Source organism: Moorena producens 3L, assembly GCF_000211815.1.
Lineage (GTDB): Bacteria > Cyanobacteriota > Cyanobacteriia > Cyanobacteriales > Coleofasciculaceae > Moorena > Moorena producens.
Map to the genome: position 1 here is coordinate 1 of NZ_GL890931.1, position 115,343 is coordinate 115,343.

Genomic DNA, 115,343 nt, shown 5'->3' on the forward strand with positions numbered 1-115,343 from the left:
GGATAATTACCCTTAATCCGAAACTCTCCCCCACTCTCCCCCACTCTTCCCCAAACCTCCCCATCCTCCCCGCGCCCCCGCCCCCTTAATGATGGGTATTCAACCAGACTTGAGATAAGTCTGATGTCGGTAAGCATTCAGCCTAGTATGGTACAACGTAAATAAAGATACTATTGAAAAGTAGCGAAAGGCTTATATAATAAGAATTCTGCTCAGGGCTGATAGTTAAGGGCTGATCGCCCGTCCGCTGAGGGCTGACAGTAGAATCTATTGCGGAAATCCTTGACTACTACGTGGTTATAGGGAATACAGTTAGGTTAATCTTGAACAAAAGTGAGGTAACGACAATCAACATGGAAGCTATTGAACTGGAAGTCAGCCAACTAAAATTTTTACTGAAGCTACTGAGCAAACCGGATTATCGGGCAACGATTACGGAAGCCAAGCCCAATTCTAAAACCTCAGCGGGGGAACGAGATCGAATTTGTCAGGCGTTATGCGATCGCAATTTGATTGAGTCTAATACAGAAATCACGAAAATTCAGATCACTGATGCAGGCAAGGAACTCCTAAACCAAGATCAGGCTGACTCACAACTGAGCACGAAAGAGCGCAAAATTCTTAAAGCCTGTGAAACAGAACCGACTACTCCGGCCAAGACAAACGTCAAGCCTGCTAAGACCCGCAAGGAAATCATGGACAGTTTGATAGAGCAGGGCTATATCACAGTAGCAGAAACTAAATTCAAAGATGTCTGGATTACTGAAGCAGGTATTGAGTACCTCTTAAATAATTATAAACCCGTTGGTCGTGGCAATATCAATCTGTCTAAAACCATGCTAGCGGATTACATCGATTTCCTGCGGAAACAGCTACCAAACTCAACAACTACAATCTCAGCTCTAGTCAATCCCCCTACTAATGAAGAAATATTACAAATTATCAAGAATTTAGACCAAGAACTGGGTACAGAAAACTATTTGCCACTGTTTCATTTGCGCCAAAAGTTACAACCCCCTTTGTCTAGGGAAGAATTAGATAAAGCACTGTATAGCTTGCAAGCAGAAGATAAAATTGATCTGAGTGCTTTGGAAGAAGCCAATATGTATACAGAGGAACAAATTGAAGCTGGTATTCCTCAAAATACCGGGGGGAGGCTATTTTTCATTATGGTGCAGTAAAGTATGATCCTAAAGTAGGATACAAAGTATAATACACTAACCCCAGACTTCCCAATTGTTAATCCTCTATCCTTTTCCAAACTATAGATGGAATTTTAGAGATGGCAACGATCCAGGAAATAATTAAACAAGCTCCAAATCCGTTTGACCCCGTAACCTGTATTACGGGTAATTTTTGGGAAGATCCAGACAATGGGGCTGTTAATGTCACATCGATTCATCAAGATGAAATTAATCAGATAACCACCACCCTCAGTGCGGTGACTCAAGACCATCGACCCCGCACTATCTTACTGGCTGGTGATCCTGGTGCGGGGAAAAGTTATCTATTAAAACGGCTCAAACAGCAGTTCAATCAAAAAGCCTTTTTTGCTTATATTGGTCCTTGGGCAAATAGCGATCGCATCTGGCGCTATATCCTTAGGGAAACCGTTGACAGTCTGGTCCAAGTCCCAGAAGGGGAAAAAGAGTCTCAGTTGCTGCTGTGGCTAAAGAGTCTCCCGGCCTTTAAAAAAACTAGCTGGCTTTTGAATGAGCGACAACGGCTGATTGGTGACCTCAGAGCTACCTATCCAACCGGAATTCATAGAAATAAAGAGTTTTTTGGAGTGCTTTATGAGCTAACTAATCCAGAACGGGATTACCTGGCTTATCAATGGTTAAGGGGAGAAGATTTGGATGAAGATGACCTGCAAACCCTTCGGGTCAGAGGCTCTATAGATAATGAAGACGATGCTCAGAACATCTTAATCAACTTCGGGAGAATTTCTGAATCCACCAAGCCGATTGTGCTGTGTTTTGACCAATTGGATAATATCCCTCGTTTGCCCGATGGTTATCTGGATCTAGAAGCTCTGTTTAATGTCAACTCTACCCTTCATACTCGCTATCCCAATAACATGCTGATTATAATCAGCATGATTACTAATACTTTGAAGCGCAATCAAAAACAAATTAAACCCGCTAATATTGCTAGACTTAATCATAAAATTCTGCTCAAAAGGATTACCCTAGAGCAAGCCGAATCCCTCTGGGCAAACCGACTCTATCCGTTACATCAGCGAGCTGACCAAAAAACCAAAACCATTTCACCGATTTATCCTTTAACTCGGCAAGACCTAGAAAAAGCATTTCCTGGTGGCAAAACCACTCCCCGGGAGACATTGACCCTGGGAAACCAGATAATTGAAAGGTATAAAACTCAGGGATTTAATAGTTCAGAGCCATCAACCAAGACTAAATCAACTAGTCAAAATGATACCGCTGGCCAATCAATACCGAGAGCAGAAAAAGTCTTAGCTTCATTTAAATTGAAGTGGCAACAAGAATTAAAAAAAACTGAGCAGAAAATTACCCGAATCCAAGAAAAGGGTGAATCTGAATTGATTAAGATGTTACGAGAGGCGTTAGATGCTCTGGAGGTCAAAGATGTTAAATCAAACTTTTTGTCAGGTAGTTTTGCCAGTGATTCCCTAAGTTACCAACTGCCATCATCCCAGGAACGGATCGGAGTAGTATGGGGAGAAACTACTAATGGTAACAGCTTCTATCATCTGATGAATGCCTGTGAGAAAGCTATTCAAGGCAATCGCTGTCAAACCTTATACCTGATTCGCTATACACAAGTTAGGAAACGCGGTCTCAAGGGGGACAAACTCTACAACAAACTATTCAATGGTTCTGGCCATAGTCACATTAAATTAGAAGACCTCTCCTCTGTCCATTACTTAGCCACTTATCATAGCTTAGTTAATCAAGCTTGTTCCCAAGAGTTAGTGCTTGCTGATACCATACCAACACCGCCAGAGTTACAAGATATAATCCGAAAATCGGGAATTTTGCAGGATTGTCCTTTACTACAAGATTTGAAGATTTTTCCTAGTAAAGTTAACGATACTCAAGTTGTTACAAAGCCGGTTAAGGAATTTGTAATAACTCTGCTCAAACAGAATCAAATTATTGGTCATAACGTTTTAATTAAAACTATTCATAATAAATTTAAGTCTATCAAGGAAATAGCAATTCACCAAGGGATTAAGGAACTGTCTCAGGAAAATAAAATTAAACTTGTACCTGTGGATGGTTCCCCAGAAAAACAATTAGTATGTTTGGTACCGTAAGCTATCAGCGTGTCGCGTATCAGCGTGTCGCGTATCAGCATTCAGCATTCAGCATTCAGCATTCAGCATTCAGATATTAGCTTATGGGCTACTTGAGGTGCTACTTGAGGTGCCATTGGCCAAAGGCTGACAGCTGAGGGCTGACGACTGACCGCTGACCGCTGACCGCTAAAGATTATTCTACCATAGCCAAAATTCCATAGCAAAAATTCGGATAACAAGCGCCAATGTACCTGAATCAACCAGCCCAGATCCGAGAGTTAATCCTGAATTTATCAGCAGCAAAAATTCTCTGGTTAGATACGGAAATTGCTGATTGGAATACCCCTAATCCCAGACTATCTCTGATTCAGGTATTGGCTGATCCGACGGATATAAATGGTGACAAAGCTTACATCTTAGATGTATTAGACCAACCAGAAATAGTGAAAGACTTTGTCAACTATATTATGGTTAATCCTAACATTGAAAAAGTCTTTCACAACGCTAGTTTTGATTTACGCTATCTAGGGGGTAAAGAGCAAGCTAATAATGTTACTTGTACCTATCAAATAGCTAGAAAGCTGACGAATAAGAAACTGTCTAATCCATTACAGGTATCAAATCATAAACTAAAAACACTAGCGCTAGAACTTTGCAATTTCGCCAATGTCGATACAGAGGAGCAAAGCAGTGATTGGGGAAAACGTCCGCTAACCCAAAAACAGCTAAACTATGCCAAAATGGACACAGTGTATCTAGCCCATGTCCATCGGCGCTTACTAGAAATTAGTGATAAAAATAGCTGGAGTCGAGAGCAGATGGTTCCAAGATTGCGGACGCAAAAAGCCGAATCCCCTTGCTTCAGTGTTACCCAAGTTAGGGTAGCCATTGAATGTCCTCGCTTATTTTATTTGAGTCATCACTTTGGTGGAAAAACCCTATTTATACCACCATCCGACTCACCAGGGATTGGGAAAGTATTCCATCAGCTATGTGAAAAGTGTACTGACACACTCCAGCAAGATTCCCGATTTCAAGCTTTATTTTCCCCCACAGCAAGTCAGCTAGACCTAGGCCAGATAAGCTCTAAGATCCAAGCGCTACTGTATGAGCTAGTGGTTTTCCCTCAAATCGATGACTTAGAGATAGCCTCCCTACTTCAACTGTGGCAAGGATTAACATCACTATTTCCCCATTGGACTCAACTGCTAGTTACTAATCGACGCTATTGTCAGCCAGAAGAAGTAATAAGAAAAACCTTTATTGCTCAAGAAAAAGACCTGAGTTATAACTTCACCCTCCCTGATGGGAGCCAGCAACAAGTTAATGGAAAATTCGATAGCTTAATATTTGACTGTGAACGCGATCGCTATTGTGTCGTAGACTATAAAACCTATCAACCGGTAGATCCATCCGCTAACGTAGCTCAAGTTGCTCTCTATAGTTACATGCTCCAAACAGAAAAAGGAGTAGCAATCGATGCAGCGGTTTATTCCGTTTTGCCAGAATTCCAAGAACACTACTATTCCTGGGAAGAGCTAGAGGATACAGTGCATCAGCTCATTCCCCATAAATTACAACAGATGCGCCAATGGCTGAGTTGGAAACCTGCCCAGCTGGAAAAGGGGGGAGATGGGGAAACTATAAAAAACCATTGCACTCCAGCAATCGGTAAGGGCGACCTTGAGCCACCACCACCCACGCGACAGCTTCAGCTATGCAACATTTGTCCCCAACAGCAGACCTGTCAAACCTTTTTTGAGGATGGGAAAACTGACCAAGAGCAGGTCAAGCCAGCATCCCGCAAAATTCCTGAGACTAAGCAAAAGCCGGTCAAGCCACCATCCCGGAAAACTGTTGATGCTGATCAGATCGGGAAAAAATTGGTGAGTACTCTAGAAGACTTTAAAATTAGTGTCGATTATCTCAACGCAACAGTTGCTCCCGCATTTGTCCGGATCAAGCTCAAACCCCATCGTGGCGTAAAAGTTAGAGATATACAGAATCGGTCCCAGGATTTACAAGTACACTTGGGTCTGGATAATCCTCCCCTGATTACTCCTGAAGCTGGCTATGTCAGTGTGGATTTACCACGGAAGGATGAGGATAGAGAAGTAGCTCGATTTGATGACTATATCGAGGTTCACCAAAGTTCCAGCAATCCTCCCAGGATTGGGCTTGGAGTAAATTTAGATGGGAAATTGGTAGAAGCGGATTTATCTGATCCCAATACATGCCACTTTTTGGTAGGGGGCACAACGGGAAGTGGCAAGAGCGAATTTTTGCGATCGCTTCTGCTATCCCTACTCTATCACCACTCTCCTCAACAGCTAAAAATTGCTCTGGTTGATCCCAAGCGAGTCACTTTCCCAGAATTTGAGGAAATGCCATGGTTGCTGTCACCAATCGTTAAAGATAGCGATCGCGCTATCGAACTGATGGCAGAATTAGTTGACGAAATGGAGCAGCGTTACCGGAAATTTGAACAAGCCAAGTGTGCTCACCTGGATGCTTATAATCAGCAATTGACTCAGAAACAAACTAATAAACAAAACCTACCATTACCTCGGATAGTCTGTATATTTGATGAATATGCTGACTTCATGGCAGAAAAAGAAATCCGCAAAGACTTAGAATTAAGTATTAAGCGTTTAGGAGCCAAAGCTAGAGCGGCTGGGATTCATTTGATTATTGCTACTCAACGACCAGAAGCGAAAGTTGTTACTCCGATTATTCGGTCTAATTTACCAGGGCGAATTGCTTTACGCACAGCGTCTGAAGCGGATTCAAAGATTATTTTTGGTGGCAGCAACACTGAAGCAGCTTATTTGTTAGGTAAAGGAGATTTGTTATATCAAAAGGGTGGTAAGTTAGAGCGATTGCAAAGTTTGTTTGCTGATAGGATTATATTGGCTTGATTTTAGGGAATAGGGAACAGGGAACAGGGAACAGGGAACAGGGAGAGCGCACCTAAATGTTGGCGTTACTTAATAATGGAATGATTTGAATAGTTTTGTGGAATGGGCATCTTGCCCGTTCGAGATCTTTTCGCGCGGGCAAGATGCCCGCTCTACTCCTATTAATTCAAAGACTGACGCAACGCCGAAAATAAGGTATAAAAATATAAAAGTATAAAAGTGCAAAAAGGAAAAAGGGCTAAGTCCTCCCAACACCCCGAGCCACACGAAAACCGACAACGCCGTAGATGAAAGCGCGCGCGACATAGCGGAAGCGGCAGGCAGAACGGCAATTCCCAGGACCGAAGAACCACGAGCCGCCCCGCAGAATATAATAATCATAATGATTATTATATTCTGCCCAGATACTCCCATCTCTAGGGGCTCCTTCGTAATTATCATGGTAAGGATCCGCACACCACTCCCAAACATTGCCGTGCATATCGTATAAGCCAAAGCCGTTGGGGTAAGGAAAATGTCCTACTGGGGTGGTTTCTCCTCGATATTCCCCTTTTGCTTCCTCTGCATAAGTATCGGGAGCGTCATAATTAGTTAATTTACTGGTTATGGTCTCTCCATAATGGAATGGTGTAGTAGTTCCTGCTCTACAGGCGTATTCCCATTCCGCTTCACTGGGTAATCTGTATTCCGTTCCTGTATACTCAGAAAGGCGATCGCAAAATTCCACCGCATCGTACCAGTTTACTCCCTCTACTGGTCGATTCTTTCCTTTAAAGTAAGAGGGGTATGGCTTTAAGTCCCGCTTAATTTTAGGTAGGTTGGCCACAGCTCGCCATTGCGCCTGGGTTACCTGATATTTCCCCAGGAAGAAGGGTTGGACGCTTACTTGGTGCTGAGGTCTTTCCCTGTCATTACTCTCCTTCTCAGTTTCCGGGGAACCCATTGAGAAGCTTCCTTCTGGGATATACACCATATCTAGGTCTACTCCATTCCCCAGATCTTCAGTGAAATAACTTGCTTGCTTGGATTCTCGCTTGATTGTTGCTCCTCTAGGGTTAACTGTTACTACTTTAAAGGGAAACTGCTTTAAACCTTCTTCCTCTGCTGACTGCTTTAAATCTTTTGGCTCTACTGGTGGATTTACTTTTTGTTTGTTTGTGAGATAATAAACCAGAAGCACTAATATTGATATTGGTGGCATTTTTGTTAACCATCCCTTTAATAAATCAGCCCGATAAAACTGATTGGAACCTTTTGGATTGGCTGGTTTTAAACTTTCTTTACTCGAATTTGGCTTGACAATTATATCAGGTTGTAAATTTATGTTTTGTTGGTAAAATAATAAATTATAAACGTTCTTAGCATTTTTTTCTAACCATTGCTCTAGTTGCTCAGCCTTTGACTTAGTAATATTTCCATTAACTAATAAATTATCGACAAATTTGACAATCAGTTTTTCATCATCAGTTGGTTGATGTATATCATCCAAATATTCTATAATATCATAAAAACTGCCAGGAGTTTTATCTTTTCGATCGGGACAACAAGCTATGTAAGCCTGTTGCATTTGTTTTATAAAGTTCCTTTGTAAAGGACGTAATATATTGACTAAACTAGTGGTAATTTTAAATTTTTCCTCGATTGCCTTTAACTGAAGATTATTTGGATTTTGTTTACGTGCTCCATCAATTAAATTTTCTAACTGATTGGAATTTTCAAAATTATCTATTAATTCGTAAACGATTTCCTGTAAATTTCCACCGCTAGCAACCTCGTTCAGATTTATATTGAATGCATAACGCACCATCATTTTTAATTTAGTTTTATCAGGAAACGCACTACACAGTGCTTCGTTTATTTTTTTAAGGAGATAACCAGGGGTATGTCCAGCATTCATTGATGGTTAGTTCAAGACCTGTGAGAAATAGAACTTTCTGACTCTAATTTAGTATCTACAGTCTGATTATACCGAATTGAAACCCGCTATACTAACCCCAAACTAAGACAGCATAGACTCCATATATCAAATAAACACCAAGTACAATCGCAATAATAATCCGAGCCTTCATGGAAGTAGAATGGGCATCTTGCCCGTTACTGATTGTAGAATGGGCATCTTGCCCGTTACTGATACGAGACGACTGTAAGAACGTTCTCGCAAAGAACCATATAAAAATAGAATTCTTGGTGGGTGGTCAAAACTGGTCATTATAAAAGACAAAAGTTCAAAGTGTTCTCACGATACCTGATTAACTTCTATTTCTAAGGCTGAAATTGCTTCTATGATTTCATCAAAGGGTGGAGCAGTACCTAACATCATGCCCTGCATTGCCTGATAATCAGTAATGAGAGCTTTTAGTAATTCTCCTTTCGGTAAGAGTTTTAGAGAGCCGGGAATCGCTTCGTCTAATTTCATCCAGCTTCGATTAAACAGTTTTTTGGTGTACTGGCGTACATCTTCTCTTAACTGATGATTGGCAATGGCTGTCTTACCTGCTTCCTGACGGGAAATTATTGCTACATCATAATAATGACGTGACAGTCTCTGGCGATCACTGGGCAGGCGTTGTTCGTCTCGATAACCACAAGACCAACCATGTAATATCATGATTTTATCCCAAAAAGTTCTTTGAGGGTCGATGGTCGTTACATTTGCTACGGAAAAATTCCATTCTTCAAGTATCTCGGATAGATAGGGGGTAATAGTATGATTTTGATGGGGTACGAGCGCTGACCGTGCGCCTGCTTCTAGTTTGACACGGGGTTGAACGTAAGCAATGCTATCGGATGGAAATAAGCTCGGATACTGAAATAGCAGGGTTGAATTATCTGGATCGTCTTCATCGAGTACAATGCGACTCTCAGGCGAAATTACCCCAGCAACTTGTGATAAGTCATCTTTAAGCTTGCCACAGATATACGTTGAAGCAGCTTGTTTTAGTTCGGACGCTAGTTTTTTTCGCCGCTTGCTAGAGATTCCAAGAGCAGAGGGATCGTTATCCCCGGCAAAACCCAGATCGCTCCTGAATACCACCAGATCTACATCCTCGGAAAATCTACTAATGAGTTGATAAACCTTGGAAAGGGAAGTGCCGCCTTTAAACAATAGTCTGGGGTGTTCCTGGGGTAAGCCATTATAAAGGATATCCAGCACCAGGCACACCCAAAAATCCTTTTCTATATAGGTAGACAAGGTATTGAGGGAATCCGCTGTTGACTCAAAAACATCGTTACGGTCTTGTGCTGGTAAATTTAGAAATTCTTCAAATGCTGGATTCACTAGGAGACACCTTCACCCTTACTAACTTGACGTACAACGGGTGTCATCCACGTTGGTAACAGCTTAATACCTTCTGCGAGATCTTGTTTGATGTCTGAAGACAACCGATTGTGTAGGGTATTAACCACATGTTTATCAGCAGCGATATTTTCGCCCAGCCAATATAAGGCCCTAACCACAGGCGCACCAGGACGGTTAGCCCATGCCATTAACCGTTGAGAGACATGACGTAGTTTGATGGTACGCCCACCAACTTGTAAAGTTCGGCTCGAACCATTCGTTATGTAGCTGTTCTGGGCGGGAACGGCATTGGTCAGACCTAGCTGGTGGGCTGCAACAATGCCATCTGGCATGATTGATATACCATCCCGACGTGCCAGAGCTTCCACAACGGCATCAATGTTGGGTGGGGCAGGACGCTTCAAGATATTGCTGGTGCGTGGATAGTCATATAAACCGCGACCAACGCGGCGCAAAAATCCTTGTTTCACCAGACGAGATAGCGCTTTATCTACAGCATCACGACTGCCGAGATCTACAAAATCTTTGGGTGTGCAGACCCAACCACCGCGACCATGACCACGAACTCTGTTCAGGATTTTTTTTGCTATACCCTGCATCTTACGAAAGCTATGAATATAAAGTTCACGAAATATATTTTGTCAGAATTATAGCCAATATTTCTGACTTTTTCAAGGCAGCTAACCGTGTATTAATTGCCCAAAGTCAGGATGTTGAGGTAACGAAGGTGAGTAGAACTGTCAGAATAGGTTCTATGACCCTTCGATAAAACTGTCAGATTAATCGAAAACCAACCCTATTCCGACACAAATTCGGGGTAAATCTGACGTGAGGCTGAGGTATGCCCTATTCTGACAGTGTTCACGCGAGTTCAGTCTCACAATCTCTTAAGCTTAGCGAGACAAGTCTTGTGACTTTCATTAAATAGGCTCAGGGAGCACATAGCTGCCATGAGCCGCCAGATTTTTCTCATTCATCACACAAGACTGATAAATTTTTGGTAAGTCTATAGTTATCAATACCTTATAATGCTGATGCAAAACATAGTGCATAAGTTATTTTCTTATGCACTATGTTTTGCAACATCGCAACCAGGCGTAGTGACAAGATAGCTGTCATAAGTGCCAACTCAAGCCCAAAAAAGTTCTGATTTTACTTTTGGAACTGGAACTTATCGATTTTTTGGTTAAATTTGATGCTACCCGGAGATAAATTCTAGTCGAATTTATGAATAAAGTTCTGACACTGTTAGAAATAAGAACTTTTACTTTGGGGGATCCCGATGGAGATCTAGAAGATGAAAGCTATTCACAGTAAGGGGTTGATGTCATTTTGCACTTATGACAGCTTCCTTGTTATTACGCCAACCAGCAGAAACCCGTTTCTAAATTTGTTGTGGCAAAACTTTAAATTTCCGCGACTTTTAAACATCTGAAATCATAATTTGGAGGCATATGACAGCTATGTGCCCCCTGAGCCTAAGTAGCTTTTGATGATGGTATAACGACAACCTTGAAAAGAGATAGCCTGTTGAACTGTCGCTAAGTAAATGGTCTCAATTCGTAGTAATAAGCATTAAGCTTGGCGTTGCTGATAACTGATAGCTGTTCGCGTAGCGTGCGCGTAGCGCATTAGCTGATAGCTGATAACAAATAGCTGATAGCTTAAATACTAACCCCAAACTAACACAGCATACACTCCATAGATAAAATAAACACTAAGTACAATCGCAATAATAATCCGAGCCTTCATGGAAGTGTGGCGTCTCCATAATACAAAGCATCCCACTATAACAGCCAACACTTCTAGGGGAGCAAAAATATCACCATAATGACGAGAATCCCAATAAGACACAGGGCTTTCAAAGCGCCAATTTGACAATGGGAAAAAGTGACGATGGGCATCATCAGCATGGAAAGGAAAATCTCCTAACCCATGAAGAGCCATGCTAGCAAACATAGCAATCAGAAACGTTTGACCAAAATAGTAGGCTAATAAGCAACCTACTAGTATCAATGGAAAAGAATTGAAAATATCGAAAAATAATTGCCAGCTTGGGTTATAATAAGATTCAGACCAGATTACATTTTCAGGAATTCCTCTGATTAATTTTTCATATATGTAAAAAATTACCATTGGTAAATCCGGTAATATCGCACCGAACACAATTGGTAAATTATTTTCTGGCCTTCTTTTTTTTCCTAAAATTAGGAGATTGACGATGGCGTGAGCGGGAGTATTCACAAATTAGAGAATTAAGAATTAAGAATTTAGAATTTAGAATTTAGAGGGAGTCGGGAGTCGGGAATCGGGAGTCGGGAATCGGGAACAGAAATATGTCTTGCAAGGCAGATTTATGGGTATAATCTGCCCCCCTAGCCCCCCAATATTGGGGGGAATAAAACTCTCAAGCGATGCAGCGCGGTCTTGGGGAGCCAGTGCGGTCTTGGGGGTTTCCCCCATGAGCAACTGGCGTGGTTTCCCCCATGAGCGACTGCATCAAGACAAGTCCCCCAAAGTTGGGGGATTTAGGGGGCTTTACCAAAACCAGACGAGCCCGCATTCATACTTCAATTCAGCAACGCCATATGTCTTAACCTTTACTTCGACTTCTATAACTTTAACCCTTCAACCTTCAACTTGTAACTTATAGCTTTTATTGCATTTATTAGTTACACTTATAAACCTCAAAGTCCCCCTTTTTAAGGGGGATTTAGGGGGATCGCTTTGTCCCTCATAGCTATAAGAATTGCTATATACCTTTCAACTTATATTCAACGGATTAACATCAATAGTCAAGCTAATATCTGGAGGACATATATCCTGCAATTCCCGCCAATTCAGTAATCTGGCGGGCACAGTAGGAGCAAACTTCAGCAAAATCTGCCATCGATAGCGACGAGCAACCCGAATCACACTAGCTGGTGCTGGTCCTAGGATATCGTACTCGGCCTCAGGAGTATCTAACCTGTCCGCTAAATCCTCTGCTACCTTCTCCACCGCCGCAGAATCCAATCCACTTATGCGCAACAGAATCAAATCACCATAAGGGGGATAGTTCAGTGCTGCCCGTTGTTCCAATTCGTCCGAGATAAACGACTGATAATTATGAGTTTTGACAGCCTGAATCACAGGATGCTCTGGGGAATAAGTTTGAATAATCACCTGACCAGGGTCATCCCCACGACCGGCACGACCTGCGACCTGAGTTAAGGTTTGGAATGCCCGCTCGGATGCTCTATAGTCTGATAAATACAGTAATCCATCTGCTGCTACTACTCCCACCAGTGTCACCTGAGCCAGATCTAATCCTTTGGTCAGCATTTGGGTACCCACCAACAAGTCAGCTTCCTGATTAGCGAATTGAGTTAACAGAGTGCGATGAGCATTCTTGGTACGAGTGGTATCACTGTCAAATCGGATAATTCGTAACTCTGGAAACAGCTTGGCCAAATCTTGAACAACCCGCTGAGTACCACTACCGAAAAATTTCAGGTAGGGAGAACTACATTCTGGACAACTACGGGGATGGAGTTGTCCGAAATTACAATAGTGGCACCGCAATACTTGAGTAGCCCCTTCATGGGTATAGTGATAGGACAAGGAAACATCACAGTTAGGGCATTCCACCACATGACCACAACTACGACAAGACACAAAGGTACTGTGTCCCCTGCGGGGAATAAATAAAATCCCCTGTTTCTCTTGTTCCTTTAGTCGTCTCAAGCTGTCTTGGAGAGAACGGCTAAAAATCGACCGATTCCCAGCTTTTAACTCCTGCCTCATATCCACAATTTCCACTGGTGGCAGGGGTCTCGATTGAATCCGTTCCGGTAGGGATAAGTAATGAGTACTAAGTTCTGGATGCTGAGGAGGTGAACAGGTGAAGGGTTGAACTTCAGGAGCTGAAGAGGTCACGGGATTAATTTCACTACCGATCTGACCATCTCTCGCTCCCCCCATCACCTTAATACTGACCCAGCTTTCCACCGAAGGAGTAGCTGAACCTAAAATAAGGGGACAATTTTCTAATTCTGCTCGCCATTGGGCAACGGTGCGAGCGTGGTAGGTAGGAATGGGTTGGTCTTGCTTGAAGCTAGAGTCGTGTTCTTCATCTAATACGATTAATCCCAACTGGGGCAAGGGGGCAAAAACAGCAGAACGAGTGCCAATCACCACTTGTGGCTCACCTGGGATCATCTGTCGCCAGGTATCATAGCGCTCCCCTTTATTCAAGGCACTGTGGTAAACCCGAACTTTGTCACCAAAGCGAGCCCGGAAACGGTCAGTAATTTGAGGAGTTAAGCCAATTTCCGGCACCAACACCAAAGCGGATTTCCCTTGCGCTAGGATTGGTGCGATCGCTTGTAGATAGACCTCCGTTTTTCCAGACCCAGTCACCCCATGCAACAGCACTTGGGCAAAGCCATCAATATTATTAATCAGGTCTAATGCACGGGATTGGGCATTTGTCAAGTTCTTCGGCGCATCTGTAGCCATGGTTGGTGAAGTCGCATTGCGCAATACTTCCCTAGCCTCAATCACCACATATCCCTTATCTTCCCATGAATTTATAGTTGAAGAACTAACATTACAAATTTGTGATAGTTCACTCAACCACAAATCCCCCCCACGACGGCGTAGCACCTCCAATACTTCCCGTTGCCGTCGAGTCAGATTAGACCGATTGATATCAGCCACCAGAGTCACAGCTTTCTTGAGCTTAGGACGAGTTGGCTTAGGAGCTTCCAGATAACTTTCCACCCAACCTCGCTTGAGCAAGTGACGTAATCCTGCTTTAGCCCCCTTTACCTGACGTTGGAGGTATTGCCAGCTGTAATCCCCATTGGGTTTAGCCTGAAGAATCTCCAAAATCTGACTTGCGGCTGAATTATTAATAAAGACATGAGCCTCTTTAGGCAAGGCCGAGGAATTGAGGCGAATTCGACGCTGCGATCGCCCTAACAGTCCTGGAGGTAAGGCAGACCGAATCACTTGGATTAGAGGGGTGCAGTAGTACTGAGCAACCCGCTCTAACAGTTGGCAGTAGGAACTTGGAAAGAAACCGGGACTGATCACCTCCTCTACGTCCTTAATTTTCTCCAGTGGTAAGTTTGGGGGTGGAGAGTCTACAATCCGAATAGCGATCGCTCCTAGCTGTTGAGTCCCGAATGACACACTCAGAACATCTCCAGGATTGATTGATACATCCAATGAATTACGATAAGTATATATACCTTGAACTCCTGGACAATCTACTAAGACTTCAACCCACTTTTCTTGGCCACCACCAGAAAAGTAAAGTGCTCTAGGCTCAGCTAACAGTAGACCTAAAGGAGGATTAGACATAGGGCAGCTTTGGTTTGGGAAGGCTCCTATTCTATCACTATTGGTAGATAGGAAAATTCTAAAATATGTGAGATCCTGTTTCCAGAGTCAAAATAAATAATAAAAGCAATGGGAAGAGAATTATCTCCCCTGCTTTCACCCTAGACTGTAACTAAAATATATGTAATTAAACATTTCGTAATTACAGATACAACTAGCCAAACTGCTTCTGGTAAGCTTAAAATCATTAATTTATAATCACGTCAATCACACATTAACTACTTGAAGCAGGTTGGGTCACTGAGCTTTGAGGGTATGGAGCGTGTTTTAGCTGCTCTGTCTAGAGTATTAACTTCTTTGTGAAACCAGCAACACCAATTTTTTAGAACAGATTTCTCATTAAAGGCCAATTTTCAGCAACAAACAGCCTCAATCCCTCAGGGCAACGGTTTTAACAAACTTAAAATACACTTGCAACTCACACATCCCTATGAATATTACAGAATTAAACCAGACTCATACAATGCCTTCTACGGAAGAGAAAGATTTTTATGTTACTGACCACATTGAGCCAGAGGAAACAGATTTACAGCGTGTAGCCGTCGAATTCACCGAAGACGATGAACTAGTGGTCTCTACTTCCCATAATTTCCGGAAAAGCGGCTCTGATGACACGGTGGGTGCGTTCTTTAAGGAGATGGCTCGTTACCCATTGCTCAAGCCAGACGAAGAGGTAGATTTAGCCCGTCGGGTTAAGTTCCTAGTAGAAATAGACCATCTCCACAACAGCTTACAGGAAAAATTAGACCGTAAACCAACTAAGGCTGAGGTAGCTGCAGCGGTCGAGATGACAGAACGTCAGTTGGAGGGGAATTTATATCGTGGTCGTGTGGCAAAACGCAAGATGATTCGCTCGAACTTGCGCTTAGTGGTTTCAATTGCTAAACGATATATAAATCGGGGTGTACCATTTCTAGATTTGATTCAAGAAGGTGCGTTGGGCTTAAACCGAGCAGCGGAAAAGTTTGACCCAGATAAGGGTTACAAGTTTTCTACCTATGCTTATTGGTGGATTCGTCAGGCCATTACTCGTACTATTGCCAATGATGCCCGAACTATTCGTCTACCAATCCACATTGTCGAAAAGCTAAATAAACTTAAAAAAGCTCAGCGGGAACTTAAACAAAAACTGCAGCGCAATCCTAATGAACTAGAACTTGCTCAAGCGCTAGAAATTTCCCTCTCCCATTTGCGTCAGTTGCTAGAACTGCGTAGGCGCTCCCTTTCTTTGAATCACAGAGTTGGTAAAGGGGAAGACACAGAACTGATGGATTTGCTCGAAGACAATGATCTACGATTGCCCGAAGATAAGATGAATGAATCCATGATGCGCCAGGAGATTTGGGAGGTTCTCAGTGATGTTCTGACTGAGCGGGAAAAAGATGTGATTTCTCTACGCTATGGTTTAGCCAGCAGTGAACCCTACACCCTAGAAGAAGTAGGAGGCATGTTCAATCTCTCTCGGGAACGGGTGCGTCAGATTCAAAGCAAAGCCATGCGTAAGCTACGCCGTCCCCAAGTGGCTCGACGGCTTAGAGACTGGTTGACCTAGTGCAGCAGGTCTTAGGTCAGCTCTTGACTTATAGATAAAGGGTAAGCTATCAGCGTGTCGCGTATCAGCTATCAGCGAACAGCGATTAGCGCTACAGATGGTGCTACTTGAGGTGCTATCAGCGCTGTAGCCACGCTACCGGAACAGTTTATGCCCATAGCCAAAGCTACACCGAACAGCTTTTGAATAAAATAAACTGACGGCTGATGAATAAAATAAGCTGACGGCTGACGGCTGACGGCTGTTGGCGTAGCCTGGGCGTAGCGCATATGCTTACGATAAAGGTTATGTCGAAATCAGGTAATTCCAGTTAATTAGTTACCCATTACCAGAGAAGGGATATGATAATTAATCAAATTGTCTTTTTGATTGTCCCTTTGCCAGCACTATGGGTAACTTTACCTTAAGACCAGCCACAGAAGCTGATGTAGCGATTCTGTTTAATTTGATTAAGGCTCTAGCAGAGTATGAGAAACTCTCCGAAGCTGTCACTGGCAATGCTGATGACCTGAAAGAACACCTGTTCGGCGCTAAACCCTACGTAGAGGCGATTATCGTTGAACAGGGTGGTCAAGGAGTGGGATTTGCACTGTTTTTTAACAACTATTCCACATTTCTAACTAAGCCAGGAATTTATCTAGAAGATTTATTTGTATTACCGGAATTTCGCCGCCAAGGCATCGGTAAAGCTATACTCAGTTACCTGGCTCAGCTAGCAGTGGACCGTGGCTATGGGCGTTTAGAATGGAGTGTACTGGATTGGAATGAACCTGCCATCGCATTTTATGAACGTATGGGAGCAGCAGTATTGCCAGACTGGAGAATTTGTCGAGTGACTGGGATAGGTCTCAATCAGCTAGCTGAGTATACTGATCCGGCAACGACTGACTAATGTTGCTTAAATGCTATACTAGGAAGTATATGCAGCTGCGACTCTAAACCCCTAGTTGCAGGTAAACTGCAAAAAGGACATAGGGTAATTTACATATTGGTTGATATAAAAAAAATCACAAATGACTATTTGGGTAAACGAGCAGATTGATCCATCGGGTCTTCTCTACTCTTGTATTGCCACTTGCAACGAAGAGCAGGCTAAGGATTGCCACGAGTCGTTTCAGGAGAACTTGACTGATCAGCAAAAAGCAGCGGGTTGGGTTGCCCGATTACGCACAGTTAAGTCTTGGGATGAAGTGCCGGTGAATACCTTGAAACTTAATTAGAATGTAGAATGTAGAATTGAGAATTGAGAATGAAGAATTGAGAATTGAGAATTGAGAATGAAGAATTGAGAATTCTACATTCATTCTACATTCTACATTCATTCTACATTCTACATTCTGCATTCTACATTCATTCTACATTCTACATTCTACATTCTACATTCTGCATTCTACATTCGCGCATTCTACATTCTACATTCTGCATTCTACATTCGCGCATTCTACATTCTCGGCGTTGCTGAATTAAGGAATGAATGCGCGATCATCTAGTTTTATTAAAGCCCCCTAAATCCCCCAATTCTGGGGGACTTTGAGAGTTTTTCCCCCCAAGCGAGCAATCCCTCGCTTGGGGGGCTAGGGGGGCGAAACCATACTGAGAATCAGCAACGCCACATTCTCAGCCTAAGATCTATTTTGGCTTGGGCAGTCGTAGCAAATTGGAACGGATTGGACCGAGAATGCGGTTTAGCTCACGCAATTGATCAGCTGTCCCCATACAAATCAGCAGGTCTCCTGGTATGAGTTTAGTGTCACCGTCTGGTCCAGCAATCAGACGACCGGAATCCCGGCGAATTGCTAAAACCAAAGCACCAGTTTGCGATCGCAGTCGGGCTTCCCTGAGGGTTTTGCCCACGCAAGGACAGGTTTCGGGGTCTAGCAGAAACTCTTCCATATAAAAAGAGCTATCAGTTCCGGTTAGAATCCCATCCACAAAATCCATGACTTGGGGTCTAAGGGCTGCAGCTGCCAAGCGTCTACCACCAGTGATGTAGGGAGAGACTACAGCATCTGCACCAGCTCGCTGCAACTTTTGAACAGCTTCTTCGGAGCTAGCACGAGCGATGGCTCGAATTCGAGGATTGAGGGTTTTGGCAGACAAGATAATATAGAGATTTTCAGCATCTGAGGGCAGGGCAGCCACCAGACAAATTGCCCGTTCAATCCCCACATTTAGCAGAGTTTCATCCAAGGTGGCATCTCCGTGTACAGAAATACAACCCATATCCTGGACAGCCTGAACCTGTTCCAATCGGGAGTCAATTGTTACAAATGGGATGCCCTCAGCCTTAAATTCCAGAGCAATCTGACGCCCAGTCCGTCCAAACCCACACAAAATGTAGTGTTTCGTCAAACTATCTAGCAAGCGCTTCTGTTGCCTCATGCGAATTCCATCTTGAAAGTAGCCTTGAATTAGGGCTTCTGTAAACCGGTTAACAATGTAACCGATACTAATAATGCCCATAAAAATCAGACAAATGCTAAATAGTTTTGCCCGATCTCCCATCGGCCGTACTTCTTGATAGCCCACTGTCGAAAGGGTGATTACCGTCATGTAGGCTGACTCCAACCAGCCCCAGCCTTCAACCACCCGATACCAAAGAGTTCCAATCAGAAATACACCCCCGAGAGTGATCGCACCGGCAATCAGCTCTTGGCGAAGACGTCGATATTTTTGCTCAAGGGTTGAATACACCGTTGCTTGTCATGGGTTAACTTAACTTAATACCTAGATAAAATTCAGGTGAAACTGGCAACACCGACAGCTGACAGTGGTTTTTAATATTACATATATGAATATGATTAAGTGTATTGGTTTGCTATCGGTATAGTTGACAAATATAGTTGACAGATATAGTTAACAAATATAGTTAACAAATATAGTTAATAAATATAGTTGATAAATATAGTTCACAGATACGGCGGTTTGCAATTCAGTTAGGTACAAAGTTCTGGGTTTTTAGGGAACAGAGAACAGCGGATCTGGGAACAGGGACAACAATCCTGTGTACCTGATAGTTATGCAAACCGCCCTATATAGTTCACAGATATAGTTCACAGATATAGTTCACAGATATAGTTCACAGATATATAGTTCACAGATATAGTTCACAGATATAGTTCACAGATATAGTTCACAGATATAGTTCACAGATATAGTTCACAGATATAGTTCACAGATATAGTTCACAGATATATAGTTCACAGATATAGTTCACAGATATAGTTCACAGATATAGTTCACAGATATAGTTCACAGATATAGTTCACAAATATAATATATAGTTCAAAGATATAGTTCACAGATATAGTAAAGTGTTCAAGACATATGAAACCAGGCGGTCAATGCGACTGCCAAGGCATCTGCTAAATCATCTGGTTTGGGGATGGTGTCTAAGTTTAACTCCCGCATAACAGCCTGCTGAACCTCATATTTATCCGCATTACCATATCCGGTCATTGCCTGTTTAATCTGACCCGGTGTAAACTCTACCATTGGAACTTGATGTTGTGCTGTTACTAACACCACAACACCCCGTGCCTGAGCTACGGAGATCGTAGTACTCATACGGTAGAAAAAAAGTTTTTCAATCGCCACCAGATCCGGTTGGCAGTGTTCAAGCAGGGTGTGTAAATCCTCGTAAATCGTACACAGTCGTGAGCCGTAATCAGTCTTGGCAGGGGTTTGGATGATGCCAAAATCTAGCAACTGCAATGGTTCAAGGGTTGCCTGTATTAGTGACTGCCTAGAAGGCTTGGCCACTCCTAAGGAGCCTTTTGTGTTTGCTGACTTACTAATTTTGGTGGTTTGGCAACTAATTGCGCCAAAACCTAAAGTAGCTAGTCCTGGGTCAATTCCCAAAATTCGCTTTTCCATCTGGCTCACTGCAGTTAATCCCTTTCGAGTGTAATCACTAAATTAGGTTAATGGTGTTAGTGCTATCATCCCTATTACCTAGTGCTATGATCCCTAGTACCTGTAGCGTTCGGCATTAAGTCATGACCTCTAAGCAGCCACACCTTAACGGGAATCAAAGAAGTCTGGGGTAGCTGACTACTTGGGATTATTCTGTTTCACCCCGTATTTTTTGGGGTTACGCTACTACTCTCATACCCTAAATGGCAACTCAATCGACCTCACCACTTTCGGCATATCCACGGGTAAATTCTGATCATAACGTTTAGGTACCGGATATTGTATTAATCACACCTTAGCCTAATTATCTGAAACTGTGGTGATCAGTACCAGCTTCATGGTGAATTCACCATTGAGGTGCGACCCAAGGGCGCGAGCAATCCCTCGCGCCCTTGGAGGCGCGCACCTTGATCAGTAATATCAATGAAAACCGCTATACCTGAAGGGTGAGCGGCTATGTGAATCACGCGCTTTTCACACGAATGTTTGATTAGGCAAAGAAAGTACCAATCTGACAGGCACTTCCGGAGCCTTAGCCGTTCCTCACTACATGCATCGCCTCCTTGTCAAGTGCTGGAGTTCGACCAGCAATGTCTATCCAGCTTTTGTACTTACCATACTCAGTGTAGTTATGTCCTCAATCAGTCTTTTCAAAAGAGCTCTACGTACCCTACAAAATGAATCGAGAGGTCGAATTCCTCAGCGGGTCAACCGTTGGTTTAAGTGGTTAGCCCCTGGATTACTGGTGAAGCGTTGGATACTTTTAAGTGCTGGTGGTGTAGTGCTAACAAGTTTGGGATTAGCGATTTGGGTAAAGCTGACCCCAGTTTTTTACATCATTAAATTCACAGCCCAAGTTTTAGAGAAAATTACCACCATTATTCCTAACCATGTGTCTGGTCCAATTGCGCTGATCTTGGGTCTGGTTTTCATCTTCTGGGGGCAAACCCGGACGGTAGGATCAATTACGGAAGTTTTAAAACCCGACCACGATCGAAAACTGATTGATGTGCTGATGGATCATCGTCGGTTAAACCGGGGACCGAAAATTGTAGTCATTGGGGGTGGCACTGGTCTTTCTAGCTTACTTAGAGGACTAAAGGTTTATAGTGCTAATATCACTGCTATTGTTACGGTAGCTGATGATGGCGGTTCCAGTGGACGGCTGCGACGGGAAATTGGAGTGCTACCACCGGGGGATATTCGTCACTGTTTAACGGCACTGGCAGACCAAGAAAAGTTGTTAACCGAACTGTTTGAATACCGTTTTCGAGCTGGTAGTGGTTTAGTCGGTCACAGTTTTGGAAACCTTTTCCTGACCGCAATGAGTGATATTACTGGGGATCTAGAACAAGCTGTTGCTGCTAGTTCTCAGGTATTAGCAGTGCGAGGAAGAGTGTTGCCAGCTACCCTAACTGATGTCAGCCTTTGGGCTGAATTAGCTGATGGACGTCGGATTGAAGGAGAGTCTAATATTACTGATGCTCGGGGAGTGATCAAAAAAATTGGTTGTACTCCCGAACATCCACCTGCTTTACCAGCAGCACTCAAGGCAATTCAGGAAGCAGATTATATTATAATAGGACCCGGTAGCCTCTATACCAGCATTATTCCCAATCTGTTGGTGCCAGAAATTACCGATGCGATCGCAGCTCGCTTGATACCCCGCATCTACGTTTGTAATATCATGACCCAGCCAGGGGAAACTGATGGATATAGTGTCTCTGATCATATCAAAGCTATTGATGAAGCCTGTGGTAAAAGGCTATTTAACGCGATACTGGTGAATCGAAAATACCCCTCAGCTGGCTCACTGATTAAGTATGCTCAAGTTAAGTCTCATCCAGTATTTCTAGATCGAGAAGAAACTTCTAAATTAGGGCGTCGGATTGTAGTGACCAATGTAATGTATGAAGATGAGGAAACTAATTTAGTGCGGCACAATTCAGAAAGGCTGGCAAGGGTTTTATTACGATGGTATAGTCGAGCGCATGCTTAGATAAGGTGAGTGCGATGAAAATTTTTAAAGGAAAATAAAAGCTGAGATGTTAACTCAGAATAACCATTATTCGAGGTACTCTATTGCTAATAACTAATGACCAAAATTTTTCTAGCTGATGCTGAAGCAACGCGATCGCTAGGTGTGGAATTGGGGAAGTCTCTCCCAGCTAGTAGCATCATTTTGCTGGAGGGAGACTTAGGGGCTGGCAAAACAACCCTAGTTCAGGGTATTGGTGAGGGAATAGGCATTACTGATGCCATTGTCAGTCCCACCTTTACTCTGATCAACGAGTACACAGAGGGACGTCTCCCCCTGTATCACCTCGATTTGTACCGCTTATCTACCTCAGAAGTAGAGTCATTAAACCCAGAAAACTACTGGGAGGGAATTGAAGTTGCCCCAGGAATTGTGGCCATCGAGTGGGCTGAGCGCCTACACTATTTGCCACCCAGTTATCTACATCTGACACTAACCTATTCCCAGGACGGTGGACGTCAGGCTCAATTCACCTGTAACGGTCAGTTTGATTTAGGTTGGCTGTTGGATAGGTTATCTGGTTGTTCGCCCTTGGCGTCGAGTGTAGAGTAGGTTAAAGGTTAGTGGGATTGAGGTTGCCTGTTTGATAAGTTAGAAGGTTTAAGGTCTAAGGTTAGAAAGGTTGAACGCGATCGCGTGGCCGAAAGGCCAAGGTTAAGTACCTGGACATAAATTCCGTTAACTGTGTTGTTAACTTGATTAGAGTTACTCAACCCCTTTCTGTTTCCTGATCCGAAGTTCCCTATTTCTTGATATCAACAGTCAACTTTAATTTTTTCCCACTACCTATTCAATCCTATTATTAAATCCTATAGTTAAATCCGATAGTGTTTAACTGGTAAAAGTTAAAGCTTCACCTCGCACATCTGTGTTCAATTTTCCTCTGTCGTAGACTACTTGACCACCAACAATGGTCATCACTGGCCATCCGGTTAAGTTCCAACCTTCAAAAGGACTCCAGCCGCATTTTGTTAAAAGTTCTTCCCGTAACACTGGGTGGTAATTTTCCAAATCTACCAGTACCAAATCCGCATCATAGCCAGGAGCGATCGCACCTTTGTTGGGAATTCCATAAGCCTTAGCAACTGCTGTAGACATCCAGTCAGATACTTGAGCCACACTACACCGTCCCTCTATGGCTTGAGTCAGCATCAGTGGCAGAGATGTTTCTACTCCAGGCATTCCCGAAGGAGTGTGGGGGTACCCTTTGGCTTTTTCCTCCAAGGTATGAGGAGCATGGTCTGTAGCGATAAAATCGATCACGCCATCGAGTAGAGCTTGCCAAAGAACTTCGTTGTCGTGGCAGGAGCGCAAAGGCGGATTCATCTGTGCCAGGGTACCAATCTCTGCATAGGCATCGGTATTTAGTAATAAGTGCTGGGGAGTGACTTCCGCCGTCACCCAGCTAGGTTTGTCTTCCCTAAGCAATTCAGCTTCTTCCGCTGTGGATAGGTGCAAAATATGCAAGCGCCGCTGATATTTTTTAGACAACTTCAGGGCTAACTTGGTGGCATTAAGGGCAGCTTGATTGTCCTGAATCTTAGAGTGAACAGCAGGGTCAGTAATTCCAGCAAATTCCTTACGCCGCTGATTAATTCTAGCTTGGTCTTCAGCGTGTACTGCAATTAAGCGATTGTACTTCCGAGAACCTTCGCTAAAACCTTGAGCAAAAATTGGTTCTATCACTGCTTCATGATCTACCAATAGTGCACCATGAGCTGAACCCATGAATATCTTAATCCCACAAGTCGGCTGGGCATTGTGCAAATCTGGCTGATTTGCTGGTGTTGCACCGATAAAAAAGCCATAATTAACTAAACACTTATCTGCCGCTCGCTTGAGCTTGTCATCCAGTGGGGCTTGGGTCGTCGTCGGAGGACGAGTATTCGGCATCTCTAAAAAGGACGTCACTCCACCCTTGGCACAGGCACAACTGGCAGTAAATAAGTCTTCTTTATGTTCTAGACCTGGTTCCCGAAAATGGACTTGGGGATCAATTACCCCTGGCAACAAAGTTAAGCCTTGAGCGTCTATTTCTTTATATGCCGTAACGTCCGTTGGCACTGGGATTTCTGGGGCAACCTGAACAATCCTTCGACCGCAGGTGTGGATATCCCCCAGTAAAAATTCACCAGAGGGCAATAGAATACGAGCATGGCGGATAAACAAGCAAAAGTCAGACAACATAGGAGGATGTTAGAATTTGACAGTTTCCCTGCTCGGTGTCTAGGTAGATACAGTAGATACAAACCTGATATATAGCTAAATACAGACAACCGCAGCTAACCTACCACCATGGCACAAACAAACAGGGTTGTCCTGCCAAATTGACTTTATTCACAAAACTTTACATAATCTTGATTTAGGCTCCCCTACTAACTTTAAATTTTTAAGATCTAGCTAGAAAACCCCAGAGGTTTAAATTTGCTGTTAAATTTGCTGTTAAACTTGCTGATAATTTCCCAATCAGCTATTTGTTTAAATTTCCTCAAACTTGTGTATCGGTAGTAGTTGAATGGATATGAGTCGTGTACCAGATAAAAGACCAGAAAAAAAACCTACACAGCCTTCTAAAGACAATGCTTGGGTAGAAGGAATCAAAACGATTAGCTTGAGTGCTGTTCTTGCCTTTGGGATTCGCACGTTTGTGGCTGAAGCGCGATACATCCCATCGGGATCGATGCTACCGACACTACAGATTAACGACCGCTTGATTATTGATAAGATAAGTTATCGCTTTTTCCAAGACCCACAACGAGGAGAAATTGTGGTATTTGCTCCCACTGAAAGGCTGAAAGAGCAAAACTTTAAAGATGCTTTTATCAAGCGTGTAATTGGTTTACCCGGTGACAAGGTTTTGGTGAAAAATGGGCGAGTTTATATCAATGATAAAGAAATAGAGGAAAAGTATATCGAAGAAGCACCACAGTACGATTTTGGACCACAAACAGTACCACCAGACCAATACCTAGTACTGGGAGATAACCGTAACAATAGTTACGACTCTCACCACTGGGGCTTTGTCCCTCGTGACAAAATTATCGGTCGTGCTGTAGTGCGGTTTTGGCCGTTAAATCGAATGGGGAAATTGAAACCAAATCCGATTTATCCTGAAGGATTAAATCAGTCAACTGACTTATGAAGTCTAAGTACTTCATTATTTATATTTTACACTCGCTTCGCTCGCTGGACACCAAGTTTGCACGACACGACCAATTAATTCTTGCCCTAGCCAGGGGGTATTACTAGAAAGGGATTTGAGGTTTTTTTGGTGAACAATCCAAGGGGATTGAGGATTGAATAAGACTAACTCAGCGGATTGACCAGTAGCAGTGCTAGGGGGGTCTTGCTGTAGACAAATAGCAGGATTTGTGCTAAGACTTTTCCAAAGTTCTAAAGCTGACCAATCCCCTGTCTCGACTAGAGTATGCCAGAGCAGGGGTAGGGCTAGCTCTAAACCAATCACTCCTGGTGGTGCTTCAGCAAAGGCAACGGTTTTTTCTTCATAAGTGTAGGGAGCGTGGTCAATTGCGATCGCATCAATAATCCCCTCCCGAACACCTCGGATCAGTGCGGCTTGGTCAACTGGGTTTCCCAACGGCGGTTCCAAGCGCAAATTGGAGTTGTAACTGCATAAGTCTTCCGTATTGAGCAATAGATGCATCCAAGTGGTACTGGCTGTTACTGGCAACCCCGCTGCTTTGGCTGATTCAATCAATTGGACAGCACGACTGGTGGAGATACGCATGAGATGGACTGGCGTGCCAGTGGTTGCTACCACTTCTAATAAGGCAGCGATAGCGGATGATTCTGCGATCGCAGGATTCCCTGGCAAACCCAAAGCAATTGACTGGATACCTTCTCGCATCACTCCCCCATTTGCCAACTTAGGGTCACAAGCCCAAAGTGCCACTGGTTTACCCAAGGATTGTAGGTATTCCAACAACCGTCGAACTAGTGCTAAATTACATAAAGGACCTTCATCGGTAAAGCCCACTACTCCCCCTAAAGCTAGTTCAGCTAATTCAGTCATTTGCTGTCCTTCTAACCCGATGGTGAAGGCACCCCAGTGATAGAGTTGAGGTGAGCAAGGGGGGAGGCTTAGATAGGGAGAGTTTTGGAGTTCTTGCCGTTGTGCTAAAACAGCAGAATTGTCTAGGGGGGGTTTAGTGTCAGGCAAAATGGCTAAGCGAGTAAAGCCTCCATTTGCCGCTGCTGCCAGTAGTGAAGACCAGGTTTCCCGTTGCTCATGTCCTGGTGCACCAGAATGGCTGTAGAGGTCTACTAGTCCTGGTCCTAAAATGTGTCCCTGACAATCTTGCACCACTGTATCGCCAGAGATTTCCTTGATGTGAGTTTCTACTGCCGTGATTACACCATCAGTAATCAGCACATCAGCGACTTGGTCAATTCCAGAAACTGGGTCTAAAACCCGGACTTGTTGAAGTAGTTTACTATTCATTGGGGAAACGGAAAATGAAAAATAATTGGCTTTTAACTTAATCCCCCTTTCTAGCTAATCATATTTAAATTACTTGTTATGACGACTTATTTTTTACATTACTAAGTATATTTTTAAAATATAGCAGTCGCCAGCGATGCAGCGCGGTCTTGGGGAGGCAGCGCGGTCTTGGGGGTCCCCCCCATGAGCGACTGCCGTGGTTTCCCCCGGAGACGAAACCTGATTACGTTGAGCCTTTATGGTTGGTAGGTTATGCAAAAAAGGGTTAAAACTTATTGATTAAGGCGAGCCTGTCTTACGGTAACTTCAAACCATGAGCGACTGCATCAAGACAGGGCAGTTAGGACATGACAAAAGTCTCACACCCTTTGTAAGCGCAAGAGTTTGACTTCTGACTTCTGACTTCTGACTTTTGACTTCTGCTATACCACTTTGCCAGATTTTGTCAGACTTATAAAGATGTAATAAATAGGCCGAAAACAATTTATTTTTCAAGCTTTATGAGTCATTACAGACTTTCTGGGAGCATCCAAATTTGGAATAAACATACCACATTAAGCTGTATTAACGTGATGTTAATGCCTATAGAATAAGAGATATTTCCCAAAATAGTATGCTCCCGAATTTATTAATTTTTATTGGCAGCAAATACGTTAACCAATTTGACCACTTGTGCAGGTCTATGATAAAATGTCCAATGCTGCGGAGACTCTGTTATAGCGTCAGTGTTGGATATTTTCAGCCTTTTTGTGATGTCTTCACTATTGGAAAACGTGGCTAAGTAAGTTGTTATTTCCCTAGCGCTGTAAGTAACATAATCATCATCATTTTCTATTTGACCGTTTCTATCTCCTGGAGCATCATTTTTCAAAAGAAGAAATGAGATATGGTTAGGGGGAGCAATAAGTTCCACATATTGCGTCGGCAACAGATCACGGTCACAAAATGAATGTAGAGTTAAGTCACATATTTCCATCTCAGTTTCACTACTCGCCAGGGCATTCATCCCATTGATTGTTAGCACTAGCATACAGGTTAATAACGTTACAAAACAAGTTTTGATCATTTTTTTCATTTCTTTTTTGCTTCTCCTACTTTTGGCAGACTGTAGTCAATTAACTAATTTTTTAACACTACTACGTTTTCTACCTGAAAGTTGAGGTGTAAAACCTAATAGTTGAGGTCAAAAAAATCTTTATTGAAGGCTAAACTCGAGCACTGTTGGACTTTTCTCATTTTATCAGTATAAACGAGTTGTTCGAGTTTAAAACCACTCGCTGCAAATAAATCATTATATTCTTATTCCGTGCGCCAGTAACCTTCAACCGATTAACCTTCAACCTATTTTCACATTCGCTCCATAAACTGCCACTGCAACCCCAACTAACAATACCACGGCACCTACCAAGACCAATACCCCCGGCACTTCCTGAAAAATCAGATAGCCCAAAAAACAAGCACCAACCGGTTCAAACAAAATAGCCAGGGTCACCAGGGTAGGATTAATCCAGCGTACCAACCAGTTAAAACTGGTATGTCCCACCATTTGGGGGAAAAGTGCCAATAACAAGATGTAGAGGTAAACTCCTACCGGATAATTGAGATAACTGACACCCCAGAGTAAGGATAACAGTAACAACACCAAAGCCCCCATACTGTAGGCGACAGCACTATAGCTACCGATACTCAAACCCCGCTGCTGTGCTTCACGTCCCCAAAGTACATACAAACTTGCTATCACTGCTGCCATCAATGCTAGAGAATTCCCCAACAGAGGATTACTCCCACCACTAATAGCACCCCCATCCCCCAAACTAATCAGCACAGCACCTACAAAGGCTACACCAATCCCCAAAACCGTCAGCCTAGTTAGTTTTTCCTTGAACCACAGCCAAGAAACTAGAGCAACCCAAATCGGAGTTGTGGTAACTAAGGTAGTAGATGCCGCAATGGAAGTAAAAGACAAGGAAGTAATCCAAGTCACAAAGTGTAGCGCTAAACAAATACCAGCCCCACTGGCATAGAGTAATGCACCTGGACCTAGCTGAGCTTGCCTGAAATTGCGCCAAGCTGGTAACAGTAGCATAGACGCAATAGTAAGGCGAGACCCAGCCACGAACAGGCTAAACCCTACCCCACTCACCCCAGCCGATGCGATCGCTAATCGCACAAAAATAGCTGATGTCGAAATCGCCAACACACCAGCCAAGAAAACCAATCCCACCTGCCACCGCAGCGGCTGCTTTATAATTTTCATAGCCATACAGCTTCAATCCCCAACCATTACCATTATTCCGCCAGAGGTACCAGGTGAGAAGTGAAGAAGTCTACTTAATCCTTGATAATTTCTAATTTAGAATTTAAACTATGTTTGAACTACCGCCACTCAATACTAATACAATTTGGTCAATTTTAAACGAAGAAATTGATGACGATACCGTTAATAAACTACTCTGGTACTATCTAGGTTATCGTTATAACTCAACTACCGGGCAGTGGGATATAACTGAGGTTAATCCTGAATGGCAAGAAGACTATCCCGAGCCACCCAATTTCCTAGAAAGCCGCCCTGCTACGGTAAAACTAACCCGTTCAATACCCAAAGAAAATAAACAGCTATTGAAAGAAAAATTAGGTTTCAAAGGTTACAAAATCGGGGAATTTGGTCCTCGACAAACTCGCCGAGCTACCGCAGCAAACTGGTTACTGAATTATATGGAACAAAACGGTATTGCCTCAGTCTAGCGTTTTTCATACTTATGAGGTACACAGGATTTTTTCCCTATTCCCTGCTCCCTGCTCCCTGCTTCCTAAAACTTAGGAAGTTGTACCTCAACCAATTGAGAAATGCTATGTAAAATACTTCATCCTTCAACCGTACTCGATAAATCAGTAGGAACAACTACACACTCCAACTCCGCCTTGTGACTCTCCTGCTGGTTCTCCAAATTAATTGCGATCGCTTCAATTCTGATTTGAGTCGTGCCTTCGGGTATAACTAATTGAGTCATTGCCTCCAGCTCCCCAGCCGCATTGGGGAGTAAATCTATAATAGAACGGGTTTCCTGGAGCAGAGAGCGAGTTTGCACGTCTTTAACCCACAATTTAATACATAGACGAGATTGACTAGGAGGAAGTTTTATGGTAACCATTACCTTTTCTCCAGCAACCAACTCCCTAGTAGTCGGTATTGATAAAGTGGGTGCTGTTAAGGTCGCATCCAACTCTAGGGATGAAAGATTCTCCAGTTTCGCCTTAACGTCATGTTGCTTAGTTGCAGTAGCTTTTGTAGCTTGTGGGGCTATTTCTATATCGTCTACTACAATTTCCTGAGTGCTCCAATCGTGACTAGTAATACCAACTCTAGGGGGTGTCTTTGGCATTGCTAATTCTGAACTAACTAGCGACAAATCCTCAGATTCTGTCATTGACTCCAAGACCTTTTCTGGAAATTCCCTAACCTCTTCTTGGTTGCTAGCCGTTTGATTCCTCTGTTCATCTTCCACTGCTGAGTGATCTTGCCCAGCAGGATTACTCTCTGGGGATAATTCTAACCTCAGCAATTCCATCAATTCATCATCTTCCGCTAAAGCACTCAACCGTGACCAAAAACGCTCTTCCATGTTTAAGGCTCGGAAAGCATCTTCTAAAGCGATTGACTCAGGATCTTGTACAGAATCTGGAGTCTCCCACCGAGTAGTATTCAATAATTGGTTTAGCTTGGAATTCTTGAACTGGGTATCAAGGGATTCTGAATCCTCTAACTGAACATCTGTCTGAGATTGATCAATCTCACTAATCTCAATAGTTTGGATTGCCTCAGATTCCGTTAGGGAATTAATCAGCACTTCAGAAGCATCATTAGAATTAGATGAGACCTCAGAATTTATCTCTAAGTTACTATCTTCAGTAGTATTTTTAGTACTATCTTTGGACTGTTCTACTGTGTCTTGAACTAATGTGTCTTGAACTAATGTGTCTTGAACTACTGTGTCTTGAACTACTGTGTCTTGAACTACTGTGTCTTGAGGCTGTAACTCTGACCCAGTATCTTGCTCTCGATTATTTAGTTCTGGATTGGCTGTAGTCGAGGATTCTTGATCATCTAGGGAAACGGAATCAGATCCTTTAGACTGATCTTGGACATCTTCGTGCTTTGCCTCAGGGTCAGCCACCGACTGCATTGTAGGCAAATTGGGCAATTCGAGGGATTTAACAGTTATGTCACTCGGCTGATGCTGGTAAAGTTTTGGTGGTAAAGACCGTCCAGAGATAGGTTGCAAGAACAGAGATGGATGGTTTTGGGGTAGCTCAACCAGATCCAGCGTAGTCTCCTCTAAGGGGTATTCATCTAATAATAGAAGGTCTTGATCAGGTTGATCAGGTTTGGCAGATTGAGCGATGCGATTAGCAAGTACTACCATGGTTTCCATGGGCATCCCCTGATTCCCTGGCACAATTACTTCTAATAAATCCTCTACATTAGCTGTAACAGTAAATTGTTGAGTTGCTAAAGGAGTTGACTGTGAATTATAAAGGGTGATTTTTCCTAAAATTAGACCACTTTGGCAATCCGTCGGAATATCTAGACTATGGCTAAATCCTAAAAATAACTCCTCTTGAGATAGTGAGTACTCAATATCTAACAAACGTTTTCCTGTTTGAGGAAACCGCAATTGATAGCGTAGAGTAGCAGGGAATAAGTTTTCTAAAACACTATCTAAAACACTAACTGTTATACTATCACCATTATTATTAATTTTATCATTATCTACTACCAATGCTCCTTTGATAGTCAACGACTCTCCTCGCTTTGCCAGGAAAATTTCCTTATCTAGTCTTAGGGTTAAACCGTACTGATTAACATCTGTATCTGAAACCCAATCTGAATCAGAGGTTTTTCTTAGCTGTTGGTTATCTTCAGATTCCCTATCTTCCAACTCATCCAATACTGGCTGAAGCACCTGTTGTAGTAGTTGCTCCAAAGTTTCCAGAGATTCCTCCATGATGGAATTCTCAACAGTCGATTGGAGTGGTAAGTCTTCCGAGATAGTTGCTGTTAGTTGTTGGTTGGTCTCAGAATTAACCGGTGCCTCTGGGTAAACCTCTTCTACCTCTTCCAAAACTGTCTCTGGGCTAGGACTAGATTCCTCTGGGCTAACCCCAATTGGTGCTTGGGCTTGGTCAACAGGTAACTCTGGTGCAGCAATGGTTATGGGTTGTTGCTCTGGTGGTGTTATCTGACTCTCGTACTCCTGAGGGTTAGATAATTCTGATCTAGCATCTGAGCTAGCATCTGTTACTTTCAGGTCATTAGCAATAGTATTGGTGGAGGGAGAATCAACAGCTAGCTCAGGTGTACTCAGGGAATTGTCTAGTTGAGGCGGCTGAGTATCAGTTTCGGTGACTTCTACTGGGGTGGCTTCTACTGGGGTGGATTCTACTGGGGTAGATTCTACTGGGGTAGATTCTACTGGCGTGGATTCTGCTACTGATGAGGATACAGAGGTTTTCGGGGGTGTCTCTACATCTTTGACTTTGGGTATGACTTGTAGCGCTAAAGATTTTCGCCAGGACTCACCCAGAAAATCGTCCATGATATCGTTACTGCAACGTAACTTCCACAGACCAGGTTTAAGCTTGGTGAAAGGAATAACCACCATTAACCCTTCTGAGTTGGTGCGACGCCATCGTTTCTGGGACTTGCGTTTGGGTGGCACTTGCTCTGTGCTATCATAGCTGACGCAAATTTCTACATCAGTATTGGGCCGGTTGGAACGAGCCACTATCCGATACCGACCGGATTCTATCTCCATCTCAGAAGACTTGATTGGCTTCCAGGAGCGCTCCCCCTCTTTCTGTAGTAGAAATTCCCAGTACTTCTTAGCCATTGTCGATATCTATGACCCAAAGACCTGCTAATGGACTTGATTGCTTTTCCAATTAGCTTACACTTTAAGTCGAGTATTTTGCTTATCCCCACCCTCGGGATTTGTCAACCACCGGATTCGACAGAGTGACTGACATCTACTCTGTTTAAGGGGATAAGAAAGCAATACCACAAAATTAACCTTTAAGATGTGCTTGTTGATACTAAATTTTAGGGCTAATCTTAAGAAGTAAGCATTCAGCTATCAGCTATCAGCTATGAACCGAAGGCTTGTACCCATGTTACGGGAATGGCTCAGGGCTGACGACTGACCGCTGACCGCTGAATGCTGACGTTAAGGATTCTTCTAAGCCTCAGAGATCGCCTGCCTAAAGTGTTGCTGATTCGAAAGCTAGAATTTACCAATTCATCAGTTCATCTATTACAGTGCGAATACGATAAGTGTTCCGGTCACAAGGATTCACACAAATAACATCTACCCTGACATAATCACCTTTGGGAGCACATACAAGATTAAAAATAACGTTATTTCCTCTTTTATAGCGCCATGGGTGAAATTCAGTTTTTTCGATTTCTCCTCCATTTACAAGAATATTCATTTTTTCTATACCTTTCTTGTTACAGCTTGTCTCACTCCCACTACTAACGGAATGCCAACCTGTACTACCTCCATTTGCGCTTATTGCATTAGCTAATCCTTGGTTTAGGGTCATACTTACAATAGTTGCAACAGATAAAATGCTTAATTTATTTAACATCGTGATTCCTCCTTATCTCTTGTTAACTAATTTTATAACATCTTATTCTTATTGATTATTCTTAATAATCAATAAGAATAAGATGTTTTTTAAAAAACTTAAAATTACTTAATATTTATTGGGTATAAATTTAAGGCATTGCTGAATTAAAATAGATAATAGCGTTTTCAAACGAGTTGTAAAATTATAGATTGTCGAAAAAGACAAGAAGCAAGAGGCAAAAAGCAACAGGGAAAAGAGCTCCAGAGTTTTATAGGAAACTCAAAAAAGACATTTTCAGTTTACATCTCAAATACAAATGCTATAAAACCGTAGGGGGTAAATCTCAATGCATGCTGTTTGATCCGGTGGGTGGAACGGGCATCTTGCCCGTGGGTGGAACGGGGCGGGCTGTCCCAATTCTGGCTACGAGGAGGAACATGAAGGCTCCCCTAAGGCACCCTACTCGACTAATCTTAAGGATTTTTCTAAGCCTCAGAGATAGCTTGTCTGAAGTGCCTAATAGCTTCAACTTTGGAAGCCATCATCAGACACCGAGACAATAAGTCAATATCCAAATCTGGCAAGACTTCACTCTGGGAAATTTTTTCGTAACCATCAAAGCGCAAGTGATACAAAGCAAATACACCATCCTCCCAAAACCAAACTTCGGGTACTCCTAATGATTGGTAACGACTTAGTTTGCTCTGATTACCACTGGTAAAGACAACTTCAATAGAGAGGTCTGCAATCACTCCTGACGCTCTACCAATTAGGTAAGATTGGTCTGCTTGTGCAGATGCTTCCCCTTCCTTCTCTTGGGTAAAGCTACCGGTTGGAGTGAACTCAATTTGTTTTTCAACAAAATAAGTACCCAGCAACAGTGCTATGACACCACTGAAGACTTCATGGTCTTGGGAAACTGCCAATATTTCTACCTCACCCCTGTAGTAGAACAGTCGAATTCCTGGGGAGTTGACGAACCCCGCTTGAATTGATTTGAAGTTATGCCAACTTACCCCGGAGTGGACTAGCCGTTGGTCTGTTTGTTTATCTACGACATAGGTCATGGCGATTATTCCTTGTTCACCATAGAAAGCCTAATCATGGAGTTTGCGATCGCAAACTTCCTGACTACCATCTTTGTAACCATTCAGCTGACAGCTGAGGGCTGACAGCTGACGGCTAACAGCTGACGCATCTTTCCTTACCAGATTAGCGAGATTATGTCCTCTTCAGCTATTGAACATTTGTTACCTTACCGAGACGAGTAAAGCGAATTTCAATCCTGCGCCTAGTTTGATCATCCTTTAAACTAATCGGAGCAATTTTTCCATTAGGTAAAATTAACTGGGCTGCAGAATAAGCCCGAAATTGCAACCCCTTCAGCCGCCCTTCCTTAGATTGAATCTCACGGAGTAATTGCACAACTGCCAAAGCTCGCATCAGTCCTAAATCAGCATTAGATCCTGGTCTAAGTTGACTGATAGAGGAATTTTTATTAACTACATTCCCAATGGTCTGGTCGATATTGCCAGCACCAAGATTAGGTTGACCATCGGTGTGACCAATCAGTTCTACTACATTAATTTCATAGTCCTTGGCATTGCTTTCAATCGCAGGGACAATTTGCTGCCGAATATAGTCTTTCATCGCTGAGGGAATTTCCGCACTGCCGGAATCAAATCGGTAAGCCCCCTGATCTTTGATTACAATAATTGGAGGTGTATCTGGTGGTTTTGGTGCTGCAGCAATCTGTACCTGCAAAGCCCTAACCTGCTGTTCTAGTGCCTTTTGGCGGTCAGTTGAGCGCTTTGCCCTAGCTCTCCAAATCGCTACGCCACGCTCAAGTTGATCAACCCGAACTGCCTTAGCTCGTAATTCCGCATTCTCCCTTGCTAATTGCACCACTTCATCTTCACTTCTGGTGAGATCATCAATGGTTGATTCCAAGGCAGTTTGTGCCAGCACAGACTTCAAAATAGACAGCAACAAAAATAAGATCAGGATCATGAAGGCATTAGACATTAAGTCTGTAAAGGCTGGCCAGAGATTTATCTCTTCATTCCAATCATTATTTCGTGAACGACGCATTTTATCAATTTCCTGTCAATTTTATAGTTATTATGTAAGTATTCAGCCGTCAGCCGTCAGCCGTCAGCTTATGCCCATAGCGCACGCTACTAATGGTGCTTTTGAATAAGCGATGCAGCCCCTACCCACTCGCGCTTTGCATCAAGAAAAGAGCTAAGCATTCGTTTAATTTGAGTTAGGTTCCAGCGTCGAAGCCTGTGCCACAAAGCTGATAGCTGATAGCTGATAGCTTACGTGATTATTTGTCATTTGCCAGGTTTATCGTTCACTGCTCAAACGCCTGACTAGCTCTCCTACAGTCATATCTTGGGTTATGCGAGTTGAACCATCGACTTGATTGGACTCAATCATTTTTTTGCTAATCTTAGCAATTTCCTGATTAGTGTTATTGAGATGATTGACAACTTTTTCAAGATTGTGTCGCATAATTTCATAATTATGCTGGTCAGTATTAGCTTGCTGAGTAAGACTTTGATCAAGGCGATCGCCTAAAGCCTGAATGCCCAGACTTACTCCTTCGGTATAGCTTTTCACATTTGACACTAACTTAGCCAATTCAGCCTGAACGTCACTCAAGCTATCGCTTCGAGAAACAATCCGTTGCTCTAATTGATCAAGCCTAGCGATCGCTGACTGAAATCCCTGTGCTCCTTGCTGAAGTTGGGGGATAATCTTCCCTAAGGCTTGTTGACTGTGATGATGCTGCTTCACTACATCTATAGAAGATTGTCTGAGGGCACTGATTTCTTCTGCCAATTTTACCAACTTAACCCCATGAAGTTGAAGTTCAGCCATTGCTACTCCCATAGCTTGGACTGATTGGGATAGCATACTGGCTGACTCAGAGAAACTGCTTTGGGTTCTAGTTAAATCTACTGTAGCCTTAGATAATTTTTGAGGAAACTGGCTATGCTCGAAGGTTTGAGCCACTTGGGTAAATTGAGCAGCAGCTAACTGAAATTCCTCAGCACTTCTGGCGATAGTACTAGCAGCTTGGAAGAATCTATTGTAAGAATTTTCTGCTATTTTAAGCACTTGAGTGTTAGCATCAGCAATTTCTTGAACTTTTTCTCGTAGTGAGGATTCCACTGCTTCTCGAACAGTCTGACCAAATTTCGCCAAAAAGTTGTCAAAGATATTGGACATCCCCTGAACCAATACATCCAGGCGTGTTTGCCCTACTAAAGTCGGCTGATAAATATTATCCAAGTAGTCTTCTAAGTAACTAATTAGATTATTTTTGGCTAGCCCTGTATTGAAGGCGACATTAACTACGGTTAAGACAGCACTAAAAAAGATCGCAGTTAAGCTAGTGGTAAAAGCAATCCCCATCCCTTCTAGGGGTTGCTGTAATTGGTTAACTAAAGTATTGATATCGGTAGCATCAGACTGACTGATTGTTTGACTCAGTGCTAACAAATTGATGGTGATGCCGATAAAGGTACCTAGTAAGCCAAAGGATAACAGTAAGCTAGGCATAATCCGACCAATGTAATCAATTTGGTCACAAGAGATGCCAACAACTTTCTCGTGGCTGTAGGCTTGGTCAATTAATGCGCCTGTATTGACCTGCTCTAAATGTCGGCTAGCATCTGAGAACCGTCTTTCTAGCTCCTCTACAATTCTGGGTTTTTTCCCACGAGGCTGTCCATGGATTAGTCTTCTTACTCGCTTCCCTAGGGATAAAAGATGGGTATGGAGAGCAAAACGTAGTAAAATTACGAATACTGATGGGATTACCACCAGTACTACAGTCAGGGCAATTAAGTAATCAGGTATTGGTAGCATAGCAGCAGCTGGGGAACTCTATAGGTGAAATGGTAGCGCAGCATCCTCAGGATGATAACCCATTTCTTTATAACCTAAGCATACCCAGACTTATCTCAAACCATTGATATTTAACTACGAAATAATAGGAGGTTATTGAGTGTTAACACTGAATAGTCAAGGGTGCATCTCCTAACAGTTTGACCCAGCAGTGGTGCGTTACGGGCAACAACCTCACCCTGGCTACGAGGCCAAATATCAAGGCCCCCCTAACACACCCTACCCATACGAAGGTGCGTTACGGGCAACAACCTCACCCTGGCTACGAGGCGAAATATGAAGGCCCCCCTAACGCACCCTAAGCAACTCAACACTCAACACTCAACACTCAACGCAATTGTTCTATCTGCCCTTTTAACTGGTCAGTTTTATCCAATAAATCAGCTTGGGTCATAGTTTCTTGTTCCCCAGAGGCCAGCCATTTCAAATTCACTGTGTTGCTCTGAGCTTCAGCATCTCCGATCACTAAACAAGCCACCGCACCACTGCGGTCAGCTCGCTTAAACTGTTTACCAAAAGCACTTCCACTCAAGTCCAGTTCTACAGCCAACCCAGCTTGGCGCAGTTGTTGAGCCAGTTTCAACCCTTGAGCTTGAGCTACTTCACCTCTGGATACTAGATAAAAATCTAGCGCTAGGGTTGGTGATGCTTGCAGTTGTTGCAGCAAAATCACTAAACGCTCCAAACCAATGGCCCAACCAACGGCTGGAGTTTTATTTCCCCCCAATTCATGGACTAATCCGTCATAGCGACCACCACCACAAACTGTTGCTTGAGCGCCTAAGTCATCAGAGATAATTTCAAAGGCAGTGTGGGTGTAGTAATCCAACCCCCGCACCAAGCGAGGATTGAGCTGGTAACTAATCCCATTATCCTGCAACAACTGCTTTACCTGATCAAAATGACTTTGGGACTCTGAACTGAGGTAGTCTAAAATGCTCGGAGCATCCTGAGCAATCTCTTGAGTACGTTTGTCTTTACTATCTAAAATCCTGAGGGGATTGCGAGTTAAACGGTCTTGAGAATCTTCGTCCAACTCATCTTTGTAAGGAGTGAGGTAATCTACCAGAGCCTGTCGATACTGTTGACGGTCTTCGGTACTACCGACAGAATTCAGGTCAAGTTTCAGGTTAACTAGACCCAAGGTATTTAGGATATCGATTGCGATCGCAATTACTTCTGCATCTGCCCTCGGATCACGAGAACCAATCACCTCTACCCCCAATTGATGAAACTGTCGCTGTCGTCCAGCTTGGGGATTTTCATAGCGAAACATCGGACCGGTATACCAGAGCCGTTGTACTCCACCAGCAGCATAGAGGCTATTTTGAATATAAGCTCGCACTACTCCCGCTGTCCCTTCTGGACGTAGTGTCACCGAACGAGGAGGGGTTGCCCGGTCGTTGAAGGTATACATTTCCTTCCCCACCACATCAGTAGCTTCCCCAATCCCCCGTTCAAACAGTTCAGTGCGCTCAAAAATGGGAGGACGAATTTCTCGATAAGCCGCTCTATTGAGAATCTGTTGTGCGATCGCTTCTACTTGCTGCCAATATCCCACTTCGTCTGGCAGGATATCCCGTGTTCCTCGTAAAGCCTGGATTAAACCCATTAACCTTTTGCTTCCCCATCATGTGAGCTGCTGTCCACCATCGGAAGTGTCTTCTTCCCAGGCACCATAGCGATTTTGATAATAGGACAAAATTTGCTTGACCCGTTCTGTTTCTAATTTATCAGCAGTCTCGGCATACTCAATCCACAATCCACCAACTTGGCTCTGATTGTAATCAAACTGCTGGGATGTTTGGGGTAGTAAATCAGCGTCTACCCCTGTCACTTGCCGTAAATGGGCAGCTACCTCTCGATATACTGCCAAGGGTAAACCAGGACAACTAATTTGATAACGCAATAGTTTACACTGCTCCATGATCCTAGGGTACCTTGTATTAGGGATTAAGTAGCAGAACCATTAACCCAATTTCTAACACCTTTAGCTATCAGCGTGTCGCGTATCAGCTATCAGCCAAAGGTCTGTGGCAACGCTACTGCAACAGTTTATGCCCATAGCGTACGCTACTAATACTTTTTCATAAAATCAGCACAATTAGTAGCGTCAGCCAAGGCCAAAGGCTTTTGGGCCACGGTACGGGAATGGCTGATGGCTGACGGCTGATAGCTGAATGCTTACCTAACACCTAACACCGTGCCCTAAGGTTACCTCAAGAAGCTGATGTTGAGGTTTCTCCAACTCGTCTAGAGACTTCAACACCGTTTTCTTCCAGAATCACCACTGGATCTAAGCCTCTATACATTTCAATCCGCTTGACTAGCACTTGTCCACCTAATAGAAACTGTCCAGCTTGAACGCTACGACTAGGCTCATTAGGGACATCTAGGATAGCGTAATAGACACCCCTACCATTGTCAACTACCCCTGTGACACTGATCTTATATGCCAGTTCTGGTTCTGGTAGGATTGGCAGTTGCAGATCAAATTCAGGAGGGATAGGGGGGATACCATCCTTGACAACAGAGCTATTGTCTGGTATTGAACCAGGCTTAGCTTTGCTCGTCTGTGTAGGCTGAGTTTTCTGGGGCCGTGGCAAAACATTTCCTCTTGATGAGCCAGGAGACTTTCTAGGGATTGATGAGCTTGGAGCCTTACGGTCGGGCTTGCTAGCTCTTGAAGGGCTGGTCGGCCTGCTAGCTCTTGAAGGGCTGGTCGGCCTGCTAGCTCTTGAAGGGCTGGTCGGCCTGCTAGCTCTTGAGGGGCTGGTGGGTTTTACCGCTACACTACTTCCTGTCCCAGGACGCGGACGCAAAGCCGGTCTTGGTGGTGTAGGAATCAGAGGCTGTACCCTCGTAGGGGAACTACTTGGTCTGCCAGGATTGGGCAAAATCTCCACCTCTGGTTGCACTGAAATTGCTGCAAACGGGTCAAGACGTCCCTTATCAATCCGATTTCTTACTTCATTGCTTGGCAAGGTTGTGATCAACGGTGGTATTGGTATTACCTTTTCCTGCTCCGGTTTTTCCGGGGATTTAGGAGCAAATTCAGCTACAGGAGGAGAAGGTTTGGTGCTATCCGGGGAAGCCACCGGAGTAGGTTTAGGGGTAGTCGGCTCCACTTGATCAGCCTTTCTCCCCGGTTGACAGCCTCCTATAAGCAGAGCCAGCACACTCACCCATACGATGCATGATACTTTACCCATGACCACCTAAAAATAACGCTTTATCCGAGCATACCCTTGAAGTTATCGATCTGTGGCACCAACTTCTTTGAAGATAGGATTTTTTTGGCAAATTTCCAAAACTGGAGACTCTAAGCAAAAGGCTGTGGGCAGGTCAGCCGTCAGCCTTTTGCCAAAGGCTCACCCTTGGCCAAAGGCTACGCTGCGCGAATGCGAACAGCCGTCAGTGGTCAGCTTATTTTATCCAAAAGCACCTCAACTAGAGTCCAGTTACTTTGCCAGCTGTATAGGATTCTAGATAATTTTATATTATATTTATAATAATGTATGTAGTGAAAATTAATCTTAATCTTGTGTCGGTGTCATTAACTTTTGCAAAGCTTCCAAGCCTTTTTTAACGCGGCGGGATACCGTTACTACACTGATGTCTAAGCGCTGTGCTACCTCTTTTTGGGTCAAGTCATGTAAAAAAACAAATTCCAGCACTTCACGAGTGCGCTTTTCCAAATGAGCTAGGGCTTGTTGAATGCGGATTTGGTCTTCCTGTGCCAGCTGAAAACTGCGATAGCGAGGATCTGGCACTAACTCACCCAAGCTGGTGTTTCTGTCCTCTGAATCTCCCACTGGTGTATCTAAGCTCAGAGGTTCCCGATTTTGATGAGCTAGGGTAATTTCTTGCCATTCTTCTAGGGAAATGTTTAATGCTGCTGCTATTTCTTCTTCTGTCGGTTGCCGGTTTAACGTTGCTCGTAAATTTTGAGTAATTTCCACAGATTTTTGCCGTAGGGCTAGCCAGCGTCGAGGAATGCGAATTGAATAACCCCGATCTCGTAAATAGTGCTGAATTTCACCACGAATGTAGGGGATAGCGAAGGAACTAAATGCTATGCCCTTGGTGGAATCAAATCGTTCTATGGCAACAATTAAGCCAATACAGCCAACCTGAAGTAAGTCTTCGTAGCTTTCATTACACTGCTTGACCCAATGATGAGCTTCTCTCCTCACTAGTCCTAAATTGAGAGCAACTAGCTGATTGCGAAGTTCAGGGTCAGGATATTGCTGGTACTTTTGTAATAATGTTAAGCTTTGATACTTAAGTTTATGGTTAAGGTTAGTCGCCATAACAAAGTTGAAGGTGGTAGATTACAAGTAGATCACAATTAGATCACAATCGGCTATGAGACCGCTAACTCGTGCCAATTATCCTGGATGGCTGCAACAAATTTTTACTCCCTTTTGCTAATGGGTCAGGTTGAATTGGTAATGGTTGTCGGATTCCCGATTGACGATTTCCCGGATCCAATCCCCGGAAGATCTTATGTTGCATTCCTTTTCGATCAAGGGGTTCAGTTTTATTGGCGTGGGTTTATGCTAAAGTTTTGTTTGATAACATAGGTGATTTAGTTAATTTAGTTTATTAATCTCCAAAAGCACCGCCCTGGTCATAGTGTTATTGCTTTAATTGTAGATTTACCATTAAGTTTATTAAAACAGTAATTTCACCCGAATCCCGAATTAGAAACGATGAAAGTTTATTAATAATACATACAGGATAACGAAAACGCCACATTCCGATCAAAAAAGGGGCATACGCCCCTTAGCAATTAACGTTTTTGCCAATTTCCCATGCTGGGAGTCAGTGGCTTCCAAGACTCAAACCAAGGTCAGCTATGCTTGTTTTGGTTGAATGCGACCGTAAAATATTCCCTGAACTTTCACTTCTTCTGGCTCATCAGCACCTAAGTCAGTATCTGAGGGTTGTTCACTTATGAATGTACCAGCAATTTCGCCACTCTCGCTATCTACTTGAGCTATGCGCAGCTCAATGGTGCCTTCTCCCACATCTGCGCTCTTAACATTGGCAAACTCTTGGCTATCCGCTTGAGATGGCAGAGCAACCGAATTATCATAACCACTAGCCAGACCTCGACCTTTGGGATCTAGGAAAACAGCACCCCGATAAGAGGGGACGTAGAAATCACCAACAAAGTCGGTGGAAGCATTGATGCTCTCCAAACCAGGCTCAGTTGTGGCAACCAATTTTTTAATGGTAAACAGGAATGGGACTTGCTCACCTCCAGGCAACTGAATAGTGATGGGTTGGAAATCTATACCATCCTTTTCCAAAAACTTCAGACTACCATCTTCTTGAAAAACTAAGTCTCCTCGCACTTGAACCAGGCTAGAGGTATAACGGGTCAATAATTTGCCGGGAAGATATTCTGCCTCTTTGCGCTTAGTTCCTTCTTCCTTGACAAAGAAGTTGGTTGGCTGTACGCATATATCGACAATCTCATAGGACTGGTCAGGGTCTACAGGAATAGCACCCCGAGTCATTTCTGACAGCTGTGGACAGTTATTGGCTAAACCAGTGTTTTTAATCTGGTCATAGGTAAGTCCTTCGATACTTTCCAAGCTGGCTACATCTGGAGAACAGGAAGCTGTAAAGACCCCCAGACATAACGCGAGGAAGGCACAAATCAAAGCACGATACTTCATAGTCAATCTCAATCGTCAATAATCAGATCTAAAAATGTATGTTAGGTTGGTTCTGGAATTGGGTTGCTGGTGCCATAGGAGTTAAACAGCTGCTGCCCTCTAGGCATTGACCAGTATGATCCACAATTCACACCACACCCATGTTATAAGTCGGGCTACACACAAACTATCGGGAAGCTTGTTATTTGGTTGAACTACTGCCATTTGGGCATAGGGCATGCAAAAATGGCACCGATTCCGTGAGCCTCAGCTGTTCTTTAGAGCATTGTACACGGGAAGAGCCGCCTTTACTGCGACAGTTATTTGATGGAATGGATCGGGATAAAGATTTGGATTCAGAGCAATTACAGGCTAAATTACTAGAGATTAGCGCTGATCTTCGTTCTTTGGCAAAGAATTACCAAGATGATAACTTAGCGCTGTTGGCTATACTCAGGGGTTTAGAGGAAGTCCATGGCGAGATTCGAGACGGGTTATTTCAAGCCTCATTGCCGGATACTCGCCAGAAACTATATGATTTTCTAAAGGATATTGAAGAAAAGGGTGGTTGGCCCTATATTGAACGCATGAATCTAATCTCTGTACTTAATAAGCTGCCTGAGTCAGCCCGATCTAAGCAGGGTATCACTGACGACCACTAGGAAACTGTTGCCCAAGTCCTGGGATGATTGATAGAGATTTAGAACAGACCGAAGAGTCCGGAAGAGCGTGAAAACCAGACTATATCCCGCTTAAATTTAGGAAAAACCTTGCTTGCTGAGCAAGTCATCGGTGCTAGGCAATAGCCCAACGTCAATGGTGGGAGCCAATACACCCACTGGACAAAATCCCGACAGAGTGACTTAAGTTAAGTAACTACTATCAGTACTACTAGATGACGACAAAATAGCGAGACAAGCCAGATCAAGCTTTGGCGGGTCAGCAAGACACTAACTCTTTCCAATGCTAGGATTTTGCCGTCAGAGTATTAAAATTTAAGTAAGTATATACTACTATTATGGCGATTGCCGGAGATTCAATTAAATTTGGGACAGACGGCTGGCGAGGTATCATTGCCGCCGATTTTACCTTCGAGCGCTTGGCAATAGTTGCCCCTGTTGCTGCTCAAGTTCTGGCAGATGCTTATGGGGAAACCACGGGTAGCCAAACGATTATAGTGGGTCATGACCGACGCTTCATGGCAGAAGACTTTGCCAAAAAAACTGCAGAGGTGGTTCAATCTGCTGGTTTTGATGTCTTACTCTCTAACAGTTATGCTCCTACACCAGCCTTCAGTTGGGCAGCCAAGTCCCAAAATGCTTTGGGAGCTTTGGTAATTACTGCTAGTCATAATCCTGGCAATTACCTAGGCTTAAAAGTCAAAGGAGCGTTTGGTGGATCAGTTCCTCTAGAAATAACTAAACAGATTGAAGCCAAACTTTCTCAAGCACCAGCTACACCTAAGAAAGAGGGTAGTATCAAGACCTTTGACCCATGGTCAAGTTACTGTGATGCCTTAAGACAAAAGGTTGATATTGCCCTGATTCAACAGCTGATTAGTCAGGGTAAACTGACTGTCTTTGCCCATGTGATGAATGGTGCAGCAGCAGGAGGCTTGAACAAGATTCTTGGGGTACCTATTATCGAAATTAAGGCCGAACGGGATCCCTTATTTGGTGGCAAATCCCCAGAACCTTTACCCGGTTATCTGTCTGAGCTATTTGAAGCGCTCCAGAGTCACCACCGCGAACCGGGTGTTGAATTAGCGGTTGGGTTGGCATTTGATGGGGATAGCGATCGCATTGCAGCGGCTGATGCTCAGGGCAATTTCCTTAGCCCCCAAATCCTGATTCCCATCCTGATTGAACATCTAGCATCACGACGTAACTTTAGTGGTGAAGTGGTCAAAACCCTTAGTGGTTCTGACCTAATTCCTAGAGTGGCAGCACTGTATAATTTGCCAGTTTATGAGACTGCTATCGGTTACAAGTATATTGCTGACCGGATGTTATCCACTCCTGCTTTGCTAGGGGGTGAGGAATCCGGAGGCATTGGCTATGGCAACCATATTCCTGAGCGAGATGCTTTATTATCAGCACTGTACATATTAGAAGCGATCGCTAAATCTGGAAAAGACTTAAGTGAACTCTACAAGAGTCTCCAAGAGCAAACTGGCTATGCTTCTGCCTATGACCGGATCGATTTACATCTATCGGGGATGGAAGTGCGATCGCGTATACAAGAACAATTACAAACTCAGCCTCTCCAAGAAATTAATGGTCAGGCAGTGGTGGATTGCCAAACCACCGATGGGTACAAATTCCGTTTAGCTAACGACAGCTGGTTGCTGATTCGTTTTAGTGGCACTGAACCCTTATTGCGACTCTACTGTGAAGCAGCTACCCTTGAACAGGTAACTCAAACCTTGAACTGGGCTAAAGATTGGGCCAGTCAGTTTTAGAGTTGAAATGTTGGATTAGTGTTGGATTTTGGGTTAGCTGGTTTTGGGTGCGATATTGAAAATCTGGGCAATGGTTAAGTAAGATCACAATCGGGCATTAAACGCTGCTTGAACTGTATCGAATTGACTCTGATTGCCAGTTAACCTTTCATCAAACAATCTGACCTTGTTGCTTTGAGTAATCCAAAATCCCAACATCAAACCCCAAATTTGCTGCCAAAATTGCTGGTTGTAGCTACAGGCAATCCTGGTAAGCTGCGGGAAATGCAGACATACCTAGATTCTTTGGACTGGGAATTGCAGTTAAAGCCACCAGAGCTAGAGATTGAAGAAACTGGGGATACATTTGCTGCCAATGCTTGTCTGAAGGCATCAGTAGTAGCCCAGACAACTGGAAAATGGGCAATTGCTGATGATTCCGGTTTGCAAGTCGATGCCCTAGATGGTGCTCCAGGGATTTATTCTGCACGCTACGGCAAAACCGACCAAGAGCGAATTGACCGGCTACTGGGGGAGCTAGGTTTGGAAGTCAATCGGCAAGCCCAGTTTGTTTGTGTAGTGGCGATTGCCCGTCCAGATGGTGCGATCGCTTTCCAAGCTGAAGGGATTTGTCGGGGAGAAATTTTGCCAGCTCCTCGGGGAACTGGTGGCTTTGGCTACGACCCAATTTTTTTTGTTCCAGAGCAGGGGTTGACCTTTGCTGAGATGGAGCCTGAGATCAAGCGATCCTGCTCTCATCGTGGCAAGGCTTTTGAATTACTACTGCCTCAGTTGAAACATTTAGGTTAACTAGCGTGGGATACTCTTAAACCGTCAATTCCCTATAAAAATCAACTGAGGCACGCTAACTCGGTAAACTGTGCCTCGCAATTAAACCCCTAAAAATAGGGATAAATCAGTATTTAACAGCATGAAATGGACATGGATATTTTTATAGCGCTAGTGTATAATCAAGGTATAGGACTTAGCTGTTGATAATGCCAAAGAAAGTAGGAGCAACAAAAAAGATATCAACTCAAGTTGTCCCAGTAGTGGGGATGACTGGATCGGTTGAAATTGAGTTGCTGTCTACTATGAAAAAGCTGGGGGTAGTTAGGTCTGAGTCTTACAACAAGCTAGGTAGCATTAGCTATTGGGGACTTGACTGGAAGAAAGCTTACCCAGAAGTTAGAAGTTTTAGACCTCCCGAATCATTGGGACTACCCTCTAAATTGATGGAATGGACGGTTAGCGATGTAGCCAAGGCCATTACAGCGAGCCAGGCGGCCTGTATAGAGGTAGTAATAAAGAAGGTCTATCGTAAATTTCCTGGAGATAAGAATAAAAAAACCAGAAAAGAGCTTTGTCAACAACTAAAAACCTTGACTTTCCTAGAAAGTTCATTGCTGCACAGACTCGTAAGAAAAGAGTTCCAAAAAGGACATTCTTGGGTTAGGAACCAGATAGTTTATCAACAAGGATGTTATAGCTGCCAGCAACTCTCTCGTAATACCTATCAACTGGAATTGGCGGGATTAAGGAGAGGGAAGAGGAACAGGATAGTGGTCAGATCTAATCGAAAAATCAAAGGACAGATTAGGTTGATCTACAACAAACTTCAGCAAAGATTTGAAATTCACTTCTTAGTAAACCATGGCACTTCAGAAATACCTGCCGACCGTCAGAGTATTGGAGTAGACAAGGGATACACTGAAGCATTCTATGACTCAGAAGGTCAGGGACACGGGAAAGGACTAGGTAAAGTAGCTACAATAAAATCAGATAGAATATGTAAAAAAAATCGAAACAGAGGAAAGCTGTGGGCTATTCACCGGAAACTAGAAAAGATAGACTCAGCCAAGTCTGCTAGAATACTAAGAAACAATCTGAGCAGAAAGACCGAGAATAAACGATACAGGAGAAACCAATCAGAACTAAAGGCAATAATAGGAGCTGCCTCAAAGTCTCTTTTTGATGAAAAATCCTTAAAAGTATTTGCAGAAGATTTAACACAACCGTTTAAGAATAAGCGTCAGTCTAAGGCTATGTCCCGCAAACTCAATAGTTGGATGATTGGAGTTATGCGGGACTCCTTGCATAAATGGGCGAATTGGACTGGCTCGGTTGTCACGGAAGTTCAGCCTAGTTACACGTCGCAAGTTGACTCCAGGAATGGAACCCTATTAGGGAAAAGGACTGGGGATAACTTTACCGGATTTGATGGGGTCGTGTTACAGGCTGACCACAATGCCGCCAAGAACATCCTTGCTAGGGGTGCGGACAAGGAAATTTCTCGGTTCTCTTCTAGGGCTGAGGTTCAGGCAGTGTTGTTGCGTCGTACCGCGCGTTTCTTGAAAGGTATGGGACTGAGCTTGCTAGATGCAGTTGAGCTTGGCTGGCTTGACTCCAAACATAGCAAAACTCAGGCTTTCAAGCAACTCCTGACCGGGATGCCAGGAACGTCCAAATAGACGAGTGGGAGGTTCAACTCCAATTACTGTACGACCACTCCTCACTTGGACAACAATAAATTGCACCTTGACCGGATTATCTGGGTTTATCCCAACTTATACCGGTTTAAGAGTATCCCTCAGCTCCCTTGGTATATTGGTATATAGGATATTTAGACGGCTTCTAGATTTTTTTCCCCAGTACGAATTCTGACCACCTGATCGACGGGGCTAATGAAAATTTTACCGTCGCCAATTTCACCGGTGCGAGCTGCAGCGATCACTTTGTCTACGACCATATCGACTTGTTCATCTTCTACGACGATTTCTACTTTGAGTTTTTGTAGGAATTCCACAGTGTACTCTGAACCGCGATAACGTTCAGTCTGACCTTTCTGGCGTCCAAAGCCTCGGACCTCAGACACTGTCATTCCTACAATGCCAGCGTTGACTAGGGCGATTTTGACTTCGTCCAGCTTAAATGGCCGGATGATGGCTTCTACTTTTTTCAAGCTCCTAACTCCTCAGTTGTTCTGCTATTCATTTGTTATATGATAAGCATGACACTTTATCTGACTGTGGATGTGGAAATTTTTGTAAATGCTGATAGGGTAACTCTCAAGTGTTGATCTCGATTGATCAACCGCGAAGACGACTCGCTTTTCTATACTTATCGATATATTAGCTGCACAGGTATTTGGTGACTGCCCACCAACTCATGCTCCCCTGCTTTTATGCCGCACGCATCCTTCCCGTCTTTGCAGTTCATTCCCTTAACTATACCTTGAGCCTGTGGCAAAATTGAGGTAAGCCCATCTATTCACCATTCCCAGCATGACCGCAACCACACCCACCCTGGCAACCAAATACGAACCCAAAACCACCGAAGCCAAGTGGCAAAAATACTGGGAAGAAAACCAAGTCTTCAAAGCTGACCCAAATCACCAGGGTGAACCCTACTGCGTTGTTATCCCCCCACCTAACGTTACTGGGAAGTTGCACATGGGTCATGCCTTCGAGAGTGCCCTGATTGACACCCTCGTGCGTTACCACCGGATGACAGGACGCAATACCCTGTGGCTACCGGGAACTGACCACGCTAGTATTGCTGTACAAACCATTCTCGATAGACAGCTAGAAGCTGAAGGCAAAACCCGCTATGACTTGGGACGGGAAAAGTTTCTTGAACGGGCTTGGGTGTGGAAGGAAGAATCAGGTGGCACCATCGTTAACCAGCTGAGGCGTTTGGGAGTCTCGGTGGATTGGTCGCGGGAACGCTTCACGATGGATGAAGGCTTATCGAAAGCGGTAATTGAAGCCTTTGTCCAACTTTATGATCAGGGACTGATTTATCGGGGCGAATATATGGTCAACTGGTGTCCAGCCTCGGAGTCGGCTGTATCAGATTTGGAAGTGGAAAATAAGGAAGTTGATGGGCATTTGTGGCATTTTCGATATCCCCTGACTGATAGCAATGGTTTTGTGGAAGTAGCTACCACTAGACCAGAAACTATGTTGGGGGATACGGCGGTTGCAGTTAATCCTGATGATGAACGCTACCAGGATTTAATTGGTAAAACTGTAACCTTGCCAATTATGGGACGAGAAATTCCGATTATTGCTGATGAGTTGGTTGATCCAGGGTTTGGCACCGGTTGTGTCAAGGTAACTCCTGCCCATGACCCTAATGACTTTCAAATGGGTCAGCGTCATAGTCTGCCATTCATTAACATCATGAATAAGAATGGCACCTTAAATGAAAAGGCTGGCCCTTTCCAAGGACAAGACCGGTTTGAAGCCCGGAAAAATGTGGTGAAGCAGCTCGAAGCAGAAGAGCTGTTGCTTAAGGTAGAGGACTACAAACATACGGTACCCTATAGCGATCGCGGAAAGGTTCCTGTTGAACCCCTAATCTCAACGCAATGGTTTGTCAAAATTCGCCCCCTAGCTGACAGAGCCCTAGAGTCTCTTGACCAGCACCATTCACCAGTATTTATCCCGGAACGTTGGACAAAGGTCTACCGAGATTGGCTGGTGAAATTAAAAGACTGGTGCATTTCCCGCCAACTCTGGTGGGGACACCAAATTCCGGCTTGGTATGTGGTGAGTGAAACCAATGGCACAATCACTAGCGAGACTCCGTTTATTGTGGCTCACCATGAAGCAGAGGCTAAGAAAAAAGCCATAGCAAAATTTGGAGAAAATGTCAAGCTAGAGCAAGACCCAGATGTGCTGGATACCTGGTTTTCTTCAGGATTGTGGCCCTTCTCTACTATGGGGTGGCCTGATCAGACCAAGGATTTGAAGACTTACTATCCCACTACCACCCTGGTAACAGGTTTTGACATCATTTTCTTCTGGGTTGCCCGCATGACCATGATGGCAAGACATTTTACGGGTCAGATGCCGTTTAAGAGTGTTTACATCCACGGGCTAGTGCGGGATGAGAACAATAAGAAAATGTCTAAGTCCGCTAACAATGGTATTGACCCCTTAATCCTGATTGACAAGTATGGTACGGATGCCGTGCGCTATACCTTGGTTCGGGAAGTGGCAGGTGCAGGTCAAGATATCCGATTAGAGTATGACCGCAAGACGGATGAGTCAGCTTCTGTAGAAGCATCCCGCAATTTTGCCAATAAACTGTGGAATGCAGCCCGGTTTGTAATGCTAAACCTTGATGGTAAGACTCCCGAAGAGTTGGGTCAACCAACAGTAGAGGCATTGGAATTATGCGATCGCTGGATTCTTTCCCGTTTTCATCAAGTGGTGCGTCAAACTAGGGATGATCTAGATGCTTATGGCTTGGGAGAAGCGGCTAAGGGACTTTATGAGTTCATCTGGGGTGATTTTTGTGATTGGTACATTGAACTGGTAAAACCTAGGCTGCGTCAGGATGCCAATTCTCCGTCGCGGGTTGTGGCACAGCAAACTCTAGCTTACGTTTTAGAGGGTATCCTAAAGCTCCTCCATCCCTTCATGCCCCATATTACTGAAGAAATCTGGCACACCTTGACCCATAAATCTGGGGAGGTGTTGGCGCTACAACCTTATCCTATAGAGTACCTAGATGGTCAAACTGGGGAAGAGGAACTACAGACAACGGAGAGCGAACTGCTAACCGATAATACATCCGATTATCCTGATGCCCAATCACCGAGGTCAGGAACATCTTTGTCTAAGGAAAAGGAAATCTCTAAGCAAAGTGTAGCTGTATTGTTTAAAGTGCCAGAAATTTCTAGGAAGTTGTTCGAGGACTACAAAGAACCGATAATCGCAGCAGGGTTGGTTGTGGGAGTAATTATTGCCCTGAATATCCTCACAGCCTTCGTGGGTGCGCTCAATCGCATTTCCTTAGTCTCAACTAGTTTAGAACTGATTGGTCTAGGATATGCCATTTGGTTTGTTTCCCGTTATGTGCTCAAGGCTGAGAATCGTCAAGAGTTATCGGAAAAAATTAAATCCATCAAAGCAGAAATTGTTGGTAAGGAAGACAGTCAGCAATCCTCGGAATTGAGTAAAATTGAGTCCAAAATGGGGATGATTGATGGAAATATACAACAGGGAGAAGATATTAAAGATATAGAAGATATCAAAGATATAGAAGAGGGGCAGGTTAGAATAGACCATGACGTTCCGCCCATAGGCAATACCCACTCTTCTATATCCCCAAGTTCTCTAATTGACTCAGAACTAGAGCAAAGGTTTGAGCTGCTGATCGGTACAATCCGTACTATCCGCAACCTCCGGGCTGAAGCAGAGATTAAACCAGGGGTGACCGCACCTGTTATTCTGCAAAGCAGCAACAGTGACGAACGTCAAATTTTGGAAGCGGGTCAAGCCTATATCAAAGACATAGGTAAGGTCAATCAATTAACCATCACTCCAGCCTTGGAGAAAGAGGTAAAAAATACCATGGCGGGTGTAGTCGGCACAGTCCAGGTGCTAATTCCCCTAACTGGTGTGGTGGATGTGGATGCTCTACGGGCTAAGTTAGAAAAGAATTTAGGTAAAGTGGAGGCGGAAGTCAAATCCTTGTCTGGGCGTCTGGGTAATAAGAACTTTGTGAGTAAAGCTCCAGAAGCAGTGGTTAAGGGTGCTCAAGAGGCATTAGCTGAGGCTAAAAAGCAAGAGTCTATTTTACGCGATCGCTTAAATAGACTTTAATCATATTTCAATCAAACCGGTAATGCTACACCTAGCTCAAGTTCAAGACAATAACGATTTTGGCGGGCTCCAATTGCAACTACTTGCCCGCCAAAACTCTGATCAATTCTGGGAAGTCATTGAGCCAAGACCTGTCGCGTTTACTAATTCCCAAGCTTTAAAAGAAGGTTACTTAGTCTTAATCGATCTGGCTGAAACTCAAGAGGTAATCTCTATTCAATCTGCCACCGATTGGGTGTTAGATTTAGTCAAGAAGTATTTAACAGCTGAGGTTAAGTCTACCTTTTTAGAGGAAGAAATGAAACGGGCTGAACAATGGCGGCAAGAGCTAACCTTGAAAAGCCAAGGGTTAGATATCCGCGATTTAGAAGTAGAAGCACGTCGCGAAAAAATTGAAGCCTTAGCAGAAAACTTGAAATTGGAGAAGAAACAGCTGGAGCAAAAGGTAGCTCAATTGCAGGCTAAAATTGATCAAGCCGGTAATGAGTAAAGGGAATAGGGAATAGGGAATAGGGAATAGGGAATAGGGAAACAGAGGGAGGTGTGGGTCGAAATTCCTGTTGGAAGTAACCAGGAAACTAAAAAAGTAATTTGTCAAGTAATTCGTAGTCTACCCCCATTATCCCCGTAAGGGATAACAGGGGAGGAGGATACTACCAATGAATCTGACTTAAAATATACCGCAAGCGGTCATAATCATCCTTAAGTAAGACACTCAAGGTTCGTCCGGCCTTGACTAACCAGTCACGGTCAGTCTGACGAAGACGATAAACTTCTCTAATTACAGCTGCTGTCAGGGGGTCTACTGGGGCACCATTAACTTCCAAAAGTGTTCGCAAAAAATCCAACTGTTCACTAAAGTGAATAACCTCTGATGGTTCACACTGGTAGACAGGTTGATGAATTTGCGGGGGACGGGGTGGAAGATACTGATAGACTCGACCGTGATGGTTGCTAAAACCATTCACACCCTCTTCGGAAGACATAAATCCAACGATGGCAGCACGAAACTCAGTTTTGAGCATGGCAAAAATCTGAGGCTGCTGCTCACGTAATTCTGCCAGTGACAATCCTAAAGCTGTTGCTCGATGAACCGAGTCAATGGGGCTAGTGGTAGCATAATAAACTACAGCAAAAATTTGATTACCTGACTCATCATCTACAGATTTTACCCAGCTGCCAAAGGGAGGCATGACTGGAAAGCTTAGATCTTCTGGCTCTAAACATTGAGCAAGAAATTCTGTAGTTGCTGTTTCAATCACCTCAGCAAGGTGATTTTCTGAGCGATTGCTGGGAGTAAACTGGGGTAAGGGAAGGCGCATGGTTTAGCGATTAGTCATGATTAGTCATTAGTCATTAATTATTGATCTCTTTGATCTATGCCTGTCCACTAACCCTTTTTACCAATTTTTGGTTTCACCTCTTCGATTTCCGACAGCTGAAACGTCACTAATTTATCCCAGTTACCTCCTTCAAACAGCACAGCTGCTTTACCATCACTAACCCTCTGTACTAGCCCCTCAAAGCGATAATAGGTATCGTCAACATTGATTACGCGAACTATAGAACCTGGAAAAATCATGATTGCCTCAAAACTTAGATTTCCTTTACTAGGATAGGAGATATTGGACTTATTAGTCATTAAATCTTCGCGGCTGGATACCCCATCCTTCTTAAAGTGGGGAGGAAAGCCGCGCCTCCAATTAGTGGTTTACAATTAATCCCGTTGAACGTTTTAGAAGTCGGACTTTTCGGGCAGTAAATTGTCCAATTCTTTTCCAGTTAACATCGCTAACAGAAACTTGCCTTACTGTCTCACCGCTCACCCAACCTCGATAGGTTATCCCAGCCTTAACCGCCTCAACATAGTCTCCTTTGCGAAAACCATGGCTAGTGGTTGTCCCACCGTATTTACGTCGTTTCCCACCCTTAGAGGATATCTGAAAAGTTTTTTGATACTGAATTTTGCCCCCCTGACCCCCCAACTTTGGGGGGAACAAGAGTCAATTTGCTTCTAAAAGTCCCCCAGAATTGGGGGATTTAGGGGGCTTGGATGTAGCAAATGAGACTTCTCAGACAACCTCTTAGAAAACTGCAATAGATGCAACTGGCGACGACTTATGGGGGCACGTCTAATGACTGAAAACACAGCATTAGTTACATCACAGTTTTTTGGAACACTCAGTTTTCCGTTGCGGTGATAATAATTTTTGCGTCGAAAAAAATGAGTAGCAGCTAGGGCTATTCCATCTACTGCATGGGTATTAACTGTTTGCTGACTTTTGTCAGTTTTGTCTTTTATTAGTCCTAATGCCTCTCTTTTTAAAGCGGTCTCCCAGCCTTGTTTTTGAATTACTGGGGCTATTTGCTCCAACTGAGAGATTGCCCAATACTGGCCTACCATCACAGGAGAAAACCCTTTGCTCCCTCTTGCCTTGACCACTTCATAGACGATGACATTTACTGGATACAAAAAACAAAGCTCTTTTGTTACCCGATTTTCTAGTTGACGGTTTGCCCTAATTGAAGGGGGAACCCTTTTTACTCTACGGTTTGAGAATCGTTTTTGCCGATGAGACCTTTGTGAGTAAGCAACCTTGCGATCTATTCGACGACTTCTACGAGTTTTTTCGGCGAAGCCGACGCTACGCGAACGCATCATTCGCCGAGTATCCATGCGTTCTCGAACTTTCTTGTCAGGCAAGATCAGATGTCCTGTCCAAAGAGTGATTTTACTTGACTGAACAGCCATACCAGAAAACATCTTTCCGGGGTCAATACCAATGGCAATATCCTGGGTTTGATTTCCAGATGGTTGATTAACTAGCTGAACAGCAAAAACATTTAGATCGTTTGGATAAACAACGGCAAGACCGCATAGCAGCCAGCGGCGAGCGCGAGAAGCTTTTGTCGGCATTAATGGTTTGCCATCAGGTGAAATTACTGGAACTCGTAACATGGTGATAAACCTCACGAGAAAAGTATTTAGGTTACCCTGTCCCCTTGACCACCGAATCCAAGATGTCCTGCCCAAAGCAGCAACTGACAACACAGTTTTAAAGAGATCCAGACTGGGGAAGCATCTGGAAGTTCTTACCAGGATTCGGCTCAATGGTCTAGTCAATCACGGTAGTTGGTTGTCTACCAAGCCCCATCCATCCTCTTAGGGTGGGGTTATTGACCCAGTATCTTATAACCCATAACTCATTGAAACTTCAATCGCTGTCGATAATTGGCCACTGCTTGAGCCAACCCTAGACCAAGAAAGTTGGTTAGTAGGGCTGAACGACCGTAACTGAGTAAAGGTAGAGGAATTCCTGTGATGGGAGCTAAGCCAATAGTCATCCCAATGTTGATCACGGTTTGAAACACAATCATTGAGAGCACGCCAATTGTTACCAGAGAGCCAAAGTTGTCTTTAGCATTCTGAGCAATCAGCACCAAGCGTAGGCACAACCACCACAGGGCTAATAAAATACACAAGCAACCTACAAAGCCTAGTTCTTCACCAATGGCTGAGAAAATGAAGTCAGTATGCTGTTCCGGGATAAAGTGGAGTTGAGTTTGAGTTCCCTGGTTTAGTCCCCTTCCCCAAAGTTGACCAGCACCGATCCCAATCCGAGACTGAATTAGGTGATATCCTCCTCCAAGAGGGTCTAGATCGGGGTTCAAAAAGAGCGTTAATCGGTCTTTTTGATAGTCCTTCAACAGATTCCAGAAGACTTTTCCTAACGGTCCGACAACTAGGTTAATAACCAGGGTACCCAAGGCTCCCAACCAGCGCCAAGGGAGACTGAGGAAAGCAATCAGTGTGATTACAGCAGCCCAGGTATACCATGCAGGTGAAGATAGACTGAAGACAATGGCTGACACCAGAGGGGAAATCAACACGAGCAACCAGGCGGGATTGGCATTTGCCCAGTAAAGCATACTCAAGGTAATTGCCCCAAACACCAAGGATGTTCCCAGATCAGGCTGCCCAAACACTAATGCCCAAGGTAATATAGTTACTGCTAAAGCTGCTATTACTGCTGGAATGGTAGTAGCGGGCCGTTTGTGCAAGATGGCAGCTAGAGTAATAATCAACCCGATCTTGGCAAATTCTGAGGGTTGAACATTAAACCCTCCAATGGTAACCCAACGCTGAGCCCCCTTAGCACTGGCACCGATCATCATTACAGCAATTAAGGACAGATTGGTGATGGCGTAAATTACCCAATGCCATTGGATCAGGGAATGATAGCGCGATCGCGCGATGAATAGAGCGATGAACAATCCAATACTACCAATGAGCAAGTGGGAGACCCAATAGTTTCCACCATTGTCGATGGCTGCAGAGCGAATCATCACTGCCCCAAAGATGGTTAGCCCCACAGTCAGGAATAATAGTTGCCAGTCTAAGTCCTGCCAGGGGGCCCACAACAGCCGCCAACGAATACTATTTCTAATTCTAAATTTATTAATTTGTACCATCAGTTATGAGGTATGAGCGATTAGGTATGAGCTAAGCTATCAGCTTTCAGCTATCAGCTTTCAGCTATCAGCTTTCAGCTATCAGCTTTCAGCTATCAGCTATCAACTATCAGCTTATGTGCTACGCACACGCTACTTGAGGTGCTTTTGAATAAAATAAGCTGACGGCTGAGAGCTGACGGCTGACGGCACCTCAAGTAGCGTGGGCATAGGGCACGCTACACCGAACAGCTTTTGAATAAAACAAGTAAGCATTCGTTTAATCTAAGTTAGGGAAAGCTGACCGCTGACCGCTGACCGCTGACGGTATGAGCTATTAGGCATTAGGGATTACAAAATTGTTAATGGTGATTTTCCATGTTCTATTTTTGAGTTATTATTGCCTGCAAGTCTTTGTTAATTAGAAAGGGCAGCAATGGAAACTTTGGCTGCAATCTGAGATGCGATCGCTACCAGTGCTTTAGCGGAGGCTGACTCTGGATTGCCAACAGCGATGGGCAATCCTTGATCCCCTCCCTGCCGTAGGGAAATTTCTAGGGGAATACAACCGAGCAAGGGAATCCCTAGTTCTTTTGATGTTTTTTCACCTCCTCCAGAGCCAAACAGGTCATACTGACGATCGGGCAAGTCTGGTGGGATAAAGTAACTCATATTTTCTATGATTCCCAACACGGGGACTCCCATTTGCTCAAACATTTTCAAGCCTCGGCGGGAGTCTAAAAGAGCGACATTTTGGGGTGTTGTCACAATTACTGCTCCTGCCATCGGTACTGCTTGGGCTAAGGTTAGCTGAGCATCCCCAGTGCCTGGTGGCATATCCACAATCAGATAGTCCAATTCACCCCACTCTACTTGATAGAGGAACTGGCGAATAATTCCATTTAACATTGGTCCGCGCCAAATAACTGGCTGGTCTGGATCAATTAGAAATCCCATGGACACTAGCTTGACACCGTGGTTGAAGGCTGGCTCGATCACATCCCCCTGTTTTCCTTTCTGAACCATGACTTTGGCATCAGCTAATCCCAGCATGGCTGGAGCATTGGGACCATAGATATCAGCGTCTAGGAGACCGACTTTAGCCCCCAACTGAGCCAAAGCAACTGCGACATTTACCGCAACAGTACTCTTACCGACGCCTCCCTTACCACTGGAAATGGCTAAAATATTTTTTACCCCCTCAATACCAGTGCGGTCAGGCAAGGATTTTTGCTGAGGTGTTTCAGCGGTAACATCCACCACTACCTCTTCTACTCCCGATAGTTGTTTCACTGCCTTCTGGCAATCCTCTACAATAAATTCCCGCAAGGGACAGGCTGGGGTGGTCAACACTAAGGTAAAACTGACTGTACCGTTGTCAACCTTGACATTGCGGATCATATTTAACTCCACTAAACTCTTCTGGAGTTCGGGGTCTTGTACCGGTCGTAATACGTCTAAAACTGAATTTGTATCAAGCATGACAGATAGGCGGGCATAGCGTGTGTGTTAGCTAAGGCCACGAGGAATGGGGCTACGGTTAGATTGTAGAGCTTTACTAGGCGCAGTGATTGCCAATCAGACTAAGAAAACAGACAATTGCTAAGCATTCAGCTGTCAGCTATCAGCCGTGAGTCTTGGGCTATGGCTGATAACTGAATGCTTAAGATAGCTGAATGCTTAAGACAATCGAGGCGATCGTTAGCAACTGTCTTGAACTGTCTCGGATTGTTTTTGTATTTGACTCACAGTCTAACCCTTGTCTACTTATTTTGATGCAGTCGTTGATGGGGGAAACACCTTCCTTTTGGCCGTGGTGCATCGCTTTTAGGCTTGTTGTGATGCCCACCTACTTACTGACTCTATTTGTTATTTTGAACAACCCTGTGAAACCTATGAAGAATGTCTTCAAGTCCGTCGCGTCACATCTCATCTGATTATCTTAGATTAATGTATTCAGCGCTATGGGGATATTGTCCGCGCTCAAGGTGACCATGCTTGTGAAGCAATTGGGTTAAAAATTAATCGGGTTGCTGGTTTAACTAAAGCCAAGCGCATCCGAGATTTTTGTGTGGAAACTGGGATTCGGATGAATATTGAAGAAACTGGGGGTAGTGTGATTGCAGATACGGCAGCGGTGCATCTTGCCCAGGCAACTCCACGAATGTTTTTGCGTGCGACTTGGTTATGTAATGATATGCTAACTATTGACACAGCTACAGGTGGTGCCCGCAATCAAGGGGGTAAAACCTTTGCGCCAGAAGCTCCAGGGCTGGGTGTAGAGCCAATACTTGATGTTTTGGGTGAAGCGATCGCGGTGTATAAATAAATAGATTAAAGAATGGTTTATACCCACATTAGGCACAGTTTTATCTTGGGGATTTTGGGCTTTCTTACCTAAATTTTCTGATCAGTACATTAGCGCTAAAAGTGCCATTGTCTACCAGGGATTAGGGGGAACAATCCTTGCCTTACTTATCCTGATAAACCTTGGTAATAGCTTGAAAAACCATCCAAAAGGCGCTATTTTAGCCATTATTGCAGGTATGCTGAACTTTTTGGGGGTGCTATTTTATAGCAGTCGCCAGGGCAGTTAGGACATGACAAAAGTCTCAAACCTAAGTAAGCGCAAGAGTTTGACTTCTGACTTCTGACTTCTGACTTCTGACTTCTGCTATATATCAAGGCAGTTTCTAAAGGTTCTATGGCAATCGTTTCTACCCTATCAGCCCTTTATCCCTTAGTGGTCATTGTCCTGGGGTTAGTTGTTTTGCACGAAACACTGACCCTGAAACAAATGATTGGCATTGGTTTTGCCCTAGTTGCGATCGCGCTAATTGCTACATAAATTAGGAGAATTATAAATGAATACCTTACCGGTAATTTCATTAGCAAAGTTAAAATACATCAATGGTTCAAACTCAGGTAACGAAGAACACAAGCGTCTCTATGACATCTGCTTAGATCATGGTTTTTTCTATTTGAAATATCATGGCATTTCTGCTGATTTATTTCAACAAACCATCGACAGCTCTCGTAACTTTTTCCAGTTGCCACAGGACATTAAAAAAGCCTACGGCCAAGACAAACAAACCGTTTATCCCAACACCTCTAGGGGCTACGTTCCCGTTTACGGCGAAATCCTCCATGAAGACGTTGGTCCTGATTCCAAGGAACTGTTTGACCAAGGCAATCGAACATCCACCTTCAGACAAGCCGTTTACTGGCCCGACCTTGATTCCTGATCATACTGTAGCCCCTGGTTTTGCGGCATCCCACTATCAGCTTCAAGGGGAAATTATGACTAAAATTGTTCCCCACCTTCTCAGGGCACTGGCTGTTGCTTTGAACCTTGACCCGGATTGGTTTGACCCTTATTTTGACGATCCAATCCTGATCCATCGAACCATTTACTACCCCTCTGAAAGTGGTGTGGCAGGAAAACATACAGACAACGGCATTTTTACTGTGTTAATCCAAGAATATTTTTCCACCCCTTCCCTGCGGGTTTATACGAAAAATGCCTGGATTGATGCGGTTTGTTTAGAAGATGCTTTTGTGATTAATTTGGGGGATATGTTGCAACTTTGGACAAATGGTTTGTTTGTGAGTACTCCCCACGAAGTGATTCATACACTCTCCAGGAGTCGGATTTCGATTCCTTTCTTTGTTTATCCAGATGTCAACGCAACATTTGAACCGATCGGAACCGATAAAAAGATCAATGCTACTGACATTATGCTGAAAAATTTGAATTCAATTTGGGTGAATAAAACAGGGGCAGGTCGGGCTAAAGAATTAAAGTAATTATAAGTATTCAGCTATCAGCAATCAGCTTTCAGCTAAAGAGGTAAAATTTCGAAGTCTTAAATTCTAACGTTTGCGTAGCGTGGACATAGGCTTGCATAGGTTGATTTTAAGCTGTTCGCTTACCATGAGCCTTGGCCTTGGCCGTTGGCCACGCTACCCGAATGGCCAACGGCTGAATGCTTACAGTGAGACCATTGGGGCTTGACTGATTATCAGTTATTATTAAAAACTCATTGTAGACCCGAAAAACTTATCTCTTGAGTCAGTTTAATTCATCTAACCATTGCCTCCGATTTTTCCGCTACTTTTTCAGCAAGCCCTAGTTAGGAGCGCAAAAGCCTGTACTAAAGAACTTGGCAGGCAAAGTAAACTGCTTGTACCCCATCAGCAGGTAGATAGTCCCCACACTCTTGAGCAACAATCTTCCAGGATCGATTTTCTTCTAGGCGTTTGATCATGGCTGTTATCGCTGAATCAGACTTGTCATACACAGATTTGCGAACGCTAAATACAACAAACCCTCCTGGTCGAGTGACTCTTACAAATTCAGGCATTGCGGAATCAGGCATTGCTGCATGACTGAACCCTCCAGCACACAGGACTGCGTCAAATTCATCTGGCTGCAAAATTTCATTTGTTTCTGGGAAGCAGGCATGATGAAGTGCCTCATAAATTCCTCGCTTCTCTGCTTGCGCTAACATTTTTGAGGACAGATCAACACCTATGATCGAGAGAGGATTGTAACCCAGATTGATCAGTTCAACTCCACCAATACCTGTACCAACCCCTGCATCCAAGATGCGCAGACCCTTATGTTTTGGCACGTGCCTACTAAAGAATAGGGTTGTATAGTGACTACAGCCAGATGTACCGTCTCCAGCTAAGTCCAAGAGAAATTCATCGTAATTCTCTGCATGCTTATCATATGCTCTCTCTAGCCTATCTGGATCATAAGTGAGGGCATGCACATCTCTGTGAAATTGTCCAAGACGACCGTCAATGATCTTACCTTCAATATGATCTTGTTGCATGATCTGGCTGCTCCTATTTATTCTTGACATTTTGAAGTTCCTCTTGATGCAAAAATCTATACTTTCTACTAATCCATTCCTGCACCTTTTCAAGCCGGGAATATTTTTCGTACAAACTGACAACTAAGTCATAGGAAAAACCTAAGGGCTGATTGTATTGCAAAAAGGTTGTAAGTAGCATTTCCTCAGCATCGTGTTCTCGATTCTCATCAACAAGTCTAGCAGCAAGGCTAAGTAGTTTATTGTAGATATCAGGGGTTGGTTCAGGCAGTATGGTTACACTTTCTTCAAGTAAATATACTTGATCAATTTCATGGCTGAGTTCATTGTTTAGATAAGCATCTATTATTAAATGGATTCTTACAGACTGTCCATTTATAAAACCATGTACATCAGAATCAGGTCGTAAAAGCCAGAGAGTATCTGGCTTCAAGTGAACTGATGTATCAGAGAAAACCATGTAGCTATCTGGTGATGTGGAAATTGGTACATGCAGCCTGACTTTCTGCTTCTCAGACAATTCAGAATAATCTCGATGTTCCCAAAAGCAAGTACCTGGAGCAAGCTTGTTTAATCTAACCCACATCAACGATAGATTGCAATGCTCTAAAAATGAACGTATTGTTGGCAATTTATCAAGTTCAAGAGTTGCTTTTGGGCTGCAATCTTCAATAATTGTATCGGTGGAGTCTCCAGTTTTACTAAAGAGTGACAAAACTTCATATCCCTGACTTGTATACTCACGGTAAGAATTTTCTTGCCATGGCAGAGAAGTTGCTTGCTCAATTTCTTTGGCGGCATCATGGGAAAATCCAGTTGGCAAATCCCGAAGAATTCCAATAGTTCTACTAAGCATTAATACTCACCAAGCTTGGGCTAGCGGTCAAATTTTGGAATTGATGCCCTGGTCTGTGATTCTGTTGTGCTGTTTTCTGCACACTCGCACCAGAGTTGTGACGGGCATTTCCTTGATCGATTATACGAAAAAACCGGCTTTAGAGTTAGAAGTCAAAGATTTACCCCTCTGCCTCCTGCTATTGTGTAATATCTAGTTGTATTAAATAACCGTAATATATCACAGATGCAAGACCCAGCTCCAAACTGATGCCCAAGCGAATCAGTATAGAACCCCATCTGAGTATAGGAGAACTAGAACAGCGCTATCGTCAAGGGAAAGATCCGATTGAACGCTCCCACTATCAAATCATCTGGTTGCTAGCCCAAGGCAGAACCAGTGAAGAAATCGCTGTTATGACTTAATATAAACGAAGTTGGATTTATAAACTCGTGTGGGGCTACAACTGGATTGAACCCCTGACCTTGGGAGATGTTAGGCGTAGAAACCTTGGAGATCCTACTAACTTTAGTCAAGTCCTGCAACTCCTCGAACCATAAGCATTTGAACACTTTTGACTTCAATTTTTGTCAGTTAACCAGGTTTTGCCCTAGTTGCGATCGCGCTAATTGCTACATAAATCAGGAGAATTATAAATGAAAACCTTACCCGTAATTTCATTAACAAAATTAACAGACCTCAATGGGTCAAAATCAGGTAATCAAGAACACAAACGCCTCTACAACACCTGCTTAGATCATGGTTTTTTCTATTTGAAAGATCATGGTATTTCTGCCGATTTAGTTCAACAAACTATCGACAGCTCTCGTAACTTTTTCCAGTTGCCAGAGGACATTAAAAAAGCCTACGGCCAAGACAAACAAACGGTTTATCCCAACACCTCTAGGGGCTACATTCCCCTTTATGGCGAAACCTTCCATGAAGAGGTTGGTCCTGATCCCAAGGAAGTTTTTGACCAAGGCAATCGAACATCCACCTTCAGACAAGCCGTTTACTGGTCCTACCTTGATTCCTGATGACACTGTAGCCCCTGGTTTTGCTGCATTCCACTATCAGCTTCAAGGGGAAATCCTGACCAAAATTGTTCCCCACCTTCTCAGGGGGCTGGCTGTGGCTTTGAACCTAGACGCGGATTGGTTTGACCCTTATTTTGACGATCCAATCCTGATCCATCGAGCCAATTACTATCCTCCTGAGTATGGCATTGCCGGAAAACACACAGATACCGGCATCTTCACCGTGTTAATCCAAGAGTATTTCCCAACCCCTTCCCTACGGGTTTATGCCAAAAATGCCTGGATTGATGCGGTTTGTTTAGAAGATGCTTTTGTGATTAATTTGGGGGATATGTTGCAATACTGGACGAATGGCTTATTTGTCAGCACTGCCCATGAAGTGATTCATACAAGCCCCAATAGTCGGGTTTCTATCCCTGTTTTTGTCTTCCCTAATTCCAATACAATTATTGAGCCAATGGGAACCAATGAAAAGATTAACTCTACCAACATTATGCTGGAAAACTTTAATTCAGTTTGGGTGACTAAAACAGGGGCAGGTCGAGCTCGGGAATTAAAGTATTCTGAACATGAAAAAACCAAACTAGCAAGGTTACCAAAGTAGCATGATTGGGATTTTGTAAATAAATTACAAAGATTCTAGCTGACCTGTTGCCCCTTCAGCCTTGGTTAACTGCTTTTGGCCGCGCTGCATCGCTACTCCCTACTCCCTACTCCCTACTCCCTACTCCCTACTCCCTACTCCCTACTCCCTTTGCTATATAAGTTATCGTGGTGATTAAAGACTCGCGAACCAGCGACAGATTGCCATGAGAAAATTTTTGATACTGTGTCTGTTTGTAGTAGGGCTGGGTTTTGCCCTGTTTAACTTTAAAGGATTGGCAAATCAGGGGAATTTTGAGTCGATTGTAATCGACTTCCGGGAAGATATCCCAGCTGCTCAACTTAATGAGCAATTGCAAGCGATCGCACAACAATACGAGGTTAATCCCCAACTCAATAGTGAATTTTCAGCAGCGGATCACATTTATATCCTAAAAGGAGATAAACAACTGCTGAATACCCTGAAACAATCAGGACTATCCCAAGCAACAGAATATATTGAACCGAACTATACCTATAGTGCCTTCGAGGTTCCCAATGACCCTGACTATAGTAAGCAGTGGAACCTGCGCAGCATTAATGTAGAATCTGCCTGGGATGAAACCAAGGGTAGTGGGGTAACAGTAGCAGTGATTGACACTGGGGTCAGCGCAGTCCCAGATTTGAAAGATACTGAATTTGTTGAAGGCTACGACTTTGTCAATGACCGGATTGAAGCATGGGATGATCAAGGTCACGGTACTCACGTAGCCGGTACTATTGCCCAATCTACCAACAATGGTTACGGTGTTGCCGGAATTGCTTACGAAGCTAGCCTGATGCCCCTGAAGGTATTGGCAGCCAATGGTGGTGGTACAGTGGCTGATATTGCGGAAGCGATTCGCTTTGCCGCTGATCATGAGGTAGATGTGATCAACATGAGTTTAGGGGGGGCTGGTGAAAGCAATCTGATGGCAGAGGCAATCGACTATGCCTACCACAAAGGTGTTGTCCTAGTGGCTGCTGCTGGTAACTCTAACCAAAATGCTGCCGCTTATCCCGCCCGCTATCCCCATGTTATTGGTGTTTCTGCCCTTGATTCCGCAGGTCTGAAAGCTCCCTACTCTAACTTTGGTGCTGGGGTAGATATCTCAGCCCCTGGTGGCAGTGAAAATGGTAAGATTTTGCAAGAGACGATTGATGGAGAAACAAGCACCCCTGTATTTGCTGGCTTCCAAGGCACCAGTATGGCATCGCCTCATGTTGCTGGTGTGGCAGCTTTAATCAAAGCTAGTGGGATTCAAGACCCTGCTGATGTATTGAATGTACTCAAGCAGTCCACCCGAGCTATAGAAGATGACCCCCTAAACCACTATGGTGCTGGACAATTAGATGCTGGTGCTGCCGTTCAACTCGCTCTGAAAGGACAAATTACCTTCCAAGACTTCTTCCGCTGGTTACGGGATAACGGCTATCTCAATCCTCGCTTTTGGATTGACGGTGGTGTGATCGCCCTGTGGCCAAAGATTGCTATGGTACTAGGTTCCTACCTGTTGGCCTGGTTCTTGCGCAATTATTTTCCCTTTACTTGGAGTTGGTCTCTTGCCACTGGCTTAGTAGCCGGGAGTTCAGGATTATTCTTCCTGAAAGGTTTGTATATCTTTGACTTACCCCAATGGCCCTTCCGAGTCATGGGCAGTTCGATTCCAGAATTGGGTAGCGCTATTGGCAGCAGCAGTTTTCTCAACCCTCTATTTGCCAGTGTTGTGATTCCATTTATTTTAATCGCCCTACTGTTAGGACATCCACAATGGAAGTGGTTAGCAGTTGGTTCAGCTCTCGGTGTGGCCAGTTGCCTAGCCGTGAGTGCTGTGGTTTCACCTGAGCTAATCTGGCTTGGAGGCGGGGTTTTGTCTCGGGTGTTCCTGATTGCCAATGCCTTGCTCTGTTTTGGACTAGCTTATTTAGCCGTTCAAGGGGAGAAACAATCAGCATGACGATCAGCATCACAGGCGTGATTGAGCGCAAAGAGATGGGGTCAGGAGCCTGGGCACTGGTTTCTGACTCAGGGGAAACCTATGAACTCAAGGACACTCCCCCAGAGTTAAAGCAATCGGGAATAAAGGTCACGGTTACAGGAGAGGTGCGAGAGGATGTGATGAGCTTTGCGATGATTGGTCCGGTGTTAGAGATCAAGTCCTTTGAGTTACTCGATTGAGGATCTTACCTCTTAAAGCAAGATAATCAGGACTTACCCATCAAGACCGTTAAAACCAGGTTTATAGTTGTCTTGATGCAGCCGCTCAAAGCTATCCTCAAAATTCACCTACGGATGGGGTGAAACCCCAAGACTCAGTAATTACCAAAAAACTGGGTCTAAAGCCCCGTCCTTGTAGGACGGGAGCATGTCAAATTCGTAGAATAAATGTACTAAAACGACTGATAACTGGTACTCAATCCCGGAAAACACTATAGTTCAAGAGTTTGTAGTTCAAGTGTTCTTACAAAATTGACCTGCTCCCTTCTAGGATTCTAGGACGGGTTTTTACTGAAAATTATCCTGACGATTTTCGCGCTCGTGTGGTATAATAAAATGTTACAGGTAAAGGTGGATATACCTTCGCGGAGCGTGACCTTAGGTAAATGATTATTTTAGAGTTTAAAGCCAAAGGTAAAAAGCACCAATACCAAGCCATTGATGAAGCTATTCGGACAATGAAATTTATCCGAAATAGTTGCATTAGGCTATGGATGGACAAGAAAGGGACTGGTAAATATGACTTAAGCAAATACTGCAAAGTTTTAGCTAAGCAGTTCCCTTTTGCCAATGAATTAAACTCTACTGCCCGCCAAGCTGCGGCTGAAAGGGCATGGTTAGAAGTTACCGTAAGAATAGTGGAGCCTTATTTCATGAGTTTTAACCCTTTTCTGCATAGCCTATCGCCTATAAAGGCTCCACTATTCTAAGGTTTCATCTCCGGTCATCGATATCCCGTTTCTACGATAATTGCCAGAAAAAAGTACCTGGAAAAAAGGGTTTTCCGAAGTTCCAAAAACACTGCCGCTCTGTTGAATACAAGCAGTCCGGATGGAAATTGTCCCCTGACAAAAAGTCGATAACGTTTAGGGACAATAAGGGTATTGGGAAACTAAAACTCAAAGGTACTTGGGACTTGTGGCGCTTCGACAAAAAACAAATTAAGAGGGTTAGGATAGTTCGACGGGCTGACGGGTACTACGTCCAGTTCTGTGTTTCAGTTGATATCAACGAAAAATTAAAACCAACTGGAAACACTGTCGGGCTAGATCTAGGACTGAAGGATTTCTATACGGATTCCGACGCCAATACACAACCCAACCCTCGGTTTTATAGAACGGGTGAAAAGCGTCTCAAGTTTTATCAACGTCGGGTTTACCGAAAAAATAAAGGCTCTGCTAACCGTCGAAAAGCCATTAACAAACTAGGTAGGGCACACCTAAGGATAAGTAGGCAACGTGAAGAACACTGCGCGAGCAATCCCTCGCACGTTGCGTAGCTCAGTCTAACGATTTGATCGCCTACGTTCGCGCAGCGTGCCGAAGGCAAGACCTAAGGGTAAAAAATCTGGTCAAAAACCACTGCCTTGCTAAGTCTATTAATGATGCAGGTTGGTATCAGTTTAGAAAATGGTTGGAGCATTTTGGCGATAAATATGGCAGGATAACTGTTGCAGTAAACCCTGCCTATACTAGCCAGAATTGTTCTAGTTGTGGTGAGGTGGTCACGAAGTCACTATTAACTCGAACCCATACCTGCAAGTGTGGTTGTCAGCTAGATAGAGACCACAGTGCCGCCATCAACATACTCGCGCATAGCCTTGGGTACGGTGGGGCACACCGGAACCTGGGTCGTAGACCCGAACACTTGTGGAGATTTGGCCTCTATTCCTTCTGGTTCCGACCAGATTGAGTAAGTCGAATCGTTGTTCGCGTAGCGTGGCCTACGGCCAAGCAAGAATCCCCAAGCCTTTCGGCAAAGCCGACGCTACGCGAACAGGCCGGGGAGTGTCAACGAGTCTTGTCAAAATCTTTACAAAAACCATAATAAAGCTCAAAGAATACCCCTAGAGCTTCTGCCTAAGACTGAAAAACTGCTTAATACCAAGGATTAGGCACTCTTGACCTGAATTAGCAAAGTTGAGGATCAGGCTGACTAAAATGCTCTGCAGACAGTGATGAAACCCCAAAAGAGTATCTTGGGCAAAATTTCAGATGTTAAGCTAGTTGATAACACGCTTATCATAGTATGGATAAACCTACACCCTAATCCTTCCTCCTGGAAACCTTACTGATTCAGTACATCCAAGGCTGGGTATGAGTACCAATTCCCGAGGGGGAAATTAGCTGCTTGCCAAAGCAATTTCACCTGTTTTAAGTGCTTAAAACCGTGTCTTGATGCAAAGCGCGAGTGGGGGAAACCACGGCAGTTGCTCATGGGTGGAACCCCCAAGACAGCACTGCCTCCCCAAGACCGCCCTGCATCGCTTAATCAGTTCGTGTTTAGAGGAAAAGGAGCAAGCAAACTCATCTATAGAGATGGCTACATATAGTGGGTAAAACCTTACCACCCAGTGAAAAAAAATCCCCAGCTCACCAAAGTGAACCGGGGGTGTCAATCAGGGTGCATCTACCATTTCACTTTTCCGAGATTGGTGATAGCAATCCGGAAAAATCTGGGTAAAGTGGCACCCAAATGCTGGAATTAGGAAATTTTCTGATTCAAAACAATTAACAGAGTATGCCTTGGAAACCTTAAATAAAAAACGGCATCAATACCATGAGCCAACAAGAATTTTCCCCTAAAGGAATACTCCTCAATAAGCAAATACTAAACAAATATTCAAGAATTTTTAAACCTTCAGCCAAAGCTCGTCACTATGAGCAAAATTGATCCCTTGAAATTGAGCAAAATTGGGCAACAGTGGCACAGGAATTCCATATCTCCGTAACCCCCTTAGGAAAACATGATGATTATCTGGTGCGCATCGAACGAGTGGCACCGGGAGTCTCATTGGCAGAAGAACAAGTCAGTTGGCCGGTAGAAGAATGGTTAACCCAGGCCAAGCAACTGATGAATGACCCCCTATTTAGTGTCCTGCAGGGTAGGGCAGCTGGGGTGGATGGCAGTTTTGCCATGCCATCTTGGGGAGAACCGTACTCTCAATCCTCTTTAAACTTAGTTGCCTTGGGTCAGGAGCTATACAATGCCCTATTTAAAGGAAGCTTGCGCGATAGCTGGATGATGGCGCAAGCGATCGCTCAAAATCAACGGTCGGTTTTGCGGCTGCGTCTGGGATTGAAAGGTACAGAATTACCCCGCCTACCTTGGGAAGTACTCCATGCTGGGGATCGTCCCCTAGCCACAGGAACTGATGTGGCTTTCTCCCGCTACCAGATGACCAAAGGCTTGATTAGACCAGTTCCGAAGCCTTTGTCTCCACCGAATCAACCTCTGAAAATTTTGATGGTGATCGCGGGTCCAAGTGATCAAGAAAGTTTAGAACTCTTACAAGAAGCATCTCACCTGAAAGAAGAACTCCGCCATCGTTCACCCAATGGACCCCCAGCGATTCATCTGACAATTCTGGAACAGCCAGGACGGGAACAGTTAACCCAAGCCCTGGAACAAGGAAAATATCAAGTCTTCCACTATGCTGGTCACTCTAACCTAGGGGAATCAGGTGGTGATGTCTACCTGGTTAGTAAAAAAACTGGTTTGACAGAGACCGTAAGGGGTGATGATCTAGCGGGATTGTTAGTTAATAATGGTGTCCAGCTGGCTGTATTCAACTCCTGTCGTGGTGCTCATACAGCTGCTTCACATACCCAAGAAAACGGTAACGATCAAAATCTCGCCCAAGCACTGGTTAAGCGCGGTATTCCTGGTGTTCTAGCCATGGCAGAGCGTATTCCCGATGAGGTAGCCCTGACCCTAACCCGACTATTATACCGTAACATCAATCAGGGTTATCCCATTGACCTAAGCCTCTCGCGAGCTAGACAAGGACTCATTTCTGCTTATGGCTCGAACCAGCTTTATTGGGCATTACCTGTTCTCTATCTGCATCCGGAATTTGATGGTTTCCTGACCAATGATGACCACAGTTATGACCGAACTCAAATATTTAGTCTGCCCGATCCTCCTGGAATGTCTGTAGGGTTAGACCCAGAAGAGGCGTTTTTTACACCACCAGCAGATAATAATTCTACCACATTCTCAGAATTTGAGGAAGAGTCAGCTCTTGTCTCTAGGGGAGAAGCTGAGTATGACCATGAAAGTCTCACTGGTGTAACACCGGGTTTAGAATCCCATGAACTAGAAGCAGACGATCCCGCTGCTTTCATTAAGGGATTGCTGGATCAGCTCAATACAGAGGCTCAGGGTGGGGAATCACAAATAGCAGCATCGAATTTAGAGGGGTTATCCCAAAACCCTTACTCAGAGGCTGCTCAGAAGAACTTACCAGTCCATACCCCAAGTCAACTACCTGCTGCTTCGAAAGCTTCAGCTGCAACCCTGACAGCGGCTTTGTCTAGCGAGGGCTCAACCCAATCAGCTCCAAACCTTGAGGATTCTACAGCAGAACTTGAGGGGAAAAAGGTCACTAATCCTAAACAGAAGGGTTCAAGGTTACCACGTTCACCAGTGTGGATCGGACTAGGAGCAACGGGAACTCTGGCCTTGGTACTTTTGGGGGTTTGGTTTTTCCAGAACCCTCCTAGTCCTGGGCTAGGCAGACAATTACCACCAGGTCTCTCCAAACCTGTTGATTACTCAAATGTGAATTTGACAAAGGCTAAGACTAAGACCGTCACAGCGATCGCAATTCAAGCATTCAGTGAGGGGAATATTATTCGAGGAACCGAAGCTGTCAGGGCATTGCTAGACCGGGGTGCATTACCCCAGGCTTCTGCTGCCCTTCAGGAAGTTCCCTCAGAACAATTGAATAAGTCAATGGTGAGTTTTTTAAGAGGGCGTCTGGCATGGCAGTCGATCCAGACAGGCTCGGATGAATACAGTTTCGATGATGTCAGACGTTATTGGGAAAGAGCAGTCAAACAAGAACCTGACTCTTGGACTTACCGCAATGCCCTAGGGTTTGCCTATTACGCTGAAGGCAAATACGAGCGAGCTAACCAAGCTTGGTATGATGCATTGTACAGGAGTAGCAACAAGAAACCTACAACAGTTGGATCTGGAAAATCCAGCAATTCCCAAAAATGGAATACCTATGCTGGCTTAGGGCTAGGCTTGTGGAAATCGGCTCAAGAACAAAACGGATCTAAGCGGGCGAGCTTGTCCCAACGATCCCTCAAGCTACGGCAACTGGTGCTCACCAATGACCCCATTAACTTCAAACCTGATGCCTTGAGCAAGAACTGGCTTTGGTCACAGCAAGCGATTAAAGATTGGCAATCCCTGTTAGAGGTTAGAACTTCTAACAATTGACGGTTAACCGTCAAGCGTCAAGAGTGAACAAAGGGCAAATTAAGGGCACATTAAATAAATCACCACTAGCATCAGCTGATTATTGATCCCGCATCAAGGAAGACAGAGAGCGGCGCTTACGCATATCCATCATGTTGGCAAGAGTCTCGTCTTGAGGATTGGTCTGATCAGTAGGCTCTGGTGGCAAAACCGTTACCTCGGTCTGTTGGTCATCACTCTTGTTTTGTGATGGTAATAATGGTAATGATTTGACTGGTTGTTGTTTGCTAGTAGCCTTACGGCGTCTAGAATTACGGCGTCGCCTTCTACTGCTGACACTAGATGTTATCGGTCTTTTCGGTTTCGTTTTCCGGCTTGGAAATTTTAGAGCCTGAGTAAGCAATAAGCAACCGCTGGCGCAGCCTACAGCAACAACACCAAACAAAGACAGAGGCACAGCCTCTTTGGCCGCTGATGCCCGCAGTTGAGCCAGAGCTGGTTGTGGATTATTGGCTTCTTCCTCAATCGGTCCAGGATCAATCAGACCAATAGTTGCTATGCTACCGGCTAAGACCATAACAACCCAAAGCCCAACCCAAACAGCAATCTGATAATTGTATATTAGCTTTTGGATGGACTGGAAATAATCTTGCTTTTGAGCCTGATGACCAGATGGTTTAGACATCGACGCTCACGATTAGTTAAAAAACACGCTGACGGCATTTTAGCATGGCTTGTCAGTTCGACCAATGTCTTTAAGGAGGTTATTGGTGACACTACAGCGTAAATCCCAGTTTCAAGAGTATTTAACCCCTGAGACGACTACTGAGACTACTAATGAGACTACTACAGGGTTCTCGACTCAAAATCCTACAGATTATGGTGTTAAGTTGATAGACTCATCCTGTTCTCAAATCCCTAACCAGAACCAAGATCAGAAGACCTCTAAATCTTGGACAATTGAGAAAAGTGAGGAGCTTTATCAGATCCAAGGCTGGGGAGAACCCTACTTTGCCATTAACACTGCTGGTCATATCATGGTTTCCCCTAAAGGCAATGGGGGCGGCTCGTTGGATTTGTTGGAACTGGTAGAATCCCTGAAGCAGCGCAACTTGGGACTACCATTATTAATCCATTTTTCAGATATCTTGGCAGACCAGATAGCGCAATTAAACGCCTGTTTTGCCCAAGCCATTACTCGCTACAAATACCCTGGTCGTTACCAAGGAGTCTTTCCGGTTAAATGCAACCAGCATCGACATGTGGTAGAGGATGTCGTGTATTTTGGTCAACCTTATCAATTTGGTTTAGAAGTCGGTTCTAAACCTGAATTGATGATTGCTCTAGCAACATTGCTCACTCCGGATTCCCTAATTATTTGTAACGGCTACAAAGACCGGGAATATCTTGAAACTGCCCTTTTAGCTAGGCGATTGGGACATAATCCGATAATTGTCCTAGAACAGCTAGAAGAAGTGCAGCTAATTATCGAGGTAGCTGCTGAGTTAGGAGGCATCACACCAGTGCTGGGGGTGCGAGCCAAACTGAGTACACAAAGCATGGGTCGTTGGGGAAACTCTGTAGGAGATAGAGCTAAATTTGGTCTGAAAATTCCAGAAATACTCCAAACCATTGACCAGCTACGAGAGGCTGGAATGCTTGAGTCATTGCAGCTGTTGCACTTCCACATCGGCTCTCAAATCTCTGCCATTAGCGCAATTAAAGATGCTATTCGCGAAGCCAGCCAAATTTATGCTGAGCTCAAGGGATTAGGGGTGAATATGCAGTATCTAGATGTAGGTGGTGGGTTGGCAGTGGATTACGATGGCTCCAAAACAAACTTCCATGCCTCCAAAAACTACAACATGCAGAACTATGCCAATGACATTGTGGCTGCGGTGAAGGAAGCTTGTGAGGAACATCAAATTCCGGCACCAACACTCATTAGTGAAAGTGGTCGTGCGATCGCATCCCATCAATCAGTCCTGATCTTTGATGTTTTGAGTACCAGTGATGTCGAATCTCAATCCCCTCCACTGGCAACGGAACAAGACCATCTAATTATCCGAAATCTTTGGGAAACTTACTGTACTATCGACCTTGAGAATTACCAGGAAGCTTATCATGATGCCATCGAGCTTAACCAAGAAGCAAAAAGCCTGTTTAGTTTAGGCTATCTGAGCATTACCGAGCGGGCTAAAGCCGAGCAGCTTTATTGGGCGTGCTGTCAAAAGATTCGGGAAATTATCAGAACACAAGACTATGTTCCTGAGGATCTAGCAGACCTGGAAACGATCATGGCATCAATTTATTATGTCAACCTATCAGTCTTCCAATCAGTGCCAGATTGCTGGGGAATTAACCAGCTATTTCCGATTATGCCCATCCATCGGCTGGATGAAGAACCAACTCAAAGGGGGATCCTGGCTGACCTTACCTGCGATAGTGATGGTAAGATTGACCAATTTATTGACCTGCGGGATGTTAAATCGTTGCTGGAACTACATCCTTTGCGCAAAGCCGAGGAGCCAGAGAGAATTTCTAATTCCAAATCCCAAATCCCAAATCCCAAATCCAAAGAACCCTACTATTTGGGTTTCTTCCTAGTCGGTGCCTACCAAGAGATTATGGGGAATTTACACAATCTTTTTGGTGATAGTAACGCAGTTCACATCAAATTAAGCCCCAGAGGGTATGAAATTGAACACGTGGTTAAGGGAGATACAATCACGGAAGTTTTGGGTTATGTGCAGTATGATGCTGAAGATTTGGTGGAAGGTATGCGCCGCCGCACAGAACAGGCGTTGCAAGAGAACCGAATTACTTTGGCAGAATCTCAACGGCTGCTGGAAAATTATGAGCGGAGTTTGAGGAGTTATACCTATTTGAGTTCGTGACTATTTTGTTGAAGATGGTAGCTAGGGAACGGAGTATCAGCTGGGATGATGTATTCCTTTGACAAAGAACATCTATCCACATCACACTTTCGACTTGCCAACCAGTCTTTCAACTCCCTCAGAGCGTAGTTGTAGACGCCGCGACAAGTCTCTAACCACTCAAGTATTTGAACTTGCTGGCTCGCACTTGGATAGATTCGGTAGCGATAGTTCATCATCAACATACATTACAGTCTACCATCAATACACAAATTCGTAGATGTATTTTTCTCACCCCTTGAAGGGGTGAGAAAAATACTGGGGGAGTCGATGTATCCCCCAAACCCCCTCGCAAGTTAAGCTCAGGACTTACCTAGTAACTCTAATTGTAGGGAAAGCTAAAAAAAATTATAGAGTTTGGTGCTCAGTTTCATGAATCATGAACCATCAATCTTGAGATTACAGAATGTTGCTCATTAAGTTATAACGGTCGTTAAGCGCAAGTTTTCTCCAGTGATTTGACTAACATGCCCACCAAAGAAAATCGCTTTTTGCAAGGGCGTAAAATCGCTCCCCGTCCGATTACGGCACAAATCCCAATCACAGAGTTGATCGACCAGACGTTTCTAGCCTACAATTCTGGTCGATTACGAGAAGGCTGCCAATTATTGGTAGAGCGGATGTTGCAGCCCAACGTAACGGTGGGTTTAAGTTTGACAGGAGCATTAACCCCCGCAGGCTTAGGAATGGCCGCAGTGATCCCACTGATGGAGGCAGGGTTTGTCGATTGGATAGTATCTACGGGAGCCAATCTCTACCACGACACTCACTTTGGCATCGGATTGGAACTCCATCAAGGGCGGCACGATATCAGTGATGTGGTATTGCAGAAAGAAGGGGTTGTTCGGATCTATGACATTTTCTTCGATTATGACGTGCTGCTATCAACGGATAAGTTCTTTCGTCAGATCATTGAACAGCCTGAGTTTAAGGGTCGAATGGGAACGGCAGAGTTTCACTACCTCTGCGGTAAGTACATTGCTGCACGGGAGCAGACATTGGGACTGAAAAACCAATCCCTGCTGGCGGCAGCTTATCGGTTAGGAGTCCCCATCTATACCTCCAGCCCTGGAGATAGTTCGATTGGGATGAATTTAGCAGCGCTAGGGTTGCAGGGAACCGGACCAGTCATTGATGTGTCCTTGGATGTGAATGAAACGGCAGCAATTGTACTGGCAGCTAAAAACCATGGGGGAGCCAGTGGAATTTGGATCTTGGGAGGTGGCTCGCCGAAAAATTTTATGTTGCAGACGGAACCGTATCTTCAAGAAGTCTTGGGTATTGATGAGAAGGGGCATGATTACTTTCTTCAGGTAACTGATGCCCGTCCAGACACAGGGGGTTTGTCAGGAGCAACCCCATCGGAGGCGGTCTCTTGGTGCAAGCTTGATCCACAGAAGTTATCAGAAACAGTAGTGGTTTATTGCGACTCGACCATTGCTATGCCCCTACTGACAGCTTACTGCCTAGCTAAGGTAGCGCCTCGTCCTCTAAAACGCCTCTATGACCAAAGAAAAGCCTTACTGGAGCAGTTGAAAGAGACACATTTGGCTACCCAGGCGACAGCAGTCAGTTGAACTTCCCCAACCGTCTTGGATGGGGATTCCCAGGCACAACCAAATAGATTGTTATCTCCTAGGGCGTAACTTTCCCCCGCACCGGGGGTAGCTGAGTAAGGTCAATTCCCAGTTTTTTAAGACCTTTCTCTTTTATCTTAACACTATTTGAAAGGGAAAATTCATCCCCAAACTATTCGTCAAGGGGTATTTTTTTCCCTCTCAAACTCTCCCTTTTTGATAAAAATTGAGTTATTCTGATTTTTTTAGCAAGTCGCCCTATACCTAGTCAAACAGGCAAGCTTGTACAAAACTCTAGCCCCAACATTACCATCCCACTCATCCCCAGAGTCTCCAGGAGCAACTTCGCACAGATCAAAACCAATAATAGTTTTTCCAGCTTTGACTAGCGATCGCACTAAATAAATTGCCTCGTTAAATTCCAATCCTCCCGGCACAGGAGTACCTGTATTGGGACAATAGGCTGGATTCAATCCGTCAATGTCAAAGCTAATATAAACTTTATTCGGTAAATTAGCAATAATTTCCTGGCACTGGGCTGCCCAGGTTATACCTTCGTAAGTCTTAGCTTTGAGCTGCCAGTCATCAAACACTACAATCCGGCGATCGCTGTTTGCCCAAGACATTTCCTCTTCACAAACATCTCGGATGCCAACCTGAACTAAACGATTAATCTGAGGTAGAGTCAGGGCATTGTACATGATCGAGGCATGGGAGTAAGTAAACCCTTCATAGGCTTGCCGGAGATCGGCATGGGCATCAATTTGTAAAATCCCGTATTCATCGTGTTGCTGTGTTAGGGCTTGCATTAACCCAAGAGGAACACTGTGATCGCCACCGACGATGGCAACCAGCTTGCCTTGCTCCAGCAGTTCCAGTGCCTGAGTGTAAACCCAGTTGTTGAGACCAGCACAGGCTTGATTAACGATTGCTAACTGTTTTGCGATCGCATCATCATCCACATTGCCACCAGCTTCTAAATACTGAATAATCCCTTTAGCTATCAACCTCATGGCACGATTTTGGTCTTGGATAGCTGAGTTAATCGGTATAGTCCCGCACCTGATTTCCCAAGCTTGGGGTACATCAAAGTCGTACCAATCTAGCTGTACCGAAGCATCTAAAATTCCTTGGGGACCGTTTGCCGCCCCCTCTCGGTAAGATGTGGTCACGTCCCAAGGAACAGGCAGGAAAACGATTGAAGCCTCCTCAACCGAATAGGGCAAGCCAAAGAAGCAGCCATTGGGCACAGTAATCTCATTAGGATTAAAACTGGCTTGATTCATTAGCCCTTGGTAAATTTTTCCTATTTTACCCGAACCTCGTTCCTACGGGAATTCTTGTATTAGGGATTAGGCACGCTTAGATTAGGGGTGCATCTCATATTTGCTGTTTGACCCGGTGGGTGGAATGGGCATCTTGCCCGTTTCTGCTCTTTTCGGACGGACTTTTCCAACCCAGGCGTTGAGGCGGAAAATCAGGGCTAACCCGTCTTATCACGCACCCTACGCAACTAAAACCATTAACCCAACTCCTAACGCTTAACCCGCAACCCCATTATCATCAAAACTAAATTGACAAAGTCCTAGCACTATGGTAAACATCACAGAAATTCCTCTAGAGCAAATTCGACGTCCCCTACCACGACAAAATGATCCAAACAAGGTGGCGGCGCTGATGGAATCAATTGCCAAAGAAGGTTTGCGCGAACCCATTGATGTGTTAGAAGTAGATGGGCTATACTATGGTTTTTCTGGTTGCCACCGTTACGAAGCACACCAGCGTTTAGGAAAAAAAACCATTAAGTGCCGCGTGCGTCGCGCTCCTCGCTCCGTCTTAAAACGGCATTTAGCGTGAAAATTAGCAATTTTGGGACAAAAATAAGTTCATACCTTGGGTGAATTCCCAAGGAAACCCGAATTGCTTAAAGTTAAGCTGTTTAAAGCTGACCGTCGCTACTATTAGTTTGGACTAGAAACCTTTAGGAGAGTACTATGGCAACGATTGTACCTGTCAATATTGGTATTGATGAACAAGACCGCAAAGAGATTGCTGAGGGACTGTCTCGTCTACTAGCCGACACTTATACCCTATACCTGAAGACCCATTACTTCCACTGGAATGTTACTGGACCAATGTTCAACTCCCTACACCTGATGTTTGAGCAACAGTACAATGAGTTAGCTTTAGCAGTGGATGCGGTAGCAGAGCGGATTCGTACCCTAGGCTATCCTGCTCCTGGCAGCTACAGTCAGTATGCACAATTATCCTCTATCCCCGAAACCAGCGATGTTCCGGAGGCTGAGGACATGGTGCGCTTGCTAGTGGAAGCCAATGAGGCAGTGGTAAGAACTGCACGGTCTGTTTTCCCAGCCGCTGAACGTGCTAACGATGAGTCCACAGCTGACCTGTTGACCGAACGGATGAGCATACACGAGAAAACGGCTTGGATGCTGCGCAGTATTTTAAAATAAGCTTATTAAGTATTAAGTATGAAGGATGAAGTATTAGGTATTAGGTATTAGGTATTAATCATGAAGGATGAAATAGTCTAATTTATTGGTTGTTAAATAACTGGTATCGTTTGAGCTATATCTGTTTATCCTTCAATATTTGCCTTTTTTACTTTATCTTTCATGCTTCACTTAGGAGTTTGATTGGAAAAAAACTGGAGCACTAAAGTGTTCCTTATCGAAGGAAGTAACTGGCTTGGGCAATCGAAGAGTAAACCTACTACCAACACCTCGTTCGCTGTATACTTGCAAGCTACCGTGGTGGGCAATAGCGATCGCATTAGCAATTGCCAGCCCTAATCCGGAACCTCCTGTGTGACGAGAGCGATCGCTATTGACTCGATAAAAGCGATCAAAAATTCGCCCTTGGTCTTCTTGGGCAATACCAATCCCCGTATCTTCTACCTGGATCACCGCGTGTTGGTCGCTCTTGTCTAAAATAACAGTTACTTTACCACCCACAGGGGTGTATTGGATACCATTAATAATTAAATTAGAAACTAGGCGATAAAGCTGCTCAGAATCACCCACAACCTCCAGAGGAGTTGGCACTAGCACCGAAGATGTCAGTGTAATTTCGGAAGCGATTGCCAAGGCTGCCAATTCCTCAACTAAATCGCTAACCAGGTCATTGAGACAGCATGTCTGGTGACGTACAGATGCTGGTTGTCTATCTAAGCGAGACAACAACAACAAATCCGCAACTAACTGAGTCAGCCGCTGATTTTGACGTTCAACAATTTCAAGAATGTTTCGTGCTTCTTGTTGATCCAAGCTAGGCATCAAAAGTGCCGACTCAACCGTTGCCAGTGTCGCAGCTATCGGTGTCCGTAGCTCGTGGGCAGCATCAGCGGTAAACTGTTGAATCTGTCTGTAGGATTGGTAAATAGGTTGCATCGCCAACCCTGCTAACCACCAACTGCCACTGCCGACTAAGATCATTGCCATTGGCAGCCCCAATACCAAGATTAATTTTACCGTATTGAGGTACTCCTTGAGGTATTGGAAAGAGTGCCCCACCTGCAAATACCCCCAATCCCGCTGATCTTGAGTATGTAGCGATAGAGAAATTTGGTGATAGGAGTTGCCCTTACCATCGGACAGGGTTTGCCAAGGTGCTTGATTAAACACCTGGGGTAATCCCTCTGGGTAAGTTCCTGCAATGGCAATTAAACGTCCTGAGGTATCAAATAGCCGGATGTAGTAGTGAGCTTGGCTAACAGCACTGAGGATGTGGCGTTGGGGACTAACCAGTGGTTTAGAACAGTTAACTCCAACGATACACAGATTAGGTAAAAGTTCCCCAATTATTGGCTCTACCCGTCCCGGTTCCTTGAGTTTCCATTCCAGACTATCATGGAGTGTCCCCGCAACGGATTTTAACTCCCGGTCTGAAGTGACTAAATGGGTATGAGCGATCCCTCTGTAAACACCAAATCCCAACAAGCTCAAAATAAACCCCATGACAATGGCATAGGAAAGTGCTAATTTTCCACGAGTCTGGTTAAATAGCTTATTTTGATTCATTATTTTTTCAGATTGAGACGATACCCCAAACCATGCACAGTTTCAATGGGAATGCTGGAGTTGATTGATTCGAGTTTCCGACGTAGCAGGCGCATTTGAGCCGCCACTACGTTACTAATTGGTTCTGCATTCACTTCCCAAAGTTGATTGCGAATTTGGTTGGTGGTCATCACCTGATTGGGATGCTTCATAAAATACTCTAAGAGCTGGAATTCTTTATTCGTGAGTGGAACGTGGAGTTTCTCACCGTTAGCAGCAAGACGATAAACCGTTCGGTTACCATAATCTAGAATAAGGTCACCCACCTGAAGTTGTTGGGGCTGGAGTAGGGGTGTTCGCCGGTGCAAGGCTCTAACTCTTGCTAGCAACTCTGCCATTAGGAACGGTTTGACTAAATAATCATCGGCTCCGGTATCCAAACCCATCACTCTATCTTCCAGGCGGTCTTTTGCCGTTAGCATCAAAATAGGCAAGGGATTATTACTATAGCGTAACTGACGCAGTAACTCTAGTCCGGATAGCCCTGGTAGCAACCAGTCGAAGATAGCTAAGGTATATTGGGTTTCGTGATTGTTTAAATAACCCCAAGCTTCAGTACCGTTAACAACCAAGTCCACCACATACTTCTCTATATTCAACGCTCGCTTAATTGCAGCACCCAAGTCTGGCTCATCTTCAACTAGCAGTACTCTCATCTGTCTTTTCTCGCTGGATACTTTGTCTATAGTAGCGATATGCGCGAAACAAAGCGGGGCAGAGTGTAACTTTCTGTGGATAAATTAGCTTAAAGCTGCACGCACCTATAGTCAATGTATGTAATAGCAAAGGGAATTTCGGAGCAGGGAATAGCGAGTAGCAATTCTAGAATATGGCATCAAAAAGTATCACAATTACTACACGTAGCCTAAACCATTAATTCTAAAACATAGAATTAAATTGTGACATTAATTAAAAAAAATAATTAACAAATCAATTTCCTACTCTCAGAAGCTGAAGGCTTACCAAAGTCCTAAAAAAAATAATTTCATTGATACCTAAAATTTCATCCTGATTTCATATTTGCTTGTGATACTTAATCAAGACGACAGCAAATGACCATCTGGATGCAAACCTTAGGTATCTGGGTGGAGGCTATGGTGACTACTTGCACCCTCTGCTGAGCATCAAAAGCACTGATCCATTATGCACAAGACAGAAAAAATCCTGGCTTCAACGTTTACCTTTTTGCTGGTGATAGCGATCGCACCAGTTGCTGTTTTCGCCCATGCCGGGCATGGAAATGAGTTCCAAAGCGGAACCGAAGCCACCAGCAATCCCGAAGGAATTAAGGTAGATGCCACAACCGCTAGTCAAATTGGGATTAAACTCCAATCCGTCTCTAGGCAGTTTTTGGATATTGGTATTCAAACCACGGGGCAAATTGAAACCCAGCCCAACCAACAGGCGCAAGTAACAGCACCGATTCCCGGTACAGTTGCTAAACTTTTGGTCAAACCAGGTCAGAGGGTCAAGAAAGGTCAAGCGGTTGCTGTCATTTCTAGCTTGGAGTTAATTGAATTGCGGGTTGAGTCTCTCGACAGACTGACTGAAGCTAAGGCCACATTGGGAGAAGCTCAGGCAAATCTGGAACTAGCTAGGGAAAATTTAGAACGTCAGCGTCAAATTGCTGCTGCTGAAATCGATGAAGCTGAAACTCAGCTAGCAGTAGCCCAAGAAGAGTACGATAAAGACCTAGCATTAGCAATCGAAGGTGCTCTGGCTCGACGTCAGATGCTAGAGTCGAAAACTAAGCTAGCAGAGGCTAAAACGTTACTGAAAAGAGCATTTAGCCGTCGGGAAGTTCTCGAAGCAGAAGCGGAATTAAAACGGGCTCAAACAGCGGTTAAGGCTGCCAAATCCCGGGTTCAACTGAGCGATACTACCTACAAAACCCGACTGCAACAACTTAGTAATTCTGCTAATGAGCAAGGAAAGGTAACGGTGCTTGCTCCAATTTCCGGTACAGTAGCGCAGTGGAAACTAACCTTGGGTGAATCGTTTGAAGACGCAGGTGGGCAACTGATGACGATTGTTAACAATAATCAAGTCTGGGCAACTGCTAATATTTATGAAAAAGATTTATATAAGGTAAAAATAGGTCAGAAGGTCAGATTAGAAGTTTCTAGTCTGCCTAATCAGACTTTTACAGGTCAAGTTACCCAAATCGACCCTATCGTGGCAGGTCAGACACGAGTAGTGCCAGTGAGGGTAAAGTTGGATAATCCTGGAGGGCAACTAAAACCAGGAATGTTTGCTCAATTAAATATTCTTACTGATAAAACCAGTGTAGCTACTTTAGCGATTTCTCAAGATGCTTTGGTGGATGCTAATGGTAAACAACTGGTTTATGTAGAAAATGGTCAGAACTTCTATGAACCTGTAGAACTTACTCTTGGTTCAACTTTTGGGGATTTGGTAGAAGTCAAGAATGGTTTATTTGAAGGTGACCAGATTGTGGCTGAAGGCGGGGTGATGTTGTATGCCCAATCCCTAAGGGGTGGCTCTAAAGCTGATCACCATGACCATGAGCAAGAAGAACATAATCATAAGGCAACATCGACTAATGTTAATGTTGCTAGCCTACCCTGGTGGTGGGTTTTTCCTGTAGGAGGGGTAATTACAGCTGGTGCTTTTATGCTCGGACGCCGCACTGCTTCACAATCAAGACCAGCACCTATAGAAATTTCCGATGGGCTGACCAATAATAGCTATCATCCCACTGCTGATGTAAAAGGAAATGCCCAGAGCAATGGGGATGGCTATTTAGATTCGGCCATTCCTAATAGTTTCGTAAACAGGCAATAATCAGCAAGGCTGTAGGTAAGACCAAAATGCTTAACTCGATCCTGAAGTGGTCTATTGCTCGACGCTGGCTAGTTGTAATTGGCGCTATCATCGTCACAGTTTGGGGATTTGGCATTGTTTCCCAAATGCCCTTAGATGTATTTCCCAATTTTGCTCCTCCCCAAGTTGAAATTCAAACGGAAGCGCCGGGATTGGCTCCAGAAGAAGTGGAATCTTTAGTTACAATGCCTGTCGAAAGTGCGATCAATGGCATTCCTGGATTGACTACAGTACGATCCTCTTCGGGAGTGGGCATTTCTGTAGTAAAAGTTATCTTCAAATGGGATACTAATATCTATCAAGCTCGCCAGTTAGTAACTGAACGATTACAACAAGCTGCTGCCAGATTACCAGAAGGAGTAGAATCACCGCAAATTTCTCCCCTTTCCTCGCCCATTGGTACCATTCTTTCCTACGCTTTTACCATTGACGAAGATGTAGAGACAGGAGATGTCCCCTCTGAAATTGACCTAATGGCTGTGCGTCGATTGGTTGACCGAGATATTACCAACCAATTATTGGCAGTAGCGGGGGTAACTCAGGTAATTGCCTATGGGGGAGATGTACGTCAGTATCAGGTACTGGTTGACCCTGCCAAGTTAACCGCTTTTGATGTTTCCTTAGCAGAAGTTACCGAAGCAGCAGCAGCAGCAAATACTAATGCAGCGGGTGGCTTTCTGATTAGTCCAGACAAGGAACTATTAATTCGAGGCATTGGACGAGTTGAGTCAATAGAGGATTTAGAACAATCGGTGGTAGTGGCACGTAATGGCACACCATTGCTGCTTTCTGATATCGCCGATGTCCGAATTGGTGCTGCATTGAAGCGGGGTGATGGTAGCTTGGATGGAAAAAAAGCGATTGTGGTGCTAGTTAACAAACAGCCCCTGGCTGATACTCCTACTGTTACTAAAGCCGTAGAAGCAGCCATGGAGGAAATTAAAGAGGGTTTGCCGGAGAATGTCAAGGTTACTGTTACCTTTCGCCAATCCGATTTTATTGATGCCTCAATTAAAAATGTCAGGAATGCTTTGCGCGATGGCATCATCATTGTTTCTATTATTCTGTTTCTGTTCTTGATGAACTGGCGCACTGCCATTATTACCCTCAGCGCCATTCCTCTGTCTTTGTTGATTGGGATGATGCTACTCAATCTCTTTGGTTTGGGAATTAATACCATGACTCTGGGAGGACTAGCTGTAGCAATTGGGTCAGTGGTGGATGACTCGATTGTGGACATGGAAAATTGCTATCGGGGATTACGGAAAAATCAGCAAGCAGGAAATCCCCTCAACCCATTACAGGTGGTTTATAACACTTCAGTGGAAGTGCGAGTGAGTGTGCTGTTTTCTACAGTAATTATCGCTGTAGTCTTCGCACCAATTTTCACCCTTACTGGTGTTGAAGGTCGTATCTTTGCACCGATGGGAGTAGCCTATCTCGTATCAATTTTTGCCTCTACATTTGTAGCCCTGACCCTGAGTCCAGCTTTGTGTGCTTTCTTGCTTGCTACTGTACAGTTACCGGAAGAAGAAACTTGGGTAGCGCGCTTTTCTAAAAAACTATATCAGCCATTAATTCGGTTTTCTCTTCATGCTCCCAGTCTAGTTTTGCTAACAGCAGTAGCCGGGTTTGTCGCTTCTATAATTATTTTTACCTCTCTAGGACGAGTCTTTTTACCAGAGTTTCAGGAGCGATCGCTTGTGAATGCTTTCACTCTTTATCCCGGTGTCTCTCTGGAAATGACGAATCGGGCTGGTTCAGCCATGCAACTAGCTCTCAAAGATGACCCCCGGTTTGAGTCAGTGCAGTTACGTTCAGGGCGTGCTCCCGGTGATGCTGATGCTGGTAGTGTTACTCTCGGCCATTTGGATGTGGAAATTTCAGATGAGGGGATGAAAGACCGAAAAGCAACCATTGAGAAACTGCGTGAGGAATTTGCCAAGTTACCAGGGGTAGCTCCTAGTATTGGTGGTTTTATTTCCCACCGCATGGATGAAGTCCTCTCAGGAGTCAGGAGTGCGATCGCAGTAAAAATTTTTGGTCCGGAACTTTCCGAATTACGAACTATTGGTGCTCAAGTTCGAGATGGGATGCAAGATATTCCTGGTGTGGTGGATCTAATTCTTGAACCCCAAATTCCGATCAAACAGGTGCAAATTAAGTTTGACCGCGCTGCTGCTGCTCGTTATGGTCTTAGTGTTGGTCAGCTGGCAGAAATTGTTGAAACTGCTCTCAATGGTAAAGTCGTGTCGCAGGTACTGGAAGAGCAACAGTTATTTGATTTAGTAGTGTGGTTGAAAGCCGAATACCGCAATAATCTTAATACCATTAGCAACCTCCTAGTTGACACTCCCACGGGCACTAAAATTCCTCTTGCCCAAGTTGCTAACATTAGTTATGGTAAGGGACCAAACACCATCAACCGCGAAAATGTTTCTCGGCTGATTGTGGTTTCAGCTAACGTTGCTGATCGAGATTTAGGTAGTGTAGTTGAAGAGATTCAAGCCACAGTCAAGGAGAGAGTACAATTACCTTCTGGCTACTTTATCCAATATGGAGGACAGTTTGAATCAGAACAACGAGCATCCCAAAATTTACTAGTATTCGGTACTCTGGCACTGATTGTAATTGCTGTTTTAATGTACTTTGCTGTCAAGTCAATTTCAGCAACAGTGATGATTATGCTCAATCTACCTCTAGCATTAACTGGGGGAATTTTTTCCGTTGCCCTCGGTGGTGGTATTGTCTCTGTTGCTTCCATGGTAGGGTTTATCACTCTCTTTGGTGTTGCTACCCGCAATGGTTTACTTCTGGTAGATAATTACAACAATAAATTGGCTCAGGGAATGCCTTTGAGTCAAGTGATTATTGAAGGTTCAACGGAACGATTAGTGGCAATTTTAATGACGGCGTTGACTTCAGCTTTAGGGATGGTTCCTCTCGTAATTGGCACGGGGGCAGGGAAAGAAATTTTACAGCCATTGGCAATAGTTGTGCTGGGAGGATTGTTTACTTCTACAGCTTTAACCTTATTGGTATTACCAGCTTTGTATGCTCAGTTTGGTCGCTTTTTCATATCTAAACCCATCAATTCTGGTATTTCACCTGAAGACTTAAATTCATCCTTTAAACGTGGTTCAGTGGTGGGTCAATAGGTAAGTAGTCAGCTGTAAGCTGTCAGCGGTAAGCTTAGTCAGTATCAACTTTTTTACTGGTTATCAAAAAAATAAATTAGTTTGAAAGGAGTAAAACTATGGGTTCGTGGTTGCAGTCAAATTTAATTGTTCTATCTAGTTTGGGATTGATATTTTTAGCCTCCTGTGGCAATAGTACAAAAGAGACTACTCAAACTACCTCTTCAGAAACTGTCACCAAAACTGAGAAGGTTGATTCCTCCAGCCATGGTGATGGTTACTCCCAAGGTGGTCAAATCATTGAATCTGGCCTTTATCATTTAGAATTGTTGCCTATCGTAGAAAAACAGGGCATTCACTTAGACTTTTTTCTACAACAGGGCGAGGAACACAAAAGTGTATCTAATGCCAAAGTTAAGGCTCAAATTCAGTTACCAAATGGTGAGCAAAAGAATCTAGATTTCAGTTATGACCAGGCTGGTAAACATTACGCCGCTTTTTTACCAGGAAAAGCTACTGGGGAATATAAAGTAGTTATTCAGACTGACATTAACGGAAAAAAAATCAACGGTCGCTTTTCATTTAAACAATAACTATTGTGGGTAAATACATAATGAATCGTTTGGTTAGCGCATTACTAGTTAGTTCTACTTTATTGCTGGCTCAAAGTTGTTCAACACTAGGGCAATCTGGAGATGCATCTGTTGAGGGAGATAAACACCATGGTCACCATAATCACAATGAGCATGGTCATCACCATGGTAGCCATGGTCACGGAAATAAACCATCAGTAAAGACTAAAGCTATACTAACGACTCCTTCAACAATTACTTTAGATAAACCAAATAGTTTGGTAATTGATATTCAAGACTCTGAGGGAAATGCTGTTCCTGATTTTGAGGTTTTTCAAGAAAAAATAATGCATTTAATTGTAGTCAGTGATGATCTTGAATTTTACGATCATATTCATCCTGATTACAAAGGAAATGGACGCTTTGAAGTTGAAGCTAATTTTCCTAAACCTGGTGATTATACTCTTTTTAGCGATTACAAACCAAGCGGAAACCCAGAGCGAGTGTCTGTAGTAAAAGTAAAAGCACCAGGCACTACTTCATCTCTAAGTGATATAGAAATTAAAAATACTAAAGTCTTTGGCAATACCAAGGTTGAGCTGAGTTTTGATAAACCCAAAGTTCAGGCGAATGAAGAAGTTATGATTAGCTTTAAGTTAAAAGATGCTGCTAATAATAAGCCGGTGAATGATTTACAAACTTATTTGGGAGAAGCTGGTCATTTAGTAATTGTTAAACAATCAGAATCTATAACAGCATCTGATTACATTCATGCTCACGCACTTCCAGGTAAAACTACTGAACCGATACGTTTTGCTACCCAATTTCCTGAAACAGGCACATATAAAGTGTGGGGTCAATTTAAGCGTAATGGTGAGATTGTAACTGCTGATTTCTGGGTCAATGCACTTTGAGCAAATATCTAATTTGGTAAGCATTCAGCAGTTGGCTGTCAGCTGTCAGCTGTCAGCTGTCAGCTGTCAGCCTTTGGCCTTTGGCCACGGCTGATAGCTGTTCGCACCTCAAGCAGCGTGGCCAAAGGCCAGGCGTGCGCGTAGCGCATTAGCTGATCGCACTTACCAATAATCACAATCAGGGATATGATAATTACTCTACCGGAGTTGATCAGATTTCCGGAATCTTCTCCTGTCATCTTTTATCCTTGATACGTCAGCCTGGAAATGACCGAGTCTTCCTATCCCAATTACAGTGAACAGTTGCGACAACTTATGGCAAAAGTGGATATTCCTAGTTTTAGGCAACTCAGTCTCAGGGCTGATGTTTCCGAGTTGCAACTGAGGCGTTTGCGGAAAGGTCAGGTCTCGCAGATGCAGCTAAAAACGCTGCTAAAACTTGCTGAAGCGTTGCAGGTGTCGCTTAATCAGTTACTGGTTATGTTTTTGCCAGATTCTGTTTCTACGTTACAGCAGGAAGACTCAACATTCAAGCAGGAGTACCAGCGTCTAGAACAGCAGTTGGAACAGCAGCGCCAGACTTTAATGCAGGAGTTTCAGCAATCTAGTTTACAAGTGCTAGAATCCTGGCTAGTGCAATGGCCCACTGCTGCTTATGCGGCACAACAGAATGAGCAGTTACCAGCAGTGAGATTATTGCCCCTGGTAAAGCCAGTGGAACAGTTGTTAGAAAAATGGGGTGTGGAAGCGATCGCATCTGTGGGGCAAGAAATTCCTTACGATCCACAACAACACCAACTCATGTCAGGCAGTGCTCAACCAGGTGATCGGGTTAGGGTACGTTACACTGGCTACCGCATTGGTGATAAGTTGCTGCATCGTGCTAAAGTTAGTCCAGTTTAACAGAGTGAGCGGGAATTCCCCTTCCTCGCGCTAGCAGGTGGGGGATGAGAGCGAACACCAGGATTTTATTTTTGCCCGGAATATAGTTATAACAAATTGTATATAATAATAACAAGGAGGTGATCAAAAGATGAGACACTACGCAATCAAAGTCAGGATCTATCCGAGCGATGAACAAAAAGAAATATTAGCTCAACACTTTGGTTGCGCTCGGTGGTGGTGGAATTATGCTCTAAACCATTGCATTGAAACCTACAAATCCACAGGGAAAAGTGTAAGGCAATCTAGTCTCAATGCCCTGCTTCCAAAGCTTAAAAAAGCCGAGGAAACAGAATGGCTAAAAACCTGTTATTCTCAGGTGTTACAAGCTGCTACCTTAAATCTGGTCACGGCTTATAAAAACTTCTTTCAAGGTAGGGCTAGGTTCCCTAGATTTAAGTCAAAGAAGCGTAAACAATCTATTCAATATCCCCAAAAGGTAAAACTAGTTAATGGTAATTTGAAATTTCCTGGGAAAGTTGGTGTAATCAAAACCAAGTTTGACAAACGTCCAATTGAAGGAGAAATCAAAACTGTTACTATTTCCATGACACCATCTGGGAAATATTTTGCATCTATTTTGACTGAGTTAGAAGGGGATAATCCTCAACCTAATCATGAGGGAAAAGTAGCAGGTGTAGATTTAGGGGTTAAAGATTTTGCCATAGTTAATGATGGGAATAAAACCTCCAAGTTTGCTAACCCTAGACACTTGTACAAATCCGAGAAAAATTTAGCCAGAAAGCAAAATAAATTATCTAGAAAACAAAAAGGTAGTAACACCAGAAACAAAGCCAGAAGAATAGTTGCTAGGGTTCACGAACGTATTAGCAATACCCGTCAAGACTACTTACATAAGCTATCAAGAAAGCTTGTTGACGATAACCAAGTCATCGTAGTTGAAAACCTCAATACTAAGGGTATGCTTCGGAACCACAATCTAGCTAAAGCAATATTGGATGCCGGATGGGGGATGTTTGTCAATTTCTTGTCTTACAAATTAGAAAAGGAAGGCAAGGTACTAGTGGAAATTGACAAATGGTTTCCTAGCTCTAAAACATGTTATAGTTGCCTTTATCAAGTGAGTGAAATGCCATTAGATATCAGGGCTTGGAAATGTCCTAACTGTGGCGCTCACCATGATAGAGATGAGAATGCAGCCAAGAACATTAGAGCAGAAGGTATCAGGATATTACAATCCTCTGGGACGGGGGATTCTGCTAGTGGAGGGGATGTAAGACCAAAGCGAGGAAGTAAACCCAAGCTAAGGCAATCCCCTGTGAAGCTGGAAACCACCTGCTCTGCGTAGCAAGCAGGTGGTAGTTCATCTAACTGCTTTGATACCATTCAGACGCCCATCTTCCATATTAACAATCCGGTCAGCAATATCGAGAATTCGATTGTCGTGAGTAACGAGTAAAATTGTACAGCCCTGTTCTTTAGCTAACTGCTGCATTAAATCCACCACTTCACGACCGGATTTACTGTCTAGTGCTGCTGTTGGTTCATCGGCTAAGAGTATCTTGGGATTACCCACTAAAGCACGAGCGATCGCGACTCGTTGTTTTTGTCCTCCAGAAAGTTTATCTGGGTAGTAATTCACCCACTTACCTAAGCCCACTTCTTCCAATATAGCTACTGATTTAGTAATAGCATCTTTAACAGAAAGTTCTGGGTGTAGTTCTGCTGACATTTGCACATTTTGGCGAGCTGTTAAACTCTTGAGTAAGTTATGAGCCTGGAAAATATAGCCAATATGACGCCGCACCGCTATCAAATTACGTTTATTGGCTCCCAGCAGTTGCTGTCCTAGGATTTTAAGACTACCAGATTGAGGCGATCGCAATCCTCCGATTAGGGTTAGTAATGTCGTCTTACCCGATCCAGAAGGACCAGTCATCAACACAATTTCTCCTTGGTGGATGTCTAGGTCAATATCAAACAAAACCTGTTTCCGTAGAAAACCTTTACCAAAGTAATGATTAAGATGCTTAATGGATACAACTGCTTCGTCCACCATGACAGTTTTCCTTCCTAGCTAGTTATTGGTTATTGATTATAGTTTTAGCAATAGTTTAAAAAATATCAGCGGGATCGGCTGCTTGGAGTTTCCCGATCGCGATCGCACCGGAAATACAACACATAATAATCGTCAGAATCAAAACTGTCACTGCCCTAGCTAGACTCATGGCTATGGGTAAACTGGTAGCATTTTTCGTTAAACTATACAACCCTAGTGCCAGTCCATATCCAGGAAAATAACCTAAAATTGCCAGAATCAGAGCTTCTTGAAAAACAACTATCAATAGATACCTGGTTTTATAACCCATGGCTTTAAGGGTAGCATACTCAGGCAAATGATCCGCGACATCAGTATATAGAATTTGATAAACAATCACTGTACCCACGATAAATCCCATAGCGCTACCGAGGGTAAAAATAAAGCCTATTGATGTACTGCTTTGCCAGTAAGCTTTCTCCCAATTAACAAACTCTTCCTTGGATAAAACTCTAACATCCTTAGAAAGTTCGCGCCTCATATTCTCTACAACTATCTCCACATCTAACCCTGGTTCTAATTTAATCAAACCGATATCAATTAGTCCTTTATGGCGATCAGGGAAAAGGCGTAAAAAGTTTAAATCACTGGTGATCACATTTCCATCTGCTGCAAAGGAAGCCCCTAGGGTGAATAAGCCTCCTACTCGAATGCGACGTTCTTTGACTTCAGTGGTTATCTCCTTGCCCTGATTAAACTCTTCAGCAATAGGACCATATTCAGGTCTGGAGCTGTCATCGAACAAAACTACATCGGGCATTTTTATCGTATCCAGATTGCTGGTTACTCCAGATAAATTGAAGACGTTGTCAGTAGGATTAAACCCAATCACAAGTACATTGCGAGTTTCACGGGTTTGAGGATTTTTCCAGAGGCCATAGTCCATATATATCCCACGGATCGATTTGACCCCATCAAATGCAATACTTTGATACAACCTGCGACTAGGAAAACTTTTCAGAGCGAGTATTGATTGGGACTGGGGACTAATCAAAAAAATGTCACCCTGTAAGCTATTATGTAGTGTCACATTACTGGCAAACAGGGCATCCCTAAAACCCATTTGCATAAACATTAAAATATCGGCAAAAGCAATTCCTGCCAGTGCCACCAGCAAACGCATTTTTTCATGGGTCAATTGTAACCATGCTAAAGGTATTTTCATGATTAATATTTACTGGTTAATTACTATTTTTTAATTAAAAATTAAAAATTAAAAATTAAAAATTAAAAATGAATAACCTTATACTTTGTAAGTGTTTCCACCGGATACAAGCCCACGAATTAATTTATAGGTTAGTTTTGAATTTTGAATTGATAATTTTTAATTGGAGCAAAGCGATTGACTAATTACTAATAACTATTTTTACGATGACTTGGGAGTTAGTTAAATCAGTCACGGTCTTGCTGTCTTCTGGATTTAGACGAATATCTACTTCAACAACTCTGGCATCTACGTCAGCGGCTGGATCAGTGTCAAGAACATCCTGTTTGTCAATTTGTTGCCCAATTCTAACTACACTGCCATTGAGTTTACCCTCAAATGCCTTGCTTTCACTAATAATTGTTACTTTCTGTCCTAGCTTGACTTTACCAATATCACTTTCGTAGACTTCAGCAACAACCATCATTTGGTCAGTTTGCCCTAGTTCCACAATTCCCTTTTCTTGATCTACGGTTTCTCCTGGATAAGTGTTAATTTTCAAAACTTGACTATCTAGTGGAGAATGGACGTAAGCAAATTTTAATTCTGCTTCGGCTTGCTTGACTTGTGCCATAGCCATTTCTAGCTCTGCGTCAGCCTGTCTAATATCTACAAGACGTACTTCTTTAATCTCTTCTAGGGTAGCTTTGGCTTCGTTAATCTGTGCTTCTACTACAGCTAGGGTCTGCTTGCGGTTGACCATAGCTTCTTTGAGTTGTTCCCTGAGGGTGCTTATAGTTTGGGTGCGGTTGGCTATGGCTTCACTCACGCTCTCTTGGGCAGTTTCTACGTTTAGGCGGCGGCTGTCCAATTCGGAAATTGCGATCGCACCGTCTCGTTCTAACTGCTGATAGCGCTGAAAATCTGCTTGGACATTCCTTAACTGAGCCTCTAATCGCCTGACTGTGGCATCTTTCTCTTGTTGTGTTTCTTGCAGCTGAGTCTGTAAACGGTCAATGCGAGTTTGTAGCGCCTCCTTCTGCCCCCGATACTCTGCCTCTAGTCGTTTAATCTTAGCCTCCTGAGCAGCAATGGTGCCGCTTTTAGCACCGGCTTTGACTTTCTCCAAGTTCGCACGGCTTACTTTAACCTCCGCTTTTGCCCGTTCTAAATCCGCTTGTAAGCGTCCGCGATTTTCCATGATGGCAATCAATTGATTGGCACCTACTTTATCCCCTTCCTTAACCAGTAACTGAGCCACCCTTGGTGCTTGAAAAGTTGTTGGAGCAGCTAATTGAATAACTTCCCCCTCAGGTTCGAAACGTCCTAGAGCCGTGACAGCTCGGATAGCTGGGGTTTTACTGGCGGATGGCACTGGTTCTGGTGGGCGCTCACGGACCATTTCCAAACTATATCCGCTAGCGACCACAGTTGCCAGAATCCCAACACCAGCCAGTACAATCACCCAACGGCTTAGGGGCTTTGAGAATCCCTGATCTTTTATGCCAATTTTTGGCTCCATGACTCCTCCGGTTAAATCAACCTTTGTCGGTTATATGAGTCATAACCATCTCTTGTGTGCCATATTATATGGCTCCTTACTATTTAATTTACCATAAAGTAAATACTAGATGAGCACCGCTAACAGATTTTTTGAGCAATCCCTCATTACTGGCTCAGCTGAAATTCAGCTGAGTGCATAGCAGGGGTTCCCGCTCGCAACTTTGCTAAAAGTTTAACGAAGGTTTTCTTTTCTGCGCCAGTCAGGTTAGCCATCAAACCTGTCACCCGATTAAAGTGCTCGGGAAGCATTTGCTTCAAGAACTGCCAACCGTTTGGAGTCAGGTTAACCATCAGCATCCGTCGGTCATCTGGGTGGGGCTGGCGTTTAACTAACCCTTGACGTTCAAGACCATCAAGCAGACCTGTGATCGTCCCACGAGTAACACCAGCCTGTTGAGCACATTCGGAAGGAGTCAAGCCTAACGAACCCGCTTTGTGTAATAGCATGAGTACAGTAAACTTACCGATTGATAACTCGTAGCGACCCATATGAGTGTCAATCGCTTCGTAGATTTCAGTGGTAGTTTTCAGGAACGACAGACAAGTAAACACTGATTCTATATCTAGCTCAGGGTACTGTCTCGCGAAATTTAGCAGTTCCTGCTCTGAGGGAAGGTCACGTCTAGTGAACATAGTCTATCCCCTTAAAAAAGTTTGCCGACTTATTATTATCGTGCCTTACTATAGTATTTCTCAAATAGGTGAGGTATACAAGTTGTGGATTTTAGGGAACAGGGAACAGGTAACAGGGAACAGGTAACAGGAAAAAAATCCTGTGTACCTCATTAATATGAGAACCGCTATCATCCATTGCTCCATCCCTAAACTAATCAGCAAACTAATCAGCTTTACGATTGATTAAGTATCAAGATACTGGCAAGTCAAATAGTACCGAGGTCATATAGTTCTCTGCCCATTCAACACCAAAAGCTTTTTCAAGCACCCGCCGGGTTTTGTCATTCTGCCGCTGCTTGCTGCAATAATAGTGTTGACTAGCAATAATTTCTGCTTGCTTTTCTCTAGAGACCGGTAGGGCATTAGCAGCATGGGCACAGTGAATCTGTAATAAATCATCCACCCATGCCAGGAACTGTGCTTCTTCTTCTGGACCATTGGGACGCACAAAAATGCAAAATTCTGAAAAAATGTCTGCCCAAGGTGGTAAGTCACGGGGCTGTTTAAACTCAGGTTTTGGTAGGGTCTGTAACGAACAGTGATAGGCTTCTGGTAAGGTACGTTTAGGGTTGAGTGGAGAAAGGTCTGCGATCGCAGCACTAATTTGTCCTCTAGCTGCCACCACATCACAGCCAAACATGGGCAGAGCATACTCTGGACGAGGAAACATTACACAGTGTAAAATGTCCAACATCTTACCTATTTTTGCCAATTCCAGGTGCATTTTCCGAAACTGACGTGTCTGATAGCAACGGTTTTCGATAGTCAGTTTCTCTCCCTCAAGCCGTCCTTCCACGTAGCCTAACTCGGCTGGTAAATGATAAGGAGAAAGGTCGAAGTAGCGCCGCCAGTTCGACTCTATACAGTCTGCCAGCTTAGCGCACAGAGGGTTTTGTTGGGTTCTTAGGGATGGCGTGGAAGTGGTTGACATTCCTTAACACTTAAAGGCTATGGGTAAAATGGAGGCAACAGGCTTGCAGACAAAAGGGTTGGATGGGTTCTCCCCCCATTATCCCCCTTAACAAGAGGGGTAGGCAAAAGACAAAAGGCATGCAAGACTTGAAGTATCAACCATTGCATTGATTGTAACCTTTGCAAATGGTATATTTTTATACTTTATCTTTCCTCCTTCATCCTTCGACCTCTATCTTCTCACCTTATCGGTCACCATCAATTGCAGCAAGATATCCTAGTATGGACTTCGGATAAGCTTAGGATATCAGCTTGCCATGGTCAATCCTGTAACGCTACACAAAACTTTGTTACTGCTGGGATTGGATAAAGGATTTTGTTTGCGATCGCATAAAATTCCTTGCTAGTAGCATGGACTAGCGGGGCATTGCTGAATCTTCGGATGAAGGTGAGTGGGGTGGGCATCCTGCCCGCCCGAAAATGACCAAAAATTTGGGTCTCAAGCCCCGTCCTTCTAGGAGACGAAACCTGTTTATTGTGGAGTCTTAATCAATAAGTTTTAACCCTTTTACGCATAGCCTGCCAACCATAAAGACTCCACTATCTTACGGTAACTTGGCCGTAGGCCACGCTGCGCGAACAACGGACGGCTTTTTCTTTTTGTGCTACAATGTTACCTAGAGTTGTCCCACGTCAAGATGATAGTATTAGAATTTAAGGTCAAAGGGAATAAAACTCAATATGCCGCCATAGATGAGGCGATACGTACTGGTCAGTTTGTACGAAATAAGTGCATCCGTTACTGGATGGACAATAAAGGGATAGGACAAAAAGACCTGTATCGCTATAACACGTGGCTCAGAGCTGAATATCCTTTTGTTAAAGACTTAAACTCTCATGCCTGTCAAACTTCAGTGGAAAGAGCCTATAGTTCAATTTCTAGGTTTTACGATAAGTGTAAAAAACAAGTCCCTGGCAAAAAGGGTTATCCCAAGTTTAAAAAGTTTTCCCGGTCAGTTGAATACAAGACATCAGGCTGGAAACTTTCCCTTGATACCAAATCAATAAAATTCTTAGACAAAAAAGGAATTGGGAAACTAAAACTCAAGGGAACCTGGGAACTGTGGCGTTACGACCAAAAGCTGATCAAGCGAGTTAGGTTAGTACGTCGAGCAGATGGTTACTATGTCCAGTTTTGTGTCAAAGCTGATGTTAAAGAATCTCTAGAACCATCACATACCAACATTGGGTTAGATGTAGGACTGAAAGAATTTTATACCGATTCCAAGGGAAACACAGAGCCAAATCCAAGGTTTTATCGCAAGGGCGAGAAGCGGTTGAAGTTTCATCAACGCCGAGTTTCTCGCAAAAATAAAGGCTCATCTAGCCGTAAGAAAGCCGTTAATAGATTAGGCAGGATGCACCTTAAAATAAGTAGGCAACGTGAAGAACATGCGAAGAGACTCGCGCGTTGCGTAATCCACTCTAATGATGTGGTCGCTTACGAAGATTTAAGGGTGAGAAATTTGGTCAAAAATCACTGTCTCTCCAAGTCTATTAATGATGCAGGTTGGTATCAGTTTAGAAAATGGTTAGAGTATTTTGGACGAAAGTTTGGTAGAGAAACTGTAGCAGTCAATCCTACCTATACTAGCCAAAATTGCTCAAACTGTGGTGAAGTTGTCAAAAAATCGCTATCTACTAGAACCCATACCTGTAAGTGCGGGTGTGTGTTGGATCGCGACCATAATGCAGCTATCAATATTCTAAAAAGAGCCTTGGGTACTGTAGGGCATACAGGAACCTGGATCATTGATCCGAACGCTTATGGAGAACTGTCCTCTACTTTTCCTGGCTCCGGCCTGGTCGAGCAAGACGGCTCTGTGAAGTAAGAATCCCCGTCCTAGAAGGACGGAGAGTGTCAATACTTTGAGTGGGCGACCGAGATTGACCTAGGTTGATTGTGCGCCTGGTAAAACCGTAAAGTAGATTTGTTAGAGAATTTTTTTGCTTGGCCGTGAAGTAGGATGGGCTAAGTGCTATCAAGCAGTTCAAGGTTAATTCAAAGTTAACAGGAGTTTGGAGAAAATTGGTATGTTTGGTTTAGGATGGCCCGAAGTGATGATTATTGGCGTTGTGGCAGTTGTGATTTTTGGACCGAAGAAAATTCCTGAAATCGGCAGCGCCCTAGGGAAAACCCTCAGAGGCTTCAAAGACGAGATGAATAATCCGACATCAGACCCTGAGGAGTCACAAACTGAGCAGAAAGATTCATAATTAATAAAACGTTCAGGGATTGAGTCATCCTACGCTGACTTTACGGTTAAGACCTGGTTATCCCAGGCGATGGAAGCTATATCAATTCCTGCAATCAGCACGTTTCTCATAGTAACGAGGTACAAACGAGGTACACAGGATTTTTTCCCGATTCCCGACTCCCGACTCCCGACTCCCTAGTCTTTTCATCCTTCGTTGTCCGCGATCGGCGTTCGCGCAGCGTGGCCAAAGGCCTCAGCCGCGCCAAAGGCGATCGCATCTAACTGCTGCCAGTCATTGATAATAATTTTGCCTCCCCGCTTGTAGGTAACCACTGAATTGATGGCATTTATCTTTTTGAACAAACGCACGCATTCTTCATAGGTTATACCTATACTGCGAGCAATTTGATAGTAAGGAAGGTTGATATTTAAGGAGTCTCCCTGAGCAACAGACTCAGTTCCATAGCGAGTTGCATAGTATTGCAGCAGACGCACCAGTCGTACAATTGCCCTTTCAGAAATTAGTCCATGTACGGTGTTATGAATTTGTTGCAGGCGTTGGTTAAAGACTTCCAGGATTCGCAACGCCACTTCTGGGGTATGGCGAATGGTCTCTAACAGCGCCTCTCGTTCTATGGTTAGCACTAGGGAGTCCACCTGACAAATAACTGTTGCGGGTGCAATACCATTACCAAAAATTGCCGGAGCCGCAAAAATATCACCCTCAGGGATGATGCGCAAAAGGCTTTCTTTACCATTAGTCCCGGTTTTTTTAATTTGCAGGGTTCCCTTGATTAAGGCATAGAGTTGGCAGGGGAGGCGATCGCCCTCGTAGATCACAATCTCATCCCGAAAATAAGCCCGTACATTGGTATAAGGCTGAAGATTCTCTAGCGCTGAGGTTTCTAGGTCTTTCAGCACCCAGACTTGAGCTAATTGTTCTATTGAGACCATGCCTACCAGTCCTTTGACAGTGTTTGATAGTTATAGTATTTCTGAATTTGGTAGGGAGCAGGGAACAGGGAACAGGGAGCAGGGAGCAGGGAACAGGGAGCAGGGAACAGGGAACAGGGAACAGGGAACAGGGAACAGGGGAACAAGGAGAAGAGTGTGGGGAGAGGGGGTAGTGTGGGGAGAGAGGGGAGAGCACAAGAGTGTGGGGAGAGGGAGGAGAGGGAAGAATTAGTTTGAGATTAATTTGGTATCTTTAAATACTTTTTTTCTAATGGTCTTGATGCATATCCTCATCTGACTCCCCATTTCCCCATCTCCCCATTTCCCCATCTCCCCATCTCCCCATCTCCCCATCTCCCCACACTTCCCTCCCTTTCCCTACTCCCTACTCCCTTTGCTATTACTCCGTTTATGAGCTAGCTCAAGGACAGGGCTAACTTTTTCTGTCACAGTAAAAGTAGCAACGAGTTCAGAGATATTTACCAATCTTAGAAGTTTCTAAATTTGAGATGAGGAAAGGATAATGGTTAATGCGATCGCTACAGCAAACACATCGTTTAGCACTCCCCTACAAAAATTAGCTGACTATCCAGATACAGGGATGATTAGCAAAGTTTTGCTCAAGGATAACAATTGCCAATACACCCTATTGTGTTTGGCAAAAGGTACAGCAATTGAGGAGCATACTTCACCTCGTAATGCCGCAATCACGGTAATTGAAGGGAAAGGAATTCTGACCTTAGACCAGAAAGAGATTACCTTAGAACCAGGAGTCTTTATCTTTATACCGGCTTTTGCACCTCATAAGTTACAAGCCCAAGAGAATCTGAAATTTTTGCTAACCCTCTCCGAAAAGCCCAAACCGGTGAATCAGGTGAGCCAAGAAACTATAGATATCATCAAGTCCACAGCTCCCCTGCTCAAAAAGAATGGTAAGCAAATTACTACTCGGATGTATGAAATCATGTTTCACAACCATCCAGAGGTAAAAGCACAGTTTGATATGTCAGCTCAAGCCAATGGTTCTCAACCAGCTAAGTTAGCGACAGCAGTCTATAGTTATGCTACCAAAATTGATAATATGGAGGCTTTAAAATCCATGGTTGAGGTGATTGCTCATCGTCATGTAAAAACCCATGTTAAACCAGAACAATATCCCATTGTGGGAGAGAGTCTACTACAAGCGATGAAGGATGTGTTGCATGAAGCGGCGACAGAGGAAGTGATAGCAGCTTGGACAGAAGCTTATCAGATATTAGCTGATGTTTTTATTAACCGAGAACATCAAATCTATCAATCATTATAGCAATCTAGGAGTAGGGAGTAGGGAGTAGGGAGTAGGGAGTAGGGAGTCGGGAGTCGGGAACAGCGATGCATCGCTTCTGCCTTCTGCCTTCTGCCTTCTGCCTTGCTGTTGTGCATTTTAAATGCACAACAACTTAGTTTAAATTACCAGCAGTCAAAACTTGCTCAACGGTTAACATCAGCTCAGGAAACGTAGGTGATGTTAACCGTTGATTTCCAGTTAACACTGTTTCCTGATATAACCCTTCCTCTAACACCAGCAGTGAAACCTTTTTCTTCGGGGGGTCAACAATCCAATATTCAATGATTCCCAAGGCAGCATACTCTGAACGTTTGTAACGATAATCTCGCTTAACAGAATCAGGACTCACCACCTCTACTGCTAATAATGGAGGAGTATCACATACTGCTGAGTGATCTAGCAATGCCATTACCTGATCTTTGGTTACCACATAGACATCACTTAGCCGTGACTTGCGCCATCCTGTCCGAATTCTAGCTTCTTTAAAACACAGCCAAGGCAAACCCAAACGATTAATTTCTGCTTCCAATACTTGTTCAATAAACTTAGCAATCAGCAGATGCCTAAAGGTTGGTGGATTCATGATTTCTAACCTCCCATCCACCAATTCATAGCGGTTGTCGGTACCATCATCATAGTTGAGGTATTCTTCAAAGGTGTATAATCCTTCTGTGGTTATAGTTGTCATGTTGAGCAATCCGGGAAAGTTTACATTTGGTAATCTATAGCAAAGGGAACAGGGAGTAGGGAGTAGGGAGTACGGAGTAGGGAGTAGGGAGTAGGGAGTAGGGAATAGGGCATCACAAATTCTCACAATTCAATTAGGATACCTATATATAGGGTTTATAAATAGGTCATGAACAATCTTGCTGATTTTTAAGAACACCAAAAAATCATCCAAGCTCTTTCCTACTGCTCCGAACGCGCCCCGCGTGGCCTACAGTCCCTGCTCCCTCCTCCCTGCTCCCTTTTCCCATCAATCCTATATTCACAACTCAAATACAAACGCTATATATACCAATCCTAATTGAAACCTCAGAGAAATTAGTCCCACCTAAAAAGCAGTAAGGGGGCGGACGGCTATACCCGTTAGGCTAAACCCAACTGCCCACCAGGCAATAGAGATGGCGTTGCTTAATAATGGAATGATTTTAAGAGTTTTGTGGAATGGGCATGTTGGTGGAACGGGCATCTTGCCTGTTCCTTAGATTGTCGGGCATGTTGGTGGAATGGGCATGTTGGTGGAATGGGCATGTTGGTGGAACGGGCATGTTGGTGGAACGGGCATGTTGGTGGAACGGGCATGTTGGTGGAACGGGCATGTTGGTGGAACGGGCATGTTGGTGGAATGGGCATGTTGGTGGAATGGGCATGTTGGTGGAATGGGCATGTTGGTGGAATGGGCATGTTGGTGGAATGGGCATGTTGGTGGAATGGGCATCTTGCCCGTTACAATTCCCAGACGGCCAGGATGCCCACCCCACTCCTATTCATCCCTTGATTCAGCAATTGCCTTGCATTCAGCTATCAGCCATTGGCCAACGGCTGACGGCTGACGGCTGACGGCTGAATGCTTACGAAAAATAATCCGAGTTGAAAATTCCTAAAAATATTACGATATATTTCATTGTTGAAAATCCCGAAAAATATTACGATATATTTCATTTTTCGGGATTTGCTCTCTTTCTTTGTTTTTCATGTTAGTGTTATTTTGGTGGCAGTTAGAAGTATAGAAAAGGTATTTCCCTATTCCATCATTCAACTCCAAGGGTACTCCCGTTATAGTCGAAGACTTAGCGGTAGGGGAATTGGAGAATGAATTTGTAGCGTATCTTGCCTATTTTTGTTAGGATAAGATTACACGATTAGCAAGATTGCTATCGATCACAATCCCAAAATTAAACGATTAAGGGACACGAAGCAATCAGAGTTTTCTCAGGTTCCAATATATGCATTAAAAGACAAGCTGAAAAGCCTCTGTCGCATGGAATTAAGCTGATCATAAACATACAAGTAACCCCAAGGATTTTATCGGAGGGTCTAGAGGCTGTTTGGTTCAGCCGTTAAGGGTTTTATACTCTTAAGAATCCCTCGCTATAATCTTCGATTTAGCGACGGGAGTATCAAAGTCTTCTGGTCAAGATTATCCTCCAATTATTAGGCGGGATAGGTACTACTTATGTTGGATAATGTTCTCTCGTTTCTTAAGGAACAACTCAACAGCTACATCCGAGTAAAAACCGGAGGTCAGGCTTTTGAGGTCTTATTTCTTCAGGATCGCAACGGGAAAGAAGTTTCCTTAGAAGAGAATGCCATTACTACCTTATTAGTTAACTTAGAAGAAGACTATACCTTTCGTTCTGGTGCTGCCTATGACCGGATGCCTAATCAAGGGGGGAAGCAGCAAAACAACCCTAATCTTTACCTCAATTTATACGTTCTCTATGCTGCTAATTTTACTAATTACAGCCAATCTTTAGAGTTTTTGTCCCTAATTATCAAATACTTTCAAAGTCATCGGTTATTTGATTGTCGTAACTCTCCAACCCTCAGTGCTGAGATCCAAAAGTTGACCATCGAACTGGTTAATTTGCCTTTTACTGAACAAAGAGAGGTTTGGTCTGGTTTAGGCATGTCTTATATGCCTTCAGTCATTTATAAAGTCAGAATGGTTGTCTTTGCCGATGGGGATACGGTGGAAATTGGCTCTGATGTAACTGATAGGGAAGTTAGTAGTTCAAGAATCTAGTATCGCCGCCAAACTCAAACCCAAGGGTCATCTAGATTATGCTTTATAAGCAACTCTTTGAATTAAGTATTCTTCACGACTATTATCGGGATAAAGTCTGCCCGGACTTAAGTGTTGAACCAACACCTGAATGTAGTAGGGTACTTAGGGGTCATCGTCTGATTGTTAAGAATAAAGTTAACGGAATAGTGGTCATTGCCCCAGTAGATTCAGAACATAAACCCTGGGTAGAGCTTGCTGAGGATTTGCGATTTACTTTTATATTGAAAATCAAAAATCAAGATTTTCTAGATTTCACAGATATTGAATGGAAACCCGTTGATAATGTTAGTTATCTGTTTAGTAATGAAAGGAATACTAAAATTGGAGTGTCAAATTTAGAGATAATTCCTCCTCAATTGTGTTACATAAAAGTGCCCAGGGTACAAACTATTTTTGGAATTGTGGATATTTATAATAACTCCTCCATGTCTAAAGATTTGAATCAGGGGAGTGACTATAAAATCACCTTTAACGCCAAAAAACAACCGTGGTACTATTACCTGGTAACGGATCAGTTAACTAATGGCGATGAATTCTTGATTGAAGATAAAGATCCGACCAGGAAACCAGAAATTAAATTTACTAGATCTACGAGTGCCGACGCTAAAGAAACAGATCCAATATTTTCTGCTCTTAACCAACAATTTCCTGAATCTCAAAAATATCTCTTTAAATCTGAATCAGAAATTGCTTGTCAGGAAGCTGGGAGACAAAACATTCAACTTTTAATAAAGAAAAAGAATGAACTTGGCGATCCCTCTGTGTGGATTGATCATTTACCTAATCCCCCTAATCATAACGGAATTCAAGTCATTAATGCCCTGAAATACCTATAAAAATTGAAACCTAAGGATTGAACCATGGTCACTTATAAAACTCCCAATGTTTATGTCGAGGAAATTTCTACATTTCCCCCTTCAGTCGCTGAGGTATCTACAGCGATTCCAGCTTTTATCGGTTACACAGAAAAAGCTGGAATAGACAGCCAATTAAACAATAAACCCACTCGAATTAGTTCACTGCTTGACTATGAAACTTTGTTTGGCAAAGCTCAAGCAAGTAAATTTGAGGTTACAGAGAGCGAAGGTGTAATCGCACCCATTAGCGCTCCTGAACTCAAGTATTTAATGTATTATGCTTTGCGCCTGTATTTTGATAACGGTGGGGGCAGTTGTTACATTGTTTCGGTAGGGCAATACAGCAATAGTCCAAAAGCTGTTGCCGATTTTAAAGCAGGTTTAGATGCTTTAGAAAAAGAAGATGAACCGACTTTAATCATGCTTACCGATGCCGCTAATTTAAGTACTGAAACCGATTATTACGGACTTTGTGAACAAGCTTTGGTGCAATGCAATAAATTAAAAGATCGGTTTGCAATCTTCGACGTTATGAAAGAGAAAACAGACGAAACAGGCACAGGGGCAGACGAAACAGGCACGGGGGCAACAGAACGAACACCTAAAGGGGGAGTTGATGGATTCCGACAGGGAATTGGTACAGCATATTTAAAATATGGCGCAGCTTATTCTCCTTATCTCCAAACATCACTCAACTACTATTACACCGATGATTCTGTAAGTATTCAAGGAGGTGGAGGAACCACCGATACAGGAGGAAGCACTAATACAGGAGGAGACACTAATACAGGAGGAAGCACTGAGCCAAAGCTGACTGGCATCAAAACCAACAACACCGATCTCTACAACAAAATTAAGACTGAACTAGCTAAACAGCGAGTCGTATTACCCCCAAGTGCAGCCGTAGCAGGGGTATATGCCAGGGTAGATCGGGACAGGGGAGTTTGGAAAGCACCTGCTAATGTCAGCTTGGCATCGGTACTTGCGCCTACGGAAAAAATTACCAACGAGGAACAGGAAAATCTCAACGTTGATCCCACCGCTGGTAAATCCATCAATGCTATTCGCAGTTTTACCGGAAAAGGAACTTTAATTTGGGGAGCAAGGACTTTAGCGGGTAATGACAATGAATGGCGCTATATCCCTGTGCGCAGACTGTTCAATCTCATTGAAGAATCGATTCAGAAAGCCACTGCATTTGTGGTCTTTGAGTCTAACAACACTATCACCTGGCTGAAAGTGAAGTCCCTAATTGAAAATTATCTAGAGGGATTATGGCGACAAGGTGCCCTGGCTGGTAGCACTCCTGAACAAGCTTTCTTTGTTAATATCGGACTGGGTAAAAGCATGAGAGCACAGGACATTTTAGAAGGACGGATGATTGTGGAAATTGGTCTGGCGGCAGTTCGTCCGGCTGAGTTCATTATCCTGAAATTCTCCCATAAATTACAGGAAGCATAGGGGGAATTGAAAATTCAAAATTCAAAATTCAAAATTCAAAATTCAAAATTCAAAATTCAAAATTCTAAGCATTCAGTGGTCAGCGGTCAGCAGTCAGTGGTCAGTGGTCAGCAGTCAGCCGTGAGCCATTCCCGTAGCGTGGCCAACGCCCAAGGCCAAGGCCAATGGCTGATGGCTGATAAATGATAGCTGATAGCTGATAGCTGATAGCTGATAGCTGATAGCTGATAGCTGATAGCTTAAACTAAACCTAAAGTAATTAAGGATAAATAAATCATGGCAGACACAGTAGAACAAATCAAAAATACTTATCCAATTCCGGTATTTTATTACCGAGTCACCATCGCTGGAGATAATTCCTATGCTTTCTCAGAGGTATCGGGATTAAGCATTGAATTTGAAACGATTACTTATCGAGATGGCCTGAGTTATAAAGAAGGGGCAAAGTACATGCCAGGATTAGACACTCCCATTAACCTAACCCTACAGAAAGGAATTGTCAGACAAGACAGCTATTTATTTGATTGGTTTAACACGATTAACCTCAATACTGTCGAAAAGCGAGATCTTACTATTGAATTGTTAGACGAGTCAGGTGAACCAGTTGTATCCTGGGAAGTTATAAATGCTTTCCCTAAGAAATTAGATGCACCGTCATTTAATGCCACTAGCAATGAAGTGGCTATTGAAAGTTTAGAACTAATGGCTAATACTCTCAAGGTTAATAACCCTCCATTATAATCATTAGACTTCTCTCTTCTCTCTTCCCTGCTCCCTGCTCCCTGCTCCCTGCTCCCTGCTCCCTGCTCCCTGCTCCCTAAAACCCAAGACTTTGTAGTTCACCGAATTGAAAACCGCTGTAAGTGATGGCAGATAATTTCCCCATTCCGGAACTTACTTTGACTGAAAATCCCCCGGTTGGATTTAATTTTATGGTCGTATTTTTCATTGCTGGAATTGTGCCTAATCCCTTAGATATTCGCTTTCAAAAGGTATCGGGAATTTCTGCGGAAATAAGCACAACGGACATCCGTGAAGGGGGTGAAAATATTTTCAGACATCGTTTGCCTAATCAGGTTACCTATAATAATCTGGTTTTAGAAAGAGGAATGGTGATTGGCTCTCCTCTGAATATAGAGTTTAACGTTGCTATGAGTACCATGAAATTTGCTCCCAGCAATGTCTTAGTCATTTTGCTTAATGAAAACACTGCTCCTGTTTCTAGTTGGTTATTTAAGAGAGCTTATCCAGTCAAATGGACGACATCTGACCTAGATGCTAATGCCAATGCTGTGGTTATAGATACGATGGAATTAGCCTATGCCAGATTTCAAAGTGTGAGGATTTAGCTATGCCAGTGGAAATCAAAGAATTAATTATTCGTGCCAACATTGTGGATAATAGTGAATCTAAGCATGGAAATAGTGAAAATGGAAATAGTGAAGATCATAATTTAGATTACCAGACGGGAGAAAAGTCTGAACAAAAAGAGGAAATAATTGCTGCTTGTGTCGCCCAGGTACTGAAGATACTGGAGCGGAAAAAAGAGAGATAAGGTAAATCTATGCTAAAAAATCCTTTCAAATTAGAAAAGCTGAAGATTCGTGTTTATAAAGATGGAAAACGTACTGGAAAGGGAGAAGATACCTTTGAAGTCATGTTTAATCCGGAATCCTATTCCTTAAAATACGAGAATGTTTATCAAAATAAGCAGGGTATTAATACCCGTGGACGCGAAGCAAAATATACTCTCAGCAAACCCAGGAATTTGTCCCTCAAGTTAATTTTAGATGACACAGGAGTAGCAGATTATGGAGGTTTAGGGTTTGCCGGAGCTTCATTACTTGGCAATCTTTTAGGGACGAGAGATGTTTACAAGCAAGTAGACCGCTTTCTGAAGCTAACAACATTTATGGATGGAAAAATCCATGAGCCTAAATATCTCAAAATTGAATGGGGAGACTTAATTTTTGATTGCCGTCTCGTATCTGTTAATGTTAAGTATACACTTTTCAACCGTAGCGGACAACCGATAAGAGCTGAGTTAGATACCGTTTTTAAAGGTGATCTAGAAGATTCCAAGCGAATTAAACTAGAAAATAAAAGCTCACCCGATCTCACCCATACTAAAACAGTAAAAGCTGGAGATAAGTTGGCTTTGATGGCTCAAGAGGTATATGGTGACTCGGCTTATTATATCCAGCTTGCCCGTGCTAATAATGTCAATAACTTCAGAAAGTTAAAAACCGGAACAACTATCAAATTACCGCCAATAGAGAAGTAAAAACATAATGAGTGGTGTCGTCACAGCAACAATTTTGAGTGATACTGGGGAAGTAATGAACCCAGAATACAACCTCATGTCGATTGACATTATCAAAGAGGTGAATAAAATCCCGATAGCTCAAATAATTTTATTAGATGGTGAGGCGGCAAAACAAGAATTTCCTATTAGCAGCACGGAGTTTTTTAAACCAGGCCAAGAAATTGAAATAAAGCTTCGCTATGAAGGGGAAAAACAAAAGGAAGCAACAGTTTTTAAGGGAATTATAGTTAGACACTGTGTGCAAGCCGATCGCTATAGTTCTCTGCTCACTGTTGATTTAAAAGATGCAGCATACAAACTAACCACCCAAAGAAAAAGTGCTGTGTTTCGAGATATGACAGACAAGGATATTATCGACAAAGTCATCAAAACTGGGGGGTTAACAGTCAAATCTATTGCTGTAACTAAACCAAAGCATAAGGAAATGGTGCAATATTACTGCACTGACTGGGATTTCATTTTATCTCGTGGGGATGTCAATGGTCTGTGGGTTTTAGTTGATGATGGCGAAATTACTGGGGTCGAGCCTAATCTAAAGGGGAAACCAAAACATACCTTTGAGTATGGCAAAGATGAAATTTACGAGTTTGAAATGGAAGCTGATATTTGCGATCAGAAAGCGTCGGTAGAAAGTACAGCTTGGGATATCAAAACACAGAAATTATTACAATCACAAAAAGCCAAAGAGTTTTCTCTAGACCAGGGTAATTTAAAAGGAGATGAATTAGCAAAAACCATTGGTGCAGATAACTATCAATTAATCAGTTTAGCTCCCTTAGATGACCAGGAAGTAAAAGCTTGGGCAGATGCCAAGTTACAAAAAAGTCGTCTGTCACTGTTTAAAGGTCGCTTCAATTTACCTGGATTTGCTGATATTAAACCAGGAGATATAATAAAACTTGATGGAATAGGAAAGCGCTTCAATGGCAAAACTTTAGTAACGGCTATTCGACATCAATTTAGTAGACAAGGCTGGCAAACGTATGTACAATTTGGCTTGTCAGCTAGCTGGTTTTATCAACAAAATAATGATATTTTTGATACACCAGTGGCGGGATTGATTCCAGCTATTCATGGGTTGCAAATTGGGATTGTGGATAAGTATGAAGCGGATCCAGAAAAACAGTTTAGGGTAAAAGTCAGAATCCCCTCAATTGAAAAAGATGGTATTGTTTGGGCAAGATTAGCTTCCGTTGAGGCTGGTAATAAAAGGGGTATTTTCTTTAGACCAGAAACCGGGGATGAGGTTATTCTCGGTTTTATCAATGATGACCCTAGACAAGCCATAATTCTAGGAGCAGTGCATAGTGTTAAAAATGCTTTACCAGCAGGTTTAACAGTAACCAAGGAAAATAATAAAAAAGGAATAGTTACCAAAGAATCCCTAAAAATTATATTTGATGATGAAAATAAGTTAATCGAAATTAGTACATCCAAAGGCAATACCTTAAAATTATCCGAGCAGGATAAAGGGATTAAATTGGAAGATGAAAATGGTAATACAATCACGATGGATAATCAAGGAATTAAAATAAAATCAAGTAAGGACCTTGTGATGGAGGGTGAATATATCAAGATTAAAGGCGAGAGAGTGGATATTAATTGAGCTAAGAAGCAAGGTAAGCCGTCAGCCGTCAGCCGTCAGCGGTCAGCGGTCAGCGGTCAGCGGTCAGCGGTCAGCCGTCAGCCGTCAGCTGTTCGCGTAGCGTGCGAAGCGCGATCGCTTAACGCACCAAAATCCCGAGGGTGTGTTAGCAATAGAGTAACCCACCAAAGTCAGTACGTAAGCATTCAGCTATCAGCTAATGCGCGTAGCGTAATCGGTGCTTTTGAATAAAATAAGCTGACGGCAATAAAATAAGCTGAGGGCTGAGGGCTGAGGGCTGAATGCTTACGTCAGTACTGCTAAAAAAACCATGTCTCAAACCATATTAAAAACCAAAACTACAATTCCACCCCTTGAAAGTGGAGATCAACTAACTAGGCAAGAATTTGAACAGCGTTATGCACAGATGCCTGATGTCAAAAAAGCGGAATTAATCGAAAGAATTGTTTATATGGCATCACCCTTAAGAATGACCCAACATGCTAATCCCCATGCTCGTATTATGACTTGGTTAGGTACATATTGGTCAGCTACACCAGGGGTAGAAGTGGGAGATAATGCGACTGTACGTCTAGATGCCGACAATGAACCTCAACCGGATGCTTTACTAAGACTAACGGTAGATGGACAATCAAGGATTAGTGAAGACGGCTATGTAGAAGGTGCGCCAGAATTAATCGTAGAAATAGCAGCCAGTACCGCTTCTATTGATTTAAATGATAAATTAAAAGCTTACCGACGTAATCAAGTTCAAGAATATTTAGTTTGGCGGGTTTATGACGGAGAACTTGATTGGTTTCGGTTAAGGGAAGGAAAATATATTAAACTAAACCCGAATGATAAAGGCATTATCTGTAGTGAATACTTCCCTGGGTTATGGTTAGCCCAAGACGCTTTACTTGCCGGAGACTTAGCCCAAGTATTAGCCATTTTACAGGAGGGATTAAAATCACCGGAACATGAAAAGTTAGTTAAGAAATAGGTAAGCATTGAGCTATCAGCCGTCAGCTCTCAGCTCTCAGCTCTCAGCTCTCAGCTCTCAGCTCTCAGCTCTCAGCTTATGGGCTATGGGCACGCTACTTGAGCTGCTTTTGAATAAGCGATGCAGCGCGGTCTTGGGGAGGCAGTGCGGTCTTGGGGAGGCAGCGCGGTCTTGGGGGTTTCCCCCATGAGCGACTGCCGTGGTTTCCCCCATGAGCGACTGCCGTGGTCTCCCCCATGAGCAACTGCCGTGGTTTCCCCCATGAGCGACTGCATCAAGACAAGAGGTAAGCATTCGTTTAATCTGAGTTACGTCAGCTGACGGCTGACGGCTGACGGCTGACGGCTGAATGCTGACGGCTGACGGCTGACGGCTGATAGCTTACAGTACTATTAAGGCCAGAGGCAAGAGGCAAATGGAAGAAAACAGCTCTTTTTTAGGGACAGGATGGAGTTTTCCCCCTACATTTAACGGGGATACAGGAACGGTGGAGATGGTTTCTGATGAAGAGGATATTGTCCATAGTTTGGAAATTATCCTGTCAACCCGTCCAGGGGAACGGATTATGCAGCCTGATTTTGGTTGCGAATTGAGTCAGTTTCTGTTTGAGGAAATTACTCAAGGGTTAATTACGGGAATAAGAGGTACGATTTCTGATGCTCTTTTGAACCATGAGCATCGTATAGATGTGGAGGAAATTAATATAGAGGACAGTGAATTAGAGGGATTGTTGTTAATAAGTATTACCTATACGGTGCGAGTCACTAATTCTAGGTTTAACCTGGTTTATCCTTTTTATATTAATGAGGCTCAAACGGTTTGAGTTCTTGTATAGCGGTTTTTAATTGGGTGAGGTACAGAGTCGTTGGTTTTAGGGAACAGGGAACAGGGAACAGGGAACAGAGAACAGGGAACAGGGAACAGCTTGTAGGGTGGGCAAATCGACAGGATTCGAGATATTGTTGTCAGAGGGTCAGCATTTGCCCACCAAACCCCACAGCCGCTCAGGGAAGGTGGGCAAATCGACAGGATTCGAGATATTGTTGTCAGAGGGTCAGCATTTGCCCACCCTACTACTCCCGATTCCCGATTCCCGATTCCCGATTCCCGATTCCCGATTCCCGATTCCCGATTCCCGATTCCCGATTCCCGATTCCCGATTCCCGATTCCCGATTCCCGATTCCCGATTCCCGATTCCCGATTCCCGATTCCCGATTCCCATTAACTCCCCACAACTAAAACCACCCTTCAATCTCTTCGTTTGTCAACATTTTCTTCAACTTTTGATATTCCCGTTTTGTTGCTTCATAGATATGTTCCATGTTCACGGCTTCATCGGCGGCGGCGGCCAAAAAAGCGGCATTAAGGGCAATATTGCGAATATTTCCGCCAGCTACTTTTAGTTGACCGAGTTTCTGGTAATTTAAGTTTTGGGTAGGTGTCATAGTCGGAAAAATCCGCTGCCAAATTTGGGTACGGATTTCGGGTCCGGGAAACGGAAACTCGACCACAAAGCGAATCCGGCGCTCAAAGGCACTATCGAGGGCGCTTTGGAAATTGGTGGTCAAAATAGCTAAACCTTGATAGGCTTCCATTCGTTGCAGCAAATAGCTGACTTCGATGTTAGCGTTGCGGTCGTGACTGTCTTTAACTTGGGTACGCTTACCAAACAGGGCATCGGCTTCGTCAAACAGTAGAATAGCACTTCCTGTTTCAGCAGCATCAAAGATCCGCCGCAGATTCTTTTCCGTCTCACCAATATATTTACTGACAACTCTACTTAGGTCGATGCGATAAAGAGAGAGGCGAAATTCGTTGGCTAATACCTCTGCTGCCATGGTTTTACCAGTTCCGCTAGCACCGTAAAATAGGGCGCTGATGCCCAAACCCCGGTCGCCAAAATGGGCGAAACCCCATTCCTGATAGACTTTATACCGGTGTCTCAGATGAGTGGCAATATCCCCAAGAAGCAGCCGTTGTGGGGTTGGTAAAACCAGATCGTCCCAGGTAGCCGTAGCATTTATCGGTTGCGCTAAGTGTTCTAATTGATTACGGCTGATTTGGCGGCAGAAATCCCATAATTGAACTTTTGAATTTTGAATTTTGAATTGATCACAGGCGGCTTGAATACTAGCACTACTGAGGTTAAACTGTACGGCGATGCGCTCAATTTGACCGTTAAGTTCGGCTGCTGCTGACCCTATATGGCTTTCCCACAGGTCATATTGTTCCTGGTGGCTCAATGGAGGGATGTCTAGGTTAATAACAGTCCGCTGACAGTCAATTTTTCTGTCATTGCTGCTGAGGATTAAACGAGTATTGTTACTATCAATAAATTGGCTCAGAGCATACTCCCGCCCAGGCTCGGTAAAATTATAACTATCCCAGTCAATCAACAGGACACTATTGCTTAGTATTGCTTCCCTTTGCCAACGCTTCGCGAGTTGGTAGACATCCTGGGGGTTGGTGGTCAGAGCCAATGGTTCGAGAGTTTGTAACTTTAACCCCAAACCCTGACAAGTGGCGGAGGCAATTTGGTATTTTGTGCTTCGATCCGAGCCAGATAATTGCACCACGGGATAGCTATTTCTCCCCTCGCTGCCAGACCAAATGGTGATCAATTGCGACCCTATACTTAACTGAGAGCTAGGCAAAAGATGACCGTTGGTCTGAGGCGGTAGGGGTATGATCTTGCCTGCTAATTCCTCGTCTGTGGCATATTCACCTAAAAGAAAGCAGAGGATACGCTGGTCAATATAGAGGGGGGACTGGCTTAGGATCAATCCTGGTTCTATGTGGAGCAGTTGCCAGTAAAGTAAAGGGCGTTGGGGAGAAAGGACACCCCAATTGGCTCCGGGAATGGCGTCAAAAGCTAAACTGAGAGTAGGATAGTTTTTGTTAGGACTATTTTTTTGGGCTTGGGCAAACAAAGAATGGAATAATGGTTCGATTTCCATTCCCGCGCACATGAGCAGGATATCCCTTTCAAAGGGGGAGAGAAGGAATTTGTTACAAAGTTTAGCCAGGGCAGAAGTATCGTCAACAATTTCAGTAACGGTTTGTTGATTTATATTACCTTCTATGTATTTTTCTAAATAGTTACGAACTCGCTCGATTTCTTGAAACAGAGAACTAAGATTAGAGTGATACCAGTTGGTTTGAGAAAGGGGTGCCATGTCGCGCTCCTGGAAGACGGATGGATCGACTGATATGGTTTTATTCAAGGGTACAAGGAAAAAAGAAATAGCTATGCGCACTACTCATACCTATAAACCGAAATATTCTCACTCTATTTCTAGGACAAATGCTCAAAAAAAGAAAGACTCCAGAGTGATGGGTTCTAGAAGACGACATGAAGAGGACAGGGATTGGAACGCGGAAGAGGCGGTCGGGGAATGGGGCAGTAGAATGGCTAATGTGATGCACTCCCTAGAAACGGGACAATACGTGCCCGACACGGGATGGTATGAAATCGGGCTGCAAGCAAAGCTAACTATAGGACAGCCTGGTGATAAATACGAGCAAGAGGCAGATCGAGTAGCGCGTCAGGTAGTACAGCAGATTAATTCTCCACGGATTATTGAAGAGGAAGAGTTGGGTAGGCCAAAACAAGAAATTCAGAGGAAAGGGTTAACAGGTGGAACGTTAGCACCTCAAAATTTTGAAGGTTCCATAAAGGAAGCAAGAGGAAGGGGAAAGCCACTGTCCGACAAGATAAGAAAACCGCTAGAGCAGGCGATGGGGGCGGATTTTAGTGGGGTGCGGGTGCATACGGATGCTCAGTCGGATCAGTTGAATCAGTCGATACAGGCGAAGGCGTTTACGACGGGGCAGGATGTGTTTTTTAGGCAGGGAGCGTATCAGCCTAAGAGTAGGGGGGGGCAGGAGTTGATAGCCCATGAGTTGACCCATGTGGTGCAGCAGACAAGTAGTAGTGGTGTAAGACAGAGAAAGGAACAAATCAGGCCATGGGAAACGAAAAACATGTATCCAGCGCACAGCCAAAGCAGGCAAGATTTAGCAATCCATTGGTACAAACCCGCCGAAAGCAATGAACGATGTCCCGAAATCAATAGAGAGGGAGAAGCACCGGCACGACAATCTTACTATAGGGATACAGCAAATGTTGGATACAACCCCCCAACATCATCATCCAAGCAGTACTTAGACCCCAAGAATGCCCAGATCGGTGTAATCCAAGGGATGTTTAGAGGGGGGCGTGTATTGAGGGAGGCGATTGGAAATGTAGGTAAAACAGCCATGGGATTCATGAGCAGACATGTAAGTTTACCAGGAAAAACGGCGCAGCAGCACACGGATAATCGAGATAATATCAGTGGATCATATAATACAGTATTCTCATCTGAGGAATATACCAACCTGTTGAGAATTGTTGAGAGAACGGATCGTTCCGAAATAGTTGAATATCCGGTGAATAAAATGAATATATTATGCGTAAAAGATGTACAGTTTACGCAGGTACATAAAAGCAACCCAACTTTAACGAAAAACGGTAAAGGCACAGTGTGGTTAAAAATGGATAAGGATAATGATGGAAAGCCTATGATCTTTGGTGTAGGAAATGCTAAGCTCGATTAGAACAGATAGATGCTGATGGCTTGAAAGGGAAGGATTACATCGCCATTGGGGCGGAAAGGTACCAGATCTTGTAGGGTGGGCAAATGGACATGACACAAAGATGAAATTGCCAAACCTACATAATTTGCCCACCCTACTGTCGTGGCCAGCATAAAATAGTGCATAGATTTTTGAGTAAAAGCCTTGAAAAATCGGAATCGTACCATTTTTCATTAAGCTTCATTTAAGGCTTGCCACGCCTCGACATGAATCTTGACAAGACAATCGGTTATACATATAATATATGTATGACCTTGGAATATGATCCCAGTAAAGCAAAAACCAATTGGCAAAAGCATGGTGTTTCGTTTGCGGAAGCTGAAATGGTGTTTTTCGATCCCCTTGCCATTCATGACATTGATCCAGATTCGATTACCGAAGAACGTTTCATCGAGCGCGGGAATAGGAAACTCTGGATTACCATTGGTCGTTGTATATACCATGCGCGGTGAGGTGATTCGACTAATTTCTGCTCGTCGCGCCACAAAACAGGAGACAAAAGCTTATGAGAAAGGAATATGATTTTTCTAAAGGAAAACGAGGAGCCGTAATTTCTTCTAAAGGAAAAACACGCATTACTATTTATCTCGATGATGAAATTCTTGCCCTATTTCGAGAACAGGCCGAAACGGCTGGAATTGGTTATCAGACTCTAATAAATGAGGCTTTAAAAAAACATCTCCTACTGCCCAATGAGCAACCTCTCACCCAAGGGGATCTACGCCGTATTCTTCGTGAAGAATTATCAGTGCGATCGCCGTAGGCGCGCAGCGCCACTTCGTGGGAGCGCAAGTGCGTACGCTCTTGTAGGGTGCTTCGCGGTGAAATGTAACGCACCATCTATATACAAATTGAAACCAAAATATCCTTAACCAATACAATGGTGCGTTACGGCTTAAACTATGGCAATATCATCTATTTTTATCAACCAAACCGCCTAACGCACCCTACAAAAACTACCTGGAATATTGCTAAGCATTCTTCTGCTAACTTAATTATGCAATCACCCAGCATTACTAACTCCTTAGACACTTTTCTCCAACAACCGAATATAGAAGCATCTCCTGCTTGGGAATTCATCCATGGACACCCGAAGCAAAAGCCTATGCCAACACTGTTTCATTCCCGCCTCCAACGCAACCTCGTAAACGCCATCAACAATCAAACCCAAGCATACGAAGCTATTCAAGAACTCCGGTGCATCATTCCTCCCTTATCCCCTGTACCAGATATTGTCGTTGTTAAAAGCGTCCGCCTCAGAGATCAAGATGGCCCCCTGCAAGGTTCACCAGACTGGTTAATTGAAATTCGCTCCCCTGACCAAAGCACATTAGACCTACAGAACAAAATTTTGCACTTTAGGTGCGCTTTCCGCATTAAGAATTAAATTCGCCACGGGTCGCACCTCTTGAGCAACGGGACTCAGCTGGCTTGGCTAATCG

General features: G+C 43.7%; 109 protein-coding genes and 6 pseudogenes (1 of these 115 running past the window's edge). 63 read left to right on the top strand and 52 right to left on the bottom strand.

What is annotated here, in order from left to right; translation table 11 throughout:
• Positions 1–323 precede the first annotated feature (323 nt).
• Both LYNGBM3L_RS17740 and LYNGBM3L_RS17745 read left to right on the top strand, forming a co-directional pair.
• Complete coding sequence (locus LYNGBM3L_RS17740; RefSeq protein WP_229414577.1) at positions 324–1,181, top strand: hypothetical protein; 858 nt, start codon at positions 324–326, stop codon at positions 1,179–1,181.
• Positions 1,182–1,282: 101 nt separating this feature from the next.
• On the top strand, positions 1,283–3,301 hold the full coding sequence (locus LYNGBM3L_RS17745) for an ATP-binding protein (protein ID WP_008186069.1): 2,019 nt from the start codon (positions 1,283–1,285) through the stop codon (positions 3,299–3,301).
• Between the two features lie 62 nt (positions 3,302–3,363).
• On the opposite strand, the gene LYNGBM3L_RS43820 is transcribed toward LYNGBM3L_RS17745, so the two are convergent.
• Positions 3,364–3,522 carry a hypothetical protein gene (locus LYNGBM3L_RS43820; RefSeq protein ID WP_154659840.1) on the bottom strand — a complete coding sequence of 53 codons (159 nt, stop codon included), beginning with the start codon at positions 3,520–3,522 and terminating at the stop codon, positions 3,364–3,366.
• A gap of 6 nt (positions 3,523–3,528) precedes the next feature.
• On the opposite strand from LYNGBM3L_RS43820, the gene LYNGBM3L_RS17750 reads away from it, so the two are divergent.
• Entirely contained in the window at positions 3,529–6,201 is a 2,673-nt protein-coding gene (locus LYNGBM3L_RS17750; protein WP_008186072.1) for a DNA translocase FtsK, read from the top strand.
• A gap of 238 nt (positions 6,202–6,439) precedes the next feature.
• Here LYNGBM3L_RS17750 and LYNGBM3L_RS34960 read toward each other — a convergent pair whose 3' ends face one another.
• The 7 genes and pseudogenes from LYNGBM3L_RS34960 to priA form a co-directional block, all read right to left on the bottom strand.
• Positions 6,440–8,098 carry an SUMF1/EgtB/PvdO family nonheme iron enzyme gene (locus LYNGBM3L_RS34960; RefSeq protein WP_008186074.1) on the bottom strand — a complete coding sequence of 553 codons (1,659 nt, stop codon included), beginning with the start codon at positions 8,096–8,098 and terminating at the stop codon, positions 6,440–6,442.
• A gap of 231 nt (positions 8,099–8,329) precedes the next feature.
• Positions 8,330–8,410: pseudogene (locus LYNGBM3L_RS47555) on the bottom strand (arsenical resistance protein ArsH); the annotation flags it as partial.
• Between the two features lie 27 nt (positions 8,411–8,437).
• Positions 8,438–9,481: a nucleotidyl transferase AbiEii/AbiGii toxin family protein gene (locus LYNGBM3L_RS17760; protein ID WP_008186077.1), complete on the bottom strand. Its 1,044-nt coding sequence runs from the start codon at positions 9,479–9,481 to the stop codon at positions 8,438–8,440.
• On the bottom strand, positions 9,481–10,101 hold the full coding sequence (locus LYNGBM3L_RS17765) for a DUF6088 family protein (protein ID WP_008186079.1): 621 nt from the start codon (positions 10,099–10,101) through the stop codon (positions 9,481–9,483). Before LYNGBM3L_RS17765 ends, LYNGBM3L_RS17760 begins: the two co-directional genes overlap by 1 nt.
• Positions 10,102–11,173: 1,072 nt before the next feature.
• Complete coding sequence (locus LYNGBM3L_RS17770; RefSeq protein WP_008186082.1) at positions 11,174–11,746, bottom strand: hypothetical protein; 573 nt, start codon at positions 11,744–11,746, stop codon at positions 11,174–11,176.
• Between the two features lie 33 nt (positions 11,747–11,779).
• Positions 11,780–11,965: a hypothetical protein gene (locus tag LYNGBM3L_RS41090; RefSeq protein ID WP_131826835.1), complete on the bottom strand. Its 186-nt coding sequence runs from the start codon at positions 11,963–11,965 to the stop codon at positions 11,780–11,782.
• A 300-nt stretch (positions 11,966–12,265) separates the two neighbouring features.
• A complete protein-coding gene (priA, locus tag LYNGBM3L_RS17775; protein ID WP_008186086.1) occupies positions 12,266–14,851 on the bottom strand; it encodes a primosomal protein N' in 2,586 nt (861 codons plus the stop codon).
• A gap of 469 nt (positions 14,852–15,320) precedes the next feature.
• On the opposite strand from priA, the gene LYNGBM3L_RS17780 reads away from it, so the two are divergent.
• The gene (locus LYNGBM3L_RS17780; protein WP_008186088.1) at positions 15,321–16,442 is read left to right on the top strand and encodes an RNA polymerase sigma factor, RpoD/SigA family; all 1,122 of its coding nucleotides are present in this window, start codon (positions 15,321–15,323) and stop codon (positions 16,440–16,442) included.
• Between the two features lie 71 nt (positions 16,443–16,513).
• Here LYNGBM3L_RS17780 and LYNGBM3L_RS41095 read toward each other — a convergent pair whose 3' ends face one another.
• Positions 16,514–16,711, bottom strand: coding sequence for a hypothetical protein (locus tag LYNGBM3L_RS41095; RefSeq protein WP_131826836.1), 198 nt, complete (start codon positions 16,709–16,711; stop codon positions 16,514–16,516).
• 119 nt (positions 16,712–16,830) lie between these two features.
• Here LYNGBM3L_RS41095 and LYNGBM3L_RS17785 point away from each other — a divergent pair, with 119 nt between their 5' ends.
• Positions 16,831–17,334 carry a GNAT family N-acetyltransferase gene (locus tag LYNGBM3L_RS17785; protein WP_008186089.1) on the top strand — a complete coding sequence of 168 codons (504 nt, stop codon included), beginning with the start codon at positions 16,831–16,833 and terminating at the stop codon, positions 17,332–17,334.
• A 121-nt stretch (positions 17,335–17,455) separates the two neighbouring features.
• Positions 17,456–17,662, top strand: coding sequence for a hypothetical protein (locus LYNGBM3L_RS17790; protein WP_008186091.1), 207 nt, complete (start codon positions 17,456–17,458; stop codon positions 17,660–17,662).
• Between the two features lie 409 nt (positions 17,663–18,071).
• Here LYNGBM3L_RS17790 and LYNGBM3L_RS17795 read toward each other — a convergent pair whose 3' ends face one another.
• Complete coding sequence (locus LYNGBM3L_RS17795; protein WP_008186093.1) at positions 18,072–19,136, bottom strand: potassium channel family protein; 1,065 nt, start codon at positions 19,134–19,136, stop codon at positions 18,072–18,074.
• Between the two features lie 624 nt (positions 19,137–19,760).
• Positions 19,761–20,318: a crossover junction endodeoxyribonuclease RuvC gene (gene ruvC / locus LYNGBM3L_RS17800; RefSeq protein ID WP_008186095.1), complete on the bottom strand. Its 558-nt coding sequence runs from the start codon at positions 20,316–20,318 to the stop codon at positions 19,761–19,763.
• Positions 20,319–20,988: 670 nt separating this feature from the next.
• Between ruvC and LYNGBM3L_RS17805 the strand changes: the two genes are divergently transcribed.
• Positions 20,989–22,356, top strand: a complete 1,368-nt coding sequence (locus LYNGBM3L_RS17805) for a gluconeogenesis factor YvcK family protein (RefSeq protein WP_008186098.1) — start codon at positions 20,989–20,991, stop codon at positions 22,354–22,356.
• 96 nt (positions 22,357–22,452) lie between these two features.
• On the top strand, positions 22,453–22,947 hold the full coding sequence (locus LYNGBM3L_RS17810; RefSeq protein WP_008186100.1) for a bifunctional alanine racemase/tRNA (adenosine(37)-N6)-threonylcarbamoyltransferase complex ATPase subunit type 1 TsaE: 495 nt from the start codon (positions 22,453–22,455) through the stop codon (positions 22,945–22,947).
• A gap of 8 nt (positions 22,948–22,955) precedes the next feature.
• Here LYNGBM3L_RS17810 and LYNGBM3L_RS43825 read toward each other — a convergent pair whose 3' ends face one another.
• Together LYNGBM3L_RS43825 and LYNGBM3L_RS17815 are read right to left on the bottom strand one after the other, a co-directional pair.
• Positions 22,956–23,108 (bottom strand): hypothetical protein, encoded by a 153-nt coding sequence (locus LYNGBM3L_RS43825; RefSeq protein ID WP_154659841.1) that lies wholly within the window; start codon positions 23,106–23,108, stop codon positions 22,956–22,958.
• Between the two features lie 118 nt (positions 23,109–23,226).
• The gene (locus tag LYNGBM3L_RS17815; protein WP_008186102.1) at positions 23,227–24,582 is read right to left on the bottom strand and encodes a dihydroorotase; all 1,356 of its coding nucleotides are present in this window, start codon (positions 24,580–24,582) and stop codon (positions 23,227–23,229) included.
• Between the two features lie 334 nt (positions 24,583–24,916).
• On the opposite strand from LYNGBM3L_RS17815, the gene lepB reads away from it, so the two are divergent.
• A complete protein-coding gene (gene lepB / locus LYNGBM3L_RS17820) occupies positions 24,917–25,537 on the top strand; it encodes a signal peptidase I (RefSeq protein WP_044493708.1) in 621 nt (206 codons plus the stop codon).
• Between the two features lie 15 nt (positions 25,538–25,552).
• Here lepB and LYNGBM3L_RS17825 read toward each other — a convergent pair whose 3' ends face one another.
• The 3 genes from LYNGBM3L_RS17825 to LYNGBM3L_RS17835 all read right to left on the bottom strand — a co-directional run bounded on the left by LYNGBM3L_RS17825 (position 25,553) and on the right by LYNGBM3L_RS17835 (position 29,120).
• Positions 25,553–26,857 carry a dihydroorotase gene (locus tag LYNGBM3L_RS17825; protein WP_008186106.1) on the bottom strand — a complete coding sequence of 435 codons (1,305 nt, stop codon included), beginning with the start codon at positions 26,855–26,857 and terminating at the stop codon, positions 25,553–25,555.
• 628 nt (positions 26,858–27,485) lie between these two features.
• Complete coding sequence (locus tag LYNGBM3L_RS17830) at positions 27,486–27,932, bottom strand: hypothetical protein (RefSeq protein WP_008186108.1); 447 nt, start codon at positions 27,930–27,932, stop codon at positions 27,486–27,488.
• A gap of 261 nt (positions 27,933–28,193) precedes the next feature.
• Positions 28,194–29,120 carry a DMT family transporter gene (locus LYNGBM3L_RS17835; RefSeq protein ID WP_008186110.1) on the bottom strand — a complete coding sequence of 309 codons (927 nt, stop codon included), beginning with the start codon at positions 29,118–29,120 and terminating at the stop codon, positions 28,194–28,196.
• A gap of 104 nt (positions 29,121–29,224) precedes the next feature.
• Between LYNGBM3L_RS17835 and LYNGBM3L_RS17840 the strand changes: the two genes are divergently transcribed.
• On the top strand, positions 29,225–29,602 hold the full coding sequence (locus tag LYNGBM3L_RS17840) for a DUF1823 family protein (RefSeq protein ID WP_008186111.1): 378 nt from the start codon (positions 29,225–29,227) through the stop codon (positions 29,600–29,602).
• A gap of 119 nt (positions 29,603–29,721) precedes the next feature.
• Here the strand turns inward: LYNGBM3L_RS17840 and LYNGBM3L_RS17845 are convergent, their stop codons facing one another.
• The 8 genes from LYNGBM3L_RS17845 to LYNGBM3L_RS17880 all read right to left on the bottom strand — a co-directional run bounded on the left by LYNGBM3L_RS17845 (position 29,722) and on the right by LYNGBM3L_RS17880 (position 40,011).
• Positions 29,722–32,748, bottom strand: a complete 3,027-nt coding sequence (locus tag LYNGBM3L_RS17845) for a hypothetical protein (protein ID WP_008186113.1) — start codon at positions 32,746–32,748, stop codon at positions 29,722–29,724.
• Between the two features lie 397 nt (positions 32,749–33,145).
• Positions 33,146–33,505 (bottom strand): hypothetical protein, encoded by a 360-nt coding sequence (locus LYNGBM3L_RS17850; RefSeq protein ID WP_008186115.1) that lies wholly within the window; start codon positions 33,503–33,505, stop codon positions 33,146–33,148.
• A 467-nt stretch (positions 33,506–33,972) separates the two neighbouring features.
• Positions 33,973–34,554 carry a Uma2 family endonuclease gene (locus LYNGBM3L_RS17855; protein WP_008186117.1) on the bottom strand — a complete coding sequence of 194 codons (582 nt, stop codon included), beginning with the start codon at positions 34,552–34,554 and terminating at the stop codon, positions 33,973–33,975.
• A gap of 169 nt (positions 34,555–34,723) precedes the next feature.
• Positions 34,724–35,578 (bottom strand): OmpA family protein, encoded by an 855-nt coding sequence (locus LYNGBM3L_RS17860; RefSeq protein WP_008186118.1) that lies wholly within the window; start codon positions 35,576–35,578, stop codon positions 34,724–34,726.
• 258 nt (positions 35,579–35,836) lie between these two features.
• Positions 35,837–37,366 (bottom strand): hypothetical protein, encoded by a 1,530-nt coding sequence (locus LYNGBM3L_RS17865; protein WP_008186121.1) that lies wholly within the window; start codon positions 37,364–37,366, stop codon positions 35,837–35,839.
• 367 nt (positions 37,367–37,733) lie between these two features.
• Positions 37,734–39,017, bottom strand: a complete 1,284-nt coding sequence (gene hisS, locus LYNGBM3L_RS17870) for a histidine--tRNA ligase (RefSeq protein ID WP_008186123.1) — start codon at positions 39,015–39,017, stop codon at positions 37,734–37,736.
• Between the two features lie 18 nt (positions 39,018–39,035).
• A complete protein-coding gene (locus LYNGBM3L_RS17875) occupies positions 39,036–39,332 on the bottom strand; it encodes a hypothetical protein (protein ID WP_008186125.1) in 297 nt (98 codons plus the stop codon).
• A gap of 292 nt (positions 39,333–39,624) precedes the next feature.
• Positions 39,625–40,011, bottom strand: a complete 387-nt coding sequence (locus LYNGBM3L_RS17880; protein WP_008186127.1) for a hypothetical protein — start codon at positions 40,009–40,011, stop codon at positions 39,625–39,627.
• A gap of 169 nt (positions 40,012–40,180) precedes the next feature.
• On the opposite strand from LYNGBM3L_RS17880, the gene LYNGBM3L_RS17885 reads away from it, so the two are divergent.
• Both LYNGBM3L_RS17885 and LYNGBM3L_RS41100 read left to right on the top strand, forming a co-directional pair.
• The gene (locus LYNGBM3L_RS17885) at positions 40,181–40,537 is read left to right on the top strand and encodes a hypothetical protein (protein WP_131826838.1); all 357 of its coding nucleotides are present in this window, start codon (positions 40,181–40,183) and stop codon (positions 40,535–40,537) included.
• 132 nt (positions 40,538–40,669) lie between these two features.
• The gene (locus LYNGBM3L_RS41100) at positions 40,670–40,894 is read left to right on the top strand and encodes a hypothetical protein (RefSeq protein WP_131826839.1); all 225 of its coding nucleotides are present in this window, start codon (positions 40,670–40,672) and stop codon (positions 40,892–40,894) included.
• Between the two features lie 47 nt (positions 40,895–40,941).
• On the opposite strand, the gene LYNGBM3L_RS17890 is transcribed toward LYNGBM3L_RS41100, so the two are convergent.
• From LYNGBM3L_RS17890 to LYNGBM3L_RS17900, 3 genes are all read right to left on the bottom strand, one after another.
• On the bottom strand, positions 40,942–41,718 hold the full coding sequence (locus LYNGBM3L_RS17890; RefSeq protein WP_008186130.1) for an RNA polymerase sigma factor SigF: 777 nt from the start codon (positions 41,716–41,718) through the stop codon (positions 40,942–40,944).
• A 64-nt stretch (positions 41,719–41,782) separates the two neighbouring features.
• Entirely contained in the window at positions 41,783–41,923 is a 141-nt protein-coding gene (locus tag LYNGBM3L_RS43830) for a hypothetical protein (RefSeq protein WP_154659842.1), read from the bottom strand.
• Positions 41,924–42,264: 341 nt separating this feature from the next.
• Positions 42,265–43,095 (bottom strand): photosystem II manganese-stabilizing polypeptide, encoded by an 831-nt coding sequence (locus LYNGBM3L_RS17900; RefSeq protein WP_008186133.1) that lies wholly within the window; start codon positions 43,093–43,095, stop codon positions 42,265–42,267.
• A gap of 185 nt (positions 43,096–43,280) precedes the next feature.
• Here LYNGBM3L_RS17900 and LYNGBM3L_RS17905 point away from each other — a divergent pair, with 185 nt between their 5' ends.
• From LYNGBM3L_RS17905 to LYNGBM3L_RS17920, 4 genes are all read left to right on the top strand, one after another.
• On the top strand, positions 43,281–43,736 hold the full coding sequence (locus tag LYNGBM3L_RS17905; RefSeq protein ID WP_229414579.1) for a hypothetical protein: 456 nt from the start codon (positions 43,281–43,283) through the stop codon (positions 43,734–43,736).
• A 356-nt stretch (positions 43,737–44,092) separates the two neighbouring features.
• A complete protein-coding gene (locus tag LYNGBM3L_RS17910) occupies positions 44,093–45,535 on the top strand; it encodes a phosphoglucomutase/phosphomannomutase family protein (RefSeq protein ID WP_008186138.1) in 1,443 nt (480 codons plus the stop codon).
• Between the two features lie 213 nt (positions 45,536–45,748).
• Positions 45,749–46,324, top strand: a complete 576-nt coding sequence (gene rdgB / locus LYNGBM3L_RS17915) for an RdgB/HAM1 family non-canonical purine NTP pyrophosphatase (protein WP_071986902.1) — start codon at positions 45,749–45,751, stop codon at positions 46,322–46,324.
• A gap of 188 nt (positions 46,325–46,512) precedes the next feature.
• Entirely contained in the window at positions 46,513–47,985 is a 1,473-nt protein-coding gene (locus tag LYNGBM3L_RS17920) for a zinc ribbon domain-containing protein (protein ID WP_008186142.1), read from the top strand.
• 152 nt (positions 47,986–48,137) lie between these two features.
• On the opposite strand, the gene LYNGBM3L_RS17925 is transcribed toward LYNGBM3L_RS17920, so the two are convergent.
• Positions 48,138–48,476 (bottom strand): P-II family nitrogen regulator, encoded by a 339-nt coding sequence (locus LYNGBM3L_RS17925; RefSeq protein ID WP_008186144.1) that lies wholly within the window; start codon positions 48,474–48,476, stop codon positions 48,138–48,140.
• Positions 48,477–48,798: 322 nt separating this feature from the next.
• Between LYNGBM3L_RS17925 and LYNGBM3L_RS17930 the strand changes: the two genes are divergently transcribed.
• Both LYNGBM3L_RS17930 and LYNGBM3L_RS17935 read left to right on the top strand, forming a co-directional pair.
• Positions 48,799–52,131, top strand: coding sequence for a valine--tRNA ligase (locus LYNGBM3L_RS17930; protein WP_008186146.1), 3,333 nt, complete (start codon positions 48,799–48,801; stop codon positions 52,129–52,131).
• Between the two features lie 22 nt (positions 52,132–52,153).
• Positions 52,154–52,621, top strand: a complete 468-nt coding sequence (locus LYNGBM3L_RS17935) for an HmpF-related protein (protein ID WP_008186148.1) — start codon at positions 52,154–52,156, stop codon at positions 52,619–52,621.
• 163 nt (positions 52,622–52,784) lie between these two features.
• Here LYNGBM3L_RS17935 and LYNGBM3L_RS17940 read toward each other — a convergent pair whose 3' ends face one another.
• From LYNGBM3L_RS17940 to LYNGBM3L_RS17955, 3 genes and pseudogenes are all read right to left on the bottom strand, one after another.
• Positions 52,785–53,453 carry an HAS-barrel domain-containing protein gene (locus LYNGBM3L_RS17940; RefSeq protein ID WP_008186150.1) on the bottom strand — a complete coding sequence of 223 codons (669 nt, stop codon included), beginning with the start codon at positions 53,451–53,453 and terminating at the stop codon, positions 52,785–52,787.
• Between the two features lie 68 nt (positions 53,454–53,521).
• Positions 53,522–53,713: an NAD(P)H dehydrogenase subunit NdhS gene (locus LYNGBM3L_RS17945; protein WP_044493740.1), complete on the bottom strand. Its 192-nt coding sequence runs from the start codon at positions 53,711–53,713 to the stop codon at positions 53,522–53,524.
• Positions 53,714–53,834: 121 nt separating this feature from the next.
• Positions 53,835–55,090, bottom strand: a pseudogene (locus LYNGBM3L_RS17955) (RRXRR domain-containing protein).
• Between LYNGBM3L_RS17955 and LYNGBM3L_RS17960 the strand changes: the two are divergent.
• Positions 55,089–55,298, top strand: coding sequence for a hypothetical protein (locus tag LYNGBM3L_RS17960; RefSeq protein WP_008186158.1), 210 nt, complete (start codon positions 55,089–55,091; stop codon positions 55,296–55,298). The pseudogene LYNGBM3L_RS17955 and the gene LYNGBM3L_RS17960 overlap by 2 nt on opposite strands.
• Before the next feature lie 37 nt (positions 55,299–55,335).
• On the opposite strand, the gene rodA is transcribed toward LYNGBM3L_RS17960, so the two are convergent.
• Both rodA and LYNGBM3L_RS17970 read right to left on the bottom strand, forming a co-directional pair.
• A complete protein-coding gene (gene rodA, locus LYNGBM3L_RS17965; protein ID WP_008186160.1) occupies positions 55,336–56,604 on the bottom strand; it encodes a rod shape-determining protein RodA in 1,269 nt (422 codons plus the stop codon).
• A gap of 396 nt (positions 56,605–57,000) precedes the next feature.
• The gene (locus tag LYNGBM3L_RS17970) at positions 57,001–58,065 is read right to left on the bottom strand and encodes an Mrp/NBP35 family ATP-binding protein (protein ID WP_008186161.1); all 1,065 of its coding nucleotides are present in this window, start codon (positions 58,063–58,065) and stop codon (positions 57,001–57,003) included.
• A gap of 490 nt (positions 58,066–58,555) precedes the next feature.
• On the opposite strand from LYNGBM3L_RS17970, the gene LYNGBM3L_RS34965 reads away from it, so the two are divergent.
• The 4 genes from LYNGBM3L_RS34965 to LYNGBM3L_RS17995 all read left to right on the top strand — a co-directional run bounded on the left by LYNGBM3L_RS34965 (position 58,556) and on the right by LYNGBM3L_RS17995 (position 60,390).
• Positions 58,556–58,912, top strand: coding sequence for an enolase C-terminal domain-like protein (locus LYNGBM3L_RS34965; protein WP_267872056.1), 357 nt, complete (start codon positions 58,556–58,558; stop codon positions 58,910–58,912).
• A 351-nt stretch (positions 58,913–59,263) separates the two neighbouring features.
• Positions 59,264–59,431: an EamA family transporter gene (locus LYNGBM3L_RS36705; RefSeq protein WP_267872057.1), complete on the top strand. Its 168-nt coding sequence runs from the start codon at positions 59,264–59,266 to the stop codon at positions 59,429–59,431.
• 16 nt (positions 59,432–59,447) lie between these two features.
• Positions 59,448–59,828 (top strand): 2-oxoglutarate and iron-dependent oxygenase domain-containing protein, encoded by a 381-nt coding sequence (locus LYNGBM3L_RS17990; protein WP_008186169.1) that lies wholly within the window; start codon positions 59,448–59,450, stop codon positions 59,826–59,828.
• Positions 59,764–60,390, top strand: a complete 627-nt coding sequence (locus LYNGBM3L_RS17995; protein WP_229414581.1) for a 2OG-Fe(II) oxygenase family protein — start codon at positions 59,764–59,766, stop codon at positions 60,388–60,390. Before LYNGBM3L_RS17990 ends, LYNGBM3L_RS17995 begins: the two co-directional genes overlap by 65 nt.
• A gap of 347 nt (positions 60,391–60,737) precedes the next feature.
• Here LYNGBM3L_RS17995 and LYNGBM3L_RS18000 read toward each other — a convergent pair whose 3' ends face one another.
• Together LYNGBM3L_RS18000 and LYNGBM3L_RS34030 are read right to left on the bottom strand one after the other, a co-directional pair.
• Positions 60,738–61,424 carry a class I SAM-dependent DNA methyltransferase gene (locus tag LYNGBM3L_RS18000; protein WP_008186174.1) on the bottom strand — a complete coding sequence of 229 codons (687 nt, stop codon included), beginning with the start codon at positions 61,422–61,424 and terminating at the stop codon, positions 60,738–60,740.
• A 13-nt stretch (positions 61,425–61,437) separates the two neighbouring features.
• Complete coding sequence (locus LYNGBM3L_RS34030) at positions 61,438–62,280, bottom strand: aspartyl/asparaginyl beta-hydroxylase domain-containing protein (RefSeq protein ID WP_008186175.1); 843 nt, start codon at positions 62,278–62,280, stop codon at positions 61,438–61,440.
• A 28-nt stretch (positions 62,281–62,308) separates the two neighbouring features.
• On the opposite strand from LYNGBM3L_RS34030, the pseudogene LYNGBM3L_RS50445 reads away from it, so the two are divergent.
• The 8 genes and pseudogenes from LYNGBM3L_RS50445 to LYNGBM3L_RS18045 form a co-directional block, all read left to right on the top strand.
• A pseudogene (locus LYNGBM3L_RS50445) lies at positions 62,309–62,407 on the top strand (IS982 family transposase); the annotation flags it as partial.
• Positions 62,408–62,528: 121 nt separating this feature from the next.
• Positions 62,529–62,684 (top strand): hypothetical protein, encoded by a 156-nt coding sequence (locus tag LYNGBM3L_RS45880; protein WP_008186177.1) that lies wholly within the window; start codon positions 62,529–62,531, stop codon positions 62,682–62,684.
• A 231-nt stretch (positions 62,685–62,915) separates the two neighbouring features.
• Positions 62,916–63,296, top strand: a complete 381-nt coding sequence (locus tag LYNGBM3L_RS18015; protein WP_008186179.1) for a 2-oxoglutarate and iron-dependent oxygenase domain-containing protein — start codon at positions 62,916–62,918, stop codon at positions 63,294–63,296.
• Complete coding sequence (locus LYNGBM3L_RS18020; protein ID WP_229414582.1) at positions 63,232–63,900, top strand: 2OG-Fe(II) oxygenase family protein; 669 nt, start codon at positions 63,232–63,234, stop codon at positions 63,898–63,900. Before LYNGBM3L_RS18015 ends, LYNGBM3L_RS18020 begins: the two co-directional genes overlap by 65 nt.
• A gap of 205 nt (positions 63,901–64,105) precedes the next feature.
• Positions 64,106–65,875, top strand: coding sequence for a S8 family peptidase (locus tag LYNGBM3L_RS18025; RefSeq protein ID WP_008186187.1), 1,770 nt, complete (start codon positions 64,106–64,108; stop codon positions 65,873–65,875).
• A complete protein-coding gene (locus LYNGBM3L_RS18030) occupies positions 65,872–66,096 on the top strand; it encodes a hypothetical protein (RefSeq protein ID WP_008186190.1) in 225 nt (74 codons plus the stop codon). Before LYNGBM3L_RS18025 ends, LYNGBM3L_RS18030 begins: the two co-directional genes overlap by 4 nt.
• A gap of 425 nt (positions 66,097–66,521) precedes the next feature.
• Positions 66,522–67,831 (top strand): annotated as a pseudogene (locus LYNGBM3L_RS41105) (RNA-guided endonuclease InsQ/TnpB family protein).
• 1,007 nt (positions 67,832–68,838) lie between these two features.
• Complete coding sequence (locus LYNGBM3L_RS18045; protein WP_008186198.1) at positions 68,839–71,367, top strand: CHAT domain-containing protein; 2,529 nt, start codon at positions 68,839–68,841, stop codon at positions 71,365–71,367.
• 79 nt (positions 71,368–71,446) lie between these two features.
• Here LYNGBM3L_RS18045 and LYNGBM3L_RS18050 read toward each other — a convergent pair whose 3' ends face one another.
• Positions 71,447–72,031: a hypothetical protein gene (locus LYNGBM3L_RS18050; RefSeq protein ID WP_008186201.1), complete on the bottom strand. Its 585-nt coding sequence runs from the start codon at positions 72,029–72,031 to the stop codon at positions 71,447–71,449.
• 64 nt (positions 72,032–72,095) lie between these two features.
• Between LYNGBM3L_RS18050 and speA the strand changes: the two genes are divergently transcribed.
• Positions 72,096–74,243: a biosynthetic arginine decarboxylase gene (gene speA, locus LYNGBM3L_RS18055; RefSeq protein WP_008186202.1), complete on the top strand. Its 2,148-nt coding sequence runs from the start codon at positions 72,096–72,098 to the stop codon at positions 74,241–74,243.
• On the opposite strand, the pseudogene LYNGBM3L_RS36710 reads toward speA, so the two are convergent.
• Positions 74,243–74,467 (bottom strand): annotated as a pseudogene (locus LYNGBM3L_RS36710) (helix-turn-helix domain-containing protein); the annotation flags it as partial. The gene speA and the pseudogene LYNGBM3L_RS36710 overlap by 1 nt on opposite strands.
• A 282-nt stretch (positions 74,468–74,749) precedes the next feature.
• Between LYNGBM3L_RS36710 and LYNGBM3L_RS18060 the strand changes: the two are divergent.
• Positions 74,750–75,859 carry a homospermidine biosynthesis protein gene (locus LYNGBM3L_RS18060; protein ID WP_008186203.1) on the top strand — a complete coding sequence of 370 codons (1,110 nt, stop codon included), beginning with the start codon at positions 74,750–74,752 and terminating at the stop codon, positions 75,857–75,859.
• Positions 75,860–76,104: 245 nt separating this feature from the next.
• On the opposite strand, the gene LYNGBM3L_RS18065 is transcribed toward LYNGBM3L_RS18060, so the two are convergent.
• Entirely contained in the window at positions 76,105–77,145 is a 1,041-nt protein-coding gene (locus tag LYNGBM3L_RS18065) for an agmatinase family protein (RefSeq protein ID WP_008186205.1), read from the bottom strand.
• A 307-nt stretch (positions 77,146–77,452) separates the two neighbouring features.
• Here LYNGBM3L_RS18065 and LYNGBM3L_RS18070 point away from each other — a divergent pair, with 307 nt between their 5' ends.
• Both LYNGBM3L_RS18070 and LYNGBM3L_RS18075 read left to right on the top strand, forming a co-directional pair.
• A complete protein-coding gene (locus LYNGBM3L_RS18070) occupies positions 77,453–77,716 on the top strand; it encodes a ParB N-terminal domain-containing protein (RefSeq protein WP_008186206.1) in 264 nt (87 codons plus the stop codon).
• Positions 77,717–77,853: 137 nt separating this feature from the next.
• Positions 77,854–78,333 carry a Dps family protein gene (locus tag LYNGBM3L_RS18075; protein WP_008186208.1) on the top strand — a complete coding sequence of 160 codons (480 nt, stop codon included), beginning with the start codon at positions 77,854–77,856 and terminating at the stop codon, positions 78,331–78,333.
• A gap of 171 nt (positions 78,334–78,504) precedes the next feature.
• Here LYNGBM3L_RS18075 and rppB read toward each other — a convergent pair whose 3' ends face one another.
• Both rppB and rppA read right to left on the bottom strand, forming a co-directional pair.
• The gene (gene rppB, locus LYNGBM3L_RS18080) at positions 78,505–79,899 is read right to left on the bottom strand and encodes a two-component system sensor histidine kinase RppB (protein WP_008186210.1); all 1,395 of its coding nucleotides are present in this window, start codon (positions 79,897–79,899) and stop codon (positions 78,505–78,507) included.
• On the bottom strand, positions 79,899–80,594 hold the full coding sequence (rppA, locus tag LYNGBM3L_RS18085) for a two-component system response regulator RppA (protein ID WP_008186212.1): 696 nt from the start codon (positions 80,592–80,594) through the stop codon (positions 79,899–79,901). Before rppA ends, rppB begins: the two co-directional genes overlap by 1 nt.
• A gap of 487 nt (positions 80,595–81,081) precedes the next feature.
• On the opposite strand from rppA, the gene LYNGBM3L_RS18090 reads away from it, so the two are divergent.
• The 4 genes from LYNGBM3L_RS18090 to LYNGBM3L_RS18105 all read left to right on the top strand — a co-directional run bounded on the left by LYNGBM3L_RS18090 (position 81,082) and on the right by LYNGBM3L_RS18105 (position 87,405).
• Positions 81,082–82,743, top strand: coding sequence for an efflux RND transporter periplasmic adaptor subunit (locus LYNGBM3L_RS18090; protein ID WP_008186214.1), 1,662 nt, complete (start codon positions 81,082–81,084; stop codon positions 82,741–82,743).
• A 26-nt stretch (positions 82,744–82,769) separates the two neighbouring features.
• Positions 82,770–85,940, top strand: coding sequence for a CusA/CzcA family heavy metal efflux RND transporter (locus LYNGBM3L_RS18095; RefSeq protein WP_008186216.1), 3,171 nt, complete (start codon positions 82,770–82,772; stop codon positions 85,938–85,940).
• 98 nt (positions 85,941–86,038) lie between these two features.
• Positions 86,039–86,512 (top strand): hypothetical protein, encoded by a 474-nt coding sequence (locus LYNGBM3L_RS18100; RefSeq protein WP_008186218.1) that lies wholly within the window; start codon positions 86,039–86,041, stop codon positions 86,510–86,512.
• A 20-nt stretch (positions 86,513–86,532) separates the two neighbouring features.
• The gene (locus LYNGBM3L_RS18105; protein ID WP_008186219.1) at positions 86,533–87,405 is read left to right on the top strand and encodes a DUF8832 domain-containing protein; all 873 of its coding nucleotides are present in this window, start codon (positions 86,533–86,535) and stop codon (positions 87,403–87,405) included.
• A 59-nt stretch (positions 87,406–87,464) separates the two neighbouring features.
• On the opposite strand, the gene LYNGBM3L_RS41110 is transcribed toward LYNGBM3L_RS18105, so the two are convergent.
• Positions 87,465–87,644 (bottom strand): hypothetical protein, encoded by a 180-nt coding sequence (locus tag LYNGBM3L_RS41110; protein WP_008186221.1) that lies wholly within the window; start codon positions 87,642–87,644, stop codon positions 87,465–87,467.
• A gap of 28 nt (positions 87,645–87,672) precedes the next feature.
• On the opposite strand from LYNGBM3L_RS41110, the gene grpE reads away from it, so the two are divergent.
• Both grpE and LYNGBM3L_RS18115 read left to right on the top strand, forming a co-directional pair.
• Complete coding sequence (gene grpE, locus LYNGBM3L_RS18110; RefSeq protein WP_008186222.1) at positions 87,673–88,308, top strand: nucleotide exchange factor GrpE; 636 nt, start codon at positions 87,673–87,675, stop codon at positions 88,306–88,308.
• Between the two features lie 130 nt (positions 88,309–88,438).
• Positions 88,439–89,656 (top strand): RNA-guided endonuclease InsQ/TnpB family protein, encoded by a 1,218-nt coding sequence (locus LYNGBM3L_RS18115; protein ID WP_008186223.1) that lies wholly within the window; start codon positions 88,439–88,441, stop codon positions 89,654–89,656.
• 15 nt (positions 89,657–89,671) lie between these two features.
• Here the strand turns inward: LYNGBM3L_RS18115 and LYNGBM3L_RS18120 are convergent, their stop codons facing one another.
• The 5 genes from LYNGBM3L_RS18120 to LYNGBM3L_RS18140 form a co-directional block, all read right to left on the bottom strand.
• Entirely contained in the window at positions 89,672–90,367 is a 696-nt protein-coding gene (locus LYNGBM3L_RS18120) for a DevA family ABC transporter ATP-binding protein (protein ID WP_008186224.1), read from the bottom strand.
• 55 nt (positions 90,368–90,422) lie between these two features.
• A complete protein-coding gene (devC, locus tag LYNGBM3L_RS18125; RefSeq protein ID WP_008186225.1) occupies positions 90,423–91,571 on the bottom strand; it encodes an ABC transporter permease DevC in 1,149 nt (382 codons plus the stop codon).
• A gap of 181 nt (positions 91,572–91,752) precedes the next feature.
• On the bottom strand, positions 91,753–93,072 hold the full coding sequence (locus tag LYNGBM3L_RS18130; RefSeq protein ID WP_008186226.1) for an ABC exporter membrane fusion protein: 1,320 nt from the start codon (positions 93,070–93,072) through the stop codon (positions 91,753–91,755).
• Positions 93,073–93,218: 146 nt separating this feature from the next.
• Positions 93,219–93,746, bottom strand: a complete 528-nt coding sequence (locus LYNGBM3L_RS18135; protein WP_008186227.1) for a MarR family winged helix-turn-helix transcriptional regulator — start codon at positions 93,744–93,746, stop codon at positions 93,219–93,221.
• A 232-nt stretch (positions 93,747–93,978) separates the two neighbouring features.
• Positions 93,979–94,719 carry a phycocyanobilin:ferredoxin oxidoreductase gene (locus LYNGBM3L_RS18140; RefSeq protein ID WP_008186228.1) on the bottom strand — a complete coding sequence of 247 codons (741 nt, stop codon included), beginning with the start codon at positions 94,717–94,719 and terminating at the stop codon, positions 93,979–93,981.
• 679 nt (positions 94,720–95,398) lie between these two features.
• On the opposite strand from LYNGBM3L_RS18140, the gene LYNGBM3L_RS18145 reads away from it, so the two are divergent.
• Together LYNGBM3L_RS18145 and LYNGBM3L_RS18150 are read left to right on the top strand one after the other, a co-directional pair.
• Positions 95,399–96,592, top strand: coding sequence for an RNA-guided endonuclease InsQ/TnpB family protein (locus tag LYNGBM3L_RS18145; protein WP_008186229.1), 1,194 nt, complete (start codon positions 95,399–95,401; stop codon positions 96,590–96,592).
• 202 nt (positions 96,593–96,794) lie between these two features.
• Positions 96,795–96,977 (top strand): Sec-independent protein translocase subunit TatA/TatB, encoded by a 183-nt coding sequence (locus LYNGBM3L_RS18150; RefSeq protein ID WP_044493720.1) that lies wholly within the window; start codon positions 96,795–96,797, stop codon positions 96,975–96,977.
• Positions 96,978–97,162: 185 nt separating this feature from the next.
• On the opposite strand, the gene LYNGBM3L_RS18155 is transcribed toward LYNGBM3L_RS18150, so the two are convergent.
• Positions 97,163–97,912 carry a Crp/Fnr family transcriptional regulator gene (locus LYNGBM3L_RS18155; protein WP_008186231.1) on the bottom strand — a complete coding sequence of 250 codons (750 nt, stop codon included), beginning with the start codon at positions 97,910–97,912 and terminating at the stop codon, positions 97,163–97,165.
• Here LYNGBM3L_RS18155 and LYNGBM3L_RS45885 point away from each other — a divergent pair.
• The gene (locus LYNGBM3L_RS45885; protein WP_008186232.1) at positions 97,911–98,144 is read left to right on the top strand and encodes a hypothetical protein; all 234 of its coding nucleotides are present in this window, start codon (positions 97,911–97,913) and stop codon (positions 98,142–98,144) included. The two genes, LYNGBM3L_RS18155 and LYNGBM3L_RS45885, sit on opposite strands and share 2 nt — an antisense overlap.
• Here the strand turns inward: LYNGBM3L_RS45885 and LYNGBM3L_RS48775 are convergent.
• A complete protein-coding gene (locus tag LYNGBM3L_RS48775; RefSeq protein ID WP_008186233.1) occupies positions 98,141–98,266 on the bottom strand; it encodes a hypothetical protein in 126 nt (41 codons plus the stop codon). The two genes, LYNGBM3L_RS45885 and LYNGBM3L_RS48775, sit on opposite strands and share 4 nt — an antisense overlap.
• A gap of 169 nt (positions 98,267–98,435) precedes the next feature.
• On the opposite strand from LYNGBM3L_RS48775, the gene LYNGBM3L_RS49440 reads away from it, so the two are divergent.
• Complete coding sequence (locus LYNGBM3L_RS49440) at positions 98,436–99,218, top strand: globin domain-containing protein (RefSeq protein WP_008186234.1); 783 nt, start codon at positions 98,436–98,438, stop codon at positions 99,216–99,218.
• Here the strand turns inward: LYNGBM3L_RS49440 and LYNGBM3L_RS48780 are convergent.
• Positions 99,206–99,334, bottom strand: a complete 129-nt coding sequence (locus LYNGBM3L_RS48780; RefSeq protein WP_267872055.1) for a hypothetical protein — start codon at positions 99,332–99,334, stop codon at positions 99,206–99,208. The two genes, LYNGBM3L_RS49440 and LYNGBM3L_RS48780, sit on opposite strands and share 13 nt — an antisense overlap.
• 17 nt (positions 99,335–99,351) lie before the next feature.
• Positions 99,352–99,927, bottom strand: coding sequence for a Uma2 family endonuclease (locus LYNGBM3L_RS18170; RefSeq protein ID WP_008186235.1), 576 nt, complete (start codon positions 99,925–99,927; stop codon positions 99,352–99,354).
• 479 nt (positions 99,928–100,406) lie between these two features.
• On the opposite strand from LYNGBM3L_RS18170, the gene LYNGBM3L_RS18175 reads away from it, so the two are divergent.
• The 14 genes from LYNGBM3L_RS18175 (at position 100,407) to LYNGBM3L_RS43850 (ending at position 110,488) form a co-directional block, all read left to right on the top strand.
• Positions 100,407–100,802, top strand: coding sequence for a hypothetical protein (locus LYNGBM3L_RS18175; protein WP_008186236.1), 396 nt, complete (start codon positions 100,407–100,409; stop codon positions 100,800–100,802).
• A gap of 616 nt (positions 100,803–101,418) precedes the next feature.
• Positions 101,419–101,988, top strand: a complete 570-nt coding sequence (locus tag LYNGBM3L_RS18180; RefSeq protein ID WP_008186237.1) for a Pvc16 family protein — start codon at positions 101,419–101,421, stop codon at positions 101,986–101,988.
• 38 nt (positions 101,989–102,026) lie between these two features.
• Positions 102,027–102,866: a hypothetical protein gene (locus LYNGBM3L_RS18185; protein WP_008186240.1), complete on the top strand. Its 840-nt coding sequence runs from the start codon at positions 102,027–102,029 to the stop codon at positions 102,864–102,866.
• A 24-nt stretch (positions 102,867–102,890) separates the two neighbouring features.
• On the top strand, positions 102,891–104,348 hold the full coding sequence (locus tag LYNGBM3L_RS18190) for a phage tail sheath family protein (protein WP_008186241.1): 1,458 nt from the start codon (positions 102,891–102,893) through the stop codon (positions 104,346–104,348).
• A 6-nt stretch (positions 104,349–104,354) separates the two neighbouring features.
• Positions 104,355–104,534, top strand: a complete 180-nt coding sequence (locus LYNGBM3L_RS43840) for a hypothetical protein (RefSeq protein WP_008186244.1) — start codon at positions 104,355–104,357, stop codon at positions 104,532–104,534.
• 90 nt (positions 104,535–104,624) lie between these two features.
• Positions 104,625–105,089 carry a phage tail protein gene (locus LYNGBM3L_RS18200; protein WP_008186247.1) on the top strand — a complete coding sequence of 155 codons (465 nt, stop codon included), beginning with the start codon at positions 104,625–104,627 and terminating at the stop codon, positions 105,087–105,089.
• Between the two features lie 125 nt (positions 105,090–105,214).
• Positions 105,215–105,697: a phage tail protein gene (locus LYNGBM3L_RS18205; protein WP_008186248.1), complete on the top strand. Its 483-nt coding sequence runs from the start codon at positions 105,215–105,217 to the stop codon at positions 105,695–105,697.
• Positions 105,698–105,699: 2 nt separating this feature from the next.
• Complete coding sequence (locus LYNGBM3L_RS18210) at positions 105,700–105,903, top strand: DUF5908 family protein (protein WP_008186250.1); 204 nt, start codon at positions 105,700–105,702, stop codon at positions 105,901–105,903.
• Between the two features lie 9 nt (positions 105,904–105,912).
• The gene (locus LYNGBM3L_RS18215; RefSeq protein ID WP_008186252.1) at positions 105,913–106,632 is read left to right on the top strand and encodes a CIS tube protein; all 720 of its coding nucleotides are present in this window, start codon (positions 105,913–105,915) and stop codon (positions 106,630–106,632) included.
• A gap of 7 nt (positions 106,633–106,639) precedes the next feature.
• Complete coding sequence (vgrG, locus tag LYNGBM3L_RS18220; RefSeq protein WP_008186254.1) at positions 106,640–108,280, top strand: type VI secretion system tip protein VgrG; 1,641 nt, start codon at positions 106,640–106,642, stop codon at positions 108,278–108,280.
• Positions 108,237–108,380 (top strand): hypothetical protein, encoded by a 144-nt coding sequence (locus LYNGBM3L_RS45890; RefSeq protein WP_154659844.1) that lies wholly within the window; start codon positions 108,237–108,239, stop codon positions 108,378–108,380. The genes vgrG and LYNGBM3L_RS45890 overlap by 44 nt, the downstream gene beginning before the upstream one ends.
• A 210-nt stretch (positions 108,381–108,590) precedes the next feature.
• Positions 108,591–109,262 carry a Uma2 family endonuclease gene (locus LYNGBM3L_RS18225; RefSeq protein ID WP_008186256.1) on the top strand — a complete coding sequence of 224 codons (672 nt, stop codon included), beginning with the start codon at positions 108,591–108,593 and terminating at the stop codon, positions 109,260–109,262.
• Positions 109,263–109,677: 415 nt separating this feature from the next.
• Complete coding sequence (locus LYNGBM3L_RS18230; RefSeq protein ID WP_008186258.1) at positions 109,678–110,085, top strand: GPW/gp25 family protein; 408 nt, start codon at positions 109,678–109,680, stop codon at positions 110,083–110,085.
• A gap of 139 nt (positions 110,086–110,224) precedes the next feature.
• Positions 110,225–110,488, top strand: coding sequence for a hypothetical protein (locus tag LYNGBM3L_RS43850; protein ID WP_154659845.1), 264 nt, complete (start codon positions 110,225–110,227; stop codon positions 110,486–110,488).
• Between the two features lie 10 nt (positions 110,489–110,498).
• Here LYNGBM3L_RS43850 and LYNGBM3L_RS18235 read toward each other — a convergent pair whose 3' ends face one another.
• A complete protein-coding gene (locus LYNGBM3L_RS18235) occupies positions 110,499–112,439 on the bottom strand; it encodes an ATP-binding protein (protein WP_008186261.1) in 1,941 nt (646 codons plus the stop codon).
• Positions 112,440–112,473: 34 nt separating this feature from the next.
• Here LYNGBM3L_RS18235 and LYNGBM3L_RS34970 point away from each other — a divergent pair, with 34 nt between their 5' ends.
• Entirely contained in the window at positions 112,474–113,862 is a 1,389-nt protein-coding gene (locus LYNGBM3L_RS34970) for an eCIS core domain-containing protein (protein WP_202799217.1), read from the top strand.
• Here LYNGBM3L_RS34970 and LYNGBM3L_RS18245 read toward each other — a convergent pair.
• On the bottom strand, positions 113,859–114,068 hold the full coding sequence (locus LYNGBM3L_RS18245) for a hypothetical protein (RefSeq protein WP_044493724.1): 210 nt from the start codon (positions 114,066–114,068) through the stop codon (positions 113,859–113,861). The two genes, LYNGBM3L_RS34970 and LYNGBM3L_RS18245, sit on opposite strands and share 4 nt — an antisense overlap.
• Positions 114,069–114,149: 81 nt before the next feature.
• On the opposite strand from LYNGBM3L_RS18245, the gene LYNGBM3L_RS18250 reads away from it, so the two are divergent.
• The 3 genes and pseudogenes from LYNGBM3L_RS18250 to LYNGBM3L_RS50450 form a co-directional block, all read left to right on the top strand.
• Entirely contained in the window at positions 114,150–114,353 is a 204-nt protein-coding gene (locus LYNGBM3L_RS18250; RefSeq protein WP_008186268.1) for a BrnT family toxin, read from the top strand.
• 53 nt (positions 114,354–114,406) lie between these two features.
• Entirely contained in the window at positions 114,407–114,664 is a 258-nt protein-coding gene (locus tag LYNGBM3L_RS18255) for a BrnA antitoxin family protein (protein ID WP_008186270.1), read from the top strand.
• Positions 114,665–114,898: 234 nt separating this feature from the next.
• Positions 114,899–115,343 (top strand): annotated as a pseudogene (locus LYNGBM3L_RS50450) (Uma2 family endonuclease) (it continues 140 nt past the right edge of the window).

Excerpts from the sequence above, each read along its gene's own strand:
- LYNGBM3L_RS17745 (WP_008186069.1), top strand. The coding sequence starts at position 1,283 with ATGGCAACGATCCAGGAAATAATTAAACAAGCTCCAAATCCGTTTGAC.
- LYNGBM3L_RS17750 (WP_008186072.1), top strand. The coding sequence starts at position 3,529 with ATGTACCTGAATCAACCAGCCCAGATCCGAGAGTTAATCCTGAATTTA.
- LYNGBM3L_RS34960 (WP_008186074.1), bottom strand. The coding sequence starts at position 8,098 with ATGAATGCTGGACATACCCCTGGTTATCTCCTTAAAAAAATAAACGAA.
- LYNGBM3L_RS17765 (WP_008186079.1), bottom strand. The coding sequence starts at position 10,101 with ATGCAGGGTATAGCAAAAAAAATCCTGAACAGAGTTCGTGGTCATGGT.
- LYNGBM3L_RS41090 (WP_131826835.1), bottom strand. The coding sequence starts at position 11,965 with ATGGGGGAAACCCCCAAGACCGCACTGGCTCCCCAAGACCGCGCTGCA.
- priA (WP_008186086.1), bottom strand. The coding sequence starts at position 14,851 with ATGTCTAATCCTCCTTTAGGTCTACTGTTAGCTGAGCCTAGAGCACTT.
- LYNGBM3L_RS17780 (WP_008186088.1), top strand. The coding sequence starts at position 15,321 with ATGAATATTACAGAATTAAACCAGACTCATACAATGCCTTCTACGGAA.
- LYNGBM3L_RS41095 (WP_131826836.1), bottom strand. The coding sequence starts at position 16,711 with ATGCGCTACGCCCAGGCTACGCCAACAGCCGTCAGCCGTCAGCCGTCA.
- LYNGBM3L_RS17785 (WP_008186089.1), top strand. The coding sequence starts at position 16,831 with ATGGGTAACTTTACCTTAAGACCAGCCACAGAAGCTGATGTAGCGATT.
- LYNGBM3L_RS17790 (WP_008186091.1), top strand. The coding sequence starts at position 17,456 with ATGACTATTTGGGTAAACGAGCAGATTGATCCATCGGGTCTTCTCTAC.
- ruvC (WP_008186095.1), bottom strand. The coding sequence starts at position 20,318 with ATGGAAAAGCGAATTTTGGGAATTGACCCAGGACTAGCTACTTTAGGT.
- LYNGBM3L_RS17805 (WP_008186098.1), top strand. The coding sequence starts at position 20,989 with ATGTCCTCAATCAGTCTTTTCAAAAGAGCTCTACGTACCCTACAAAAT.
- LYNGBM3L_RS17810 (WP_008186100.1), top strand. The coding sequence starts at position 22,453 with ATGACCAAAATTTTTCTAGCTGATGCTGAAGCAACGCGATCGCTAGGT.
- LYNGBM3L_RS17815 (WP_008186102.1), bottom strand. The coding sequence starts at position 24,582 with ATGTTGTCTGACTTTTGCTTGTTTATCCGCCATGCTCGTATTCTATTG.
- lepB (WP_044493708.1), top strand. The coding sequence starts at position 24,917 with ATGAGTCGTGTACCAGATAAAAGACCAGAAAAAAAACCTACACAGCCT.
- LYNGBM3L_RS17825 (WP_008186106.1), bottom strand. The coding sequence starts at position 26,857 with ATGAATAGTAAACTACTTCAACAAGTCCGGGTTTTAGACCCAGTTTCT.
- LYNGBM3L_RS17830 (WP_008186108.1), bottom strand. The coding sequence starts at position 27,932 with ATGAAAAAAATGATCAAAACTTGTTTTGTAACGTTATTAACCTGTATG.
- LYNGBM3L_RS17835 (WP_008186110.1), bottom strand. The coding sequence starts at position 29,120 with ATGGCTATGAAAATTATAAAGCAGCCGCTGCGGTGGCAGGTGGGATTG.
- LYNGBM3L_RS17840 (WP_008186111.1), top strand. The coding sequence starts at position 29,225 with ATGTTTGAACTACCGCCACTCAATACTAATACAATTTGGTCAATTTTA.
- LYNGBM3L_RS17845 (WP_008186113.1), bottom strand. The coding sequence starts at position 32,748 with ATGGCTAAGAAGTACTGGGAATTTCTACTACAGAAAGAGGGGGAGCGC.
- LYNGBM3L_RS17850 (WP_008186115.1), bottom strand. The coding sequence starts at position 33,505 with ATGTTAAATAAATTAAGCATTTTATCTGTTGCAACTATTGTAAGTATG.
- LYNGBM3L_RS17855 (WP_008186117.1), bottom strand. The coding sequence starts at position 34,554 with ATGACCTATGTCGTAGATAAACAAACAGACCAACGGCTAGTCCACTCC.
- LYNGBM3L_RS17860 (WP_008186118.1), bottom strand. The coding sequence starts at position 35,578 with ATGCGTCGTTCACGAAATAATGATTGGAATGAAGAGATAAATCTCTGG.
- LYNGBM3L_RS17865 (WP_008186121.1), bottom strand. The coding sequence starts at position 37,366 with ATGCTACCAATACCTGATTACTTAATTGCCCTGACTGTAGTACTGGTG.
- hisS (WP_008186123.1), bottom strand. The coding sequence starts at position 39,017 with ATGGGTTTAATCCAGGCTTTACGAGGAACACGGGATATCCTGCCAGAC.
- LYNGBM3L_RS17875 (WP_008186125.1), bottom strand. The coding sequence starts at position 39,332 with ATGGAGCAGTGTAAACTATTGCGTTATCAAATTAGTTGTCCTGGTTTA.
- LYNGBM3L_RS17890 (WP_008186130.1), bottom strand. The coding sequence starts at position 41,718 with ATGGCGACTAACCTTAACCATAAACTTAAGTATCAAAGCTTAACATTA.
- LYNGBM3L_RS43830 (WP_154659842.1), bottom strand. The coding sequence starts at position 41,923 with ATGCAACATAAGATCTTCCGGGGATTGGATCCGGGAAATCGTCAATCG.
- LYNGBM3L_RS17900 (WP_008186133.1), bottom strand. The coding sequence starts at position 43,095 with ATGAAGTATCGTGCTTTGATTTGTGCCTTCCTCGCGTTATGTCTGGGG.
- LYNGBM3L_RS17910 (WP_008186138.1), top strand. The coding sequence starts at position 44,093 with ATGGCGATTGCCGGAGATTCAATTAAATTTGGGACAGACGGCTGGCGA.
- LYNGBM3L_RS17920 (WP_008186142.1), top strand. The coding sequence starts at position 46,513 with ATGCCAAAGAAAGTAGGAGCAACAAAAAAGATATCAACTCAAGTTGTC.
- LYNGBM3L_RS17930 (WP_008186146.1), top strand. The coding sequence starts at position 48,799 with ATGACCGCAACCACACCCACCCTGGCAACCAAATACGAACCCAAAACC.
- LYNGBM3L_RS17935 (WP_008186148.1), top strand. The coding sequence starts at position 52,154 with ATGCTACACCTAGCTCAAGTTCAAGACAATAACGATTTTGGCGGGCTC.
- LYNGBM3L_RS17940 (WP_008186150.1), bottom strand. The coding sequence starts at position 53,453 with ATGCGCCTTCCCTTACCCCAGTTTACTCCCAGCAATCGCTCAGAAAAT.
- LYNGBM3L_RS17945 (WP_044493740.1), bottom strand. The coding sequence starts at position 53,713 with ATGATTTTTCCAGGTTCTATAGTTCGCGTAATCAATGTTGACGATACC.
- LYNGBM3L_RS17960 (WP_008186158.1), top strand. The coding sequence starts at position 55,089 with ATGGTGATAAACCTCACGAGAAAAGTATTTAGGTTACCCTGTCCCCTT.
- rodA (WP_008186160.1), bottom strand. The coding sequence starts at position 56,604 with ATGGTACAAATTAATAAATTTAGAATTAGAAATAGTATTCGTTGGCGG.
- LYNGBM3L_RS17970 (WP_008186161.1), bottom strand. The coding sequence starts at position 58,065 with ATGCTTGATACAAATTCAGTTTTAGACGTATTACGACCGGTACAAGAC.
- LYNGBM3L_RS17990 (WP_008186169.1), top strand. The coding sequence starts at position 59,448 with ATGAATACCTTACCGGTAATTTCATTAGCAAAGTTAAAATACATCAAT.
- LYNGBM3L_RS18000 (WP_008186174.1), bottom strand. The coding sequence starts at position 61,424 with ATGCAACAAGATCATATTGAAGGTAAGATCATTGACGGTCGTCTTGGA.
- LYNGBM3L_RS34030 (WP_008186175.1), bottom strand. The coding sequence starts at position 62,280 with ATGCTTAGTAGAACTATTGGAATTCTTCGGGATTTGCCAACTGGATTT.
- LYNGBM3L_RS45880 (WP_008186177.1), top strand. The coding sequence starts at position 62,529 with ATGCCCAAGCGAATCAGTATAGAACCCCATCTGAGTATAGGAGAACTA.
- LYNGBM3L_RS18015 (WP_008186179.1), top strand. The coding sequence starts at position 62,916 with ATGAAAACCTTACCCGTAATTTCATTAACAAAATTAACAGACCTCAAT.
- LYNGBM3L_RS18025 (WP_008186187.1), top strand. The coding sequence starts at position 64,106 with ATGAGAAAATTTTTGATACTGTGTCTGTTTGTAGTAGGGCTGGGTTTT.
- LYNGBM3L_RS18030 (WP_008186190.1), top strand. The coding sequence starts at position 65,872 with ATGACGATCAGCATCACAGGCGTGATTGAGCGCAAAGAGATGGGGTCA.
- LYNGBM3L_RS18050 (WP_008186201.1), bottom strand. The coding sequence starts at position 72,031 with ATGTCTAAACCATCTGGTCATCAGGCTCAAAAGCAAGATTATTTCCAG.
- speA (WP_008186202.1), top strand. The coding sequence starts at position 72,096 with ATGTCTTTAAGGAGGTTATTGGTGACACTACAGCGTAAATCCCAGTTT.
- LYNGBM3L_RS18060 (WP_008186203.1), top strand. The coding sequence starts at position 74,750 with ATGCCCACCAAAGAAAATCGCTTTTTGCAAGGGCGTAAAATCGCTCCC.
- LYNGBM3L_RS18065 (WP_008186205.1), bottom strand. The coding sequence starts at position 77,145 with ATGAATCAAGCCAGTTTTAATCCTAATGAGATTACTGTGCCCAATGGC.
- LYNGBM3L_RS18070 (WP_008186206.1), top strand. The coding sequence starts at position 77,453 with ATGGTAAACATCACAGAAATTCCTCTAGAGCAAATTCGACGTCCCCTA.
- LYNGBM3L_RS18075 (WP_008186208.1), top strand. The coding sequence starts at position 77,854 with ATGGCAACGATTGTACCTGTCAATATTGGTATTGATGAACAAGACCGC.
- rppB (WP_008186210.1), bottom strand. The coding sequence starts at position 79,899 with ATGAATCAAAATAAGCTATTTAACCAGACTCGTGGAAAATTAGCACTT.
- rppA (WP_008186212.1), bottom strand. The coding sequence starts at position 80,594 with ATGAGAGTACTGCTAGTTGAAGATGAGCCAGACTTGGGTGCTGCAATT.
- LYNGBM3L_RS18090 (WP_008186214.1), top strand. The coding sequence starts at position 81,082 with ATGCACAAGACAGAAAAAATCCTGGCTTCAACGTTTACCTTTTTGCTG.
- LYNGBM3L_RS18095 (WP_008186216.1), top strand. The coding sequence starts at position 82,770 with ATGCTTAACTCGATCCTGAAGTGGTCTATTGCTCGACGCTGGCTAGTT.
- LYNGBM3L_RS18100 (WP_008186218.1), top strand. The coding sequence starts at position 86,039 with ATGGGTTCGTGGTTGCAGTCAAATTTAATTGTTCTATCTAGTTTGGGA.
- LYNGBM3L_RS18105 (WP_008186219.1), top strand. The coding sequence starts at position 86,533 with ATGAATCGTTTGGTTAGCGCATTACTAGTTAGTTCTACTTTATTGCTG.
- LYNGBM3L_RS41110 (WP_008186221.1), bottom strand. The coding sequence starts at position 87,644 with ATGACAGGAGAAGATTCCGGAAATCTGATCAACTCCGGTAGAGTAATT.
- grpE (WP_008186222.1), top strand. The coding sequence starts at position 87,673 with ATGACCGAGTCTTCCTATCCCAATTACAGTGAACAGTTGCGACAACTT.
- LYNGBM3L_RS18115 (WP_008186223.1), top strand. The coding sequence starts at position 88,439 with ATGAGACACTACGCAATCAAAGTCAGGATCTATCCGAGCGATGAACAA.
- LYNGBM3L_RS18120 (WP_008186224.1), bottom strand. The coding sequence starts at position 90,367 with ATGGTGGACGAAGCAGTTGTATCCATTAAGCATCTTAATCATTACTTT.
- devC (WP_008186225.1), bottom strand. The coding sequence starts at position 91,571 with ATGAAAATACCTTTAGCATGGTTACAATTGACCCATGAAAAAATGCGT.
- LYNGBM3L_RS18130 (WP_008186226.1), bottom strand. The coding sequence starts at position 93,072 with ATGGAGCCAAAAATTGGCATAAAAGATCAGGGATTCTCAAAGCCCCTA.
- LYNGBM3L_RS18135 (WP_008186227.1), bottom strand. The coding sequence starts at position 93,746 with ATGTTCACTAGACGTGACCTTCCCTCAGAGCAGGAACTGCTAAATTTC.
- LYNGBM3L_RS18140 (WP_008186228.1), bottom strand. The coding sequence starts at position 94,719 with ATGTCAACCACTTCCACGCCATCCCTAAGAACCCAACAAAACCCTCTG.
- LYNGBM3L_RS18145 (WP_008186229.1), top strand. The coding sequence starts at position 95,399 with ATGATAGTATTAGAATTTAAGGTCAAAGGGAATAAAACTCAATATGCC.
- LYNGBM3L_RS18150 (WP_044493720.1), top strand. The coding sequence starts at position 96,795 with ATGTTTGGTTTAGGATGGCCCGAAGTGATGATTATTGGCGTTGTGGCA.
- LYNGBM3L_RS45885 (WP_008186232.1), top strand. The coding sequence starts at position 97,911 with ATGCCTACCAGTCCTTTGACAGTGTTTGATAGTTATAGTATTTCTGAA.
- LYNGBM3L_RS18155 (WP_008186231.1), bottom strand. The coding sequence starts at position 97,912 with ATGGTCTCAATAGAACAATTAGCTCAAGTCTGGGTGCTGAAAGACCTA.
- LYNGBM3L_RS48775 (WP_008186233.1), bottom strand. The coding sequence starts at position 98,266 with ATGGGGAGATGGGGAGATGGGGAGATGGGGAAATGGGGAGATGGGGAA.
- LYNGBM3L_RS49440 (WP_008186234.1), top strand. The coding sequence starts at position 98,436 with ATGGTTAATGCGATCGCTACAGCAAACACATCGTTTAGCACTCCCCTA.
- LYNGBM3L_RS48780 (WP_267872055.1), bottom strand. The coding sequence starts at position 99,334 with ATGCACAACAGCAAGGCAGAAGGCAGAAGGCAGAAGGCAGAAGCGATG.
- LYNGBM3L_RS18170 (WP_008186235.1), bottom strand. The coding sequence starts at position 99,927 with ATGACAACTATAACCACAGAAGGATTATACACCTTTGAAGAATACCTC.
- LYNGBM3L_RS18175 (WP_008186236.1), top strand. The coding sequence starts at position 100,407 with ATGGGCATGTTGGTGGAACGGGCATCTTGCCTGTTCCTTAGATTGTCG.
- LYNGBM3L_RS18180 (WP_008186237.1), top strand. The coding sequence starts at position 101,419 with ATGTTGGATAATGTTCTCTCGTTTCTTAAGGAACAACTCAACAGCTAC.
- LYNGBM3L_RS18185 (WP_008186240.1), top strand. The coding sequence starts at position 102,027 with ATGCTTTATAAGCAACTCTTTGAATTAAGTATTCTTCACGACTATTAT.
- LYNGBM3L_RS18190 (WP_008186241.1), top strand. The coding sequence starts at position 102,891 with ATGGTCACTTATAAAACTCCCAATGTTTATGTCGAGGAAATTTCTACA.
- LYNGBM3L_RS18200 (WP_008186247.1), top strand. The coding sequence starts at position 104,625 with ATGGCAGACACAGTAGAACAAATCAAAAATACTTATCCAATTCCGGTA.
- LYNGBM3L_RS18205 (WP_008186248.1), top strand. The coding sequence starts at position 105,215 with ATGGCAGATAATTTCCCCATTCCGGAACTTACTTTGACTGAAAATCCC.
- LYNGBM3L_RS18210 (WP_008186250.1), top strand. The coding sequence starts at position 105,700 with ATGCCAGTGGAAATCAAAGAATTAATTATTCGTGCCAACATTGTGGAT.
- LYNGBM3L_RS18215 (WP_008186252.1), top strand. The coding sequence starts at position 105,913 with ATGCTAAAAAATCCTTTCAAATTAGAAAAGCTGAAGATTCGTGTTTAT.
- vgrG (WP_008186254.1), top strand. The coding sequence starts at position 106,640 with ATGAGTGGTGTCGTCACAGCAACAATTTTGAGTGATACTGGGGAAGTA.
- LYNGBM3L_RS18225 (WP_008186256.1), top strand. The coding sequence starts at position 108,591 with ATGTCTCAAACCATATTAAAAACCAAAACTACAATTCCACCCCTTGAA.
- LYNGBM3L_RS18230 (WP_008186258.1), top strand. The coding sequence starts at position 109,678 with ATGGAAGAAAACAGCTCTTTTTTAGGGACAGGATGGAGTTTTCCCCCT.
- LYNGBM3L_RS18235 (WP_008186261.1), bottom strand. The coding sequence starts at position 112,439 with ATGGCACCCCTTTCTCAAACCAACTGGTATCACTCTAATCTTAGTTCT.
- LYNGBM3L_RS34970 (WP_202799217.1), top strand. The coding sequence starts at position 112,474 with ATGGTTTTATTCAAGGGTACAAGGAAAAAAGAAATAGCTATGCGCACT.
- LYNGBM3L_RS18245 (WP_044493724.1), bottom strand. The coding sequence starts at position 114,068 with ATGGTACGATTCCGATTTTTCAAGGCTTTTACTCAAAAATCTATGCAC.
- LYNGBM3L_RS18250 (WP_008186268.1), top strand. The coding sequence starts at position 114,150 with ATGACCTTGGAATATGATCCCAGTAAAGCAAAAACCAATTGGCAAAAG.
- LYNGBM3L_RS18255 (WP_008186270.1), top strand. The coding sequence starts at position 114,407 with ATGAGAAAGGAATATGATTTTTCTAAAGGAAAACGAGGAGCCGTAATT.